This window comes from uncultured Parabacteroides sp., from assembly GCF_947855115.1.
Classification (GTDB): domain Bacteria; phylum Bacteroidota; class Bacteroidia; order Bacteroidales; family Tannerellaceae; genus Parabacteroides.
On record NZ_CANTZW010000004.1, the window covers coordinates 57672 to 173014 of the forward strand.

Genomic DNA, 115343 nt, shown 5'->3' on the forward strand with positions numbered 1-115343 from the left:
ATGCGTAGATTGTCCATGTGGCGAATATAGCGGGCCCTATCCTCAGGAGACATTTGATCCATTTTCAATAATATTGAGGCCTCATGCAAGCCTTTCGCCTTGGGGCGCTCGGCGATCTCACCGGTTTTGAGGTATTGTATCCATTCATCAATCGGAGTAACTGCCTTTTGATTGAACTCATCCACACGGATCACGTAATACTCAGGGAAAACATCCCCCGCATTGATACGGGAAAACGTTTGCTGTTGTTTTTGGGAGAGCCGCAACTCATCTTGGGTATGTACCCCCTTGAAATGGGTATACCCATGATAAATATAATCCTCGCCTTGCCCAAGGTCGAAATAAACGATATTGACAGAATAGACCTTCCGCACTTCTTTATATTGATCGCCAATATGAATATATTCAGAGATCACTTTCGAGGTACCGTACAGCATTCGCTGAAAATAGGCCAACTCCCGTGTATTCTGGATCTCCACGATAATCAGCTCATTCTTGCTATCACGAGCCAGCAGGTCTACCCGGTTGAACTTATCATTCTCATCCTCTTGGTTGGCCTCGCTTTCCAGCAAGCTCTCTATCCGAATATCCTCATTCAGCAGTTCGCTAAGGAATCCCTCCAAAACCACGAAATTCGCCTTTTGGCGCAACAATCGTTTTATAGCCCAGTCAAAACGTATATAATTATCTTTCATAGTGATATGTATTAAATGTGATATCACAAATGTAAGGAAAATAATAGACTTTACAACGAACCCACGATTTTAATATCCAAGCCGGCACAGGGGAATTATCGGTAACTATTACTTTATACAACCGTAATACCCCTGCAACACTCCGCTAATATCTTTGCCTCCGAAATTAATAGACACAGAATTTAATAGAAGAATCATGGAGAGATTATTTAAAATCAGAATCTTTACGGTTACGTTCTTTTTAGTTGTAGCCTCTATAGCGGCGAACGCTAAAGAGAGTAAGAAGGAAGGTGACAATTATCATGCGAAACAAATTCTCATCGTAGGTTTGCACGATAATGTGAAATCGAACTATTTCTACAATGGAATGATCGCGGAAGAGACCGGTATGAAAGCGGATAGTATCGACCAAACGTATAATACGATCATCGCCGAGAACATCGCCGCATCTGTCAAGAACGGAGACTGCAAGTTTATCCCGGCAAGCGCTACACAGGTAACCGGACAGGTATTGAACGAGATCAAGGTTAACGGGGAAAGCGAGGATTGTTATTCCGATCTCTCAGCCGTGCCGACCGAGGAATTACAAAAGGTATTGGATAATGCCGACGCTGATTATCTGCTAGTACTAAACCAGCATTATCTTAAATGGCAAGATCAACCGTTGCGCACGCTTTTCCACATCGTCAGCTATACCTTATTCGATAAAGATAAAAACGAGGTATATCGGGGAAATAACTTCTTTACCTGTATGAATCTTGAGAATCCGGACAAACTCAGAAAGAGCAGCCGCAAGAGTTCATCCAAGATAGCATCTACCATTATCAAGACCTTGGACGAGGACTAACCTTCTTCTTCATAGATACATTTATAATTTTCTCGTTGAGCCTAATGGATATCCTTCATTAGGCTTTTTTCTTTATTTAAACCTACACACGGATGTAATCCCTTTGCAAAACGGGGCACTTACTTTTGCGCCGTAAAAGATATTTAGGTTTAATTTTAAAAAGATTGTTATGAGGATGTTTAACAAACGTATTACTTACAGATTGCTTGCCTGTTTATTATTTTTTAATTGCTTGCCGGCTCTCTTGCTCGCCCAAGGAACGCAAGCGATTATCACGGGTACGGTCGTGGATAATAAAGGGGAATCGGTGATCGGAGCCACGATCCAAGTCAAGAATGAATCTACCGGATTCTTCACGGGCTCTATCACGAACGAGAAAGGAGAATACACCATCAAGCAGCTTCCGCTAGGTTCTCCTTATACCGTTACAGCGTCTTATATCGGTTATGGGGAACAGAAAAAGACAGGATACGCATTGAACCAAGGGGATATGCTCCGGGTGGATTTCGAACTGGCAGAAGAATCGGTGGAGATCCAAGCCGTTGAGGTGGTTGCCAATTCCTTGAAGAACATGGTTCCGAAGATCGGAGCGGCAACGTCTATTTCCGCTCAAAATATCACGAAGCTTCCGGTGAATGGCCGTAACTTCACTTCCTTGATGGATCTCTCTCCTTTGAGCAGCGGGGGAAACATTGCCGGACAATTATCATCCTCAACGAATTACACGATCGACGGTATGACAGCGAAAGGTACCGTAGCGAGCGGAACTACTTCCGGCGCTTATACGATATCCATGGAAGCTGTCCGCGAGTTTGAGGTGGTAACCAATCAATACGACGTGACCAACGGACGTTCCGGAGGCGGTACCGTAAGTGCCGTTACGAAATCCGGAACCAATACCTTCACCGGAAGCGTATTCGGGTTCGGCCGTGCCGATTGGTTATCCAGCTCCTACGATATACGGGGAAATAAATCGACTTCCGACTTCTCTACCTATCAATATGGTTTCTCTTTGGGAGGCCCGATCGTGAAAGACCGCGCGCACTTCTATGTCGTATGGGATCATCAACAGGATTCCCGTCCGATTTATATAGCGGATATCAAAACGGCGGCAGACGAGTCTCGCTATAATGTCACTCAATCTACGCTAGACCGTTATCTGGATATCGCCCGTACTAAATACGGAGTCTCCAATGATCCTCAATTCGGGGAGTTCGGTAAGAAGAAGCAGACAAACGCGGTCTTCGCCCGTATCGACTGGCAGTTGAACGCGACCAACTTGTTAACCATTCGTAATAATTTTATCAACGAGGATAATAAACAAAGCGAGAGCGATAACTCCAGTATCAATCTTTACGAGGTTTGGATCGATCGCAAATCGCATAACAACAGCCTACTCGCTACCTTGCGCTCGGTATTAAGCCCGAAACTCACCAATGAGTTGAAACTTCAACATTTCTTGGTTTACGAGGCCACGACCCCGAACAAGCAATTGCCTAGCTCCAATATCCCAAGGGCAATCGTTGAGAACGTGGAGTCTATATCTGGCGATAAAAGTATGTACACTTCTATCCAGCTTGGAGGTCAACGCTACGCTCCCGAACGTTTCAAGGATAATGTACTTCAATTGGTAGACAATATATATTATAATACGGACCGTATCAACTATACATTCGGCGCGGATTTCATGTATACCCATATGAGATCACTCTATGGCAGCGAGATGAACGGACGGTTTTATTTTACGGGATTGGATAATTTCGAGAACCTGACTCCTTATCGCTATGCCCGGGAAATCGCCTTGGTAGATGATCCTACCGTGAAAATGAATACCTTGAACTCCGCGGTCTATGGACAATTGCAAACGAAGCTTTTCACCGGATTCGAGGTCATGGCTGGTATCCGTGCGGATTATACCCGCTATTTCAACCACGCGAACTTCAACCAGACCGTTTACGATGAGTTGGGGCTGCGTACAGATAACGTAATCTCTACCTTTCAATTGCAACCCCGTGTTCAATTCACGTGGGACGTGAATGATAAACATCAGGATATTATCCGTCTTGGCGCCGGTATCTTCGGCTCGGATTTAAACAACTATTCCATGATCAACAATATGCTGTTCGACGGCACGAAGGTAGCGTCTGTGGATATACAAGGTAATTTGGTTCCGACACCGAATTTCCCGGCATACCGCAAAGATCCTTCCACCGCCCCGGGCGTTGATTTATTCAATAACCCGAATATCCAGAAGATCAGCACGATCAATATGAACAGCAAGGATGCCCGTGTACCGGTGGTATATAAGTTGAATGCCAGCTACACGCACTTCTTCTCCGATCGCTTGCGGGTAGGTATCAGCGCTTACGCTAACTGGGCACGCCATAATTATATGTACGTAGACCGTAATATGATGGACGAGCCTTACTTCCGTATCGCCGCCGAAGGAAACCGCGGCGTGTTCGTCCCTGCCGAGAGTATCAATACCGAGAACGGAGCGACCGACTGGATGCAAGGACGTAAAAGCGATAAGGTAGGGCGCGTGCTGGAATTGGTCAGCGAAGGAAAGATCAACCAATACGCGTTTGTAGTAGATGGTACCTGGCGTTATTTCAAAGATGGCGAACTTTCTTTCAGTTATACGTGGAACGATTCCAAGGATAACACCTCTTACAACGGAAACGTAGCGAACACGGCGACCCTGGCCTTGATGGTAAAAGACGATCCTCGCGATTTGAGTACCATGACTTACTCGGACAATCAATTCCGCCACAAAGTCGTATTCTACGGTACGGCTCCTTCTTTCTGGGGGATCAGTGTGGGATTACGTTTTTCCGGGATCGGTGGAACCCGTTACTCTTTGGCGGTCAGTGGTAATATGAACGGCGATTTCGTATCATCCAACGACTTGGCTTATATCTATGACCCGAACGATAGCAATACGCCTCAGTATCTCCGCGAGGGAATCCAAGCGATCTTGGATAATCCGGACGCAGAGAAAAGCGTAAAAGATTATATCCGCAAGAGCTTCGGAAAAGTGGCCGAGCGTAACGGTGGAGTAAACGGCTTCTATGGCACTTTCGATTTGCGCCTGAACAAGAACTTCAAAATCTATAAGACTCATTCTATCGAAGCCTCAGTAGATTTCTTCAACTTCTTGAATATGCTGAACAAGAACTGGGGAGCAGGGCACAACCTGGATAAACAGAATATCTATTCTATCAAGAGTTTCGACGCGGAGAAGAAGCAATACGTATATAACATAAACAAAAACACGGGTGTATCCAATATGAATGGAAATCCCTGGCAGATTCAAATCGGTATACGTTATAAGTTTTAACTAATACATATTCATATTCAAATCATAAAAAAGAATTACGATGAAGAGACTATTCTTATCATTCTCGTTTTTACTTGCGTTATCTACATGGATAGCGCAAGCCGCTACCGTAAGAGGTACCGTATCCGATACGGCAGGCAAACCGCTACAAGGTGTAGTCGTAACAGATGGTTATAATTTCACGCAAACAAATGAGCGGGGCGAATATAGCCTGGATTCGAACCTGGACAAAAGCCGCTTTGTCTATCTCTCCGTTCCGGGTGGCTATGAGATCGCGCAGACAAGAGGCATACCGGGTCTTTTCTATCAGGAACTTGATAAAAGCAAGGAGGTAAATGAACATGATTTCACGCTCACCCCACGGAAACAGACTATCGATGAGTTTATCTATCTGGCGATCTCCGATCCCCAGACCATCGATGAGCAACAAATGAAACGTTTCCGTGAAGAGACCATCCCCGACCTGAAACAGACCATAGCGCATTATCAAGGAAAAGAGGTCTACGGCATGGCATTGGGAGATATCACGTGGGATCGCATGGATTTATTCACTCCTTATAAGGAAGCGGTCTCCGCTTTAGGCATTCCGATGTTCTCCGTGATCGGTAATCACGACCACGATTTACGTTACCCGGCCTTATCCAATCAAAAAGTAACCGAGACAAGCTACGCCGAGCGTATCTACGAAGATCATTTCGGCCCTTACAATTATTCGTTCAATATCGGTAACGTACATATCATCACCTTAAAAGATATCGATTATTATAAAGACAAGAAATATGACGAGCGTTTCGGAAAAGAACAACTAGAATGGTTGAGAAACGACCTGAGTTATGTCAAGCCCGGGACACTTGTGTTCATCAACGTACATGCCCCGGTATTCAACCGGACAGACAAAGGTGGAGGAAACGCCGAGGACGCTGATAGCCTGAAAGAGATCGTTCGCCCTTATAATGTCCATATCTTCGCCGGACATACGCATTTCTTCGAGAACAACCCAGTCACGCCGAACCTGTATGAGCATAATATCGGAGCCGCTTGCGGAGCTTGGTGGGCCGGCCACGTGAACCGATGTGGCGCTCCGAACGGTTATTTGGTCGTAGAGGTGAAAGGAAATACCGTTACTTGGTATTACAAGGCAACCGGACACGGCCGGGATTATCAATTCAGGGTTTATAAGCCTAACGAATTCAAGTCGCAAGCGGATTATCTGGTAGTGAACGTATGGGATTGGGACCCTGCCTACCAAGTTACATGGAGCGAAAACGGCATTGAAAAAGGTCGTATGGAGCAATTCGATGATGAAGATCAAGACTATATCGACATGCACGGAAAACCCTCCGGCTATCATACATTACATCTATTCCGTTGCCGTCCTTCTGATGGAGCCAAAGACGTACAAATCAAGGTTGTTAACCGGTTTGGAAAGACCTTTACCAAAAATGTAACACTTCCGTAATCAAATCGTAACAAGCGGTATCTACTTTTGTATTGATAAAATGAAGAAAACTCTCTTACATATTGACTTTAGAATCATTACAAAGGAACAAACCAAACCTTATTCCTAACTTTGAACGGCAACCCGGCTTTCGGAGGAAAGCGGTTGCCGTTATTTTTCTAAGGGTATATTCCTTTCTTAATAGAAAAAGTTTCGAGTTCATTCGAAACTTTTGTACTTTTACGCAAAAGTTTCGAGTATGGACGACAGATTTAAGGCATTAGAGAAGTATAACCTATGGGGTGGAAACGATTTTCCAACAGGCTATAAACGGCAAGATTATTTAGATAGGATATTATCCTACACCGGAAACAGATTAATCAAAGTCTTGGTAGGACAGCGACGTGTAGGGAAAAGCTATCTCCTTCGTCAGCTAGCCAGCCATCTCACCAATAGTGGAGTAAATCCCCGAAATATATTCTTCATTAACTGTGAGCTATCCGCCTTCTATTTTTTGAAAACTCATGAAGATCTTGATTCCCTGTTTAATCTCTACTTAAAACAAATTAATCCTCAAGGTCGTATCTATCTGTTCATTGACGAAATCCAAAACGTAGAGGGGTGGGAACGCTTCGCCAACTCATACTCACAGGACTATACCGCCGAATATGAGTTATTCATCAGTGGTTCCAACTCTAAAATGCTATCTGGGGAACTCGCCACGTTATTAGCCGGACGTTATGTGGAATTTGCCATCTATCCTTTTTCATACACAGAGTTTCTTGGAATCACCCAAAAAGAAAATAACAAGGTACACTACCTAGAATACATGCAAAGTAGTGGTATGCCAGAATTATACCATCTATCTCAACCAGAAGTACAACGAAATTATATATCCGCATTAAAAGATACCGTATTACTACGCGATATCATACAAAGACAAAATATAAAAGACGCTAAGTTGCTTGAGGACATTTTTGTCTATCTGGTAAATAACGCATCTAATTTAATATCAATTCGGAATATCACCAATTATTTCAAGAGCTCGGGAAGGAAGACCAGCTACGATACGATCGCCTCCTACATTAGTTACATAGAGGATACCTTTTTGGTACATAAAGTCGAAAAATACCAAATCAAGGGAAAGGAGACCATCGCCGGGAATTGTAAGTATTACATCAATGACCTAGGTTTCAACAATTATTTATATCAAGGCTTCGGTTATGGCATTGGATATAAACTAGAAAACCTCATTTATCTAGATTTATTAAGGGCCGGCTATCAAATATACGTAGGCAGCATAAAGAGCAAAGAGGTGGATTTCGTCGCTATCAAAGGAGATCGGGTTATCTATCTACAATCCACTTATTTACTAATCGACAAAGAGACCATCGAACGGGAATATGCCTCGTTAGAGGCCATTGAGGATAATTACGAGAAGATCGTTGTCTCGCTCGATGATCTGCCGTTTCCTTCCAAAGAAGGGATAAAGCACGTACAAGCATGGAATTTATCCCATGCCATTCTCTAAGGTCTGAAAGACAATTTATATTCTGTAGTATTATATTTATAGACAAAAAAAACTAAGCCCCAGCAAGGAAACCTGCCGGGGCTTGTTTTTTATCCGTTTCCATCCTCACGGAAGTACTTACGGAATGAACTTTAATTTATTACTTTAGTATTAATATTAATCCATTCCCGCCTGTTCGCCCTCACGGGCTACTTGAATCACTACAACTCCCGCGGGAATGATTTTCGATTTATGTTATTATCGTCATTATTTTATTTAACGATTGCCTTAACGGCCTCCTCGCCTTCCACAGACACTACTACGATACCCGCAGGAACCGTGATCGTAGCGTTATCGGAAGTAAGAACCGTGTTAGCGATAGATTTGCCAAGAACGTTCGTTACAGAAACCATCTTGCCTGCGGCGCCTTGGATCTCGATCATACCGTTGCCAGCGATAACCTTGATACCTTCGGTAGCGTCAGCGATTGACTCGTTGGAAGTAGGAATACCTTCTACGATGTTGAACTTCAAAGCACGAGACTTAGAGCTTGTCCATGTCAACTTATCATTAACAGCATACAAATATCTAGCGGCAGAACCATTGCTAGTCAATGAGCGAACCACATACAAATCATCTGCATCTTCTGCCAATACAATCTGAACCTTGAAGCGATCCAAGCCACCTAACGTATTCACGTCATCAGCCTTAACAGCAATCTCTCTCATCTCGCCCTTGATATTTGTTGTCAAAGTATCACGGCTCTCATCAATTGTAGCAGCCTTGAAGATAGCTTTGGTTGTTTCCTCAGCCCATTGATATTTCTTGTCATACTTACCATCAGCTACATAATAGTTCACTGAGTCTTCTGCGTGGAACAAGAAGTTATCGTTCTTAGAGATATAGAATGAAGGAATAACGGCCTCCTCGTCTGTCACGTGCAAGTAGAAAGCAGTAGCCGCTTGGTTAACCAAGATACCTTCCTTGTTCTCGTTCATGGACATATAGTTGCCCAACTCACCCTCGAACTGTACATAACCTTCCTTAGCCGGATAGCTAATCTCTGGAGACTCGGCGATCAAGTAAGTTCTCAAAGCCCACTCAGTATTCAAATTATATGCATACAAACTATAGATATCCTCCGGTTGAGTGTAGTATTGTACATACTTTCCGCTATTATTTTTATAGCTACTAACCGCTACCACGGATACGATATCCTCATCAAATACGCTTGAGTTATTCGGAACGGTCGTACCGATAGCATTCACAGCAATCAAGGAAACAGAACCATCCACATTTTGCTTGATGATGAACTTGTCAGCTCGAGAAAGATTATAAGTATTGTCTCTTTCTAGTTGGTCATTAGAGTCAACATAGTTATTAGTTGAATTTGCCAAAGAGAAGAAAGACTCTGTCTCCTGTCCGTCTACCACATAACGTAATTGATAAGTGTAAGCGTAAACCACATCAGCCTTAGCCTTTACAGTTACATGGTCATTATCATTGTACACGAAACTGCGCTCTACTACCTTCATCGGAGTACTGCTCTTGATCAACTGCCATTGAGCAGCTTTAGATACTTCCGTAGCGAACTCATTATAAGCGTTCAAATGATATTGTTCTGCCACAGCAGAGTTCTCATAAACAGCGGCATAGAACTTATTAGAAGTCTCATAGCTGTCACGGGCAAACGCCATCGTCATCAAAGACTTATTGTCAACATTCAAGAACCCAGCGTAAGCATCAACCTCAGCTACCTTCTCCAATTTGATTTTCAGTCTGTTCAACGGCTTGTTATAACGGGGATCACTAGTCTCCTCATTATAAGTATTCTCATCTACATATACGGCTTGAACATCACTAAAGCTAACACTTGTAGCGCCAACACCTAGTTCATATACGTTTTCCTCACCCTCAACAGGGAACAATTTAGCCGTAAAGTACTCACGAGTCTCACGGTTCGTGAAAGTCACATCCTTACCGCTAACCTCCGTGATAACAAATTGGTAAGCAGGATAAGCAAGATCAACTAATGTTTGAGCCTTAGCTGTCCACATGAACTCATTATTATAGATATAGCTAGGAGCTGTTCCTGTACGAACCTCTACCGTATTAACAGTCAAATACTTGCCATACAAACTCTCGGCCTCACCCTGCGTTCCGCTCATGACACGGATGTTATAGATAGCAGCCTTAGCCTCCGTATTCAAGAAGTCAATACCATCCTTAGCCAAAGAACTAGATAACTTGAAGATAAACTGAGGAAGATTCGGAGCCGCAGTCTTCTGAGTAGCCAAATAATTCTTATCGCCATGACCCAAGATAGCCAATCTCATATCTGTTACCTCCTCATGTTTCGCATCGTTTGTTTTTGCCTTGTAACGGAAAGTTCCTAAAGACAACGCATACGGATAAGCAGACAAATAGTCTTTATTCACTGTGAAACAAGCGTTGTAAATAGATGTCTCTGTTCCTTGAGACTGCCAGCGAGCCTCGATATTGGCCGGATTCGTTTCTGTATAGAAATTAAAGTCGCTAACCTTTACGGTTGTCAGTTCAAAACCTTGACCATTACCGCGATCAACAGTCGTAGCCTCAACCGTATTCGTAGAACTTACCGCAATAACCGTATGCTTGAACCACTCTTGATAGGTTTCAGACTTAGGTTTATCACCCACAAAGAAATACATACCTGCAGGGATTGTCATCTTTACATAAGAAGGGATAGCCTTATCACCCAAGTCAACATTGATCGGAGAAGTCAAATTATAAGCGACAATTTTCTTGTCACCAAACAAATTCTCCTCAACAGCATCTTTAGTCTCAAAATTGAAACCAGCCGTGTTATACAAAGCATTCAATTCTGCGGCATCCGTAAATGTTTCATAACCCACTTCATAGAAATAGGGTGCGAATGTTCCAGAAGCTGTCACAGAAGATTTATTCGCAATATCCCAACTTAAGACAACATCACCCGGAGCTGCTTTATAAGCGAACATAGTCGGATATGTATAATTGCCTGAACCTGCTGGAGTCTCTGTAGCCGTATACTTATCGTCTGCTTGAGAATTTGCTCCAAATACGAAGTTTGCGTTACCAGTCGTTGCAGCCGTATTCAATTCCACCGCATTATTTGCCGCATTGATACGTAAGACCTGACCTGTCAACTCATTCGTGAATTTATAAGAGAAATCACCTCTTACACCTTCTGTCACCGATACAGTCCACACATAAGCCTTAACTGCGTCCTTGTCTTGATCATCAACCCTTCCATCGCCATTGATATCCGGATCAGCAATAGCACGTACACCTTCTTTCAATAGTTTTGTACCTGCATTTAATGAGGTGAAACCATACGCCTCATCTGCGGAGTTTGTAATCACATAGCGTCCGGCTTTCAATTCCGTTGCCGGTGTTTTCAACCCCAACAAGTCTTTAATTGAAGTCTGAGCAAAGGCACTACCGCACAGCGACCCTGCCACGAGCAGACCCGCCGTAAACAATGTAGAAATCTTTCTGTTCATAATTTAAAATTTAATATTAATAATAGTGTTAATTAAGCACTTAGCCACATCTTGACAGCAGACTGCCGTTCGAAAACGACTAGTCTAAACCATCGTCTAAATCTTGCGTTTTCAAGAGGCATGAAAGGAAAGTTCGTTAAAGGAATCGATTGTTTCGTAAAGGATAGGCTATCCTATTGATAAGAAAGCGGATAAGGGATAAAAAAAATAACGAAGAAGGGTTGCAAGTATCAAAGAAACGCGTACCTTTGCAAATGACGAATTTAAACGATCGTTTTTAACAGTCATTTTTCTACTAAAGAAAACTAACTTCACTGCCTATATTAATGTACGTGCGTACATTGTTATATTAATCATTGGTCTATATAAATAATAAATCTTCCTCAGAGGCAACCAAGGAATATTCTTGTGTATATCCGACTTCTAAAGTAAGTTAAGTTCATCGGCCAAGTAAGTTAAGTGAATCCGGCATGTTACTTAACTTACTTGGCCGATGAAGCTAGCTTATATAAACAGGCGAGGCACAAACACGAGAAGCTCGTTATTATATAAATGACGAGCACCAGACCTCAGCCTCATACTATTTGGCCTTGCCCGGAGGGCACCGGGGGATAGAGAACCTGTCGCACCGGCATCCGGACGTGACCCTCAAAGATTTACTCCCACTTTTTCCGGGTATCCCCGGATAAGAAGAATCCCACAATAAGCCGACCATTGGATCTTATTTTTAACAAGCTGATAATCAATATCATGAAAACACGTAGATATTTACGTTGAAACATGTACATGTTTTCCCAAAAAGTCGTACGTGTTTTTTGAAATTCACGTACATATTTTTCCGGAAACGACATAGAGACTGATAGGGATATTTGAGGAAATACAATAACCCACCTTATGGGATCGATCCTGTCATAAAGGATATTCCCGGTATTTTAAGGTTAAATCCATTTGGGTACGGTTACCCTAATGCGTAAACGGAGAGTGTGGTTGCGTATGAGAATACACATCCAATTGGTGGCATGATTTGTATTGGGGTCGGATTAAGTTACATGAAAAGCGCAGTCAAACAATAATCGAGATAAAGAAAAAAAGGAGCTAAGTTCTTACACTTAACTCCTCTTCTCTCAGCTTTAGTCGGGATGACTGGATTCGAACCAGCGACCACACGCCCCCCAGACGCGTACTCTAACCGGGCTGAGCTACATCCCGCTTTTATTTTACGGGTGCAAAGGTAGTTTTTTTCCGCTAAATGCCAAAACTTTCACGATAAAAATCAAGAGACTCCAAGATTTTTTCCTTGGTGACTGATTGGTTGATACGGACATCTCCTACGTTTCCCAGTAAAGTGAAATTGATGATACCCCCCTCATTTTTCTTATCATGCGTCATCAATTCGTACAATGTATCATAGTCCGTGCAATCGAAGAAAAACGACGGATAATACTCTTTTATATAATAAACGACCTGACTCACTTTCTCCATCGGAAAATCGCACGACTTATGCGAAAGATAAAGCTCGCTCACGATACCCGCCGCTACCGCATGGCCATGCAAGATCGGACGCTCTTTCCGGAAAGACAGGCTCTCGAAAGCGTGGCCGATCGTATGACCGAAATTCAATGCCTTACGAATACCTTGCTCTTTCGGGTCCTCAGCTACAATCCGCTCTTTCACGGCGACCGATTGGCCCACCATACTATTCAAATACGAATAATTCATGGTGTCGATATCATAAAGCATGACAGACGTGTAGTTCTCCATCGAACTAATCAATCCATGCTTGATCATCTCCGCATAACCGGAAAGAATATTATCACGATCCAACGTACGCAAAAACTCACAATCAATGAATACACACAAAGGGGGATAAAAAGAACCGATCTCATTCTTCAATCCATTGAAGTTAATACCGGTCTTTCCTCCTACGGCAGCATCGACAGATGCCATCAAGGTCGTAGGGATATTGATCGTACGGATGCCTCGCTTGAAAGTCGCGCCGGCAAAACCACCCATATCCGTAATCATACCGCCGCCCAAATTCACTAACAAGGAGTTACGGGAAGCCCCCTCATTAGACAAAATAGTCCATATCCGGCTTAAAGACGCTAGACTCTTATTCGTATCACCCGCTTCCATCGCGAAAATCGGAGCCTTCTGAAAGGCCGGTACTCCCTCTACCAAGGGAAAACATTTCTCTTTTGTATTCGTATCCGTGAGGATGAACAGCTTATCGTATTTTAGAGAGGAGAGAAAATCTTGCAGTTCCGATTTCAGGTCCTTGCAAATAACCACTTTTTGCTCTGACATATCTTTTCTATTTAAAACCTTAGACCACAAAGGTAAAACATGTATTCCGATTATCAAAACGACATAAAAAAATTCCTTCGGATGGAATTCTTATTCGATCCGAAGGAATCTATCATTGAATCCGAAAGAAAAGTCAATTTCTTCCGAGAAGATTTTACTGTACTCCAACAGCCTCTTTCACAGCGCCAACCGCAATAGAAAGCCCCTCTAAGTTCTTACCACCGGCCGTAGCGAAATGGGGTTGTCCACCACCACCGCCTTGTATATGCTTAGCGGCCTCCTTCACGATCTTACCGGCATGCAAGCCCTCTTTCACCAAATCATCGCTCAACATCAGCATAAGGGTACACTTGCTGTCGTCGATGATACCGGCCACGAACACAAAGCTATCGGTTGTTTCCGCCTTGACCTGGAATGCTACATTCTTCATAGCGTCCGCATTGGCCTTACCGATGAATTGCATAACCTTGATACCATTGCTCTCCGAAGCTTTCGCCACGATCTCCTCTTTCAGGCGCATAGACTTCTCGCGGATATAATCCTCGATTTGCTTCTTCATCTCGGCGTTCTCCTCGATAGACTTCTTCATCGCTTGCGCCAAGTTAGGCATATTGTTCATCAAGGAACGCAACTCACGGATCAGATCTTGCTGAGCGTAGACGAATCGCTCGGCCCCCTCGGCTGTAACCGCCTCTATACGACGAACTCCTGCGGCGATAGAGCTTTCTCCTATCACGTGCAGAGAACCGATCACACCCGTTGCCGGAACATGCGTGCCACCACATAGTTCCACGGAACTTCCGTATTTCACGACACGTACCTCATCGCCATACTTCTCCCCAAACAAAGCCATAGCGCCTAACGCTTTTGCCTCGGCGATCGGCATATTGCGGTGTTCTTCCAACGGGAAGTTCGCACGGATTTTCTCTCCAACCAACATTTCTACCTTACGGATTTCCTCGTCCGTCACTTTCTGGAAATGAGAAAAGTCGAAACGAAGAGAGTCCGGAGAAACATAGGAACCCTTCTGCTCCACATGCGTACCTAATACCTCGCGCAATGCCTCATGCAAAAGGTGCGTAGCGGAGTGATTACATTCGCACTGAACGCGTTTTTTCTCATTGATCTTCGCGGTGAAAGTAACCGTCACGTCTTTCGGAAGCTTTGCCACCAAATGAACCGGCAAATTATTCTCACGTTTCGTATCGATCACGTCAATTCGCTCATCATCGGCGATCAGCCAACCCGTGTCGCCAACCTGTCCACCCATTTCCGCATAGAACGGGGTTTGATCCAGAACGATCTGGTACAATACCTTATTCTTTTGCTTGATCTGGCGATAACGCAAGATCTCCGCCTCGCATTCGAACAAATCATACCCCACGAACTTACATTCACCCTCTTTCAGCGTGATCCAGTCGCCTGTCTCGATAGCGGCGGCGTTGCGGGCACGCTCTTTCTGCTTCTGCATGGCCTTATCGAACTCCTCGATATCGGCTTCCATGCCATTCTCTCGAAGGATCAGCTCCGTCAAGTCCAACGGGAATCCATAAGTATCATATAAGGTAAAAGCATCCACGCCATTCAAGACCGTCTTGCCGGCGGCCTTCGTTTCTTCCATTTTCTTATCCAGCAAACGGATACCGGTTTCCAAGGTACGAAGGAAAGACTCCTCCTCTTCCTTGATAACCTTCTCAATCAAGGTCTTCTGGGCGATCAGTTCCGGGTAAGCATCCCCCATCGTCTCGATCAATACGGGCAAAAGCTTATACATAAACGCTTCCTTGCGATCCAAGAACGTATAGCCATAACGAACGGCCCGACGCAAGATACGGCGGATCACATAGCCGGCCTTAGCGTTGGAAGGCAACTGTCCGTCCGTGATAGCGAAAGCGATCGTACGGATATGGTCGGCGATCACGCGCATCGCGATATCCTGCTGTTTATCCGTACCGTAAGTCGTACCCGCCATATCAGCGATTACCTTGATAATCGGTTGGAATACGTCCGTATCATAATTAGAGGTCTTACCTTGCAACGCCATACACAAACGCTCAAATCCCATACCGGTATCGATTACCTTCGCCGGCAACGATTCCAAAGAACCATCGGCCTTACGGTTGAATTGCATGAATACGAGATTCCAGATCTCAATCACCTGCGGATGGTCTTTATTTACCATATCAGCGCCGCTGATCGCCGCACGCTCCTCGTCCGAACGAAGGTCTATATGGATCTCGGAACAAGGTCCACAAGGGCCTGTATCGCCCATTTCCCAGAAATTATCATGTTTGTTTCCGTTCAGGATGTGATCTTTCGGCAAATATTGTTCCCAATAGCCGGCAGCCTCGTTATCGCGATCTAAGCCTTCAGCGGGGCTTCCCTCGAATACGGTGGCGTATAAACGCTCCGGGTTCAGTTTCAACACCTCCACCAAGTACTCCCACGCCCAACCGATCGCCTCTTTCTTGAAGTAATCGCCAAACGACCAGTTACCGAGCATCTCAAACATTGTATGGTGATAGGTATCGTGCCCTACCTCCTCTAAATCGTTATGCTTACCGCTTACACGAAGACATTTCTGAGAGTCCGCGACACGAGGATACTTACGGGGCACGTTGCCCAAGATAATATCTTTAAACTGATTCATTCCCGCGTTCGTAAACATCAACGTGGGGTCTCCCTTCACCACCATAGGAGCGGAAGGCACGATCTGGTGTTCCTTGGAAGCGAAGAATTGCTTGAAGGATTCACGGATTTCTTTTGCTGTCAACATAATCTATTTAGTTCTCGTTAATATTCTGAAAAACAATTTGCAAAAGTACTGCAAATTATTATTTTTGCGTGCATTCTCGTAACAAAAAATGTAGATGAAACTCTTTAAAAGTCGCAAAACATACTATTTATACAACCCGAATACCCTCAATTATGAGCGTGTATACCCTTCCAGCAAAGACCGGCTGTTCACCGTCCTCCGTCATTTAAGCACGGGGATAGCGTTCGGCGTAGCCACTTTTTTCGTCATGATGCATTTGGTGGACTCACCGATGGAATCTCAGTTACGGAAGGAGAACCGCTTGCTGCAAACTCAATACGAGGTGCTTTCCCTCCGCTTGAACAACGCATTGGATGTATTGGATGATATCCAGCAACGCGACGAGAACTTGTATCGGGCGATCTTCCAGGCCGAGTCTATTCCCGAATCCGTCCGGAAGGCTGGTTTCGGGGGGACAAACCGCTACGAGCATTTGATGAGCCTGTCTAATCCGGAGCTCGTGGTCTCTACCACCCAGAAGATGGATATGCTGCGCAAGCAATTATATATCCAGTCTAACTCCTTGGAGGAATTGATATCGTTAGGAAAGAATCAAGAAGAGAGAAGCAAGTGTATCCCGGCGATCCAGCCGATTTCCAATAAGGATTTACGCCGTACCGCTTCCGGCTATGGCGTGCGTATCGACCCTATCTACCGTACGCCCCGTTTCCATTCCGGAATGGACTTCTCGGCTAAAGTGGGAACGGAGATTTACGCGACAGGCAATGGCGTGGTCACTTTCGCCGCCTGGAAGCAAGGATACGGCAATTGCCTGGTCATTGATCACGGTTATGGTTACCAGACCTTATACGGCCATATGAGTAAGTTCAAGAAACGTGTCGGGCAAAAAGTAACCCGCGGAGAGGTGATTGGCGAAGTAGGAAATACCGGTAAATCGACAGGCCCTCACCTACATTATGAGGTAATCGTACGAGGAAAGCATGATAATCCGTCTAAATATTATTACATGGATCTCTCTCCCGAGGAATACGACCGTATGATCCAGATCGCCGAGAACCATGGACAGGTTATGGATTAAACATCATTTGCGATATGAGCCTAAAAAAGAACAAAGATCTCAAACTCTATTTCTCTATCAGCGAGGTAGCGCAGATGTTCGACGTGAACGAATCTACCCTTCGCTTTTGGGAAAAGGAATTTGATATCATCAACCCAAGGAAGACGAGCAAAGGTACCCGTTTTTATAAGCAGGAAGATATAGATGCCGTACGCCTCATCTACCATCTGGTAAAAGAAAGAGGAATGACTCTGGCCGGCGCACGGCAAAAACTCAAGGATAATAAAGAGACAACGATCCGGCAAGAAGAGATCGTAAACCGCCTGAAACAGATCAAGGAAGAACTGCTGGCGATAAAAGACGCATTCGACGCTTTTGCCCCGAAAGTGTGATCATTCTGTTGATAAAACCAGAACAAAACCGTACCTTCGTCCCCAATTAAATAAAACATAAGTAAATAAAATACAAGACATGGAAATTACAGGAAGAATCATTCAAGTCCTACCGGAAGTAGGCGGTATCAGCAAAGCCGGAAACGAATGGAAAAAACAAGAGTACGTATTAGAGACACACGATCAATATCCAAAGAAAGTATGTTTCCAGATCTTCGGTGCCGACCGTATCGCACAAGCGGCTATCCAGCCGGGTGAGGAACTTACCGTATCTTTTGACATTGACAGCCGCGAGTATCAAGGCCGCTGGTTCACCAGTATTAACGCATGGAAAGTAGAACGTCCGATGGCAGCCGCTCCTCAAGCCGCTCCGATGGGAGTAACCCCGGATAATTTCGCTCCGGCTTCCGCCCCCACGGCTCCCGCCTCGTCCGCTCCCGATTTCGGCCCGGCCAACCCTATTGACGATTTGCCTTTCTAAGACCAATGGATATCGTATTATTAATTGGCGGATTACTACTTATCTTAGCCGGGGCCAACGCCTTGACAGATGGTGCCGCTTCGGTGGCCAAACGCTTCAATATCTCTAACTTAGTAATCGGGTTAACTATTGTGGCGTTTGGAACTTCCGCACCGGAATTAACAGTCAGTGTCGTATCCGCCTTGAAAGGAAGCTCGGATATAGCGATTGGTAATGTAGTAGGAAGTAATATATTCAACGCCCTGATGATTGTCGGCTGTACAGCCGCTATCGTACCGATCAGCGTCACGAAAGGTACGTTAAGCAAAGAGATCCCTCTTTGCGTGCTTGCCTCAATTGTATTGTTTATTTGCGCGAACGATGTCTTGATCAATGGCGCGTCGCAAAACAGTATCAGTAGCAGCGACGGAATGTTACTAATATGTTTCTTCGCCATTTTTCTCGGTTACACTTTCGCTATCGCACATAATGGAGAGGAAAACGGGGAGAGCGCAATTAAAACAATACCTATCTGGAAAGCGAGTTTATTCATCATCGGCGGGTTGGCCGGCTTGATTTACGGCGGGCAATTTTTCGTGGATGGAGCTTCCGGTATCGCCCGCGGGCTGGGTGTCAGCGAATCCGTTATCGGTTTGACTTTAGTGGCCGGAGGAACCTCTCTTCCAGAATTAGCGACTTCCGTTGTGGCCGCGTTAAAAAAGAACCCGGAAATGGCAATTGGAAACGTAATCGGTTCCAACCTCTTCAACATATTCTTCGTATTAGGTTGCAGCGCTACAATCACTCCAATGAACATACAAGGCATTACCAACCTGGATCTGGGCGTAATGATCGGTTCATGTGTATTGCTTTATATCTTCGGACTTTTCTTTAAGAAACGGACGATCACGAGACCGGAAGGAATCGCGTTGATAGTTTGCTATATCGCTTATACGGCATATTTGGTTAGCTGACAGTTGACAAATGACAGGTATTTGAGCACCGTCATTTGTCAACCGTCAATCATTCAGTCGGCTACTCTGCCGACTGACTTAATATTCTGTATCTTCGACAAAGTCACGCACATTTTCTGGATATCTTCCACGTCGTGCACTTTCATTTTTATCTTGCCTTCGAACACGCCATCTTTCGCCTCGATCAACAAACGCATGATGTTTACGTTGAAATCCTCGGAAATCGTTTTCGTGATCGTATTTAACACGCCTATCGAGTCTATGCCTTTTACCTCTAGCGTAGCCTCGAAAGAAGCGTTCATATGGCTGCTCCAGACCGTATTCAAGATACGTTCGCCAAAACTACTTTTCAAGCGCATGGCGATCGGGCAAGAACGTTTATGAACCACCACGTTGCCATCATCGTTGATAAAACCTAAAGAGTCATCTCCCGGAATCGGCTTACAACATTCGGCGATCACATAATTACGCTCGAAAGCCTCCTCTTTCAATAAATAAGGCTTTTTCTTATCATACTTAGGTTTCTCTTTCTGGGTCTCATCCTCAGATCGTTTCGTTTTCTTGGAAGCTACACCCAACGCCTGTTTCACGTACTTGAACAAGAGGTTGTCCGTTTTCTCCTTCAACAGCTTCTTCAAATTCTCAGGTAAAACCACATCCCCTTTCTCCACCGCATAGAAGAATTCCTCACGCTTGGAAAAACCAAAATACATGCCCAGTTTGTCCAGATTAGACGTACTCGCCTCTAGCTCCGAGCGTTTGAAGGCATCGAGCACCTTTATCTCTCCATACTTGGCAACCTCCTTACGGACACGTTTTAATACGGCGTCAATTTTCGCACGAGCCTTAGCGGTAGTCACAAAGTTTAACCACTCCGGTTGCGGTTCCTGGGAACGGGAAGTCAATACCTCCACCTGGTCTCCACTAGACAAAGGATGGCTCAGTGGCACCAAACGATGGTTTACCTTAGCGCCAATACACTTATTACCGATATCGGAGTGAAGCGCATAGGCGAAATCCAAGGCGGTGGCCCCTTGAGGCAATGTCTTTATATCTCCCTTCGGGGTGAAAACAAATATCTCGGAAGTAAATAAATTCAGCTTGATCGTATCCAAGAAATCCAACGCGTTCGGATCCGGGCTTTCCAATATCTCGGTGATGGTCTGTATCCACTTATCCAACTCCGTATCCTCCTCCACGTTAGACTCCTTATATTTCCAATGGGCGGCAAAACCTTTCTCGGCGATATCATCCATACGGCGGCTACGGATCTGGATCTCTACCCATTGTCCGTCCGGCCCCATAACAGTCAGGTGAAGCGCTTGATACCCGTTCGCCTTCGGACGGCTCACCCAATCGCGGATACGGTCGGGACGAATACGATAAATATCCGTAATGACCGAGTAAATATCCCAACACTGGTTTTTCTCGTCCACGCCGGGAAGCGGGTCGAAAATGATACGGACCGCATAGATATCATAAATATCCTCGAAAGCGACTCCTTTGCTTTCCATCTTATTCCAAATGGAGTAGACCGATTTCACACGGGCACGCATCTCGTATTGAAGCCCCATCGATTTCAGCTTCTCATCTACAGGAGCGGCAAAGCGTTCGAATAATTTGTTACGGCTATCTTCCGTCGCTTTCAATTTCGCGCTGATAAAATCGTATTCCTGCGGATGCTCATATTTAAAGCTCAAATCCTCCAGTTCTGTCTTGATCGAGAAAAGGCCCAGACGATGCGCTAAGGGGGCATATAAATAAAGAGTCTCCCCGGCGATCTTGAATTGCTTGGCGGGAAGCATAGAGCCCAAGGTTCTCATATTATGAAGGCGATCCGCGATCTTGATCAAGATCACACGGATATCATCACTCATGGTCAACAGCAATTTCCGGAAATTCTCGGCTTGCGCCGAAGCCTGTTTCCCGAAAATACCTCCGGATATCTTCGTCAAGCCATCCACGATCTGGGCGATCTTATCCCCGAACATATCCCGGATATCCTCCACCGTATATTCGGTATCTTCCACGACATCATGCAATAATGCGGAGCAAATAGAGGTAGATCCCAGCCCCATCTCCCGGCACACGATACGGGCCACGGCGATAGGATGCATTATATAAGGTTCACCCGAACGCCGTTTCACTCCGGCGTGCGCTTGGTTGGCAAAATTAAAAGCTTTCGTGATTCGTTCGACTTTACGCCGGTGGTTTGATTTCAAATAATCGTTCAACAACGCATTGAACCCATCCTGTATCATTTGTTCATCCGCGGAGAGAGCGGACGCAACCTCACCTGTTTCCTTTATATCTTTTGTGTCCTTTGTATCATCCATGGTTTACACCTCCCAATTATTGTCCTGTATAGCCACAAATATATACAAATATTTGGAAGAAAAACCAGCCCAAAGAAAAAATAAAGCCTCATTTGGAAAGAGATATGTAAAATTCCCCTCAAATATGGATCCCGTATTCGTGCTTGACCTCGTCCATGACAAAAGAACTCATCAACGACCCCAAGCTATCGATCGTACCCAGCACATTCAAGATGAACTCTTGGTAGTATTTCATATTAGGGGCATGTATCTTCAATAAATAGTCATATCCACCGGATATATTATAGCATTCCGTCACCTCTGGAATATCTTGGATGATCCGGGTGAACTCTGCCGCTATATCCCGATTTAACCGCCTTAATTTCACGCTACAGAATACGACAAAGCCTTGATTTAGTTTCTCCGCATCGAGCACCGCTATATATTTCTTGATATAACCATTCGATTCTAATCGCCTAAGCCGCTCAAATACAGGTGTTGGAGATAAATTCACTTGAGCGGCCAGCTCTTTTGTCGTCAACCGGGAGTTGTTTTGTAGTATTCGAAGTATCCGCAAGTCTGTCTTATCCAAAGTGTCCATAGATAAAAATTCTTTTAAAGCGCGGTTTTCATTCACCGCTCAGTTGTCAAATTCCAAGAAACAGGTCAAAAATAGAATTATATTCTGTATTTTAAAAATATATTGTTTGATATTTCTAATAGATATACTTTTGTTGGAAAATAAATCAAGAAACAAGAACAAGAAAAGTATACCAGCATGGAAAGAAAAAAATTGCATTTCGAGACTTTACAGCTTCATGTAGGCCAAGAACAAGCGGACCCTACGACAGATGCCCGGGCGGTACCTATCTACCAGACCACTTCCTACGTATTCCGTAACTCGGCTCACGCCGCCGCCCGTTTCGGATTACAAGACCCGGGGAATATCTACGGAAGATTATCCAACCCTACACAAAGTGTCTTCGAAGAACGTATCGCCGCTTTAGAAGGGGGTACGGCAGCCCTAGCCGTAGCTTCCGGCGCCGCCGCTATCACCTATGCCTTCGAGAATATCACGCAGGCTGGCGACCATATCGTCGCAGCCAAGACAATCTATGGAGGTAGCTATAACCTTCTGGCTCATACGTTACCGGCGTATGGCGTAACCACTACATTCGTCGATCCGGGCGATCTGTCAAACTTTGAGAACGCGATCCAAGAAAACACAAAGGCCGTGTTCATCGAGACTCTCGGCAACCCGAACTCTAATATTATCGATATAGAGGCGGTATCGGAAATCGCCCATAAGCATGGTATTCCTTTAATTATCGACAATACCTTCGGTACTCCTTACTTGATCCGTCCGATCGAACACGGGGCAGACATCGTGGTTCACTCTGCCACGAAATTTATCGGTGGGCATGGAACCTCGCTAGGGGGTGTTATCATTGACTCTGGCAAATTCGACTGGGTAGCTTCGGGCAAGTTTCCTCAGCTAACAGAACCAGCCCCAAGTTATCATGGTATCCGTTTTACGGATGTCGCCGGCGCAGCCGCTTATGCGGTTCGTATCCGGGCGGTTTTATTGCGGGACACCGGAGCGGTAATCAGCCCGTTCAACGCTTTCATCTTATTGCAAGGGCTGGAGACTCTTTCCTTGCGTATAGAACGTCATGTAGAGAACGCTCTCAAGGTCGTGGAGTTCCTAAAGAATCATCCCAAGGTAGAGAAGGTCAATCATCCATCCCTCGCTGATCATCCCGATCATGGGTTATACCTGCGATATTTCCCCAATGGTGCCGGCTCGATCTTTACATTCGATATCAAGGGAGGACAAGAGAACGCGCAACGTTTCATAGATAACCTAGAGATATTCTCCTTGCTGGCGAATGTAGCCGACGTGAAATCCTTGGTCATCCATCCGGCCAGTACGACCCATTCCCAGTTAAACGAGAAAGAACTAGCCGAACAGGAAATCCATCCGGGTACCGTGCGCCTATCTATCGGTACGGAACATATCGATGATCTGATAGCTGATTTGGAGCAGGCCTTTGCCACCGTCTAAAGGCTATTCAAGAGAAAGGCGGTTCCTGCCCAAACAGAAACCGCCTCTTTGTCAACATCACATCGAGCCAAGGTTACGCTCACTGATTCTCAGCCAAATAGATATCCGTAAATGTCACAGCGCCGGTTAATCGGTTATTGTTGTTGGTTACATTCAGCAACGTGACATATTTGCGATACTGATCAGCGGTCAACGCTTCTTTCATCAGCTTCAAATTGCCATACACAGCTTTTTGCAATCGTTCTTCCTGACGCTTCAGGTCTTTGCTTAAGCTCTTTCTTTGCTCTTCCACGAAATAATCATTAATGTTAAGTACTTCCTCCATCTGATAAGGAGCCAATCCTAAATATGAACTCAATCGGCTAAACTCTACCACAAACGGTTCTCTGTTTCCATATTCATTCGTACATTGCGCTTTCGCAAGATTCACCGCAACGCCCATTCCTAAAACTACTACTGCCATAATTAACTTTCTCATAATACCTAAAATTTACCTGTTACAAAAACCATTCACAAAACAAACACCTTTTTAGAGAAGATAGCCTAAACAACTTTTTGCCTCAGACTAATCCTTTTTTACAAACCTATTAACCTATCTAATGTGTATGATGAAACTCAGAGTAACATTAATGTATCGGCTAATACCTTATTAATATATCTCTTTGTTTATATCACAAAGATGAGGAATTATCAAATAGGTAGTTACTGTTTTTTGATGAAAAGGAAAAAATGGGGATTAAACACGAAAACAAAAAAAATACCGGTTCGGAGAGAACCGGTTTTCCTATCTAATTATCTTTCCTGACTCACTATCCAGGATTTAAACTCGGATGCTTTATTTTTACTAATATATATACGCTCAGGCACTTCTATATCTAAAGTCACAAGTAAACGGCTATCAAACCAAATCGTTATATCCTTCACGCTATCACGAGAAATAATGAATTGTTTATTCGCACGGATAAAATCCGTAGGACTTAAGGAAGAAATTATTTGCTCCAATGTTTTTGCGTATGGGTACGAATTACCTGTCTTTAAATAAACATACGTACTCTTATCAGCCGTATAGAAACAAGACACTTCTTTCAAGCTAATAGGCAGCAATTTATCCTTAACCGGAACCAATAGTTTATCCTTGTATTTAGGTGTAGCAGACAATTGCGTTAATTGAGATAAATAACGCATGATATCCTGACGATTCCATCGACTAAACTTATCCAACGCCCGCTTTAATTCTTCCGGTTTAATCGGTTTCAGTATATAGTCTATACTGTTTACCTTGAACGCGTCGATCGCATATTGGTCGTATGCCGTAGTGAAGATGATCGGTACCTCCACCTCTATCTGGTCGAAAATAGCGAATGCGGAACCGTCCGACAAATGAATATCCATAAATATCAGATCCGGCCTCGGATTGGCTTGCAACCAGCGTACCGTCTGCCGTACACTCTCCGTATTCCCCATGATCTCTATCTCAGGATCTATATGCACCAACATATCCGCTAGATTCTCATAAGCGGCGGTCTCGTCTTCTACGATCAGTATTCTCATATAGCATTATTTTAGCGGTAGATATACCCGAAACTTATTCTCGTCCGACTCTACCCGTATTTGTTTATTCATTAATAGCAAGAAACGATTCTCCAGATTTTTAAGACCGGTTCCGTTCGTATCCGGCAGGGTCAACTTCGGGTAGACCGGATTGGATACAACCAGTTCCATTCGCTCGTTCAGACGGATCAAGATATCCATCCGGTGCTCACTGTCTATGATGTTGTGTACCGTCACGTTCTCTACCAGCGGAAGCAAAGAGAGTACGGGAATCCGTAGGCTCCGCTTATCCTCGGGAACCTCGATCGTAAATGTCAGCTTATTGGCGAAACGGACTTCCATCACATGCCGAAAAGCTTCGATAAACGCGAGCTCCTCCGACAGAGGGACTAGATTCTTCTTGTCGCTCTGAAGAATATAACGGAATATATCCGACAACTTCGTGACATATAGCAACGTATTCTCATCGTTCTTCTTCCGGATCAAGGAGGAAATCCCATTCAAGGAGTTGAAAAAGAAATGCGGATTTATCTGGTTCACCAAAGCGTCGCAACGGCTTTGCAAATTCTCTATACGCAAATTCTCGATCAATTGCTCTTTCACCCGCTGATCGTGATACAGCATCTGTATATAACCGATCAGGGTACACAGCAAAGCCAACACGATAAACTGGAAGATGACGATGCTTAGGAAACGATCGTAATTCACCGTCAAGTACGAGATCAATTTATAAACGACAAAACCGCCGAAAGCGAACGAGACATTCCAGAGCAGTCTCTCGAAGAAAGAGACACAATTCTCATGCCGTAAGTTGCTTTTCAGCAAAAGCCAAATCAACCCCCAAAAGAAAAGGAAACGAAACAGGAAAAACAAGAGGAACGATTGGTGGCTGTCAGGAGCCAGATAGCTCATGTCGCAAAAAATCCACGCCAAGTTCGGGTAAGCGACAAACACCGCGCAAACCAAGCCGACCAACCAAGGCTTATCCTTGATCACAGATAATTTCTCATCCAATGAAACCATACAATTGTATCTTTTTATGTAGGCAAAGGAATAAAAAAACTTTCACATCCTTTTCCCCTACACGAAGAAAGCGAAAAAAAAGCGTTAAAGACGAATATCCACAGATGATCAGCCTACAGGGATCTTCAGCACTTGGCCCGGACGTATATCCGGACTCGACAGCCCATTCGCTTTTTGCAATGCCGCCGTAGTAATCCCCGGATATTTCTTAGAGATGGAATATAAAGAATCTCCCGACCGCACCTTATAAGATACGAATCCTTTCTGGTTTGCGTCTACAGGCTTGGCAGACGATTTGGAGGCCTTTCGGGTCGCAGATGATTTCGATGTTGCCGAGGCGAAAGCCACGCCTCCATTATCCACATACAACTTCAACCGTTTTCCCCTAGCCACCCGGTTGGAACGCAGCCCGTTCCACTTACGGATATCTTTCGCCGTCACTCCATAGCGATTAGCGATCGTATAAAGGTTTTCTCCACTCAATACCACGTGAGTGATTCTTTCCCGGGTAGCCCCTTTAGGTAAAGAGCCATCAGACTTATTCGCCGGGATACAATTCGCCAGTAGTTCCTCGATCCGGTGCGTATAGACTGTATCCTCCTTATCGATAAAAGCATAGGTCTCTGCCGCCGGCAGTTTCAAGACCGAAGGCCGGGTGTTACCCGGAATGATATCCCTTTTATATTGTGGATTCAACGCACGTAACGTCTCGATATCCACATGCAATAGATCCGACACCTGCTGCAAATGCAAGGCATTGTTTACCATGACCGTATCCGTAGCCAGCGGCAAGCTGGTTTGCATCGGGCAAAGATTGTGCTCGCAAGAATAGTTCATGATGTAATTGGCGGCGATAAACAAGGGCACGTACGAGCGAGTCTCTCTTGGCAAATAGGGGAAGATTTCCCAAAAGTCGGTCTTGCCTCCCGATCGGCGTATCGCCTTATTCACATTGCCCGGCCCGCAATTATAAGATGCCAGTACCAAGTTCCAATCTCCATAAATGGCATACATGTCCTTGAAATACTTACAGGCGGCCTCGGTCGCTTTCAGCGGGTCCCGGCGCTCGTCTATCAAGCTGTTTATCTCCAAACCATAGCTCTTGCCGGTAGGAAGCATGAATTGCCACAGACCGCAAGCGCCCACACGGGAGAGGGCTACCGGGTTCAAGGCACTTTCCACCACGGCGAGATATTTCAATTCCAACGGTAAGCCATGCCCATCCAAAACCTGCTCGATTATCGGGAAGTAGAAATCTGCCATCCCTAGCATATAGCGTACCAAATTCCGTTTGCGCTCGGCGTACAGGTCGATACAGTCACGCACTACATTATTATAAGGCAAAGCGATCACACTGGGGAGCCTGGACAGGCGGTCGATATAGACCGAATCCGGAAAATAGACATTCTCATCGTCGTCATGGCAAAAGTCCTCTCTCTTTGAGAAATATTGCACATGCCAGGTATGGAGCAAACTATCCACGTCCGCGTCTAAGCTTTCCGGAATCAGCCCGACCTCAGACTCCAGCGAGCTTAAGGTATCTTTCTCCTCTATCCGGGCCTCTTCCTGCGCATAGCCCAATGAGGCCAAACATGTCAAACAAAACAAGGTAAGCAGGTATCTTTTCATGTGATATCAGAATTTTAGACTGCAATTCAATCCGTAAGTACGAGGCGTGACACTCGTCTTCGGAGTCACAACCGGTTCCAGACGCATGGATAAATCCGGTGATATATCAAAATCGAACAACTGGGCATCCACGTAGGCATCCACGATACTCAACGCATACACCCCGACCGTAATAATTATACTTAAGTCTCTATACCGGCGAAAATAATCTTTCTGTCTTTTCAGCCGGTCCTTGAAATTGGAATCATTGATCGCCGTCTCCTTGTCCATGCTGGTCAATATCTGCCAGCTATTACTCCAAGCCTCCGGATTATCCGGGTTCACCGCGGCATCATACATGATATCCTTATAGGCCGTCGAATAATCCTTATAGTTCTTATTATTCCAAGTCACGGCATACATACATCCCATCAAGCCACCGTAAACGATCGGCAATTTCCAATATTTCCGGTTATAAATCTGCCCCATACCCGGAACCAAGGCAAACAAGACCGCTTTCGTAGGATTCGGCTTAAAGGCCAGTTTCATTTTCACCTCCGGTACACCCACCGAATCGGCCGCCACCAAGACAGCTTGTACGGTAGAATCCGGGGTTGCCACCTCCACGGAATCGGAAACGATAGCAGGAACGGCTTTCACCGCCTTATCCTCCTGTGCGCTACCAATACCGGCACAGCACACGAACCCGATCAAAAGGAGTATGATTCGATTTCTCATTTCAATTTATCCAGTAACCCGATCAATTGCTCCAGTTCCTCCTCCGTCGCGAAAGGAATCGTTATTTTACCTTTTCCATTCTCGTTGCAAGTTAACTGTACTTTCGTATTGAAGTAACGAGACAAATGATCTTTCAGCAATTTAAACTCTTCCGGCAACGCCGGCTTACGATCCGCTTTTTTCTTCTCCGGCAATTCCGGCTGTATTCCTTCGGCTATATTACGCACCATTTCCTCCACGTTACGAACGGAGAGCCCTTGGGCCAATATCTGCTCGTATAAAGCCAACTGAACCTCCGGATCATCTACCGGGATCAGTGCACGGGCATGCCCCATATCGATTTTCTTATCCTTCAGCCCCACTTGTATCTCTGCGGGGAGTTTCAATAAGCGAAGGTAATTAGCGATCGTAGCGCGCTTCTTTCCAACCCTCTCGCTCAGCCCCTCTTGGGTCAGGCCATAGTTATCGATTAGTTTCTGGTAAGCCAACGCGATCTCGATAGAGTTCAAGTCTTCACGCTGGATATTCTCTATCAAGGCCATCTCCACCACGTTCTCATCCGCAGCAGTCTTGATATAAGCCGGTATCCTTTCCAAGCCGGCCTTAAGAGACGCACGATAACGGCGTTCGCCGGAGATGATCATATATTGCTCGGGGCCGATCTCCTTCAATGTAATCGGCTGGATCACGCCTAATGAACGGATAGAGGTAGCCAACTCCTCCAAGGTATCTTCCTCAAAGACAGAACGAGGTTGCTCCGGATTAGGCTGGATCTTGCTCAACTCGATCTCACTAATCGATGAAGAGCCTCCCGTCTTCAGGTCGTCCATCGTAATTAACGCGTCTAATCCACGGCCTAGCGCCGCTCTTTTCAATGCTGCCATAATCCTTTATTTTTTTCAACAATTTCCTGCGCCAATTGCATATGGTTGATAGATCCCTTCGAATCCGCATCGTACAACAGGACAGGTTTACCGTAACTGGAAGCCTCGCTCAACTTCACGTTTCGTTGGATCACGGTAGTAAATACCAAATCACGGAACGGACGTTTCACTTCCTCATAAATCTGGTTCGCCAAACGCAGGCGCGAATCGTACATGGTCAAGAGGAATCCCTCTATCTCCAACGCCGGGTTCAGTTTTGATTTGATAATCTTGATCGTATTCAACAGCTTGCTGATACCTTCTAAGGCGAAATACTCGCATTGCACCGGGATGATCACCGAATCGGCGGCTGTCAAGGCATTCACGGTTATCAGCCCCAAAGAAGGAGAGCAATCGATCAGGATAAAGTCGTACATTCCTTTCAGCGGTGTCAATATCTGCTTCAAGATCCGTTCGCGATTCTCCAAATTCAGCATCTCTATCTCCGCTCCCACCAAATCGATATGAGAGGGGATGATATCCAATCCTTCCACTTCTGTCTGTGTGATAGCGCCACTCGCGTCTTCGCCATTCACCAGGCATTCATAGATAGAAAGTTCTACATTACGTATATCCACACCCAGACCGGATGAGGCATTCGCCTGCGGATCAGCGTCGACAACCAGCACCTTTTTCTCAAGCGCAGCCAACGACGCAGCCAGATTAATCGTGGTGGTTGTCTTCCCGACTCCACCCTTCTGATTTGCTAAAGCGATAATCTTTCCCATATCATACTTATTAATTCGGGGGCAAAACTAAATATTAAAAACTGAACCTCACAGGGTTCAATCAAAACAATGCTTGTTTTGTTGATAAATCGCCCTAACTGTTGATAACTCGCAAATATAAGCAGAATAAATTAATTAGCAGGCTATAAGGCTGGTATATAGGTGTTTTTTTGGAAATGATAACGAAGTTTTAAACAAACAGAGACTCTCTTCCTTGCTTACGTTCTTCTTGTGATGTCTCACATAAACCATCTCAAAATAATCATCCGGTTTATAAGATATGGAGAACTGCGCTTTCGTTAAAAACGAGAGGTTCCTTGAACTTAATAATAGCGGTATTATAATTATTGTCTGTCCTCGTAGGGCTACTTTTTAGCATAAACGCTAAAGTAGAACGCAAAAAAGCCCCGCCGAAATACATCGACGGGGCTTTATCTTATGAACTGTATCTTTCCTTACGGAAATCTTATCAGTTGTTTACTTATTTAACGATTGCCTTAACAGCCTCTTCGCCTTCAACGGCAACAGCTACGATACCAGCAGGAACATTGATAGTAGCGTTGTCTGAAGTAATAACTGTCTCTGCGATCACCTTACCTAAGATGTTAGTGATAACTACTGACTTACCGGCTGCGCCTTGAACAGTTACAGTACCGATACCAGTTACTACAGATACACCTTCTACATTGTCGATGTTATCAGTAGATGTTACCATATCATCAGCGGTAGTCTTTTGACCTGCGTTGAATACCAATGCACCGTCACCACCAGTCTTAGCAGCATCGAATGAAGAGCTAGCATCTGTCAATACCAAGCAACCATTGTGCATCTTCAACCAAGCAGCACCCGCTTTCGGAGCGATAGCTTTCGCCAAGTCACCATTTATTGTCTGGTAAGCATTGTCTTTCGCTCCATATACGTTAGACTCGATCAAGAATGAGTTATTCTCACCCTCTTCACCATCTACATAAGCTTGAGCAGCCTTATCCGGGTTTACATAACGGAATGACCAAGTTACATTCTTATGCTTGTCACCAGTCAAGATATTGATAAACTTAGGATAATCTTTCTTATAAACAGCCATGATAGACTCGATACCCTCGTTCTTCAATTGCTCTGCAGTCATAGCTTTGTACTTACCTGTCAAGACGATCAAAGTATCACCATATTGAACGGCAGGAACGAAACCTACGCGAGTATAGCTACTGTTAGAAACAGCTTTCGTATTGAACAAGTATGGGTTAAGAGCTTCCTTACGAGCTGCGACAGCCGCTGCGGAATCAGAGAAGTTAACCAAATACTTACCATAGATGAAGGCCGGAGTCTTCACGTGAACAGCGTGTACACATTGATATGGATCATCTGTTACTTGACCATCAGCAGTGATATGCTTACCGCTCTCTGTACAAGGAATAATCTTCTCACCCTCGATCAACTCACGATGAGCAGAAACCAAGTATTGAGGTTTAACCTTACCTGCGCCGCGAGTTAACCATGCAGTATCAAGACGGAATGCCAATTTACCATCAGCCTTACCTTCGCTCCAGATACCAGCGTAATCAACTGAATTGTTCAGCAAGTTACCATTATGCTCATCCATCAAGTATTCATTACGGATAGTTTCCTTGAACATCAAGCTATCAGCAGAGTTATCAACGTTCTCACCAAGAAGAGCATTGTTGAACTGACGATACAACGGAGTCTCATCCGGAGCGATAGCGAACGCAGAAGTACGAGTCTCGCTTAATACCTGAGCCTTCAAAGAAGCGGTAGCGTCATAGTCGGATACACCAGCCTTTTCAGCACCAGCAGTAATCAAACCTGTAGCACTAGCCTCAACAATCGCATAGTAGTGAGTACCTTCGATATGATTGTTTTCCTTGAAGTATACAGAGTCTGCTTGAGTATTCGGATAATGCTTGCTTAAGATATACTTATCCTCAACAGCTCTAGTATGGTTACGGAATGTCTTATCACCATCAGTGATGATATACATTGTTCTTACCGGTTGTACCAAACCAGGGATACGACCTGTGATCTTCTTGTCAGGATTACCTGCAACTTCCTCACTCGGTGCATAACCATAAGCATGTTCTTTATAAGAAGACTTCAAAGTAAATGCTTTCTTGCCCTCTAATACATTCATCGTAGAGTCCTTAACACCGATAAACTTATCAGATGCATATGGATGCCAGTAGTTGAAAGTATATTTGTTCGTGATCAACTCCTCGTTCGTCAAGTGTTTATAACCAACGTATTTGTTTGTATAAATCTCCTTAGCAACAGGAATGAATTCCAAAGAATCGCTTGTAGTAATCAAAGAAGCAGCTGCGCTAGCATACATATAAGAAGCACCCGGCAACTTATTCAATTGCAAAGAGGCGATATTAAGAGTTGCGAACTCACGGTTAGTTGCCTCAATCGGAGAGATATTGTTCTTATCTGTCAAATTTTTCTTCAATACAACCCATTGATAAGCCGGCATGTGAGTAGCATCCTGCAAATCCAAAGTTACCCATTCAGTATTTGCACCATTATTATGGATAGGAGATGCCAAATACTTACCAGTCTTAGCGTTCCTGATCAAATAAACACCGTCAGCAACAGTTGTCTTATTTGTAGGCATAGCCTTGCAACCTGCGAAACCTAACTCGATCTTAGTATTCTGATCTTTGTCTACTGTCAAGATACGAACTTTATCCTTAAGCAACTCTTGCAAAGATATGTGCATATCCGTTTTTGTAACAGCGTTAGCGTCATTCCAGTATTTAACCTCATTACCAGAAGCATCTTCTTTCAATGTTACACTCTTAACTTGGATCTCCAAGCTATCATTTGAAGGATGATAAGTAAATTTGAACTTATATTGATCCTTCAATGCCAAGCTATTGATAGAATCTTTCGCTGTAGCATAAGTCTTAGAACCAGTCTTATAAGTATCTTTCAAATTGCTCCAGTTGTAAGCCAAGAATTTAGCTCCACCCACAGCATTCGTATAAGCTGTATCTACATACAAATAAGAAGAATCTGATCTCAATACATGGAAATAATTAGTAGTTCCAGAAGCCTCAACCGTGAATTTCTTCTCTACGAACGGATTCACAGCGCCATCACCAATTACGCCCGGAGTGAATTTCAAAGCGATACCAGCTTTCTTGTCTTGAGTACCGAAAATAGAGTTCAACTCATCAGCACCGGCAATAACGATAGGATTAGCCTCTACCAACTCAAACTCAGTAAAGTTTGCACTAGCGATTTTAGCGTCAGTAGCCTCAACCTTAATCATTTTAACGTCGCCAGCTCCATCAACCTGTAATCCGATTACAGAGTCAGTAGTAAAATAAGAATAAAGAACTGATTTCTCAACACCGTTCTTAAATACAGGAGAGAACTTCCAACCAGAAAGATCACCACCAACCTTTGCATCCTTAACCTCTAATTCAGCGGCTGCTTTTCCGGCGATCGTGTTAATGTCAAGACCTAGGAATTTTCCGATTTTGTTCGTGAAGTCATACTTAGGATTCTGTCCTTGGTTCTCCGAGTCTACCTTTACACACCACATCGTACCACCCAAATTCGCAGAATTATGAGAAACCATCTTAATTTCATCAACACCTGTGGATGTCTCTGTAATGCTTAAATAACTCGAACCAGCCTTAAGCTGATAAAGGCCGCTATTCTCGCCTTCTGTCAGTTTAATTCCGGCTGCATTAGCTGACATTGCACTTAAAAGCGCAGCACCAGCCAAAAGAGTAGAAAACTTTTTGTTCATAATTAAATAATTTAATATTAATACTAAAGTGTAATAAGCTCTTTAACAACGATCGCTCCCTCTAATAATCCATAACAAATGGCGATCGACTTTATTCATCATTTGCAAAGGTACGCGTTTCTTTGATTCGCGCAACCCTTCTTTATCATTTTTTTCTTATCATATCGGCTTTCTTATCAATCAAATAGGCTATTCATTACAAAACCACCGATTACAAAGACAAACCCTTTCCCTCTCACCACAAAACAGATATATCTCCCTACCGATCCCACGAATAAAAAGATATTTATATATAATGTACACGTACTTTAATATATAAATATCTTTCCCCGCAAAAACATCACTTACAATAAGAAACTTCTTTAAACGCATAGCGGCGAATACTTCCGTCTTTCAACGCCAGCAAAAGATGCCCGGTAGGTTCGATGTCGTGGATACGGGCCTCAAATTCTCCTGCCCCATCCCTATAGGCATGATAGCCCTCCTTTCTATACAACGCGGCTCGATAACGGGCACGAATATCCTCATATTCCTCCCGCAGAAGAGATAAATAATAACGATAGAATATAGAGAGAAAATGATCCAAAACCTCTTTCCGATCTACTTCCTTACCGATTATCTGGAACAAAGAAACCGGATTCGGGGCATCCCCCCGGAATACCCTTTGATTCAGGTTAATACCGATCCCTATGATAGAGCAATACAGATTACGTCCGGAAAGGTCATTCTCGATCAACATCCCGCAAATCTTCTTCTCTTCCCGGTAAATATCATTCGGCCATTTCACCGAGACATGATCCGTATACAGGTCTAAGGTCTCTTTCACGCTCAAGGCCGCTATTTGAGAAATCAAGAATTGGAGGTTCGCAGGGATACAAGTAGGATACAAGACCGTGCTAAACATCAAGTTCTTTCCCGCCTCCGACTCCCACACATTCCCTACCTGCCCGCGTCCGGCAGTCTGGAAATCAGCGACAACAACACTTCCCTCCGGCAACGCCTCTTTCTCGATCAGCTCTCGCAGCAAACTATTCGTAGAGGTAGTTTCCGCTACACGCAATATACGAGGCGACTCATCCTCAATGCTCATCATTATACTCCTCCCTTATTTTCTTAGGCAACTTAGCGATGACCTCCCGATACGAGTGATAAATCCACCGTTTGATCTCATCATCTTCCATATCTCTTTCCAGATAAATGCCGTTCCAATACTTCTTGTTAAAATGGAAGGCCGGCTCTACCGCCGCATAGCGATCTCGCAGCTCGTCTACATAATCCGTGCTGCATTTCACCGCCACATAAGGTTCTTCCGCATCCAGCGGAAGCAGCAAGAACATCTTGTTTTCAACCTTAAATACAAGGTTCACCTCATCGAACGGAAAACACTCGATGGTATTCTTCAAGGAAAGGCAGTATTCACGAACTTCTTCTATATTCATATCCTTCGTACTTTATAGGACAAACACTCAATGGCAGGGGGCATAAAAGGCATCCTCGATATGCTCGACACGGTAGTTGCCTTGCCGCCCGATCAAAATCATGACATCGAAACGAACCGGAAGATCTATATTGAAAAAACGTACATAAGCATCGGCCGCCGACACGATTCGCCGGATCTTTCCCCGGTCTATCGCCACTTCCGGGTCCACGAGAAAATCCTCCGCTCTCGTCTTCACCTCCACTACGACCAACTCGCCTTCCTTCACCGCCACGATATCCAGCTCATAATGATGCCAGTGCCAATTGGAATGAAGGATCTCGTATTCCCGATCCGTAAGATATTTCCGGGCAATCGCCTCGCCTTCTTTCCCGGTGTCATTTCGCTCTGCCATAGGTTCGTTTTAGGCAAAGATACGAACTATTATTCTTTATTTCAAAACCTTTCCGTTCTCCGCGCCGCAACCCGCCATGCAATACTACCGCAACACCCGTGCAGAGATACCGCAATGTCCGTGCAGCAACGCCGCAAAGCCGTCGCGGTGACATGTAAAACACATGCTATATTCTTTTGTATACATTCTAAAGAAAAAATAAGTACATTCGCGTTTATGAGGCAGGAACGTAAATATTCAACAGCGCAACCCAACCATCCCAGGGTACACAAAGTGACCTTCATGCTGAACGACGAAGAGCATAAGGCGGTGAGGCGTTATCTGTCTAAATACAAGATCGAGAACAAATCCCGTTGGTACCGGGAGACAATCCTTTCTCATATCCTCAAGACGCTGGAAGAGGATTATCCGACTCTTTTTAACGAAAACGAGATGAGAAGATGAATCCTTTCAACGACGAATATTTCATGAGACAAGCCTTGGCAGAGGCTCGTGCGGCAGCCGCGGAGGGAGAGGTTCCCGTAGGTGCCGTCATCGTTTGCGACAACCAGATCATCGCGAGGGCCCATAACCAAACCGAACGCCTGAACGACGTAACCGCCCATGCCGAGATGCTGGTGATCACAGCGGCAACCGGAGCTTTAGGAGCGAAATACCTGACAAATTGCAGCCTGTACGTAACCGTAGAACCCTGCGTGATGTGCGCCGGAGCCATCGGATGGGCACAACTAAGTACCATCGTATACGGAGCGTCCGACGATAAAAGAGGCTTCTCTAGATTCGCCCCGCGAGCTTTCCATCCGAAAGCGGTTATCAAAAAAGGAATCCTGGAAAAAGAATGCGCAGAAGAAATGCAACGCTTCTTCAAGCAACGGCGCTAAGCCTTATTTAACCTCCTCATAATCCACATATTCCCCTTCATCCTTGGCGAATATCTTCTTACGGTGAACATAAGAGGTACGATTATCGTCATCGTCTCGGACGGTGGCAGAGGCAGAACGATGTCCGGAAGTATTGCTATTTGTTTGACGATGCCGCTCTCCTTTGGGAGTGCTGTTTCCGCTACCGAAAAAGAGATTCTTAAAGGTACGCAAGATGGAGAACCCCATCAGAAACACCAACAGGATAAAGAAGAAGAATATTACAAACAAGAATTTAAACATAATCCGATACTTAAATGGTTCTTTACTATCATACTATCACAAACACAAAGATAAGAATTCTTGTTTATCCCTTTTTGTTAAAAATAGACAAGACTATATACAACAGGATGATACCGGAGATTCCCAAGAACCCCCATAATGCCACGAAAATAAAGGAGCAAACGATCAATATATAGCGAAGCTCATTCCCCTTCCACGCCAAAGATTTCACTTTCAGCGAAAACATAGGGATCTCGGATACCAGCAAGAAGGAAGTAACGAACGCCAAAACAACCGTCAGCAGCACGAACACCCCCTCATTCGCATGGACCACCGGTAAAACCGAATACCCGGCAGAAGCCCAAAACAAAGCGTGCGCCGGAACCGGCAAGCCGATAAACGAGGTAGTCTGCCGTTCATCGATATTGAACTTGGCCAAACGCAAGCCTGAAAACGTAGGGATCACGAACGCCAGATAAGGGATATACGCGTTCAAGGAGCCAAAAGGTAAGGCCGTAGCGGCCTCTCCCAGCAACCAATAGACCACCATACCCGGAGCGAAGCCGAAGCTCACCATATCCGACAAGGAATCCAATTCCTTACCCATCGGCGAGTAAGCTTTCAGCAAACGGGCGGCAAAACCGTCGCAGAAATCGAAGACCGCCGCTATAATAATCCAGATCAGCGCGGATAAAAGATCTCCGTGCAACGCCATCACGCTGGCAACACAACCGGATATAAGACTCAGACACGTAATCGTATTGGGGATATGTTTTCTTATACTCATTTCAACAAACGGGCTATAGGCGTTTGATTACCTGTTACTTTTTGATCCATCTCTATCAATACCTCCGTCCCTACCGGCAGATAGACATCCACGCGGGAGCCGAACTTAATAAATCCCATCTGCTCATCTACATGGCACTTCTCACCCGGCTTGGCATACGTAACGATACGGCGGGCCATCGCCCCGGCGATCTGACGGGCCAAGACGTCTACCCCGTTTCTTGTCGTGATCACTACCGCCGAGCGCTCGTTCTCCGTACTGCTCTTTGGCAGGTAGGCCGCCATAAAGCGCCCGTTTTGATGGGATACGTGCTTTACGGTGCCGTTCACGGGAAACCAATTGGCATGTACGTTGAAGATAGACATAAAGATAGATATCTGTAAGCACTTCTTATGAAGGATCTCGTTCTCCATCACCTCCTCGATAGCGACGATCGTACCGTCGGCAGGCGCAATCACCAATCCTTCCGAATCATAAGGGAACCGGCGGAAAGGGCTGCGGAAGAAGTTTAATACCAATAAGAACAATACGGTAGAAACAAAAGCGACAGAATAAAACAGTATACCCTTACTTACCGTATGATATAAGGTTATATTCACGATAAATAATATCGTGAACAACGTAAGCAGTAAACCAGTTCCTTCTTTATGTACTTTCATTATTCTCTGACTGTATCGTTTTATACTAAGAATCTGCAAAAATATTCATTTTTACCGAATATCAAAAATATATCACTTATTCACTGCTTCTATTTTGCCTAACTCCACGTACCAAAGGTATCCATCTACCCGCTCGAAACCCATTTTACGGATTAATCGCAAGTAATTCCTTACCTGGTTCAGATGGCGCTTGTCTTGCCGCTCGCCAAATTTATAATCCACGACAATCGCCTCCTTATCTTTTATCATCACCCGGTCCGGACGCTTAGACAGGCCTTTCCCAAACAGGATGTCCACCTCGTTCAAGACCCGAGCAGAACCATCATACCAAGCCTTTACCTCTTCCGCTTGCAATAACCCCTTCAAACGATCGGTCAATTCCTCCGCTTCCTCCCGGTTGATCACTCCGGACAGGCGGTAGCTTTCCACCGAGACCGGGATATCTTTCGATGTACGGATACGGCTCAATACCTCGTGCATCAATGTACCGTGCTTCCGCTTGGCATTATCGAAAAAGAAACCTTTTCCATGCAAACGCAGTTGCAGACGGTCGTCCGGGGAGACAGAGCACAAACGGCTCATAGGGATTTCCTCCACGGTCTTCTCCGGCGTTCCACCCGAGGCCGGATACCACCATTCCCCCCTCTCGAAGGTATCATCTTCTATCTCGGTATCCACTCCCGCCCACAATAGATCGGCGATGGAAGTTATCTTCTCTACCTTACCTTCCTTATTGATTTTCCTCGGACGGGGGGAGAAAACGATCAACTCTTCTTTCGAGCGGGTAAAAGCGACGTATAGGGTATTCAAGTTATCGATAAAGGCATGCAAACATTCCTTGAAATAATCCCGGGCAAAGATCGTATTACTCAGGATCTGCCCGTAGCGGACAGGGACTAAACGCAGGCGGTCGAATGGTTTCCTCTCCGGATGACACCAAAGGATAACGGGTTTTGTCGGCTTATGATCGATCTCCCAATCCCCGAAAGGAATAATAACAACCTTAAAGCCCAAGCCCTTGGACTTATGTACGGTCAAGATACGGATAGCGTTCTGTCCGTCCGGGGTAGCGATCGTCTTACGGTAGCCGGCCTCGTCCCACCATTTCAGGAAGCGGTTCAAATCCGCGCTCTCTTTTTGGGCATACTCGGAGACCATATCCAAGAAGGCTTGCACGAACACTTGTTCCGTTGCCGGGATACAAGCGGAAAAGGCACGGAAAAGTTCCTCGGCCACCTCATACAAGGATTGCCGGGAGATAGACAGAAAATCTTGGAAAAGGGATTCGTCGGCCTCATCCTCTCCAAATTTTCCGGTCAACACCTGGTAGGCATATACGGCCAACTTCTTGTTCGTTCGATCATCCGGATTCCGCAAATAGCGTAATACGGCGATCAGGAAACGAACCGCCGGGGAACTCCCCACGAACAGAGCGTCGTCCGAGATGATATCGTAATTATACCGGACGGACGGATGCTCCTCCTTATAGGCCAGCAACGTATCAGCCACTAAAGCCCCCTCCTGATTGGTACGCACCAGTATGGCGATATCTTTCAGGGCATAACCGTTGTCTTGCAAACGCTCCAAGGTAGCCGGCAATCGCTCCATCGCCTCTTGTTTCCAGTCTTTATCCTCATCGCCAGATAAGAAGTCGATCCGCACATGCCCCTCCTTTTTCTGGAAAGGGGGAGGAACACGTTGAGAACTCTTATCGTAGGCGGTCGTGATTTTCGAGCAAAAGGAGGCACGCTCCTCCTCGCTCAATGAGGAAGAGGCCAATGCCTCATTATAGAGATTTTGCAGGATCTTCGGAGCGGCAGTGAAAAACGCATTATTAAACTCAACGATATACCGGCAACTCCGCCAATTGTCCTTTAGAGTATCCTCGCGAACTTGCTCCGCGGCGAAATCCTTACGGACCTGCTCGTCCAATAGCTTCCAATCCGAGTTCCGGAAACGGTAAATACTCTGTTTCACGTCGCCGACGATCAGATTCGCCCGGTCATGCGCCAAGCTCTCTTCCACCAGAGGCCTGAAATTATTCCATTGCATACCGCTGGTATCCTGAAACTCATCAATCATATAATGATCCACATGCGTACCCGTCTTCTCGTAGATAAAAGGAGCGTCGCTACCGCCGATAACCTTATTCAGCAATTCGGTCGTATCGGCGATCAGCATGACATTCTTTTCCTCCCGGTAAGAGGCGATTTGCCGGGAAATATCGGTCAATATCCCCAGCGTATAATAATAGCGCACGATCTCCCGGGCCGTGTTATAGGCTGTCAGGTTGGCAAAGAGAGATACGATATTCTTCACACAGGCATTCAAGCCTTCCTCATATACACATCCGATGATCTGCCGGAGTCCCGGAGGAGTCGTCTTGGTCGTATAAGCATCCGGATTATCTGCCAAGGCTTGGAAGGTAGCTGTCGGCTCCTTCATCTCGCCTCTTGCCAATTTCTCGAGATAAAAAAACGGGGAACGGCTTCCCCCCTTAAAATCCGAGGGCTGTAACGCAAACTGTTTTAGCAACGCCATTCCTTCTTCTCCCAAACGCTTAGCCTCCGCCTCCACGGAACGGATAATGGCGTATAACTCATTCTTATAGGAATCAAGCGCTTGCCGATCCTCTATATCCTTTCCCACCTCCTCGCTAAATGCCTTATAACTCTCCTTAAAGACCTCCCGGCTGAGCGACATTATATCTTGCCGTAAGTTCCAGCCGCCCCCATCCTCGATCTTATCCTCGGCGAAACGCAGCAGCCATCCCAGTAAATCCTTGCTCTCCGGCTTCTCCAGATCGGCCAGCAGGTTATCGATCGCCTCGGTCAAGACCAGTTCTTGATCCATCTCAATGCCATAGCCTCCTTGCAAGCCGATCTCGCGGGTAAAGGCACGCATCGTTTGTTGGAAAAAGCGGTCGATCGTACTGATATTAAAGGCAGAGTAATCATGCAGGATCGCGATCAATATCTTTTTCGCCTGTTCTCTCACTTGCCGTTCCGTCAAGGAATAAGTGGAAGAAAGTAGCTGGATATAATCGGATTTCCGGCCGGAAGCTAGGTGATAAAGTTCCTGGACGATACGGTTCTTCATCTCATCCGTCGCCTTATTCGTAAACGTCACGGCCAAGATCCGGCGAAAAGCACCCGGCTGGGAGAAGAGTAGCGTGAGATACTCGCCTGTCAGTTTATGCGTCTTGCCCGCCCCGGCGGAAGCTCTATAGATGGTCAGCATAACGAGCGGGGATTAGATCGTACGGCTTTTCGAGTAGCCCTCTTTCCGGAGGATCTCCAATACTTTGGTACGCAGGTCTCCTTGGATGATGATCTCCCCGTCCTTAGCGGAGCCGCCTACGCCACATTTCACCTTCAGGAGTTTTCCCAAGGCGGTCAAGTCCTCCTCCGTACCCCGGAAGCCGGTAATCAAGGTAACCATCTTACCGCCCCGGTTCCGCTTATCCAAGGATATGCGCAAGGCTTGTTTCTCTTTCGGCAAGGTTTGTTCCTCTTCCGTATCGCCGGTATCGTATTTAAAATCGGGATTGGTGGAATACATCACGCCCAATCGGTCTTTCCAGTCGTTCGTCTTCATATCACTCTTTTTTTTTGAGAGCCAAAACTACAGATTTATCTTGGGATGGGCAAATGGAAATTTTCTTCTCTCTCTTTCTAAAAAATCTCATTAAAAATCATCCAATCCTAACTCAATTATATATATTTACAATTAATAATTTGTATCACTTAAATCCAATAAAGTTATGAAGAAAAAAGTTTTAAAGTTTACAGCACTAATCGGTTTAATTTTTTTCGCTCTAAACACTGATGTTTTAGCTGAAAACAGTGACGATAGCGCATGTCCTGATGACGGAGGAGGCCCGGGTATAACTTGTGGTAGATATGAGGGAGCTTGTTGGGAATTGGATAGAATAGGTTCTATCATCTACATCCATTGCAGGTTTTCCGGATATCAAAAAGATCACTGTATACCAGACTGAAAATCATGAGAGACACGATCTATTACCTAGCGATTTCCATATTTCTCTTATTCTCTTGTTCTGAATCAAAGGAAAAGAGAAATATGGAATCAAATATCATTGCCGTAGATCTAGAAGAGCGGGACGAGGTCTCCACAAAAGATCTATTCTCCGATATCCAAGTCATCCCACTGGAGACAACACCAAAATCGCTGATCCGTGATATAACCCAGATCAAGTTTTTTGAAAGCCGATATTATATCCATGATTATCGAAGATCCCAAATCTTTGTTTTCGACAGGGAGGGACGTTTCCAATTCGCACTTAACGAAAAAGGAGACGGTCCGGGGCAGTACCTAAATCTGTCTGATTTCGCAATTGATACGGCCCACAGGAATCTTGTAGTGCTCTGCGCCGTCAGCAACGCACTCTTTTTCTATGATCTAGAGGGCAAATTCATTGAGAAGAAGAGACTTCCCGATATCGCGGGGGCCTATAGTTCTCTACAGTTCCAAAACAAGGATACAATCGCTTTCTTTACCTATGATTATGACAATCGGCTGAAGTTCTATTCCTTATCAAAGGATAAAATAATCGATGAGTATTTCCATGAAGAGAAAAAAGATATATTTTGCAAAGACGTATTTCCATTCCCACACTCTCTTTGCAGATCTTTGACTAACACGATTTACTCACTCTCAAAAGCTACCTTGACAGAGCTTTATCACTGGGATTTTGGTAATTTAAATAACGACATCGAGAAATTGGAGTTTCCTTCCGGCAGGAACCAACAAGAAAAAATCCAATACGCAAAGGATGCCTATTCCTCTAAGAGTGTAAATTATGTGATAGAGTCTCATGGGCAAAATAGCAGATACCTATACGCTATGGTTGTCCGTAAAAACAAGTATATCCAGCTATTCTATGACCGGAAAGAACACGACTTGCTCCAATTCGAGCGAACCAAAGAGGGTTTGCAACTGTATCCGATCTACTTCGGAGAGGACTTTATCCTTTGTACCCCCGAGGGAGGGCTTCCTTTAGATGACATATTCCCCGAAAAGCTACGGAATGAAGAGCAGCGAAGGATCATCCAATCGCTTTCGGAAGAAGAGAATCCAATCTTAATTAAATATGTTTTCAAGAATGAAGATTAACGAGAATCTAATTTACATTTTCCTTTTGGGGATACTAGCTGGTATAATTTGCGTACGATGTGTGAATCACCTAAAAAAGTCCCCAAAGGATATGTATATAGACAATTTCGAATACGAGAAAGAAAGACAAAAGTAGTTTCTAGTACGTCATACCGCGTTATTCCAGCCTTAAATTTGTATCGTAAGCGCTAACTCCTTACATTTGGGAGATCACAAATTTCTTGATCATTCATTTTTAAATCTGTTAGCGCTTAGAATTATCGGCCATGAGAAATATCATTTTTTTCTTTTTCTGCATACTAACGATCCACTTGAACATGAATGCTCAAGGCTCCGGCGAGAAACCGTCGATAGTCGTACTGCACTCCATCAACTTCGAGGAAAGCTGGACCAAGCAGACCTATCTTGATATAGAAAGTAAATTCGGGGCGAAAGGGTTTGCCGTAGAAGGGATTTCCTTACAAGTCCCCAGTATCCGCACGGCGGAAGACCTTCAAGAGAAAAGGAAAATGATCCTAGAAAGAGTATCCGGGCAACCCACATTAGTCGTATGCATAGGAGATCCCTCCTGGCTCATCGCCCGCCCGTTGTTTGACAAGGAATGGAAAGACGTACCCTCCATCATCTGCTACGCCAGGGATAATATGTACCTGAGAGAAGAATGCCTAATAGACCTAAATACAAATGTACTCGAGACGCTAAGCCCCACCACCGAAGTCGTAAAAGACTATAACACCTCCTTTATAAAATACCCGGTTTACATCAAGCAAACAATCGAGCTAATGCAAAAGCTACAACCGGGATTAAACAAGCTAGCCTTCATCTTCGATCGCCGCTACATCAGCCAACAAACAAAGGAAGACGTAGAGGAGATCTTACGGAAAGACTTCCCGGATATCCAGTTCGAGCCACTGTCTACGACCTCCATTTCCACGGAGAATCTATTAGATAAACTAGCCTCATTCGACAATAAGACCGGAGTCCTTTATTACTCATGGTACAGGACCCGGGAAGACAAGGAAAATCGTTACTTGGTGGATAATGTCCAGAAAATGATCAACAGCTTCTCCGTCCCCCCTGTTTTCACCCTGCAAGACGTACAGACCGGAAACGGAAACTTCGCCGGGGGCTATTACATCTCCCCCGAAGATTACGCAAGGGAGACTGTCCGCATGATCGAAACGATCCTCTCGGGAAAAGACAGAAAGAAAATCCTTTCCCTAACCCCGGGAACCCCCAAGACCTACCTAAACTACCAACACCTCCTGCTTCACCAAATCGATCCCGGATTATATCCCCCCAAAGCAACCTATTTCCAAGAGCCTCCCGGCTTCTTCCGGAAATACAAGATCCATATCATAAGCCTACTCGTTATCTTGGCGTTGTCGATAACGGTAGGAATCTTACGGATACACCTCTTTATCCAGAAACAAAAGGCCAAGGACCAAGAGCTGCAAACCGCACGCCAAGCACAGGATCTCAACCAGAAATACCAACTGATCTTGAAAGCCAGCAACATGATGACATGGACATGGGACATAAAGACCGGTATCATCGAGTGCAACAATATCTATCTCGCCCAAAGATCTGCCCGCGACAGGGGTATAAACGGGATTTTCAGGATGTCGTCCGAGGAGTTCTACAGCGGCGTATACCCGGAAGACCTAGACCGCCTTCGCGATAAACTGAAAGCGCTAGCCTCCGGCGAGGGCCAACCGGTCGACGAGGAAATCCGTTACTTAGACGATACGGGCCAAAATTACATCTGGATAGAGATTTTCGCCATCATCGGTAAAAGCACCTCTTCCGGCAAACCGATCTACCTGATCGGGGGAACCGCCATGATCAACCAACGCAAATTAATGGAACAGGAGCTCAGAGACAAGGCGAAGGTAGAGGAAGCCAACCGGCTGAAATCAGCCTTCCTAGCGAACATGAGCCATGAGATACGTACCCCGCTGAATGCGATCGTAGGATTCTCCAACCTGATCGCCCAGACAAATGCCACAGAGGAGACGAAAAGATTCTGCGAGATCATCGAGACGAACAACGAGCTTCTCCTCCAACTCGTGAACGATATCCTCGACCTATCGAAAATCGAGGCCGGGCAAATGGATTTCATCTACTCGGAGTTCAACGTATCCGCGTTATTCCGGAACTTATACCAGACTTTCCAAAGCCGGGTGAAAGACGGTGTCACCCTTTATTGCGAGATACCGGAACAAGATTACGTTATCTATTCCGAGAAGAACCGCCTGACCCAAGTGATCACCAATTTCCTGACAAACGCCTGCAAATTCACGTTCCAAGGTTCTATCCACCTAGGATATAAAGAGACGGAAGACGGATTATACTTTTACGTGAAAGATTCCGGCAAAGGCATCGAGAGGAAGAACCTCCCACACGTATTCGAACGTTTCGCCAAATTCGACTCCTTTATCCAAGGAACCGGGCTCGGGCTGTCTATCTGCCAAACGATCGTAGAGAATCTTCACGGGAAGATCGGCGTAGAATCGGAGGAAGGAAAAGGGAGCACCTTCTGGTTCACGATCCCCTGCGTTGTATCAAGACCGTAGCGTAAGCGCTAATCCCCTCTTGCCGTCCGGTAAAGCCCAGTTTCTCCGTGGTCGTAGCCTTGATGGAGATATCTTCCTCATCCACTCCCATAACCTCGGCCAACACTTTCTTCATAGCGGGGATGTGGGGATTCAACTTCGGACGCTCGGCGGCTACGGTAGCGTCGATATTACCCAACTCATACCCCGCGTCTCTTAAAAGTTTCATGGTATCGCGGAGTAATATCTTACTGTCGATATTTTTATACTCCCCGGCCGTATCCGGGAAATGATAACCTATATCCCGCATATTGGCCGCTCCTAACAAAGCGTCGCAGATCGCGTGGATCAACACGTCCGCGTCGCTATGCCCCAACAGGCCCAACGTATGCTCAATCTTAATCCCGCCCAGCCATAAGTCGCGGCCCGGCACCAAAGCATGGACATCGTAACCAAAGCCAACTCGTATCTTCATACCTGTTTATCTGAAAAGATTCTTGATTCCATCCATATCGAACGACAAGGAGAAGCGCAACGTCTGGTCCAACGGGTTACTTTGTACCGTACTGATCAGATAAGCGGCATCCAACTGGAAAACACTCATGCGGAAACCTGCTCCGACCGAGAAATACTGACGGTTTCCCTGGTATTTATTCTCATAGTAATAACCGCCGCGCACGAAGAATTGCTGATTGTAATTATACTCAAGGCCGATCGACGCCATAATCTCCTCCAGCTCGCCCTTAAAACCATTCGGCGAATCTCCAAACGACTTGAAGATACCCGTGATCGGAGACATATTATTGTACTCCTCATATTTTTCTTTATAAGCGGCCTCATCCTCCGTGGTCGTACCCTCCTGGATCGGAGCCGTAGGAACCAAATATTTACTCAAATCCACATAGATACCAATCTGGTTATAATCATCGAGCGGATACAGCAATCCGGTTCCGATCTTCAACGTCGTAGGCAAGAACTGGTTCGTATTTCCTCCATCGTAAGAGACCTTCGTTCCGATGTTGGAGACGTTAAAACCAAAACTCCACAAGCACTCGCTATTACCCAAGATCACGTATTTCTCCAGATAACCGGCGATATCCGCGGCAAAAGCGTTGTCCGGAACCATTTCCGCGTCCGACGAGGCCCCCATATCCGAACGGATATAACGCAAGGCGACCGCCATAGAGAACACATCCGACAACTTACGGCTATAGCTCACGTCGAGAGCCATCTCATAAGGATTCAATATAAGCTGATTACCTAATCCCTGCTCCCGGCTTTCCACCACTTCTCCCAACGAGAAATAACGCAAGGAAGCTCCGATCGCCTGCAAATCGCTATCGCCCAGTTTATAATAACCGGCCAGATAAGCCAAGGCCACGTCATTTACCAACTTACGTAACCAAGGCGTATAGGATAAAGCGACCCCGGCCTTACTATAGCTAAAAGCATATTTAGCCGGATTCCAATATTGGGAATTCACATCCGGCGTAGTAGACACGCCATTATCACCCATAGCGCCTCCGCGAGCGTCGGGCGCGATAGACAAAGAGGGTATCGCCGTATTGATCGGGGCGAATTTATGTTTAACATCGTCCGCGCCTCCTTGAGCATACAAAGCCGTGAACGCCGTCAAGAAGCTGCAAACCGCCAGTAACAGACTGAGTCTTGAAATTCTTATCATATATTATATTCTAAAAATACGTTTATTATTTACCATTCCTACTAGGGTAATAAACATACCCCATGCTTATTATAAACTAATTACCCGATACTTTATTGTGCGAGAATGATTAATTTATTCGCTTTCGTCGCCTCTTTCGAGTTGTTCGCGCTAATCGCCGCCCGATACAGATAAACCCCGGGGCGCAACCGCCTTCCGCCATTATCCGTCAGGTTCCAAGTCACGACATACGCCTTAAACAACTCGGAGGAACCGCTCTTCTCGGCGCTCCACAAGAACTTGCCGGTCATATCATAAACCATAACCGTAACCTTCAGGTTCGACTCCGGACGATTATGATGCAGATAGAACTCTACTTGATCCCGCGCCGGATTCGGAGTGGCGTATATCTCGATCAGGTTGGGCTTCAAGCCTTCCTCCACCTCGAAAGTAAATACGTAGGTCGTCGAGTTGTTCAAGATATCCCATACCTTAAACTCGGCCGTATGCGTTCCCGGCTCCAGCTCCGGAATAGAGAATTGAACCAATCCCTCGTTCTCGCTATCTGGCAACAGCGCATAATAACTATTTAAATTATAGCTCATAGAAGGCATGCTGTCGATTGTCAATATCATATCATGCCCTACGCTGCTCCCGGTTATATTCACGCCGCTCTTATCCCACAACCTCGCTACAAAATAAGGGGTCGCGTTCACCTTATCGCCCGAGACAAAGCTGGAGTCGTTCAAATAAATCTGCCGGATCTCCGGGCCGATCGTATCGGTCTCCGCGGTATCGGAGGTTCCTCCCACGATAAAATCGAAGAAAGAACCTTGCGCCTCTTTTTTAAGAGTCTCGGAAGAAGCGTATAAGTTCAACTTACCTTCTTCATTCGAATAAGAGATATCCTTCGGGACCATAAAGGTAAAGCTGAACTTTCCGTCTCGAACCGAATCCCGGCCAATATAAATCGTATTCGGATAATCGAGATAAGTAAACTTATCCGAGCTATTCCCCAATGTAGTGATCGAGCTTTGGCTATCGAATACGGTAGAGTTCAACACCCCGCTGAAATCCGCGGCAAACTCGCCGGACGGGTCCAATATCTCACCTTCCACCGTAATCCGTGACAATGCCTTGAACTCAAAGGGTTCATCTGATACGGCCTCTCCGTTTACAGCCGTTACCCGGGCTTTATATTCCGGGTAGGCGAGCTTCAAGGCCGGGTCTCCTATCAATATAAAATTCAACTTGTTCGTATCCCACAGTTGGCGCTTCGTGTACATCATCGCCTCACCAAGCGTATAGCGATCATTTACATTTTCTTGAAACAGATTGTCGATCAGCGCCTTATTCAAACTAAAATTACTACCGGAGAAAACCACACGGGTTGTCGTGAACAAAGCGATACCGCCGCTGGCAGGATTCAAGAAGACAGACTCGCCCGCAGAGGTTTTCACGTCGTCGAAGCGGGTAAAGTCGCAAGTAGCAGTCACCCACACCGGCAAATTCTCGTAGCTGGAATTATTAATATCCGCCTGTGTCCATACAGCCTCATCCGCCCAATGAGTCGTACTGCCATGTCCCGTATAATTAATCAGCAACTGGCCGCTTTTCAGCAACTTCTCTATCTCGTCGTGTACATCCGGGTAAGTGCCGAGATTGCTACGCTTATAGGCATCAAAATAAACTTTATTCACCAAGAAGCCGGAATGATTCTCGGCTATATCGTCGGCTATCTGGTCGGCTTGGCTCATATGACCGGTACTGAAGCTATCCTCATTATTACCGTCATCCGCCACAAAGGTCACGTTATTCTTCCAACTGCCCGGATTCTTATTCTCCATATAAGAGATCGTCTTATCCACCATCTGGGTAGCTTCCGTCACGGTCCGGACAGGGAAACGCCCGACTCCTACGCACATCTTATCACGCTCCAGAGACGTACCGGAATCATCTTCCAAAAACGCGAAATAATCATCCGTCGCATACGAATAGACATTCAAGGATTCTCGCGACTGGAAAGTCAACAGCATATTACTCCGGGAAATCCCCTGCACATCGCTGCTTACCCCCCGGTTGTCGAAAAGCCCGTCGCCGAAAAGCAACAAATATTTCGGCGGGTTGCCAAGAGAAGCGCTACGGTCGTAAAACATCTTCATCAACCGGCGATATGCCGTAGCGTCCGGAGTTCCGCTGGAGAACTCATTATAAACCGCCTCCGGAGTTACCACCTCAACAGTCAAGCCGTCTTTCTCCCGGTGAGCAGCCGCTAAACGCTCCGCCTGCTGCACCAAGGAGGGCGCCGCAATGATAATCATATCTCTTTGCTCCAGGCCGTGCAAGTTCGAGGAGGCGACCTCCCCCACCACTTCCGGGGAAGAGAATGTCTGGTTGGCCTGCACCACCACGAATTCCCTTAGGCTACCGGCAGGTATCGTAAAAGAGAGTTCCGATCCATTCAGGTCTGTCTCCATTTTCTTCACGTTCAGGGCATCCGTCACGTCGAACACCAACGTATTCGCATTTGCCTCACCCACTACGAAGCGAGACACATTCCCTACAGAGGCCAGGCTCCTGAAAAAAGTATAAGCCCCATAAGGGCGCAATGTCCGGACAAATTGCATACGGATATAATCCAAGCGCACATTCGTATGCCCGCTAGAGCTATAGGAAACCACCACGTTGTTCTTCTCGCTTTTCGATCCTTTCCACAAAGCGGTGGTCATCCCGGAAATCGCTTTCGTGTATGACCGGATCTTAGAATCTACGGTCTGGATGGAAGGTATGGTCACATCCAGCAGCTCCGAATCGTTGATACTTAAGGATGCCGTACCGGAACCGGAGTTAATCCTCGAGATAAAACGCATCGTCACCTTACCGTCCGCATCCGTAATCCCGGGGATAGAGGAAAACGTAGAAATCGCACGGGGAGTCGCCCCGCTAAAATCCTCCCCGAAGAACTCCCGGCCGGATTGACTTACGGAAACCAAGTCTTGCTCATGCAACAGGTAATCATCATAGGTCGTAATCCGGGTAGATGCGCCGCTCGCCTGGGCCACGGAAGCCATATCGTTGGTCGGAGTGGCATCGGTCACGAAATAGTAGCCGTATAGGGAATAAGGGTTATTCGTATGCACGAATGCCTGGCTCGATGAATCATACTCCCATTTGACCGGTCCTTTCCCGTAAAACAACAGGTAATCATTACCGCGCCATACCGGGGTGGAAGGGACATCATCGATATATTCCTTGCTGAAATCCTCGTCTAGCGGCCATCCTCCGTAACCATGCACAGAGACTTTCGAGGGGTCCGAGAAACCCATGCTCTCCAGGTCGGCATACGTTAATTTGTAGATCCCGGTCTTATCCACCCGGATCTTTACCCATTTCCCTTCCGCTAACAGGGACTTAGAGGCATAACGGCTATTATCCGCCCATGTATATGAGCAAAACAATAAACTTATAATGAATATATATATCAATCTTCTCATCTCACATAAAAATCCAGGAGCTTCCGCTCGCCGAGGTATCCCTCCAGATGATCGCCGATCGTCACGGGACCTACACCGGCTGGTGTCCCGGTATAAATCAAATCGCCTATCTTCAGCGTAAAGAAACGACTTACGTAGGCGATGATCTTATCTACCGTGAACAGCATATCTGAGGTATTCCCCTCCTGTACCTTCGAGCCGTTGATATCCAGATGAAACGGCAACCGGTTTACGTCGCCAGCCTGCTCCAAGGGGATGAACGTACCGATCGCCGCCGAATTATCGAACGCCTTGCTGATCTCCCACGGCAATCCCCGCTCGCGTAGCTTACGCTGCAAATCCCGTGCGGTAAAGTCGATACCGACCGTAACCTCGCTGTAATAACGATGGGCAAAACGCTCGGCTATATTCTTTCCCAAACGGTCTATCCGCACCACGATCTCCGTCTCGTAATGAACTTCCGACGAGAAATCCGGAATGAAAAACGGCTTTCCATCTTTCAATAAAGAGGAGTCCGATTTCATAAAAATCGTAGGCTCTGATAATTCTAACGAATGATGCAGCTCTTTATTGTGAGCGGCGTAGTTCATTCCAACGGCAATAATCTTCATATCCTAGTGATTCATTGAGTTCAATCGATTAAACATGACAGCCAAATGCGCGTACATAGAGGTATTCTGTACCACGATATGCTCCGGCACTCGTATGCGGAAGGGGGTAAAATTCCACAGGGCCTTGATCCCTCCCTCTATAATCAGGTCTGTCACTTCCTGCGCCTTCTCTACCGGCACGGTGATCACCCCTATCGTAGCTCCGTATTCCTTTTGCTTAGCGGGAAAATCGTCCATATGGAAAACGGGAATACCGTTAATCCTACTCCCGTTCAAATCCTCGCGGACATCAAAGCCTGCCACGATCTCCAATCCATACTGGCTCAACCCCGTATCATGCAGCAAAGACGCACCCAGGCTTCCGACCCCGAACAAGAAGGCCTTATGTTGTGACGTAAAACCGAGAAAATCCTCCAACACGTCGACCAACGCGTTAATATCGTACCCTACTCTCGTCCTCCCGGCTATATTCACAAAAGAGAGATCTTTCGCGACTTGGCTGGGATCTACATTAATCTCCTTAGCGATCTGGGTAGATGAGATAAACGTTTCCCCTTTTCCTTTCATCAACTTTACAAACGCAAGGTACCACGGCAACCTTCTCAACGTAGGTTCCGGCACTTTCCATGCCTGTTTTATATCATCGCTGGCCATTGTCTAATTCTCATATTAATGTATAACACTCGTGCAAGTTTGCAAAAGTACAAAATTACTTTAAATCATCCATACTCAATGCTCAATACTCGATAACAGACCTGTTTTAGTTTTCCCAGATAAAGAGAATCTTCCGTGCCATGAATCCGTAACGTAAAGAGCGGCGTAGGGATATACGAAAAAGCCCCGACTGGACGAACCTGCCGGGGCTTGTTTCTTTTTCCGCTTTCTTTCCTCACGGAGTTACTCACGGAGAGCTTTTAAATTCTTTACTTTAGTATTAATACCCCCGCTTATTCCGCCTCACGACGTACTTGAAGCACAGGCTTCACACGGGAATCTTAGAATTATATATCTTTGGAGAAGAGGCCGGATCGCTCCTGCCTCTTCTTACTAAAACCGTATCAAATGATTATTATTTAACAACTGTCTTAACAGCCTCTTCACCCTCAACTGCTACAGCGATGATACCAGCCGGTACAGAGATGGTAGCGTTGTCGGAAGTAAGAACTGTCTCAGCGACAACTTTACCTAAGATATTCGTGATAACTACAGACTTACCTGCCGCGCCCTGTACAGTTACAGTACCGTTACCACCGATTACTGATACGCCAGACACTTCATCAGCCACGTTCTCGTTGGAAGTCGGTGTAGAAGCACGGTTGATCAAGAAGATCTCAGCCTTAACTTGGTCATCTGTCCAGAATAATACATTGTTCAATTGAGCTAAATACAGAGTTGTCTCTGTTTCCTCATAAGGAAGAGATTCTTCATCCTCTGCATCATAATCAGGATTACTAGCATGCAACTTAGAAACAATGCGATAAGCCTCATCACTAACCTCGGCGGCAACCTCGAAGGCAATTGCGGCAGGATTCAGTTGTAATACATCGATCGTATCGCCATCAATAGCGATAGAATCAAGGCCACATACAGAAGCGGCAATAAATGCGGCACGATAAGTATTTTCGCCGGCTACAGAAGAATAATCATAGATATTCTCAATTTTCTCCGCATCCGGATCGTCATTATTAGCTTCGATAGCAGCAGAGATATTAGCCGGGTTGATCAAGAAGTTACGAGTCTCGGCCTCCGGAGTGAAAGTCTTTGTTGACAGATAATACAACGGCATTGTCTCATCAAATGTCACGCTAGCTGTATCCAACCACATAGTCAACGTATCCTGAGTATAAACATCGCTTCTCAAGATTTGTCCTTCAGCCTTTAATGCGGCGAAACCATCTTTTTGGTTAGCGATCACCTTATTATCATCTTCCATCGTAGTGATCTGAACATGTCCGATAGCAGGAGCGCCATAAGTAGGAGCGTCTTTTGTCGCAAACTCAAAGATTACATTTTGATCATCGCAAAGGGTAGTCTCTGCCAAGATACCAGAAGCGGCGTTAGCCGTAATAGCGCTGTTTTCTCCATAAACAATCTTATATTGGTTGTTCTTACCCATAGACAAGAAAGAAACCATCAATGGTGTAACGCCATCTTTTTCTCTGTCTACTAATTTGAACTTCTCGTCCTCTAAAACAAGTACTTTCTTGCCTAAGCGATCCGTAATTCTATACACCGGTTTAACAACTTTATTACCAACTGTAGCGTATTCAATCTGATCATCCTCGTTCGGAATCTCTGTTGCTTCAACTTTCAATTCTTGAGCTTCATTCAACTCACTATTAGCTACATACATTACACCATCCTTAGAGATCATGTATAAGTCGTCTGCCAAAACAGAAACCAAACGGAAAGACAACGCACCGTTTACCTCATCAGCCTTAGTAACAACCTTATAACCCATATTCCGAGCATCCGCAATCTTCGGTCCTTTCGTCAACTTAAGTGTATCCGTACCAAAAGCATAAATACCATTCTCCTCACTGATCAATGTGATGAAACCGGTATATTGCTCAGTCATATTAATCATATTCTTCAAGACTCCATTCTCATCCACGAACCACATATAAGCTGGAGCCTCTGCAGAGGTCTTAACATAAGCTTTGTCGTTATCGCAGCTTACATATACATATTTATTGTAGTTAGCATCGGAGATCCAATTATCTGTCTCGCTAGAGATTTTCTTTTTATTGTAGAATTGTACATAGTAAGTATAGTCCGTATCCAATGCATCCGGAGCCTCTACTACACCAAAGGTAGCGACAGCATTTTTCAAATTATCTTCAGTACTACTTGTTGCAGCAATAACCTCCTTACTATCAGCGAACTTACCATATACTAACGCACGGGTTGTCGTAACTGAACCAAAAGAGAAGGCAGTTTGTTTTCCTTCCTTTTCATTCGTATTTGTATAAACAGGAACCGCTTTCGGAGTGATAGTCATCTTATAACCTTCAGCGATATTCAAATCAATCCTGAAAGCGTAGAAGTCAGCGGAACGACCATTCTTTAACAATTCTATCGTTGCCAAATCAGTGGATTTCTCATCTTTGTCAGCAACCTCAGAAGGCATTGCATCCGTTGTCAACTTCCAATAATTATTGGAATTTACTGAATTTGTCCATTTAGTAGAGTCTACAACCAAATACTTACCGTCATTCAAACGGATATTAACATAGTCAGTCTCACCTTCAATCGCTACAGCTTTAATAGCCACACCATCAATCGGGTTACCATTCAGATCTTTCTCGAAGTCAAACACGGAAGAAGTTCCATACAAGCCGTTAATCTCATTATCTTTCAAAGGATTGTTTGCTTTAGGCTGATAATAGGAGAAATTAGCGAAAGATTTATCCTTACCAATCTTCAAAGCCGTACCTACGACTTTATCATCTTTATCCTTTACATCTTCCGTATAAATAGCATACGTCTTACCATTACTGATTGCCTTAATATAGCCATTGTCCTCGATCAACCATTCAGATTGCTTACCCTCAGTAAAAGTAGTAGTAGATTTCGTCAAATCCAAACTTAACACATTACCAGTAGCCCAGTTTGTTAATGTCCAGACCTCATTAGTTGTATTATCGGTATGCCCTTTCGTCAATTTCCACAAAGATTTCTTGAAGGAATCTTTCATTACATCTTCCCCTACATCTTCCGTAGAAACAAGAATCAAACTATCCGCTGCCGTATTTACTTTGGATTTTGTTACAGATAAATACTTGTCGCCAACTTTCAACTGATGCAGTTGTTTGTCGACAGGATTCGTCGCATTCGCAGAGAAAGCTGTAGTTAAAGCTAACCCCGCTAAAAGAGTAGAAAACTTTTTGTTCATAATACTGAAATTAATATTAATACTAGTTTATTAAGATAATCAAGCGATTACAGGAACCAATACGCCTCCGTCAGCCTCAAAAAACGACTAGTCTAAACGATCGTTTAAACTAGTCTTTTTTAATACCCCAATAATATCCATTGATCATATATTCTTCTACTTTATATTAATGTATGCGTGTACATTATATCCTATAAAGATAACATTTTAACATTATGTATTCTTAACTCCCGGAGAATCAACTTTCTCAGACGAAGGGACAGCTTGCTCCTTAATAAGCGAGAAAAAAACAGCAATCAACTAATTGACAGGCAGATGCTAAAAAAGGGCTTTTCGTTCTAGCGAAATTAATTCATCATAACCCATGTCTTACCGGTTATTTGGGCTATGGCATAGGGCTATGACAGGGAGACAACAGCGTTATAATGCCTATTCACGACCGCTCGTGCCCCTATCTTTGACTGTTCACGATGCCCAACGCTACTAGCGGCGTTGCCCAACACGACCTATCGCGCAGGCTTTCGTAGCCTATCACACGTAAAAAACGTGCCTTATGCAGTATCAAACGCCACTTACGGCCACTTTTCGCTTCCTATTTCGAGGTTTTCGTGAAAAGGCATTGTCACGATACACGAATCATATCGATCAAAAAGTCAATAAAACATCTATTTTCATGACACGAGGCTCTTTCAGGATCAGGGGTATAAAGGCGGTATTATAAGCTTCAAAAAACATGTACGTCTTTTTCCGGAAACACGTACATGTTTTTCCGAAAAGACGTACATGTTTATTTCTTAAAGCGTATGTGCCGTAAAAGATGAGAGAAGAACACAAAAACAAACCCTCCGGCCAAGCACCCGCCAACTAAATAGCTAGCAAGAGAATGGCCGGAGGGTTTGTTTAATATCTATAAGGTACGGGATACTCAGATCCTCGCCAACGTAGCCGTAACGAACTCCCAGATCTTCTGAACGGAATGAATATTCACCCGCTCGTCCGGAGAGTGCGGATATTCCAGATCCGGGCCGATAGAAACCATATCCATCTCCGGGTAAGCGCCTTGGATGATACCGCATTCCAATCCGGCATGCATCACCTTCACCTCGGGTTCCTTACCGAACAAATCCTGATAAGTAGATTTCATCAGGTTCAAGATCGGGGAATTGATATTCGGCTGCCAACCGTTGTAATGGCCGGACTCCTCCACCTTGGCTCCCGCCAAAGCGAACACACTTTCCAAGCTTGAGCAAACGGAATCCTTACGAGACTCGGATGAGCTACGTACCAAGATCTTCACCTCGATCAACTCAAAGGATGTCTTCACGATCGCCAAGTTGGAGGAAGATTCTACCGTACCCGGAAAATCGTGCAACATGCTGATCACACCATTCTGGCAACCCTCGATCGCGTTGATCAAATCATCCTGTATCTCCTCCGGGATCAAGGTAGCCGGCAACTCTACCATCTCGGCGACGAAGCTGATCTTATCCTCTATCCCTTTATATTCCGCACGGAACATATCTTGATAATCCGCTACCAGCTCCCAAAGAGACTCCACGTTATCGCCCGGTATCGTTATCACGGCGAAAGCCTCGCGAGGAATAGCGTTACGCAGGGAACCGCCCTCCACCGAAGACAGGCGAGCGCCATAATCGCACACCGCCTCTTTCAAGAAACGGAACATCAACTTATTCGCGTTCGCACGCCCTAAATGGATATCCACACCGGAATGGCCGCCCTTCAAACCCGTCAAGCTGACCTTGACAGCCACGTCGCCTTCCGGCACATACGTATCTTCCTTAAATTGGAAAGAGATATTCATATCAGCGCCACCGGCACAACCCACGAACAACTCTCCTTCCTTCTCGGAATCGCAATTCAACAAGATATCACCTTTCAGGAAACGAGGCTTCAGGCCGAAAGCACCGTCCATAGACTGCTCCTCATCCACCGTAAACAAAGCCTCGATAGGGCCATGGCGCAAGCTCTCGTCTGCCAACACAGCCATCGCCAAGGCAGCGCCCATACCGTTGTCCGCGCCCAGCGTCGTCTCGCGCGCCGTCACCCACTCGCCGTCTATGTAAGCGTCGATCGGATCTTTCTCGAAATCATGTTTCACAGAAGAGTTCTTTTGAGGAACCATATCCAGATGAGACTGCAAGGTAACGGTCTTACGATTTTCCATTCCGGGCGTGGCCGGTTTACGGATCAATACGTTGCCCACCTCATCTTGCAGGGTTTCCAGCCCCAATCCTTTGCCAAAGGATACCATAAAACGGGTTACTGCCTCCATATGTCCGGTCGGACGGGGGATTTGCGTAAGGTCATAAAAATAACCCCATACATGCTTCGGAGATAGATCTTTGATTTCTGCTGACATAAAACTAGGTTTTCAATATTAATATAAATATATAAGTTATATTCCCCAACTCAGCCAACCGTCAACTGTCACTCGTCAACCGTCAACTTTATTAGTGAGCGGCAAGGCTACCACGCCAAATAACCCGCATAATCCCGTCCACACCGTCTGCACCGTATGAACGACCAAGGCGAACGCCGCCGCGTCATTCTCGTTCACGCCAAAACAAACCAAGGTAGCGATCACCATGAAATGCCACGGCCCGATACCGCCCTGAACAGGCACCGCTACACCGATACTACTCATCGTAAAAGTAATCAGCCCCACCGCGATACCCAAGTCCTTGGTAAAATCGAATGCATAGAACGTAATATAGAAGTAACAGAAATAACCTCCCCAAATCAGCAACGTCTCTATCACGAAACGCATCTTATGCTCCATGTACCAGATGCTCTTCATACCGGTCCAGACATTTTTCAACATGCCTTTGGCTTTCTGTACCAGCGTAAAGTTACTCATATAAGTGAATATAAACCAAATTACGGCGATAAAAATTATCACCGCCACGTAAATCCATATCGAATTAAACATGGAGTGGAACCCTTCGAGTAAATCCGGGTTCTTGGCGAAGAAACTCGTGAAGAAGCTTATATTAAATATGAATATCATCAGGGTTATCAAACCCACCATGATCGTATCGCTCACACGGTCGATCAACAACGTGCCTAAAAGCTTGGTGAACGATATCTTGTCGTATTTGGCCACCATGCCGCAACGCCATACCTCACCGACACGGGGCAACACCAAGTTCACGGCGTAATTGCCCAGCACGGCGTAAATCACGTTACCCGTCTTGAAGCGCTCGCCCAAGGAACCGATCAGCAATCCCCACCGTAAGCCGCGAACAATATTGGCGAACAAACCGAACAACAAAGAAACCAGGATAATATCATAACGGACCCCTTCTCTGACAACCCGCCAAATCTCGGTGATATCCATTTTTCGATACAAAAACCAAAGGAGTAAACAGCCAAAGGCTAAAGGTAGAATTATCTTCAGAAAGGTACGTAGAATGCTCTTAAAATCCATTATGTATAGGGAACTTTAAATTATTTATTGTACTTTTGTGCGTCCGCGAAGATAAGCATAATATTTAAAAACAAACACATTACACCGAAAAGTGGATGAGATTAGTTAAGCCAAAAAAAGCATTAGGGCAACATTTCCTAAAGGATCTGCAAATAGCACAACGCATTGCGGATACGCTCGACACTTTCAAATCCCTGCCGGTCTTGGAAATCGGGCCGGGGACGGGAGTCCTCACCCAGTTCTTGCTGGAGGCGGGGCATGATTTAACCGTTGTCGAGCTAGACACGGAATCCGTAGATTACCTGAGCCGGAACTTCCCCGACCTGAAAGGGCGTATCATCGCCGAGGATTTCCTGAAACTGGATCTCTCGGAGATATTCGCGGGTGAGTTTTGCGTGATCGGTAATTATCCCTATAATATCTCCAGCCAGATATTCTTCAAGGTCCTTGATTATAAAGACCGGATACCCTGTTGCTCGGGGATGTTGCAGAAAGAGGTGGCCGAACGCCTAGCGGCGGGACCGGGCAGCAAGACCTACGGGATCCTGAGCGTATTGCTACAGGCTTGGTACGACGTGGAATATCTCTTCACCGTCAGCGAGAAAGTATTCGATCCACCGCCAAAGGTGAAAAGCGCGGTATTGAAGATGACCCGCAACAACCGCAAGGAGCTGGGATGCGATGAGAAATTATTCAAGATCGTAGTAAAGACCTCATTCAACCAACGAAGGAAAACGCTCCGCAACTCCATGAAACCCCTCCTGGGTAAGGATTTCCCGGATTACGCCCTGCCGATATTCGACAAGCGACCGGAACAGCTATCCGTGGAACAATTCGTGGAATTGACCTTGATCAGCCAGAAGTACCTGGAGAAACAGGAAGGCGATATCCTATAAATAAACATCGAGTCCAATGATCGAACTGACGAAAGATTACATCGAGAACCTGAAAAGTATCATCGAGGCCAAGGACGACGCGAAGGCACAGGAGGTACTTCACGAGCTGTATCCCGCCGATATAGCCGAGCTTTACCAAGAGCTGAACTTGCAAGAGGCCATCTACCTCTACCTGCTGATGGATGGCGACAAGGCGGCGGATGTCTTGATGGAGCTAGACGAGGAAGACCGCCATAAGTTATTGAAGGAACTTCCCAACGAGCTTATCGCCAAGCGTTTCGTTGACAACATGGAGACGGACGACGCCGTAGACTTGATGCGTGAGTTGGACGAAGACACCCAAGAGGAGATCCTTTCGCATATCGAAGACGTAGAGCAGGCCGGCGATATCGTGGACCTGCTGAAATACGACGAGGATACCGCCGGTGGATTGATGGGTACCGAGATGATCGTGGTGAACGAGAACTGGAGCATGCCCAAATGCATCGACGAGATGCGTAAGCAAGCGGAGGATATGAGCGAGATCTATTACGTATATGTAGTGGATGACGACGAACGGCTGAAAGGCGTGCTCCCCTTGCAAAAACTGATCACCCACCCGTCTGTATCCAAGATCAAGCACGTCATGAAAAAAGAGCCAATCGCCGTACGCGACAGCGATAGCATCGAGGAGGTCACGGAGACGATCGAGAAATACGACTTGGTAGCCTTGCCCGTGGTAGACAGTATCGGACGCTTGGTAGGGCGTATCACGATCGATGACGTGATGGATGAGGTACGCGAGCAACACGAGCGCGATTACCAGTTGGCATCCGGTATCTCGCAAGACGTGGAGACCTCGGATAACGTATTCACCCAAACCGCCGCCCGCCTGCCTTGGTTGCTGATCGGTATGATCGGAGGGCTGGGCAACTCTGTTATCCTCGGCGGTTTCGAGAGCAGTTTCGCTACCAACCCGAAGATGGCCCTGTTTATCCCGCTGATCGGTGGGACCGGGGGAAACGTAGGTATACAATCTTCCGCCATCGTGGTACAAGGCTTGGCGAACAATACCTTGAAGGAAGGGAATATCGTGCCGCAAATCCTCAAGGAATCCGTGGTTTCGCTAATCAACGCCAGTATCATCAGCCTGGTCGTGTTCATTTACAATTTCTTCATGCTGGGCGACCGGGGGATCACGGCCTCCGTATCCTTGAGCCTATTCGCCGTCGTGATGTTCGCCAGTATATTCGGCACGCTGGTTCCCATGACTTTAGACAAGATGAAGATCGATCCCGCCTTGGCGACCGGGCCGTTTATCACCATTACCAACGATATTATCGGCATGATGATCTATATGTTCATCACTTCTGCGTTGGCTTGAAGCCGCATACAGGCGAAGCCCGCTCCCGCAATGTTAAAATAATATGCTGTAGAACATATTTACGGAATAGCTATTATCTTCGCGGCGGTTATCTAAAAAGGCAGAAAAGTTATGCTAACAGAAGCATTTTTCATTCTCTTCTTCTATTTCACGGGAGAGTTTATCAGCTACTTTATCGACGGCTTCATACCGGGTAGCGTAATTGGGATGGTGCTATTGTTCTTAGCCCTAGCGTTTAAGAAAGTAAAACCGGAAAAGGTGAAACGTCTTTCCACGGTACTTACCCAAAACATGGGATTATTCTTCGTTCCAGCCGGCGTAGGGCTCATGAATTCCTTTGGGATCATCTCCGAGTATTGGGCGGTCTTATTGATCGCTTCCGTAGTAAGTACGATTTTAGTTATCGCCAGCGTAGCTCTGGTGCAACAGAAACTGGAAAAGGGAAAATAAACGATGGACAATTTGGCGCATTCCGAGATTTTCGCTCTCACCCTGGTAATCGGAACCTACCTAACTTCTCTGGCCCTTTACAAGAAAGTCCGCATCAGCCTCCTGCATCCCTTGCTTACGACCATATTCGTGATTATCGCGGTGCTGGAAGCCCTGGGTATTCAATATGAGTCGTTCCAGCAAAGCAGCCATTTGATCCATTTCATGCTGGGGCCTTCCGTAGTAGCTCTTGGCTACGTACTATATGAGCAAATCCAATATCTAAAAGGAAATGTCGTTTCGATCCTTACCTCCGTGTTCGTGGGGGCCATCGTCGGGATCGTGAGCGTAATCATCATCGGCAAATTGATGGGAGCCGACCAAGCGCTGATCGCCACGCTACAGCCGAAATCCGTCACCACCCCGATCGCAATGGGAATAGCGGAGAAGACGGGCGGCATTCCCTCTCTCACCGCCGTTATCGTCGTGGCGGTAGGCATCTTCGGCAGTATAGTAGGCCCCATCGTCATGAGAATCCTGGGAATAGACAGCCATATCGCCAAAGGGCTGGCCCTGGGAGCATCTTCCCATGGGGTGGGAACGGCCGCGGCTATTCAAATCGGCGCCATCGAAGGTGCTTTAAGCGGACTGGCGATCGGTTTGATGGGTATCATGACAGCGGTCTTGGTTCCGGTTATTCGATTGATTTGCAACTATTTTTCCATATAAATACACAAAACTTTTTGCTACTTTAACAGGAATGTACTACTTTTGCACCCGAAAATCGTACAGGATTACTCTATAACATATATAAATAAAGAAAAGAAATATGATCAATTCACAAGACATTAAGAAAGGAACTTGTATCCGTCTGGACGGAAAACTCTATTTCTGCGTCGATTTCCTTCACGTAAAACCGGGTAAAGGTAATACAATCATGCGTACGACATTAAAAGATGTCGTAAAAGGCGGTCAGATCGAACGTCGCTTCAACATCGGAGAGAAGCTGGAGGATGTACGCGTAGAACGTCGCCCGTACCAGTTCACTTACAAAGAAGGTGAGCACTATCATTTCATGAACCAAGAGACTTTCGATGACGTAATCATCGACAAGAACCTTATCAACGGCGTTGATTACATGAAAGAAGGGGAAATCGTAGACGTGGTTTCCGACGCATCCACAGACACTGTTCTTTTCGCTGATATGCCTACCAAGGTTCAATTGAAGATTACCTATACGGAACCGGGCATCAAGGGCGATACCGCTACAAACACATTGAAACCGGCTACTGTCGAGACTGGCGCAGAGGTTCGCGTGCCGTTGTTCATCAACGAAGGCGAGATCATCGAGGTCAATACGACTGACGGTTCTTACGTAGGCCGTATCCGCGAGTAATCCGGGTCTTGTCAAAATATACGGTTCCCGCTTGATAAGCAGGCGGGAACTATTTTTTTATCATATATACCATAAACCTTTCCCGGCTATGAAAGAAAAAACAGGTAAACTCTCTATCAAGGAATGGGCCGAAGAAGACAGGCCCCGTGAGAAAATGCTCCAGAAAGGCACTTCCGCGTTAAGCGACGCCGAGTTGATCGCCATACTGATCGGATCGGGAAACAATGAGGAGACCGCCGTACAACTCTCCCAGCGGATACTCCACTCCGTAAACAACAACTTGAATACATTGGGCAAACGTTCTGTCAAGGAACTGACCTCCGGCTTCAAAGGGATCGGAGAGGCGAAAGCTGTCACGATCCGCGCGGCTTTGGAACTAGGGAAACGGCGGGGAACCTCAGAGGGGCTCCTATATAAACAAATACGTAGCAGCAAGGATGCCTACCTATCGCTGCAAGCCGAGTTACGAGACCTGCCCTACGAGGAATTATGGATCATACTCACCAATCCGGCCAACCGGATACTGAAGAAATGCAAAATCAGTCAAGGTGGTATCAATTCTTCTGCCGCCGACATTCGCCTAATCCTAAAAACCGCATTAATGGAAACAGCTACCGGATTCATCCTCTGCCATAACCATCCCTCCGGGAATATCAAGCCCAGCCGACAAGACGACACGCTGACCGAGCAGGTACAAAAAGCAGCCAAGATCATGGATCTTATCTTATTAGATCACATAATCTTGGCAGATGGAATCTATTACAGTTATGCTGACGAGGGTAAGCTTCGCTAACCTCCGCTAGAAGGATCAGAGCGTATATCCGAACGTAAAGCTCACTTGGTGGTTACGAATTCGGAGATCGTTCTGGTCCTTATGGTATTTGCCCCAAGCCAAATCATAACCAATCTGGAAAGATACACGTTTCACCGTGATACCCGCTGAAGCCGTACCACCCCAATCGAAACGGGGAGCACCTTTCAACGTAATGCCATTATCTAGCTTCTTCTCTTTAAACGGGTTGAAGTCGTAGAAATAACTATAGTCTACCTTATTATCTATAGTCTGGAAGGCAGACGCGGTTCCTCCTAATGCCAACGCCACATACGGACCTACCGCCAGATTTAAACTGATATCATCGCAAAGCTTGAATCCCCAGTGAGCCATGATAGGTAATTGCAGGTTATAACGAGTCATCTCATCAGCACGGACTCCGACAGTATGCTCTACCGTACCGTCACCTCCGGCAACCTTGCTATAATTTCCATTGGGATAAAGGCCGCTTTGATTCCCTACCGAATAATACCCGTCATTCCATGTATGCAAATCTCCCTTTTGCATCAACAGATACAAGCCGGACTTCAAGCCAAAAGAGGGCCTATTCCCTTGTGCCTCCTTTATCTGGTACAATACACCAGCACCGACCTTGAATCCCAAGGTTGTCTCACTTTTCCCCTCATTCTCCTTGTTCACGGTCAGACCGGCTTCTGGCGTAACCGACCAACGAGACTGAGCGTTCACCACTACACTACTTAGGGCCACAGCCACTAATAAAATCAACTTTTTCATACCTCGTATATATTTTTATAATGATGTTTTGTATCTACAAGACAATCGCAGTGGTCAAACCCCCTACTCCTCTCTTCTTTTTTATAAAACCTTCTATATGGGAGATACGGATACCTCCTTTAACCCAGCCCTTGCTCCCCCCTGCCAAGCGTTAATAGTCTCAAATAAACATCGCCAACTCTCAACTATTTCGTAAGTTTGTAGCTCAATACAAGATTCACGAACTTATAAAAGAAGATGAACAACGAATTTCTCCAAACAGAAGAAGCGATTGTCGCGATGCTTAAGACGGTATACGATCCGGAAATACCTGTAAACGTGTACGATCTCGGACTTATATATAAGGTAGACATTGATGAGGAAAAGAATGTACGCATCGATATGACCCTCACCGCCCCGAACTGTCCGGCCGCCGATTTCATATTGGAAGATGTCCGCATGAAGATAGAAGCGGTCGACGGGGTAAAGAACGTAGAGGTAAACCTCGTCTTCGAGCCGGAATGGGATAAGGACATGATGACGGAGGAGGCTAAACTGGAACTGGGATTCCTCTAAAATTCCACGCAGCAGAAAAATGAGTTCTATCCGAAAGAAAATATACTTCGCCTCAGACGCGCACCTAGGTGCCCGTTTCCATAAAGATCCCCTTGCCATCGAGAAAAAACTGGTACGCTGGCTGGATAGTATCAAGGAAGAAGCCTCTGCCATCTGGTTCCTTGGGGATATGTTCGACTATTGGTACGAATACAAATACGTCGTGCCGAAAGGCCATGTGCGTTTTCTGGGGAAGCTGGCCGAGCTATCGGACAGAGGCATAGAGATACATATATTTATCGGTAACCACGACATCTGGATGTTCGACTACTTACCGAAAGAGATAGGCGCTATCATCCATCGGGATACCTTGACCGTCGATTTACTGGGGAAACGTTTCTTCCTCGGACATGGTGACGAGGTGGATTTCCGGAGCAAGGCATTCCGTCTGATCCGGGCTATTTTCCGGAACAGGTTCTGCCAATGGCTCTATGCGGGCATACATCCCCGCTGGACGTTCGGGTTCGCTTTAGGTTGGTCGCTCAGCAGCCGGAAGAGCGGGCTGGAAAAGCTGGAGGCGAAAAAGTATCAAGGGGAAGATGCCGAATACATGGTTGTTTTCGCCAAGGAATACCTAAAGACGCATTCTGATATCAATTTCTTCATTTTCGGCCATCGGCATATCATGCTGGACTTGATGTTAAGCCGTACCTCCCGTATCTTGATAGCCGGGGATTGGATGCAATACTTCTCTTATATCGTATGGGATGGCGAGTATCTGTATATGGATCAATTCCTAGAGGAAAACGAATAAACTATCTTTTATAAAACTTGTAGGAGACACAGTGCGCTGCGTCTCCTACAACTGTTGGCATCCCAAAAGAGTTATTTTTACCTTTCTCATCAAGAAAGATCATTCAGCTAAACATTGTATAACCTTTATTTCACAGGGATATAACCCACCTTCGTCACCGTAGCTTGTCCCTCGGCCGACATTACGTAATCAATGAACGGTTGCACTTTAGAAGCGTTCTTCATCTCATAGTAGTAGAACAACGGACGGACAATCGGGTACGTCTTATTCTTCGCGTTCTCCAATGAAGGCGCCACATACGACTTTCCCGCATCATAAGACACACGAACCGCTTTCACCTCCTTATTCAAATAAGCAAGGCCGACATAGCCAATGGCACCTTTCGTCTGGCTCACACTTTGGATAATAGCACCTGTAGCCGGCATACTCAGGATACCGTTCATATAGTTCTTGTTTTTTAATACGCTCTCCTTGAAGAACTCGTAGGTCCCGGAAGAAGTCTCGCGGGAATAGGCGACAATCTTCATGTCTGCCCCGCCCACTTCTTTCCAATTCTTGATCTTACCAGTAAAAATTCCTTCCAGTTGTTCCCGGGTCAGGCTCGAAACCTTGTTGGAAGGGTGTACGACAACAGCCAAGGCATCGTAAGCGATAACCTCTTCTTTCGTTTTCTTCCCGGCTTCCTGCAATTTTATACGCTCATCAAACTTCATCTTACGAGAAGTCATCGCTATATCCGTAGTACCTTCCAGCAAAGCGGAGATACCTACACCAGAACCACCGCCAGTCACGGTTATTCTAGCGGCTTTATTCTTATTCATGAAATTCTCGGCTTCAGTCTGGGTAAGCGGCAGACAAGTATCGCTACCTTTTATCTTCTGGGCAAGCGCATCCGTAGCGAACAAACAGGCTGCCATAGCAGCTAATAAAATCGTCTTCTTCATTATTCTGTATTTATCTTTATATTTACGATACAAAGTAAATACCTCGGTATTTCAATGGGATGAAACAGATATTACAATCCTATGAATTAAAACTTATATTGAAGACGGACAGTCAATACATTATCTTTCCGGTCGTTCTCGTAGCCCTTTACGAGACTGCTTTTTTCGTTGAAGTTAAACTCGTAATAGGCTTGCAAACGGATATGCTTGTTGAAATTATAGATACCGCCGATGCCAATCGTACGCTGCGCCAAGTCGGTCTTCGAGGTGAAGCTATCCTCCGCTCCCACCTCATCTCCGCTCACTTTGGTATTCGGGTCGTAAACGTCATATTTCAATACCGCCGAGAAAGGGGAGGAACCGATATCTTGTACCCAATAAAAGAAGTAACCAAGGAAAGGACGCTTGAACAGGGAGTTTTCCGGCAGATTCTCCGGACGGGTACTGTAGTTCGGGCTTTTGCTGCTTCCGGCGACACCAGGCTGTGTACCGATCAATCCTTCCGCACGGAAAGTAGTCTTTCCTAAAGATGAAAGGAAACTGAACTGCGCGTCCAAGCCCAAATACTGGCGTTTCATATAAGTACCCGTCTTTCCCATATCTATCTTAACGAAACGATTGTCACGCATCTCATACGCCTCGGTGGTAGGGTTATATACAAAACCATGGTAGTAAGAGAAGCCGGCTCCCCATTTTCCCCAATCGCCTATCGTTTTCTCGGCTCCCAAACGTCCGATGAAATCTTTACGGCTGTCGGTCTCGCGATTGATACTGTTTCCGGCAAACAAACCGGCATCCAACCGCAAGAAACTCAAAGGGCTGGTAGCCTTGGTACGCAAGGTAAGCATAGCACCCAAATCTCGCTCGTCCGGGAAAAAATACTGGATAATAGTCGCACGCTCCGGAGATTCGAGCGAACTCGTGGAATAACACACCTCATAGCCGAAAGGACGGTTGAACACACCGGCCATCAACTGGCTGCGTCTCGTCCAAGGGTCCTTGATGCCGATATACAGATCGCGGAAGCTCACCCCCTTATCATTCACCTCGATCTGGACGGCTCCTGTCCCGATCCCATCATTGTACTCGAACTTCATACGGCCCCGACGGATACCGATCCGGTTAAATCCCTTGTCCAAGTTCTCGTTCACATCGCCTACCTTCAAGGTCGCATCCTGCTGTCCATATTGGTACTGCCCTTGAATATAGGCAGAGACCTTGAACTTACTCAGCTTCCGGACAATCTTATCCAAGGTAGTCACTTCCGTAGCCAACGAGTCGACACGTTTCTCCATCGACCGATCCACCTCCTGCGCTCCCATACTTAAAGGAAACGACAATAACATGAGCGCTATAACTTTTCCAAATCTCATCCCTAACTATACAAACTATATTTGCGCCGCAAAGTTACAGCGCCCCTGTTTCACACCCGTTTCACAGACATTACAATCCTGTTACAGACCGCGTTCGATTTATTTACCACGAGAGATCCGTCCTTCCAGATCCTTTATACTCAAGGTAATGACCTTTCCGGAAGGCTTACCGCCCCGATAAGTGACCACCCGCAACCAAGTAGCGTTCTTTGGAACCCGCAAGGCCGACTCATATTTGGGAGAAAAATGATCGGGATCCGTATTATCGAACGTATAATAAATATCCGTATCCGGCAACTCGGAGCTCAACGCTATCTCCATCTCGCCATCCTCGGCCTTACCAGGGGTAATGATCGCGTTATACATACTCCGGGCGTAATTCACTCCAGCCTCGTCCGCACGGACAAAATGCTTTTCCACACGCGGATAGAAGCTATTCCAATCCGTATGCTCTGGGCCACTCCAAAGCACCTCGGCCAAGGCCCACCCGCGAGGCCATACCATATATTCCGCATGCCGGAAGGTAGGAACAGACTCAGCCCACAAATTACCTTGCCCTCCCAGCACCATTTCCGCAGGGACACTATCCGGCACCGGATTGAAACTATAAGAATCCGACAAGCGACACATCGAATACGTGTCCGGCTCGACAGAAGGCTCGCCCTGCCATAAGTCCAAATAGCAATGCTCAGACGGGGTCATAACCACATGATGCCCCGCTTTCGCAGATTTGATCCCGCCTTCCATGCCCCTCCAACTCATCACGGTCGCATCCGGGGTCAGCCCACCTTCCAGAATCTCATCCCAACCGATTAGCTTTTTCCCTTTCTCTTTCAAGATAGACTCCATCCGATGAATAAAATAACTCTGTAACTCCTCCTCGTTCTTCAACCCCTCCGCTCTCATACGAGCTTGGCAACGAGGACATTTATGCCAAAATCCCTTATAACACTCATCGCCTCCTATATGTATATACTCATCCGGGAAAAGAGCGGCGACCTCGGTCAAGACCTTATCCATGAACTCAAAGGTCTCCTCCTTACCGATACAAAGCGTATTCTCATCCTCCCCATAAAATTTATTGCCCACATTCACGGCCTCAGGAGCGTTCATACAAGCCAGTTCCGGATAAGAGACCAACGCGGCCAAGCTATGACCCGGCACATCTACCTCCGGAATAACACGCACGTATCGTTCCGCCGCATACGCCAACACTTCTTTGATATCCTCTTGCGTATAAAACCCGCCATAGGTTGCCTCCTCACCGGACTGCCTCGGCTCGCGATGCCACCATTGCCCTACCCGGGGTACACGCCAAGCCCCAATCTCGGTAAGCTTCGGCAACGACTTTATCTCGATACGCCAACCCTGATCGTCCGTCAGGTGCCAATGGAAGACGTTCATCTTATACTCGGCTATCTCATCGATCATACGCTTCACCTCCTCTTTCGTGAACCAATGGCGGCTAACGTCCAGCATCAGCCCACGCCACCGGAATTTAGGGGCATCCGTGATATCGGCGCATGGAATCAGCCATTTGGTATCCCTCGGCTGGGTCTTCCCGCTTTTTATGCATGGGGGCAACATTTGCAACAATGTCTGTACGCCATAGAAAATACCTGCGGGCTTATGAGCGGTCAGGATAATATCCGAGCGCTTTACCTGAAGGCGATACCCTTCATCGCCCAAAGCCGCGTCATCGGTCAGTTTAAACTCGATCTTGCCATGTTTCTCCAGCGGAAGCTCAAATCCTGTAGCGGGAGCGATCTTTCCGTTAAAATAACGGGCGATCCCCACTAAAGCCTCGTTGGAACGATCCAACGTGATAGCGGCCCGGCGGGTCAACTGGAAATAATCGGATTTCTCAACGATCTCCTGAGGTTTAGGGATCAAGGATATACTTCCTTTCTCCACGTCGCGAGTTTCTTTCCGGGAGCAAGAAGCTCCGCATAATAATAGTCCTAGCGTAATAAACGAGAGTAGAATCTTTTTCATTGTCCTATTTGTTATTTGGCGGCGAAATTACATAAAATAATCGATTCGTTCCGCACATTGCACACGACTAGAATATTTGTGCGATAATTTTGGTCTGTTTCGCACATTTATTGGGATATTGTGCTACCTTTGCTTCGATTTTTGAAACACTATATATTTATTTTTTTTAATGAAGACATTAACAATCGGAGACCTAAAGGCCCGCATTCCAATCATCCAAGGTGGAATGGGCGTAGGAATCTCTCTTTCCGGCTTAGCCTCGGCCGTTGCGAATGAAGGTGGGATCGGCGTTATCTCCGCAGCCGGTCTCGGACTCTTATATAAGAAATTATCTCCCAGTAATTACACCGAAGCCGGTAACCTCGGGTTAGCGGAAGAGATCCGCAAGGCCCGGGAAAAAGCGAAAGGTATCATCGGCGTAAACGTAATGGTGGCTCTTTCCGACTTCGCCGAACTGGTAAAGACCAGTATAGCGGAAAAGGTAGACATCATTTTCAGCGGTGCCGGATTGCCTTTGGATTTACCCTCTTTCCTTAAGAAAGACAGCGTCACCAAGCTGGTCCCTATCGTCTCCAGCGCACGCGCCGTACGCATCATCTGCGAGAAATGGAAGAATAACTATGATTATCTTCCGGACGCGGTGGTACTGGAAGGCCCGAAAGCCGGTGGACATCTAGGGTATAAAGAGAACCAGTTGGAAGACCAGCATTTCTCTTTGGAAGAACTCTTACCTCAAGTCGTAGAGGAAGTATCTCATTTCGAGCAGAAATACGACAAAAAGATCCCGGTAATAGCGGCAGGAGGCATTTACACGGGTGAAGATATCAAACGCATGATGGACCTTGGAGCATCAGGCGTTCAGTTAGGAACCCGGTTCGTCACCACCACGGAGTGCGATGCCTCGGATGCCTTCAAACAGACCTATATACAGGCCGAGGAGAAGGATATAGAGATCATCAAAAGCCCTGTCGGTATGCCCGGACGAGCCATTCATTGCAGTTTCCTCGAGAAGGTGAAGGCAGGCATCAAGCAACCGAAGAGTTGCCCCTTCAACTGTATCAAGACGTGCGATATATCACGCAGCCCATACTGCATCGTCACCGCTTTATACAATGCCTTCAAAGGTAATTTCGAGAATGGATACGCTTTCGCCGGCAGCAACGCCTGGCGAGCGAACAAGATCACCACGGTACGGGAGACCATCACCGAGCTGATGAATGAGTGGAAAGCGAAATTATAGGTATCCGAACATTATCTATCTAAAAAAGCAAGGGCCCGGTATCCAAACCGTGCCCTTGTTTTTTTAGATTCATATAGCAACTATTGCTTGATGTCGCCTAATTCTACCAGCTTATTAACTATCGCGTACACGGTAAGACCACTGGCACTATGAATTTGAAGTTTCCGGGCGATATTACGGCGGTGGGTGATGACCGTATGCGTAGAGAGGAACAAACGGTCCGCGATCTCCCGGTTCGTCATTCCCTTCACGACGCAAACAACGATCTCTTTCTCCCTCGAGCTTAAGGATTGCTGCTCGTCATCCTCCGTCTCATCCGGAAGTTCCTCGGCGTTCAACCGCTCCAATTTATGTTTTATCTCATCGGAGCTATCGTATATGTTGATCTGCTCATCATAAGAACGCAACAACATACTGTCTGAGACCGAATATAGCAAAGCGATACATTTCATTTCGGCGCATCCGCTTTCCTCCTTCAAGTGCTGCAACGTGAAATAACCGGGCAGAGCCGGGTTCACGATCAACACATCCGGTTTGTGCATACGAAGCGAGTCGAAAAGAGATTCCACCGAATTGATCTCCACCATCTGGATACGGAAACCCGGCAAGCGTTTCAGCAAGCTTTCCAATCCGCTCCTTACGATAACGGAAGGTTCGGCTATCGCGATCTTTAGATTTGTACTCATCGATTCATGCTTATAATTGTTTTTCCAAAACCAATATGGCCGGCACAAACAAATAATCCTCCACGCGCGTGTGTGAAGCCAAGTCTTCCTCCGTGGCAAAAATGTCGAACAAAACGCTGTTCAACATATTCGAGCCCGCTCCCGGATAGTATTTGATCAGGATATTCTTCAATTCCGTGATCTTCATCTCTATCTGATCATGACGTTTGCGGAAAACCGTAATATTGTATTTCGGATCTTTCTTTCCTTCCAACAAATTACGGACATAAGGGAAAACCGCACGTTCCTCATAAGACATGTGTTTATTTACCTCCTCCGCATACTCATCGAAAAACTTCGTGATCACAAAAGCGACATCCTCCGGGCATCCGGATATAGCGTCTACCAACTTACGGCGGATATGTGGCAAGCGGAAGTTTAAGAAGTAATCATGGGCATTATGCAAATAACGGATCAAGTTCTCGATCGACAAATGCTTGCGCGCATTCTCGACCGGCATACTCACTTCTTCGATCAAGAAGTTCACGACCGTCAAGAAAGTATAAGCGTCTACCCCGTTCTGCCGGCAAACCTCCCCGATATTTTTCTCTCCAAACCCGAGCGCTATCCCAAAACGACTCATGACTAAGACCATCGGATAGTTCTCGCAGATCAGATCACTCATCTTGTCGGTTTCCCGGTACATTCCTTTTTTATACATAGGCTTTTTTCTAACTTGTCCTGGTATTTGAACAGCCAAATATACTCCTTTTTCTTCCATATATCGTACATTTATTATTATTTCACAAAGGCCTAAAGGACGATTCCGCCGGAACGACCGCGATACATTCGGTCTCTATCAACCATCCCGGACGGCAGACAGGAGCCAAGACTATCAAATGTGGCAAATCCGGGTAGCGCGTCTCGAAATATTTCTTAACTACCGCATAATCGGCCACATCCCTCAAATAGGTGATCGCCATCGTGATATCGTCGGTGGTAGCGTCTGCCTCTTTCAGCAGCGCGTCGATATTCTCCATCATCCGTCCGGTCTGCTTTAAGATATCGCCCGGATAGACGATCTCCCCCCGGTTATCGATACTCGCCGTCCCGGAGATGAATATCTGCTTGCGATCCCCGTAGATAACAGCCGTTCCCCGCTCGAATGTCACGCCGTACTCGTAGGTAGGGTTCAAATGCGTGGGAGCGTACAGGAATTGTATCTGCCCCGGCTCCAAGCCATCCACCGCATAGCTGTCCATCTGCACCAACACGGAAGGGTCGGCATGGCGTCCTTCGATACCCGTGCTCGCCACATAATGCGTCTTCTCCGTAAGGTTCTGCGTAATAAAGACCTCCTTCCGGGCTTTCACCACACCAGCATAGTTCACGTCTACGTTCTGCACGAAGAACCAAGTACGGATACAGTGAGAGGCCAACGTACAATGTTGCCCCATCAATTGCATCACATAGTCATTCAGCAAAAGCCGGGTCTGGTACTCCGAGTTGGCCGCCTTATTACAGGCCCCTCCTCCCCAAAGGTGCCTGTAGCCGTTGTGAGACGCCTCCAACAAGCCGGAGTCGTAGGTCTGTACCTGCATACCCGTCTGTAGGTAAGTCCACATAGCCACCTTTGTTCCGTTCAGAGGCGGTTGCTGCACGATAGACAACGGACAGAAGGCATTCTCGCATTCCCATTCCATCACGCTATCCGTCTGATTAGCGGCATCGCTCAAGAAATAACGACGGAAAACCGGTGTGGCATCGTCTGCCAGCTCTTCTTTCACGACAGCTACATAGACCATCAAAAGGTTTTGCAATTGTTCCATGAAAGACAAGCAAGGGTCATCCCCCGACAACATCACCTGATACTCCTTCGTCCCTCCTTTGCCGGCAAATGAAGAGATCCGCACCTCTACAGCCTTATCTGTATATATTTTCCTTTTATAATCCATTTATTTATATCTTATCAATTATCCAACGCTCCTCCTTGTATCCAGCCCCGGATCAAGCCTAGCACTTCTTGTTTTCCCGTACTATTAAACATATCTTGGTGTATCGGGTCATCCTCCAACACATCCAGCAAGTAACTGTTATGGATATCTCCCGGAGTCACATAATTCTTGCCTTCCTCCGAGAGAGGAGCTTCCACGTTCACCAAGGATTTATAGGCATTCTCCTCACGTAAGTCTAAGTTACCAGAAAGCCCGGAACTACTTCCACCGTGGCAGGCAATACAATTCTGGTCAAAAACCTGGGCCTGTACCCTATCAAAGCTTCCTAAGTCCAGCTCACCCACGGCAAACTCGATATTCTCGCCCGAATCGTCCACGGGATAGCTATAATACGAATAAATCAACTCCAATCCACGATTGAGCACAACGATCTCGATCGTTTTGGTATCGGCCTTTATATTCGTCAGTTGGATCGTCAACTGCTTACCTTCCGAGGTAGGCTTCGTTATCCGCCTCGACAACAAAGCCTTAGTCCGGTCTTCCCCAAACTCACAAACGGAAAGCGTATTCTTTTTCGGCCATGCCTCCAAATCGTTGAAGGTCACGGTAAGCTTAGCGGTACGTCCGGAATCAATCGTTTCATCCGGATAGATCTTACCCTCATCACATCCCATAACAAGCAGGAGCAACAAGGTACATACCATAGATAGATTACACCGTCTCATAAGCATGATCAGAATGTAAATTGTAACATAGCCGTAGCGGAGTGGCGTGCCAACCCGATCGCATCCTCATCCCGGTCATTTTGCGTATCATGCCCTGTACGACCCAGATACTGGTACATCACCTGAAGTTTCAAGTTATTATTAAAGAAATAATAGTTCAATCCAACCGCAGGCATATTCAGCATTCCTCCATTATCCATTCCATTGCGGTCGTACCAATCATAACGCAAAGCTCCTTGCAACTTATTCGTGATAAAATAACCGGCCTGAGCATAAGCTCCCCAGAAATTCTCGTCCGGTTTCTGCATGATATCCGTAAAGTGCATATTCATATAATAAGCCTCGGCCGCGAAATACCAACGATTCTTAATCCAGGCGAACTCAAGGCCTACACGAGTATCGCTACTGGTCAAGAATTCAGCCTCAGCGTTATAAGATGCAGATACAGCGATAGACATCTTATCATCATTCAGGTTCTCCGGTGAACCTTGCGACATCGGCATCTCGCCTTTCGGCATAAAGGCCAGACGGCCCGCATATAATAAGGAAGGCAACCACTTATGGTCATCGCAGTTCGTCTTGCTAGCGATATTCACATCAATTCCTGTCCCGTTAAAAATACCTACCTGATAATTCCACTTATTATTGATCAATCCATGCACTTGGATACCCAAGTCGAATCCGGTAGACATACCGGGAATTACATAATTTATATCATACGGAAGCAAGATCGAGGCAGTGGTAGATGTCGGCAACACGGGAAACAAGGTCTCACCCAACGTACTCAGATAACCATGCATAAACGGAGTCTTGAATTTTCCCACGCGGATACGGAAAGATTCTTTCAAGGCAACATCGAACCACGCCTGTTGCAATAAAGCCCCGCCACTCTTCGCGGCGTTCAACGACAGGTTGAAAGTAACCTTTCCGAAGGCCTTTCCGGTAAATCCTAAGATAGCGTTCGGGATAGCGAACCCGGAATTAGCGACACTTTTAGCGTAGTGGCTTTCCAAACCCTGCTCATCGTAACGATTATAACAAGCGCTAGCCTGTACCAACGCATACGGTTTAAACAAGAAATCCCCCGCTTTCGTAGAGAAAGAGAACCCTTTCTTTCCGGCCAACGATACGACATCATTCTCTACATACTTATCATCGATCTCTTTCACTTCTTGAGCACTCACCTGAAACGCACCCGTCAACAAAACTACAGCGACAAGTGACCTATATATTTTTTTCATTCCTTTTTCTATGTTAGATTATAAACTTTGTAAGAATTTAATCAGAGCCTCACGCTCATCCTTCGTCATACGCGAGAAAAGCGTACGCGAAGCGGCTCCCTCGCCACCATGCCACATGATAGCCTCGGTCAAGTTACGGGCTCGCCCGTCGTGCAGGAAGTAACTATGCCCGTTCACGGTTTCCTGCAATCCCAGCCCCCATAACGGGGTTGTACGCCATTCGTTTCCGTTCGCCAAGCCACTAGGATAATCATCCCCCAACTCTACCCCCATGTCATGCAAGAGATAGTCTGAATACGGATGGATTATCTGATTTCCTAATTGGGGCAACTCGGTATTGTTTAACAAAACGGCACCACGCGGACGCGTCTTCAATGTCGTAACATGGCACAAATGGCATTTAGCCTCATAGAACAACTGCTCACCCTTCAGCACCACGGGATCATCTACGTCTCGACGGGCCGGCACACCTACGGCGTGCATGTATAAGTCTACGTTCTCCATATCCTCCGTAGAGATCTGTGCCCCACTCATGGCAAATCCCATCATATTGCTCTGCCCTTCCCCGACTTCGTGCGGGTAACGGTCGTTCGTCACACCCAAGTCGGACGAGAATCCAAGCTCTACGGTCAGGTCTTGATGCTGGGCTTTATTCCCAGAAACCCCGATCACCTTTTTTCCTTTCTCGGTCACATAATTAAGCCTTCCACTAATACCATATTCCGGATAATTACTTTGAGCCGCTATCTTTTGCAAAAGATCCAGGTCTAGCGCCATCATCTGCCCCATACCCACATGACGCAAAGGCTGGCGTACCGAGATACGCAGGTCTGATACCGGAATACTGTCCGCATACCATTCTACGATCTCATAATGCGGCGTCATTAACTCATATTCCTCACCATCGGGAAAAGTATATCGTTCTGTAGTCGTCGTAATTTTCACGCGGCCTTCCGGCTTAGTTCCATAGATAGATTGGTCATGAAGCACACGCCCATAATCCGGGAAATATCCCCCTGTCTTACGGGTTATATAGATTAACATGGATGAGAAGCCCGAGCCAGACCCCCCGGAAGCGATAGCGGGCGTAGTACGTCCTGTACTTTTATGGCAGGAACCACACGAATATCCAGCGTAAAGAGGTCCCAGGCCACCACCGTCTACATTATCCACTCCCCGCGCGTCGTCATATAGATGATCACCTTTGTTAAATCGATCCTCCAACTCACCGGTCACCCAACTTGATTGCGTATCGTAAGCGTCCGGAGCCGAGGAAAAAATCGTCGAGATACCCGCCGACAACTCCTTCTCGGAAGCAGCCTTCCCATTCGGCTTGTAAATCCGCCAATCTTCCAGATCTTCAGACTCGCAACTACAAAGCAAGCAACCTAGCAGAGAATAAAATAAAAATTTATGTCTCATATTATTGGTTATTTTTAATACACACAAAAGAGGGAGAAGGCTTTATCCTTCTCTCTCCTCTATATCAACTACACGGTCGATTAATTATCGCTCAAAGCGGCACGAACCTTATCCAAGCCCTTTGTCAGATCAGAGCAAGCCTCCATAGCAGCGTTAATTTCTGTCTCTGCCCCTAAGTTGCTACGGAAAGGATAAGGAATATTATCGATAGCGTCGATAGTATTGTCTATCTGAAGAACCATCAAGCTATCCAATACCGGGTTCACGGTTTTACATAGATTGTGCAAGCTGTTCTCGCTAGCATCGTCGGCAGTTAAATCACGTCCTCCGAAATAAGCGTTCTTGATACTAACAATATTGTTCTTATAGTCGTCCAAAGAGTTCCAGCTATACCAAGACTCTACCGCCAATACACCTGGGTTATCAGGATCTGAAGCATCTTTATTACTGTCATTCCATGCATCCACCGGATCTTTGATCTTAGCGGTACCAACCTCATTAGAGATACCACCCATACCGTTATCTCCATTCAACATCAACTCGATAGCTTGATAAGCACTGCTCAATCCCGCATAATCAGAACTTCCATCATGCTTTTTCATAGCCTCAGCGTAAGAAGAAGGAACGCTTCCTGAGCCTAAGCCTTCAAGCCAACCTTTATATAATTCTTCCGTATCCTTCAACATACGGTCTGATACGATACGTAAATATTCTTTCTCATTCTTGTCGGTGAAAGTTGCCGCATCGCGTTCTTTTCCATCCAAGAACAACATTTTCTCCGCGGTGTGGAAACCTCTCAAGTTTTGAGGAGCGTTCGCAGGCGCATCATCAGAATCATCCACGTCTCCGGTTACGGCACTAAAGTCGCCGTTCGCGATGATTTGCTCGATACCATCCTTATCCAATGGCCAGCTATCCAAACTCGGGTCATATTGACCTAAGTCGGCAACACCAAACAAAAATGCCTCACTCTGCTCCCAAGGAATACGAACCGCACGCCAAGCCTCGCACGCATCAGCCAAGTCGTTTTGCGAACCTGAAGCAAGGAATTTCTCCACAGCCGCATGGTAAGCCTGCATTTTCTCATACATATCTTTGTAAGTAGGTAATACTACAGCGTCAACAAACTGAGTTACAGTCGCAGATAATTGAGTTTCGGTTACAGTTCCGGTATTAGCCGGCAAATTCTCGAAGGAATACTCCGTCTTCTCTTCTTCATTATTAATAGGATCATCATCTCCGCAAGATGAAAAACTCAAAGTCAAGCCCATCAACATCATGGGCCATAATAATACTTTTTTCATTCTACTTCTATTTATTAAAGTTAAACATTTATCTCTTACTTTTTCAAGAACCAACCGATATAAGCAATACCTACCGATACCATATTCTGGCTGTTATATTTACCCTGTCCTACGATACGGTGTGTATAATCTGCCTTCACCACCAAATTCGGCAATGCGTAATAATTGAATCCAGCCGTGATCACACTTTTCTGTAAACGCTTATCGGCCAACTTCGTACTGTTTTTCTCTACAGACTGCATCGGATTGTAATATTCATAGCGCAAGAAAGGATAAATCCTCGGAGCTTTCGCACTAAAGAAAGAACCAATGTTATAACCTACCTCGGCAGCGTAGCTCACAGCAGTCTCCGCTACAGTAGAATTCGGATAACCCGACGCGCTAGACGAACCATTATTCACACTAGTCAACCGAGCGGAGTTTCCTAAATGCCCATACACGATATTACCTCTCGCGATCAAATTGTTATTCGGGCTTTTATATTGAGCATCAGCCGTAACAATCGTCAACGGATATTTATAATCGCGGTTTCGAGCCGGTTTACTACCATTCTTCGATGGTTGATTATAATAGAAAGACGCTCCTACACGCAATCCCTTAAAAGCTTTCACGCCATTATAATTCACACGTGCGACAAAAGCCGGGTGAGTGAACTGCGTTTCCTCGAAAGCGCCTTGCGTACCTTTACCTACCCAATTCTCCATCCGGAAACCTTGCGGGTCCAAACCGGATACGGCCTGCAACTCATAATCGAAGTTTCCTAAGTCACCAAACAAAGCGACACCCGTCTCGTGCCAAGTTGAAGGTAAAATGGTCGTCTCGCCCTCCGGACGGTAAACACCAAAGAAATTCAACGGCTCATGATGAGCGTTAGTCAATCCGACAGGCACGATCATGTGTCCGAAACGGAAATTCAAATGCTTGTTGAACAAATAAGAAATATGGAATTGTTCCAAAGCGACCTCGCCGCCCTTCTCTATCTCAGTCTCGTACTCTCCGTTCTCCTCATACCACTCGATCTCTCTAGCAGCTCCAGTACCACCATATTCAAACTCGATCTCAGAGCTCAACACCCATTTCGGTGAGAACTTGTAATCGAATGCCAGAATAAAACGAGGAATGGATATCGTCGCACGATTTCGATGATTCGTACCCACTGTCGTTACCCAGTTCCAATCATAATCCATATAACTGGCAGCCATCTCGCCATATCCACCAAAACGGAATTTAGAAAAATCATCGGCATACATCTCAGAAGCCTTCACGGTGGAGCTCATATCACTCTCTTGAGCATGTAGAGCCGAAAAGGAAAGTAATCCAATCGCTAATAAATTTGTTAACGTTCTCATTGCGTTTTATAATTTTTGGCAAAATTACAGGGGTAGAGAGTCCACTACAATCGCACGAAGTAGGTAAAATAGGGGTTCAATTACCTACTCGTAGGTATTTCAGACGAATATTTTCAGGACTTTCACGCCCAATATGCCCTATTATTGGCCTGTAAGACGGTGAGATCGTTAATCTTAAGGCATTAAGGCCTCATGTTATTTCTGGTTTTATCGGCTCTATATAATCTATTGAAAATAACTTTTTTGAATGAATATTATGACATGCCCGCCCTACCTATTTCCTATAGTCATTCCTGATAAATGGCTCTTCGATGTTTTCCTCAACGAGCGATTTGTATTTCCGGGGATGGCGATAAGCGTTTCCATGCACTTCGCAAGCCCTGTATTCCCGGAGTTTCTCAATGGGAAAATCCGCCAGGCAGATATCCTCCCGCTCTCCTGCCTCAACAATGAGCATATCTCTTGCCCCGGAACCATCCGGAAGGTAAGCGATACCGTCGAACGCACATGAGCGGCCGTTACAATCAGACTTGTCTTTGGGGTAATTCGCGGTAGCGATACCAACCATATTCTCATAAGCGCGGGTTCGCAACTGCGAAAAACGGTTGATCTCGATAGGGCAGGCATTGGGAACCAAGATTATTTCCGCTCCTTTCAACATAAGTATTCTCGCGCTTTCCGGAAATTCCCTGTCGAAACAAATCATCGCCCCGACTTTCACACATCCCTTTGCCGTATCCAGATTCGCGACATAAAAATCCTCTCCGGCGGTCAACCTGCATTCATCACCGAAATCGCAAGTATGGACCTTCGCATAGGTAAGCACGATATTCCCAAGACGGTCGATCAGGCAAAACGTGTTTCGCGGCAATGGTTCGAACCGCTCAAGAAACGTGATCCCGACAGCTATCCGCAATTCCTTGGCAAGCTCACGAAATGAAATGACAAACGGGCTGTCGATCGCTATCGCGCTTGCTCTTAACTCATCGAGGTCTTCGGGGATTTCGTATCCGACGCTCCACATCTCCGGGAACAACGCGATATCAGCGCCCGCATCTTTCGCCCTTCTACAATACGCGATACCTTTCCTTAAATTTTTATCCAACGAGCCTTCGGGCAGGACTTGCAACAAAGCTACTTTCAGATTTTTCATGACGGAGCTACCGGGGTTTACAGTTTATAATCAAGAGGCAAATATACGAAAAACGTGATTCCGGTGAACAACGAGGGATATAACCATTAATAGGTACGCCCCCCGTCTTTTTACATATATATAGGTATTGCGCACCCATATAGGCAGACGTATCTTTGCAATGTCAAAAAGAATGTAACACTATTAGTATATCGCAAACCAAAGCCTTCTGCTAATTTTATGTAAGCATATAAGATGATTAACACCGTAGTGTCGGAAAGTTTTTATTGGTTATTTCCGGCATCACATAAAAAGAGCCTCCCTGTGAAGAGAGGCTCTTTTTGTATTTTCCCACACCGCAAATGTCCTTGAAAAAACATGTACGTGTTTTCCCGAAAAGACGTACATGTTTCCCGACAAACACGTACATGTTTTTATAACGCTGATTTATCAGTACTTTTACGCGATTAGCCCGCGAAAGTATCGTACCTTTATGCGGTTAATCACAGCGACCAAACAAATATCTAAAAATAAACAGCATGAAACCAACACTTATCGCAGGGATCGGAGCCTCGCTCCTAATGGCCGGTAGCGCGAAAGGCCAACAAAGACAGGAGATTGTACCTAAAATGCCAAACGTATTGTTCATCTACGCCGATGACTTGGGATACGGAGACCTGGAATGCTACGGCGGGACGCAAGCGAAGACCCCGAACATCGACCGGCTCGCCAAGAACGGTATCCGCTTCACCAACGCTCACGCTACCGCCTCCACCAGCACGCCTTCCCGGTATTCCATGCTAACCGGAGAATATGCTTGGCGCCGGCCGGGAACAGACATCGCCGCCGGGAACGCCGGAATGATCATACGGCCGGAACGTTACACGATTGCCGACATGTTCAAGAACGCCGGATACGCCACGGCCGCTATCGGCAAATGGCACCTTGGCCTGGGAGACAAATCGGGCGAGCAGGACTGGAACGCCCCACTCCCTACCGCCTTGGGCGACTTGGGATTCGACTATTCATATATCATGGCGGCTACGGCAGATCGCGTTCCTTGCGTATTTATCGAGAACGGGCAAGTGGCGAATTACGATCCGGATGCCCCGATCTACGTCAGTTACCAGAAAAACTTTCCCGGAGAACCTACCGGAAAGGATAACCCGGAATTATTATATAACCTGAAGCCTAGCTTCGGGCACGATCAATCCATCGTAAACGGGATCAGCCGCATCGGTTATATGAAAGGCGGCGGCAAGGCGCTTTGGAAAGACGAGAATATAGCCGACTCGATCGTGACGCACGCCATCGATTTCATCAAGGAGAATAAAGGGAAGCCTTTCTTCATGTATTTCGCCACGAACGATGTGCATGTACCCCGTTTCCCGCACGACCGCTTCCGGGGGAAGAACCCGATGGGTATGAGGGGCGACGCTATCGAGCAATTCGACTGGAGCGTGGGCCAATTGATGAAAACACTGGACGAGGCGGGGCTGACCGAGAATACCTTGATTATCTTGTCAAGCGACAACGGCCCTGTCGTTGACGACGGTTACGCGGACCGGGCCGCGGAACTCCTGGGCGACCATAAACCCGCCGGGCCTCTCAGAGGTAACAAATACAGCGCTTTCGAAGGGGGAACCCGTATCCCCGCCATCGTGCATTGGCCGAGAGAGATCAGGCAACCCGCCGTATCCGACGCCTTAGTAAGCCAAATCGACTGGTTCGCCTCCCTTGCCTCATTAACCCGCTCCCGCCTTCCGGAAGGTAGCGCGCCGGATAGCTACGATTATCTGGATACCTGGATCGGGAAAAGCAAGGAAGACCGCCCGTGGGTGATCGAGCAAGCGCTTAACAAAGCGCTCTCCGTCCGCACGAAGGATTGGAAATACATCGAGCCGAGCGCCGGGCCCGCCATCATGCGGCATGAGAACATAGAGACCGGTTATACCTCCGAGCCCCAGTTATACGACATGACGAAGGTCTACGAGGAAGGAAACAAGGCCTTGCAACATCCGGAGATCGTATTCCAATTGCAGGGAATCTTAAAAGGAGTTCGAGACCAAACAATCAAGGCTAAATAATGGAAAGAAGAAACTTCATTAAATCATCCCTCGGAATCGGTCTGGGCGCGACACTTCCGGGGATGGCGCATAACAAAAGCGGGAAAGAGGCAGAGGCTGCCGTCTCTCCCGCCATGCCCGTAAAAAGCGGGAAGCCGCATATCATCTTGATCATGACCGATCAACAACGGGGCGATGCCCTCGGCTGCATGGGAAACAAGGCGGTGATCTCACCGAATATCGACCGGCTGGCGCAAGAAGGCTCGTTGTTCGTGAGCGGATATTCCTCCGCTCCAAGCAGTACTCCGGGACGTGCCGGTTTATTGACCGGGATGTCTCCTTGGCATCATGGTATGCTGGGATACGGACGCATGGCCTTGAAGTATCGTTACGAGATGCCTCAGATGATGCGGAATCTGGGGTACTATACTTTCGGGATCGGTAAGATGCATTGGTTTCCGCAGAAAGCGCTTCACGGATTCCACGCGACCTTGATCGACGAGAGCGGCCGGGTGGAAAGCCCCGATTTCATCAGCGATTACCGGGAGTGGTTTCAATTACAGGCGCCCGGAAAAGACCCGGATCTTACGGGTATCGGCTGGAACGACCATGCCGCCGGTGTCTATAAGTTAGACGAACGGCTTCATCCAACGGCTTGGACCGGACAGACCGCCTGCGAGTTGATCCGTAATTACGAGAATGACAAGCCCTTATTTCTCAAGGTGTCATTCGCCCGCCCGCATAGTCCTTATGATCCGCCTCAACGTTATCTGGATATGTATAAGGACGCGGATATCCCGAAACCCTATATAGGAGATTGGTGCGGACGATACGCCGAGCCGAAAGATCCCCTCCAAGGAGCATCGGATGCCCCGTTCGGCAATTTCGGGGATGCGTATGCCATAAACTCCCGTCGCCATTATTACGCCAACATCACCTTTATCGACGATCAAGTAGGGCAAATCATCCAGACCTTGAAGGAGAAAGGTATGTACGACAATGCCTTGATTTGTTTTACGGCAGATCATGGCGACATGTTGGGCGATCATTATCATTGGCGGAAAACCTATCCATATGAAGGTTCGGCTCATATACCTTATATCGTAAAATGGCCCGCCGGTATATCCAAATCCATACCGGACGGAAGCCGCATAGAACAGCCTGTAGAACTGAGAGACTTCTTGCCGACCTTTATCGACATCGCCGGCGGGTCGATTCCTCCCGATATGGATGGGCGATCTTTGCTCAAGCTGATCCAAGGACAGCAGGCACAATGGCGCCCCTATATAGACATGGAACACGCCACTTGCTATAGCGACGATAATTACTGGGCCGCCCTTACCGACGGGAAGATTAAGTATATCCGGAACTTCCATAACGGAAGCGAGCAGTTGTTCGATTTGCGGGAAGACCCGGGAGAGACGCATGACCTTAGCGAGGACGCGGCCTATCAGGCTCAATTGTCCGAACTACGCAAGGCGATGGTAAAGCATCTGTCCGAGCGAGGAGATGCATTCGTGAAAGACGGTAAATTGATGACTCTCGATACGACCCTATTGTACAGCCCCAATTTCCCGAAATAAGGGACGAGCGAGACCCGTCCCCGCATCCTCTCACGTTTTTTACCTTTTTTTTGTCGTGGAATGGATGTATCTTTGCCTGAGAAATCAGAAGAGGTTCGACTTAATGCTAGGAATCGTTAGTAAAGGAATCATTATCGGCGTATTGGTCTCGGCCCCGATGGGCCCAATCGGTATGCTCTGTATACAAAGAACACTAAATAAAGGACGTTGGCACGGGTTCGTCACCGGATTAGGGGCCGCTCTATCCGATGTTATTTACGCGGCACTGACCTGCCTGGGCATGGGAGTGGTCGTTAATTTCGTGGAGGCTAACCAAGCGCCTTTGCAATTGATAGGAAGTATTGTTCTCGGCATTTTCGGGTATTTTATCTTCCAAAGTAACCCGACACGGAACCTAAAGAAGCAACGAGAAAAAAAATTATCGTTCACTCAAGATTTTATTACGGCTTTTCTACTTACCTTTAGCAACGTTTTGATCGTCTTACTCTATATCGGATTATTCGCCCGGTTCGGATTCGTGCTACCCGAACATTCGTTCTGGTTGCTGGCGCTGGGTATCGTTTGTATAGGGCTAGGAGCCGTTCTTTGGTGGTTCGGCATAACATATATTATTGGAAAACTGAGAAAAAGGTTCAATGTTAGAGGTATTTGGTTGTTAAACCGGATCGTGGGCTCTGTCATTATAGGATTGTCTATTATCGGCGCTCTTTCGGTCTTGTTGACCTCCTACTTGCAATGGCCTTTACTTCAAATCTATAGTTAAAATGAGAAGACTGAAAGTTCCTACTATTCCTGTTCTGGATGTACTCGACATAACATCCATCGAACCGATCCTAGAGATACGTTCCCAACGAGAGTTCATCACTCACGCCAACTGGAGCGATTATCCATACAAGCCTATCACCGCCTTTAACATAGCCCGGACAGAGAAAAACCTATATATACGATATTGCGTGCAGGGCAACTCGCTAAAGGCATCTTACGAGAGAGACAACTCGCAAGTCCATAAAGATAGTTGCGTGGAATTTTTCATGAAAAAGGAGGGAGACTCGCATTACATGAATTTCGAGTTTAATTGTATCGGTACTTGCGACGCCGCCCGCCGTACCTCACGGGATTCGAAGACTTCGCTCTCGCAAGAGGAGTATAAAAGCATCATAAGGCTTCCGTCTTTGAAAAGGAAAGCGTTCGGGGAAATCAAGGGTATTCACGCATGGAGCCTGATCGTGGTCATTCCCCTTAAGCTAATGGGGTTAGATCCGGACAACCTGCCGGAGAAAATACTAGGGAACTTCTATAAATGCGCCGATGAGACGATGGACCCGCATTTCGTGAGCTGGAGCCCGATCGACCTTCCCGAACCTAATTTCCATTGCCCGGAATTCTTCGGAGAAATCTATTTGTAGTAGTAGAGACGCAGCGTGCTGCGTCTCATCCCCTCAAAATAGTAACTTAGAATACTATCAGACAGTGATGAGACGCAGCACGCTGCGTCTCTACCAGTAAGCCTATGGTTATTTATTATCCTTACTTAGTCTCTGTTCTATAACGAAGGCTATTATCAAGCCGATTCCCCCGAATAAAAGAACCGAAGCCCCATAAGCCGTACCCGCCACCTCATGCCTATACCAACTATCATCATAATAAGAATTTGTCGCCATACACATGTTAATGATAAAACCGACCAACAGGCCTAATCCAACCCCTGCCAAAAGACATCCGGCCTTTAAGCTACTGAACGAGAAATTCCGCATATAATTGGGCAAACCCAACTTACCGTCGAAGGCAGAAGCATCTAGCTTATCACCGATCTTCTCGATTATGGCCAAACGTTCTCTCTTGCGGACAAACAACTCAAACAACCCGTAAATACCGGCGCAAACGATTCCGACAACTAGCGGAACAGAAATAAAATCCATCATAACCGTATAATTTTAATTGATTCTTTTTATCTTGCTTACCGATTTGACGCAATACATTCCCACAGGTTACATCTTCGGCTTAAAAAATATTTTTTATTTTTGTTACGGTAAATTGTAACCTATTTACCCGGCTTGCGTCCATTAAGTACGATGGAGCTGTATACCGATACATATTATATACAAAGGATACAAGCAGGGGACATGGCATGTTTCGCTTGCCTTTTGGATAAGTACAGCCGCCCGATCCATTCGTTGATCCTCAAGGTGGTACGAAGCAGAGAGGATGCCGAGGAGTTGGCTCAAGACACGTTTATGAAAGTATTCAAGGGATTATCCTCATTCAAAGGGGATTGCAGTTTCTCAACATGGATCTACCGGATCGCTTATAATACAGCGATATCGTCTGTAAGAAAAAAGAGACACGAGTTCCTGACGATAGAGGAAGCAACACTTGAAAACGTATCGGAAGAGGAGGTCGCAAACCTGCTCGGACAAACCGAGGTAGCGGAGCAGACCCAAAGGCTGGAAACCGCCCTAGGGCAACTTCCTCCAGACGAACGGGCTTTGATCTTACTCTTTTATTGGCAAGAAAAATCAATAGAGGAATTAGCCTCTATCACAGGCCTGACCGCTTCGAACATTAAAGTCAAGCTACATCGAATCCGAAAGAAATTGTTTGCATTATTAAAAAGGATGGATCATGAGCAAGATGAACATAAATAAGGAACAACCTGATTTGCTGGGGGATTTATTCAAGCGCATGCCGGAAGAAGAACTGCCCGCCTCGTTCCGCTCGAACGTAATGCGACAGATCATGCTTGAATCCGCAAAGGCGAAGAAACGCAACGAGCGCTTTAGCTTGCTAGCGACTATACTGGCGTCGCTTGTCATGATTTCTCTCGCGGTCGTAGCTTTTATCTACATGGAGATACCCAAAATGGCCGTCTGTACCATAAGTACATCGGCGCTGACTTTCTACCTATATATAGGAGCTATCACGCTTATTCTTCTATTTGCGGATTATAAATTGCGGGATCTATTTCGCAAGAAAGGATAAGAACGAAACGTGCTCCGTCTGTATATGAGGAGTCTATAGACAGGGAACCGTTCAGGCGCTCGGCAATCAGAAGGCAGATAGAAAGCCCTAAGCCCGCTCCGGGCTTGTAATCGTCCAACTTCTCAAAACGGTTGAATATGGAGGCTTGCTTTTCAAGAGGAATACCCACGCCCGTATCCGTAACAGCGATACGCACTTTTTTCCGGTCCGGCTCAAGCTGGAACGATAGATTAATCTCGCCTTCCTCCGTGAATTTAGCGGCATTCGTCAACAGATTCGTCAGTAATTGCTGCAGGCGCAAGTTATCCACGTGTACCACAATCGGTTCTCCGGCAGGAGAAAAAGTCAGTTTAACCCCTTGCGGTATCCGGTAACGTACACTTTCCAAAGCCATTTGACAACACTCCAAAAGCGGGTAATCCTTGATATTAAAATGAAGATCTCCGGTTTCCATCCGGGATAAATCCAACACATCGTTTACCAGGTTCAACATCAAATCCGTGTTATTCCGTATGATAGACGAGTATTCCTCCCGTTCTCCCGAATCGGTAGAAGGCTCTACCAACAAGCTGGAGAAACCAACTATGGCGTTCAAGGGAGTCCGGATCTCATGGCTCATATTAGCCAAGAAAGCACTTTTCATCAGACTGGCCTCCTCCGCACGGGTCTTTTCCCTCATCAATCGTCTTTGAGACTCCAGAAGCAGGTCTTTTTCTTGTTGCAATTGGTTCTTCAAAGATCGTAAACGACGGTAGTATAAATATAAGGTATAGAGAAGGATCGATAACACGACTGACACGGACAGGATAAAAATCAACAAATCCTGCTTCCGCTCGATACGCCGCCCGGCTTCCTCCAGCTCCGTCTCTTTCAATTCCTTTTCATGCAGCTCATGCAAGGCCTGCAATTGATTCACCTGCCGGAGAAAAGAGGTTCCCCTTTTCCGTGTCATCGTACTATAAAGCTCATCATACAAGGCCATGACTTCCTTCAACTGGCCCCGCTCCTTCAAGATATCTGCCTTGAACTGGATATCCTCGGGTAGCCGCTCGGTCTCCAGCAACTCATTTATATAATGAAGGGCCAACGGAATATCTCCAGCCGCCTTATAATAACGGGCCTTGACCGCCAGATAGGTATTGACCACATAATCTCCCTCGATCCAGTTGCTGCCTACATAGGAAGAAGCCTTATCCAATGCTTCCTTGGCATTCGCCAAATCTCCTTTCGAAAGATAAAAACTCGCGTAGAAAGAATAAAGTAACCAATACTCCCTTTCAATAGGCAAAAGCTCGCCTTCCTCTTGGTTGAGTTTATATCGCTCGTCCAACAAAGTCTTATATTGCTCCAAGATCCGTTCCGTCAGCGCATACTGCTTTGTCCGCACGCTACTCTCCAACTGATAAGAGGTCAGGCGGATTTCTGTATCCAAGATATTCGGTACGTCCTTTATATCCTTCAATAAGTCTAAGCTCTCTTGAAATGAGGCCACGGCATCACTGTCTCTCCGGATTTGTTGGTAAATCAGCCCCAAGGTCTCGGAGCAACGGAGCAAACCATATTTATGGTCCAAATCGCTCGCCATCCGATACAAATCCATCGCCTCGCTCATCGCTAACTCATAAATCCCAAGCCAGAGGAGGTCTTGGCTGGAAAAACTTTTTACCTCAAACAGCTCATTCGGATATTCATGGCGGGCCTTAGCGATAGAGTCTACGATATCGCAATAATATTTCAAACTATCGCGCATAGACAGATTGTAATAGTACTCGGCCAGGTTTTTCAATCCCCAATATGCGATAGATACGGAATCTATCTCCAGAGCGCTCTTGTAAAGACGCTCATTATAAGCCTTCATCTCGGGATATTGCTGATACAGCAAAGCCAACCGTTGCAATATGGGTAAGGTAGAGGCTACCGTAGGGCAGTCCGACAATAATTTATTCAAGCTGTCGATCTCCGTCAAACGATCTTTGGCAGGGGGAGGCGCGGAAGATTTCACCGAACCGCAAAATATGCAGAAGGAGATGATAACGATCATCCCTATACGTGTAAGTATCCGATTATAGAGTCGATTCATCTGTCTCATATAGGGGTCTCAATTAAATTTGTCGGATGTATAAAGACAAACCGGGCACCGTCTTTATAAGAGATATCCACGGATAAAGATCCTTTAAGTTGCTCCGAGATGATCTGGCAAACAGATAACCCCAAACCGGTACCTTGGATAAAGTCGTCTAGTTTCTCAAACCGCTCGAATATTTTCTTACATTTATCCTCCGGGATCCCGCAGCCTGTATCCGTTACGGAGAAACAGACCTCACCCCTGCTCTCGTCTACGACAAAGGAGAGGTTGATTTCTCCCTCGGAGGTGAATTTAGCGGCATTCGACAATAAATTAGTCAATAATTGCTGTAAACGCAAGGCATCCGTTTTTAAGGAATAAGCTTCCGGAGAGGACGTGAAAGTCAACCGAACCCCAGGCTTCACACGGTGCCGGATCGAATCCAACGCCTTTTGGCAACAAGCGACCAAGTCGCTAGGCTTTACACTGAACTTGATCTTGCCGGATTCCAAACGAGACAAGTCGAGGACATCATTCACCAGATTCAATAACAACTCCGAGCTATGATTCACCTCTTCGGCAAACTCAATCTTTTCCTCCTCGCTATACTCGCTACTCGCCAATAATTCGGAAAACCCGACAATCGCGTTCAATGGCGTACGTACCTCATGGCTGATATTGGCGATGAAAGCGCTTTTCTTCCTATTCGCCGCCTCCGCTTCCTCCGTAACAGCCCGAAGTTGCTTTTCCGAAGCGATCAAGGAGTCTTTCTCTTGAAGTAACTCGTTTTTCAATCGCTTGGTATGTAGATAGATCCGACATAACACATAAATCAAACCCATCAAGACGGACAGAAAGCAGATAGAGACAATGATTTGCCTTTGTTTCAAAGACTCCTGCTCCGCTCGCAACTTCAACTCCCGATCTTGCTTTTCCAAATCGTTCAAGTCGTTCAAGGTACGGAGTTGCTCGATCTGCCGGTCGAATGCCTCCATGTTGATCTTTTCCGTTTTACGGATGATCTCCTCATAGATAGTGATCGCTTCCCGCAATTGGCCGGACGATTGCAATATGGCTTTCTTCATCTCTAACTTATCCAAGTCACGATTAATCTTTAGAGCCAAATTAACGGCAGACAACGCATGTCTATAATCCTTCTTTTTCCAATAATAAAATGATTTTGTCCGGAGGTATTGGGCTTCTACCCTGCTTCCGAAGGAACTGTCCAAAAAAGCGGTCGCCCTGTCCAAACAGGTTTGCGCCTTTCTCAAATCGCCCTCCATAGTATACAATTCGCAGAAATAACAACTTACCAAACAACGATGGCGTGTTACCGGGAAGATCTTTCCTTCCTGATCATATTTCCTCTCCAAAGAATCCAACAGAAACTCATACTGCCTCAAAAGCGCCTCCGATTCGGGCAATTGCCCTAATAACAAGGTAGACTCCAGCATATTGGATAAATACATAATCCGGAAAGTAGGATTCGCTTTCTCCTCTTTCAGCAAATGCAAGCCTTTCCGAAATACCTCCACCGCATCGCTGTCTCTTTTAATCCGTTGATAAACCATCCCTAAATCACGATAGGCCCGCAATAGGCCATAATCGTTCTTACTTTCCCGGGCCAAATCCAGATATTGCATGGCCCTATCCATAGCCAACTCATAACTACCGGACCATAAGTAATCCTGGCAAACCAAACTGCCGGACAAAAACAAGCCTCTGGGTGTCTCATGTCTTTTCGAGGCCAATGAATCCAACTGCCCCACCCAATACAATAAGCTATCCCTGTTTCCCGCATTAAAATAATGACGGCTCAAGCCGGCCATCGCATCGTACACGATCCCGATGGAATCCAAAGGCAGAGCGACATCGATTATCTCTCTTAATGCCGGGACTTCCTCCGGCAATTGCCAATACAAACCGACCAATTCTTTTAAAAGGGGAATCTTGTCCTGGGGCTTCTGGACATGCGATAAAGATTGGCGTATGCTATCCGCACGAAATTTGCTCACGGCATTCTGCGCCCCCGCGCTCACCGCAAACAAAATCCATACCATTCCTATAAAAGCATTGACGCTGGACTTTCTTAAAAATCCTCTACTCATTGATTTATCGCTTACAACTTGCAAACTTACAAAATAAATATCAATAAAAATCAACAGTTTTCCGTATTTACGACCGGTACAGCCTGAACCTGATGTTTTTACCCTTAAAAACACTTGTCAGTCAGAAAAAAAGCATTACCTTTGCCCCGATTTTTGAGAGATGACAACATAAAGTCTAACTTACTAATTAAAACAAACTTAGTATTAACAATTAAAGAATGGAAAATTTAAAAAACATCCAGCCAGTTGAAGATTTCAACTGGGACGCTTTCGAGCAAGGCGAGACTTACACCGAGGTAAGCAAGGACGATCTTGTAAAAACGTATGACGAGACCCTGAACACGGTAAAAGACAAAGAAGTGGTTATGGGTACCGTTACTTCAATGAACAAACGTGAGGTTGTTGTAAACATCGGTTTCAAATCTGACGGTGTTGTTCCTATGTCCGAGTTCCGTTACAACCCGGATTTAAAGATTGGCGACGAGGTAGAGGTTTACATCGAGAGCCAAGAAGACAAAAAAGGACAATTGATCCTTTCACACAAGAAAGCACGCGCTACACGTTCTTGGGATCGTGTTAACGAGGCTCTTGAAAAAGACGAAATTATCAAAGGTTACATTAAATGTCGTACGAAGGGCGGTATGATCGTTGACGTATTCGGTATCGAAGCGTTCTTGCCGGGTTCTCAGATCGATGTTAAACCGATCCGCGACTACGATGTATTTGTAGGTAAGACTATGGAATTCAAGATTGTTAAGATCAATCAAGAATTCAAGAATGTTGTTGTATCTCACAAGGCTCTTATCGAGGCTGAGTTGGAACAACAGAAGAAAGATATCATCTCCAAATTGGAGAAAGGACAGGTATTGGAAGGTACTGTCAAGAACATCACTTCTTACGGTGTATTCATCGACTTGGGTGGCGTAGACGGTTTGATCCACATCACGGACCTTTCTTGGGGACGTGTTTCTCATCCGGAAGAAATCGTTCAGCTTGACCAGAAGATCAACGTTGTTATCTTGGATTTCGACGACGAGAAGAAACGTATCGCTCTTGGCTTGAAGCAATTGACTCCGCACCCATGGGATGCTTTGGATCCGAACTTGAAGGTTGGCGACAAGGTTAAGGGTAAAGTTGTCGTTATGGCCGACTACGGTGCGTTCATCGAGATCGCTCCGGGCGTAGAAGGTTTGATCCACGTTTCAGAAATGTCTTGGACACAGCACTTACGCTCCGCTCAAGACTTCATGAAGGTAGGCGACGAGATCGAGGCCGTAATCTTGACTTTGGATCGCGACGAGCGTAAGATGTCTCTTGGCATCAAGCAATTGAAAGCTGATCCTTGGGAAAATATCGAGGAGCGCTTCCCGGTAGGTTCTCGTCATATGGCTAAGGTTCGTAACTTCACTAACTTCGGTGTATTCGTAGAAATCGAGGAAGGTGTTGACGGCTTGATCCATATCTCCGACTTGTCTTGGACGAAGAAGATCAAACACCCGTCTGAGTTCACTCAGATCGGCGCAGAGATCGAGGTTCAAGTATTGGAAATCGACAAGGAAAACCGTCGCTTAAGCTTAGGCCACAAGCAATTGGAAGAGAATCCTTGGGATGTATTCGAAACGATCTTCACGGTTGGTTCTATCCACGAAGGAACGATCATCGAAGTATTGGATAAGGGTGCCGTTATCTCCTTGCCTTATGGCGTAGAAGGTTTCGCTACTCCGAAACACCTTGTAAAAGAAGATGGTTCTCAAGCTCAGGTAGACGAGAAACTTTCATTCAAGGTTATCGAGTTCAACAAGGAAGCTAAACGTATCATCCTTTCTCACAGCCGCATCTTCGAAGATGAGCAAAAAGGCGCTAAGGCTGCTTCCGACAAGAAAGCATCCTCTAAACGTGGCGGTAAGAAAGAAGAGGAGTCTACGATGGTAACCGGTCCGGTTGAAAAGACTACACTTGGTGACATCGAAGAATTGGCTGCTTTGAAAGAAAAACTTTCTGGTAAGTAATTGGTCCTTTTTGGGATATAATAAAAGGAGATATCTGATTCAGGTATCTCCTTTTTCTATGTTATTCCTATTATTGCTTATTTAAGAGAAACATTCTTCCGTGGCACGTATATCACATGGCTCGGAAATACCTAATAAATCATTGATCTCCTTTCTTTTTTCCAAATCCGTAAAATAAGTCTCAACAACTTTATAAATATCAAAACCTCCCGTAGAACCGGCCGCCAAGTTTAGTGACTCTACCAACTTTCCTGTAGCTTTATGAATCTCAGATTGTTTGAGTAAATGAAATTCATTCCCGTGAATTAATTGATTCTTTCCCATGATGTTCCAATTTTAGGTTATACAATATATTACAAAGGATTTCTATTCCTGTCCTAAAGATACAAATAACTTATATACGAGCTACTACTTTTATCTATTTTTGTATCGGTTCATCTATTTTATCAGTCAAAAGGGAAAGCATGTCTCCACATTCCATTAATTTTGCCAGAAAACTAAAATGAAAAAATTAGTAATATTTGATCTTGACGGGACATTATTAAATACAATCGCAGATTTGGCCCAGAGTACAAATCATGCGTTACGGCAAAACGGTTTCCCTACGCATGACGTAAATGAGTATAACTTCTTCGTTGGAAACGGTATCAATAAATTATTTGAGCGCGCGTTGCCCGAAGGCGAGAAAACAGAAGAGAATATATTAAAGGTAAGAATAGAATTCCTAAAGCATTACGACCAGCACAATACAGATCGTAGCGCCCCCTACCCCGGTATACCAGAGCTATTGGCAGAGTTGCAGGAAAGGGGAATAAAACTGGCGGTCGCCTCAAATAAGTACCAGGCCGCCACACGCAAGCTCATCGCCTATTTCTTCCCTACCATACGATTCGCAGAAGTACTCGGGCAGCGGGAAGGAGTAAAGGCCAAACCAGATCCCAGCATCGTCAATGAGATCGTAGGACAGACGGGTATATCCAAGGAGGATACCCTTTATGTCGGAGATTCAGACGTAGACATGCAGACGGCTATCAATAGCGAAGTGACCTCCTGCGGAGTGACATGGGGTTTTCGCCCACGTGCGGAATTAGAGAAATACGCGCCTGCCCATATAGCGGAAAAAGCGGAAGATATACTCAAGTTCATCTAAAAGAAGAACCAATCCAACCGTGCGAGACACTCTTTCGAGGTTTCGTCTCGCACGCTTATCTTTTACCTTAACCCCGAACATTTCCCCGTACATATCCTACTCGATCCATACAAACTCCAACGTAGAAATCACCCTTAATATCCCCCTTGATCGCACCTATAAAAAATCATTAAAGGCATAAACAAAAACTTTCAATAGCGGTTATTTTTCAAGGCATCAGGCAACGTAAGATTTAAAAAACGCCAAAACGATACCCATATTTCTGCAATATTATACCAAACGACCACTAGATAAATATGGTAAAAGACGAAGTTATATTTTTACACAAGAAACATAGGCTAAAATAATGTCGGGATATACAAAGAAAATAGCTGAACCAAATAGTGGTGTTGATTACTCATTGGAAAAAGACTTCAAAGTCTATACGCTTTCCAAGGAACTCCCTATTACGACTTACCCTTCTTACATGGAATTAGGGATTGTCATCTATTGCCTAAAAGGAAACGCTAAAATAGATATCTATTCCAACAAGCACATTATAACCCCTAAAGAACTCATCATCATCTTGCCGGGGCAATTGGTCTCATTAACGGATGTTAGCGTGGATTTCCAAATCAGATATTTCACGATTACGGAGTCATTTTACACCGATATATTGAGTGGTATCAGTCGTTTCTCGCCACATTTCTTTTTCTATATGAGACAACACTACTACTTCAAGGTGGAGGATGTGAAGATACTTTCTTTCATTGATTTCTTCGAAATACTCACTAGAAAGGCTTTTGACACGGAAAACCAGTATCGAAGAGAGTCGGTCATACTCTTGCTTCGCATATTTTTCCTTGATATATACAACTTTTACAAAGTCAATTCTTTAGATAATGTAACAACGATAGATATCCATAAAAAGGAACTGACCCACAAATTCTTTCAATTGGTCATGAACAACTACAAGGTAAATAGAAGCGTGACATTCTATGCTAATTCTTTATGCATCACCCCCAAATACTTGACCATGGTAGTTAAGGAGGTAAGCGGTAAATCCGCAAAAGATTGGATAACGGAATATATGATCCTAGAATTAAAGGGATTACTCACCAACTCTACCTTGAACATCCAAGAGATTGTCGAAAAAACAAAGTTCTCCAACCAATCCTCATTGGGACGCTTCTTCCGAAGGCACACAGGCCTATCGCCTCTGCAATACAGGAAAGAATATCTAACAATAGATCAAAAAACAAACTTCTCAAAAAATAATACGATATGAATAAGAGTCAACTAATCGAGGAACTATCGAAAAGAGTCGGCAACGACAAAGAAGAAATCCGGTATATATTGGAAGAACTGAATAACATTATTTTAGAGAAAACAAGATCCGGAGAAAAGGTATGTATACAAGGTTTCGGTGTCTATACCCCCCGCTTGCAAACAAGCCGGTTGGCCAGGAACCCGAGAAGCGGAGAGACCTTAATGTTGATCCCCAGAACCATTGTCCATTTTAAGTGCGCCCCAAACTTGGTGAAAAAGATAAACAAATAAAAAACAAAGGGCCGGCTCCAACAAGAACCGGCCCTTCCGTCATAGCTATTAATAACCTACCAAAGACAACATTCTATAGGCTTACATCAATATTTGCCGGGCATATTTCACGCAAGTAGCGACCTCTTTCACGGAATTAGACCAAGGCTTGACCTCGTATTCCAGTTCTATATCGCAATAGATAGGCCATTTCTCCTGTTTGATCAACAATAGCACGTCTTCCAAGGGCATCTCCCCTTGTCCCCAGACTTGGTTTGTGTTCGGCTGATCTCCGGTCGTAGGCCCCGTCTTATCTTTCAGGTGTATACTATAGATCCGGTCGTGATACTTCTTGATCATCTCGTTCGGATGGATACCTGTAGAGCCAAAGAAGTGCCCCGCGTCGAAATTCAACATAATAGAAGGAGAGACCGCCAAGACGGGGTCGCAGCTAAACCCTTCTTCCGCATACTGCATATGATTATGGAAAGCCATATACATCCCATGTTTCTCCGCGAACGGGGCGACTCTCTTCGCCGTCTCCAGGCTAATCTCGTCCGTCACGGCTTTAGCGCCCATAGCCTTGGCAACCTTAAACGCATAGTCGATCTCCTCGTCCGATCCCATCCGGGAAGGTTCCATTTTCACGATATGGGCCGATATCCCAGCGTCGTTCAATAGTTTACGGGCGCTTTCCACCTTCGATAAATCCAGCCCGAGGCGCCATGCTTTTACCTCTTCCTTATATTTGTCGATCTCGGCCTGCTGTTCCGGGGTAAACTTCGGAGGCCCCATCCGGCGAGGAGCGGGAGCGGCAGGTTTCTCGCCCGGCTTCGCCGCTGGTGGAGGGGCTTGCTGACGGAAGAATTTCATCATCGGGTTCTCCGGCGCCCCTAAATAAGCTTCCAGATCACCTCCCATCAATTCGATGGAACTGATATTCGCCTCCTGGCAATACTTGATGATATTCTCCAAACCACCCGGCATAGAACGCCAGCTATACGTGATCGTACCGATCTGCACGCCTCCGAACTTAGAGTTAATCTTACCTGTCGCCGTCGTCGTATCAACCGGTGCCGGGGCAACCGTGCCCTTTCCCGTACAAGAGAAAGCACCCGGCAGGAAAGACGCGGCAGCTAAAGCAGCGACCGATCTTCCCAAAAACTCTCGTCTGGACTGACCTTTGTTCACATCTTCATTCATAACTATCCAATTTATACATTCATATTAACCTTTAGAAGAAAGTCTCTCACAGGCTCCAACCTTTACGATATTCATAGTGGAAATAATCGTTCGCCTCCGGGCAATTCGTGATTCTCATATTCTCAGCGTCATACTCCAACGTGAGATCCAATCGTTGGGCAGCGACCGCTATATTCGTTAACAACATGATCTCCGTCAACTTAGCGGACACCTCAAAGTCATTAGCGGCTTTACGCCCTTCTTTTATCGCCTCGATAAAATCCACATAGATATTACTCGGCCGTTTCAATGTCTTCTCCGGAGCGATAAATCCCGGCCGTTCCGGTATCAATTGCGGCTCTGCCCCATGAGTACCATGCATAATCATACCTTTATCGCCTATATAAAGCGCCTCTCTCAACTGGCGGTTCGGCTCCAATTCCACCGGACGGGCCGGTTTTATACCGCCGTCACTCCAAGTCACCTTTACCGGAGGCATGTTTCCACGAGCCGGGAACTCATAAGTAACACATTCCGACAGAGGCAAGTAATCCTTGTTGTAAGGAGTGGAGGTAGCCTGTATTCTCGTAGGCATACCCAAGTTAAGCGCCCATATCGGGGCATCGAAGGTATGTGCTCCCATATCCCCCATAGCGCCTGTTCCATAATCCCATAACCCGCGCCAAGCGAAATGGAGGATTTCCGGATTATACGGCTTCTCAGGGGCCGGTCCCAACCACACGTCATAGTCAAGACCAGATGGAATATCCACTCCCGCCGGACGATCAAAATATCCCTGGCGCCACATCGGACGGTTCGTCCACAAATGTACTTCCCTTACATCCCCGATCACGCCACCTTGGATCCATTCAACCGTCTGCATAGTCCCTTCAATATTATGGCCTTGGTTACCCATTTGGGTGACAACACCGGTTCGCTTCGCCAGATCTCTCAAGAAGCGGGTCTCATAAATGGTCTTGGCCATTGGTTTTTCCACAAACACATGCTTACCGGCTTTCATCGCATAAGCCGCGATAACCGCATGGGTATGATCCGGAGTGCCGATCAATACGGCGTCGATCTCCTTCTCCTTGTCGATCATTTCCCGGAAATCGGTATATTTCTTCGCTTTCGGGTATCCCGCCAAGATATGTCCGGAGTAATCATGGTCTACATCGCAGAGCGCGTAAATATTCGCATGCTTGAACGATTGTTTCTCCGCGTCTCCCATTTGCACAGGGTTATCCGAGGCCCTTCGTTCCCGTCTGGGAGGCTGGATGCCCGCGTAAGGCTGCATCAACATACCGCCTCCACCAAAAGGTTTCCTTTTAATCGGTACATCCGGAGTAGCGATATTCTGTATATCGCCACCACCTTGGCTACCCACACCGATACCGGCCAAATTGACCATATCACTAGGTGCCGTATAGCCCGGTCCACCCAAAACGGAACGAGGTACGATCGTAAACGCGGCAGCGGCAGCCATCGTACCCAAGAACTCCCTACGTGTGAAGTTCGCCGGATTTTTGTCAGACATAGTGTTACTCATAGTATTAAATTTAAAGTCGAAAAAAATATATATAGTAAAACACAACTTCGTCCTAGCGTAAAAACAACGGAAGCGAATATAAGGATGGGCAGTAAATCACGAGTTAACAAACGCTAAACAGCGTATTAACCAAGGGCTAATTCAAGGCTAATTTCATATCCACCTACAAGGATAACCACCTAAACAACAGACATATAAACAAAGAAAAAAAATCATTGAAAAAATCTCTGAAAAGATAATGAGCTAAAACAAGCCTCCTTACTCGAATGAATCATTATCACCGGCCAGACGGCCTTTTTGAGCCCTTGCCACGGGAGAAGGCAATGCCTGTCTTACCGGGATCAATTTACACCCCAGCCTTCGCGGAAAAGATTGACCGGATTAATCAACGGAAGTCGGTACGATCCGCTCAAAAGAAGAGGGAAAAGCCTCGCCATACATATCTTGGTACAAGGCGCAAAAACGATCGTAGACATAACGGGCCAGCTTGAAGTTATTCTGATAGATCAAGGCCCTGATCTTATATACCAACGCCTCCTCATTACAAGGGTCGTTTATAAGGATTTGGTCGGCTAGCTGAATGACCCGATCGGCCTCATCCTCGATCGAGTAAGTATCGATGAAGCGAGACAAGATATCCACCGTGCTATTACAGATATAGCTCTTAAAATCGTCCATCCAATCAAACGATTCCCCTTTGAACACCTCCCCCTTGCTGATAATATCATAGAAACGCTCAAAATCCGGCAGAGTCCGTACCCGTTTATCTTTCAGTAGATCCAGGCAAACCCAATAATCGCAATAGACATTTTCCGAAAGCAGGAGTATATATCGATTCGCGTTGAATGCAATCTCCATCGTATCAATACGTTCCAATATTTTCCGGAGTTTCAAGATAGACACACTTCGAAGGCTTTTCACGTTTTTCACGGAATTATTCCCTCCCCAAATCATCCGTGTCAAGTCTCTGCTTGATATTCCGGAACCTCCGCGGGAAGAGTAGAGCATGATCAAAATGAACAATTGCTTCAATTTGGGTGTAAATAGAGAGGTTATATCATTTCCATCCCGATCCAGTACGTAGAAATCACCAAACAACCGGATGTAGTTACGCATAACCGGGACCTTCTCCGCTTCGGCTTTTTCCCCGGTTTCCTCTTCAACCTCTACTTGGGCTTCCTCCTCAACCCTTACCTGGGTTTCTTCCTCAACATTTACTACTTCCTCAACCTCCGGTGTCTCGCGAGGGGAATCCTCCGGTTCTATATCCACCTCCGTTCTTGCTTCTATACAGGCTTCCTCTTGCTCCGGCTTTCTTTTTCTCACCCGCCGATACCCCAGATAAGCCGCCGAAACCAGAATGACCAATATCAATGCGATACCTAGAATATCCAACCAAGTAACCGTATCCGATACATGCAAATCCAGCAACTGATTGCTCAACCCCAATATTTCCTTATCGCTCAACACACGAGACCATATACAAAGATTATCCAGCACCCCCACGAAATTCGACGACTGGCTGAAATTCACGAAGCCTACATACAAGCTATCACTACCCAAATAAGCCGGACGGTCGAAAGAAATCGCATCCAGCTCTCCGTTCACGAAAATGGCCTGTTCCCCATTACTCTTATTATACCGCCAAACGATATTATACCATTTACCCGGCTCAATCACCGTGTTGCCCACCAGGTCGTTGTTGAAGAATCCCATATAAGGCTTCCGGTTCCGTATCAGCAGATGCAACGCTTGCTGATAGGTGCTGTTCTTAGCTCCCAAAATGCAATAATCCTCTTTCTCCGGCATGTACTTAGGTATTTTCAGCCAAACACCTACCGTGAAATCATGATCTCGCATATGAAGCTCCGACGCTGTCGGCAAATCCACCCGGGCTTGGTCTTCCAAGGAAGCTACCTGCCCGCGTATAGGGTCTTGAATAAACTCCACATTCCTCGATACCGTGCGATTACGGTTGTACGAGTCATCTTTCTCATCGCCGTCAAACGGTAAATAGATCTCTATATCCTCATCAATCCGCAAAGGCCTAGCCTTAAAATCGCCGGCGAAAGCCTTCCTTTGGGTACCGGAGACGTAAACCGTGGCCGGCTCTATCTTATACCCCGGAGAAACGGGAGAAAGCATCAACTCGGCCCCGGGTTCCAGCGGGAAGCAATATTTACCAGTCGTATAGTTCGACATCCCTTCCCAATTCACGTAATTAAGCAGCTCATTGTTACTCGTGACCGTACCATAAATGATCTCGAAATTCCGGAAAGTGACCAACGAGACATCCAGCCACGCATAATACTTGTCTACCAAGATAAAATTAGGAATCCTACCATCCCGGACCCATGCCCTTTTAAACGATTCTATCAAATAAGGGGTCTGACGGGCCAAAGCCGAGATATCATTACTATTTCCCCGGGAAGTCTCCAAGAACTTATATCCGGCGAACAAAGACAGGCTCTTCTTCAACCGCTCATCAAAACTCTCGACCTCTTCCGACTGGTTTCCCCAATCCGCGTCTGTATGTTCCACGAAATCTCTCATGTTGTGCAACCACGACGGGCTGTTCAAATGTTTTTGAACCTCGAAAACGACCAGCCGCTTCCCGGTACTCAGCATATCTTTCAGGGAGGGCCATCCGTTTCTCGCGTCATACTCAAGCACGTATTCCATCAAACCGCTTTCCTTAAAGGAGGATTCCAGTTCCGTCTCCACGTAGAAATCGAGGAAAAGGGTCATCACTTTATGCGGGTCTGCGTCTAACGCGTTCTTAATGGCATTTAGCGATTCATTGAAAGGGGTAAACGTCCCATCGGGTTTCCTCAGCAACAACACGTTTGTCTCCGCGTCTCGTTTCAAATAGAAATAGAAGCCTTCGATCTGTTTCTTCAACAGCTCGTCTAAAGAGAGTTTTTCCGGAGAATTGGAGGATAAACAAGAATAGTTAGACAGCACGTAGACGCTCTCATTATATAAAAGACCGGCCTCTATGTCCTCTTGGCGTTGAGAAACCAAACGCTGTGCCGAAAGCAGCTCCGGCAAGAAAACCATAAGGCCAACAATAAAACATACATAACGAATCCACGCCATCATTGCATACGACATCTTATTTACAAGACCATCCAAAAATAAGGCTTTAATACGACATGGCAATGTTTTTCAATCAGAAATGTGTCCATTTCTATAATCTGCGGGGAAACGAGGCGTTATATCGCCTTTTCTCTCTAATATTATTATCTTCGTATCTTAAATAAAGCGAAGCCATATGGACATATTAGAAATAACACGAAAGCAAGATTTTCTCTATCCTACGTTCAGACAAGTATATACAGCAAGTTTTCCCTTATTTGAGCAACGCACAGAAGAACAGCAAGAACAGGCATTCCGGTCTCCTTACTACCATCTAGAGGCTTACGTGAAGGATAACATCTTCATCGGTTTTATCTCATATTGGGATTTCGACTCGTATGTATATATCGAGCATTTCGCTATCCACGAGAACTTTAGGGGACAGGGATATGGAAGTTTACTACTGGAGGATTTTAATAAACGACTGAATAAGATCATCTTATTAGAGATTGATCCTATTACGGATAAGGTATCGGCTAACCGGTTAAAGTTCTACAAGAAATGTGGTTTCTTTGAGAATAGTTACCCCCACCTCCATCCTCCTTATAGAAACGCCTGCCAAAGTCATTCATTAATCGTCCTGACAACAGAACGACCGATAACCGAAGACGAATATATCCAATTCAGTCTCGATTTGCGGAATATTGTCATGGTGAACTAAAAAATAAGGGGGAACGGCAAAATGCCATTCCCCCTTGTCTTTTATCCGCTTCCATCCTCACGGAAGTACTTACGGATGAACTTTAATTTATTACTTTAGTATTAATATTAATTCATTCCCGCTTGTTCACCCTCACGGGGTACTTGGTTTCCCGCACGGGAATAATTTTTGATTATCGTCATTATCTCTTATTTAACAACCGCTTTCACAGCTTCCTCTCCTTCTACGGCTACCACAACGATACCTGCCGGAGCGGTGATCGTAGCGTTGTCGGAAGTAAGAACCGTGTTAGCGATAGATTTACCAAGAACATTCGTTACAGAAACCTTCTTACCAGCCGCGCCTTGAATCTCGATCGTACCGTTACCAGCGATTACGTTGATAGAAGACTCAGTTTCGATAGCGTCGTTGGATGTAGGATCGCCTGCACCAATTGTTACGACTAAAGCTTTCACTGCATCGCCTGTGAAACCTAACTTACCATTCAAGTTGTATAGATACAAATTCGGCTCGTTCATCGGGCTGATTACATAGCCGCTACCAACCTTCGTAATGTAATATTTGAAGTTCTCAACACCACCTAAGCAAACATCTTCTTTAGCTTCTTTAGCAACAACAACAGCCTCACCGTTCACTGTCGTATTCAATGTATCGATACCTGCCAATGTTGCGCTACGGAAGATTGCTTTCACATCTGCATCATCCTTATTGGCTACTGTAAGCTGGCCTGTATATGAACCTTCCAAAGCATAGTCTGCATTCACGTCATATTTTGCCTTGTTCTCATTCCAGTAATACATAGAATCCGTTGCATAATACAAGAAGTTTCTATCTACAGACGTAGAATCTACGCTACCTTTAGAGATATAGAATGTAGGCATCTCTGCTTGGCTATCAGCTGTATCCAACCAGAATGTCATACCCTCGGCAGCGATAATACCTTCTAAGATACCATTCTTATTTGCCTTGAATGAGATAGCACCTTCTTCACTGTTCAATGTAGCGTGTCTTGGAGCAGCCTCTAGGCTTTCACCTAAGCTATTCAAAGAGATTGTTACATTAGAATAATCTTTGTCGCTCGCAACAGCAATTTGAGAGAAAATAGAGTTTGCACTTTCTACATACAGTTTCTGCGCATTAGCTTTCACCACCTCAGAATAATTATCCTCAGCGTCTTCAGCATCCAGCTTATCTGTCACGATAATAACCGCATACGTACCATTCGTATTCTTCTTGAATACAACACGATGTAAATCATCTGCAATCTCATCACCAACCTCAACCAATTTCAAATCAGAAGAAGAATACTTCAAGCCTACAGTTTTCTTATCAGCATTTTTGGTTGTCAAGTAGTAAGATTGGATAGATAACATATCCGCATCTTCTTTCGTTGTGATCTCATTATCTTTCAAATAGATATAGTCAAACTGGTTCTTTACGGACACAGCCTTAACCACGGTCCAGTATTGAGATTTGCCGGCGTCACTTACAGGGATAAATTTATCATCTTCTCCATCATAAGTCATATAAACCTCACTAACCACCAAGTCATTCTCACCATTGAAGATCAATTGAGCCTTTTGTTTCAATTGGGTATCGCTCAATGTCAAGAAACCTTCTGTAGTAGTAACTGGAACTAATTTGATTTGATCAGCCTCCTTACCTCCTACTTCTGTGTTATAAGCATCATAGATACCAGCCTTGGTTGTCTTATACAAACTAGCGTCAAAAGTCTCGTTAGTCTCAACATTCTGGAATGTCACCTCACCATTCTCTCTCATATCGATAACAGCCCATTGAGCAGACGGAGCTTTTAGGTCAACCTTGTTTGGAGCTAAACTAACATTGTTAAAAGTAGTACCTGCTGTTGCATAACTAGATACCAAATAAGTACCATACAAAGATGTAGACGCATCCTCATCAGAAGGCTGAACACCCGTGAAATAGATGTTGTAAATAGCGGCACCTGTCGTGTTCAAGATATCAGAAGCTTTTGCCCAAGTGTTACCTGTTGTTTGAGCTTTAGCGTATGAACGAGAAGCAGAAACTTTAACAGTAGTTACATAAGACTTCAAACCACCGGTTGTTAATGAATATGCACCAACATGGAATGAAGAGACATTATAATTCTCATCATTTCCCTTTTTCACTTTTAAGTTAGCTACAGAGATCGTATATTGACCGGCAGCACCTAATGCATCTTCTTCCTCCACTTTATACACACCGTTCACATAGGCAATCTCACTATCTTTCTTAGCATTATTCGCCTTCAGCTTATCACCTTTCACTGTAGTAAAGTCATGACCTTCACCATCACCGAAACCAGTAATACCGAAAGTTGTTTGCGGATCTACTACAACGAAAGTAGCGGCCTTTACATCTTCAGCAGTAATACCATTTTCCTCCACTAATTTCAAACCAGCCTCATTAGCTACAGCAAAAACAAGACTTTCTGCTTCAGTATCTTCTGTTCCTAAGCCCAATTTTACCAAAACTTCTTGTGCGTTAACAGCAACCATTTGATTTCCAAACGGGTTCTTGTCCGGAGTAGATTTAGCGCCCGGGAATTGGAATGAGAAGCCCTTACCAGACATGTTCTTGTTCAAAGCCTCAGCATCCAACGTGATCTTTTTCGTCTGGGCAGTAGCTGTATAAACAACAGTACCGGAAGTACCTAGTTCAACTGTGTTGATAGAAGTAAAGTCTGTTTTTCCATAAGCTGCACCACCCTTTACCGCATAGAAAGACTTATTATTAGCTTTATCAGCAGTAGCGGCATTGGCACCATTTGTGACAAATTGCTTACCATCTACCCACAACTCAAATGTCTTGTTAGAATAATTACGGATCTCAAATACAGAGGCTTCCTCTGCTGACGCATTAGTAACATCAACAGTACAATACTTCGTCTTCTCTACGGCTGCTACTTTTGCATAGCCATTGTCCGTTTTCAGAATGAACTTAACGCCATTCGCAAGGTTTTTAGCTGCGATATTAACCTCCTCTGTTGTTGGAGCAGGATTAGCCGCAAAAGCCAAATTTGACATCGGCGCTCCTAAAAGCATGGCTGCCGCCATCAAAGTAAAAATCCTTTTGTTCATAAATCGAAAATTTAATATTAATAATAGTGTTAATTAGATACTTAGCTATCCCCAATCATTTTGACCATATTCAAAAACGACTAGTCTAAACCATCGTCTAAATCTTGCGTTTTTAAGAAGGACGAAAGAGAGATTCGTTAAAGGAACCGCTTGTTTCGTAAAGGATAACCTATCCTATTGATAAGAAAGAAAATAAGTGATAAAAAAATAACGAAGAAGGATTGCAAGTATCAAAGAAACGCGTACCTTTGCAAATGACTAATTAAAACGATCGTTTACAGCCGCCATTTTTACTCCTATATATTTTATAATTATATTAATGTACACACGTACATTAGAAAAATATCTACATTAGAGACATATTCGATACAAATAACATTCGGACATTTCAAAACAAGAAAGCCTAGAAAATCAAGTTTTCCAAGCAAAGGAATAGTTCACACTCAAATAGACGAGTATAAACAACACCTATTTGGCACAAGAATCATTTGCAACCGTTTATATTACAACCACATTATGTTCCCCGGAAAACACGTACGACCTTTCGCGAAAACACGTACATGTTTTCGCGAAAAGACGTACATGTTTTTTTAAAGCCAATATAGAATGCCCGACCAAATACGAAAGAGCGATTCCCGACCCTTGTATCCCAACCATTGTTCACAAATTATTGTTACCTTTGTACAACACTATAAGGATAAAACGATATGACAAACGAAAGACCGTTGATTCTGATCACGAACGATGATGGCGTATGGGCCAAAGGTATTAACGAATTGGTGGAGTGCCTGAAAGATCTAGGCGATTTAGTGGTATTCGCTCCCGATGGACCTCGCTCCGGGATGGGTAGCGCTATCACATCTTTAGTCCCTATCAAATACACTTTGCTGAAAAAGGAGAAAGGGCTTACTATCTATAGCTGTACCGGAACACCGGTAGATTGCGTCAAACTAGCGATTAACGAGATCTTGGAACGTAAGCCCGACTTGCTTGTGTCCGGAATCAATCACGGAGGCAACATGGCTATTTGCGTAAACTACTCGGGAACGATGGGAGCCGCCGCCGAAGGTTGTATCTTCAACGTCCCCTCCATGGGCGTATCCTTACTAGACCATGCGGCCGACGCCGATTTCTCCGAGTGTTGCCGCCTAGGGCGCATGCTGGCCCGCCGGGTATTAAAGGAAGGCTTACCGCACGGGACTTACTTAAACCTTAACGTACCGAAATCGCCTCAGGTAAAAGGATTGAAAGTTTGCCGGCAGACCGACGGTCGTTGGGTACGCGAGTTCAAACGTTCCGAGAACGCCAGCGGAGAGCCTGTATTCTGGCTGACAGGAGCTTTCGAGAGCGCCAAGCCCATCCATCCGGACAATGATATGCTCGCGCTGGATAACGGATACGCCTCGCTGGTGCCTTGCAAGATCGATGTCACGGACTACGACTTCATGAACACCCTAAACGATTGGAGCCTCTAAATTTTCAATTCTCAATTTTCAATTCATGAAGTATTACCTGATAGCCGGAGAAGCCTCCGGAGACCTGCACGCCTCGAATCTGATGGCAGCATTGAAAGAGAACGACCCGAAAGCGGAATTTCGCTTCCTAGGCGGCGACTTGATGAAGGCCGTGGGGGGAACCCTCGTCAAACATTACCGGGAAATGGCATTCATGGGCTTCATACCGGTATTGCTGAACTTGCGTACCATCTTAAATAACATGAAGACGTGCCAAGAGGATATCCGCCGCTATCAGCCGGATGTTGTCATATTAATTGACTATCCGGGATTCAACCTGAAGATCGCCAAGTTCGTGAAAACCCAGCTCGGACTTCCGGTATACTACTATATATCTCCTAAGATATGGGCATGGAAACAATACCGTATCAAGGACTTCCGGCGTTACGTAGACCGTATGTTCTGCATCCTGCCGTTCGAGACCGAGTTCTTCCGGAAGCTTAATTACCCGGTAGATTACGTAGGAAACCCTTCCGTAGACTCCGTAGCCTATTACAAGGAACACCAAGCGATCCCGAGAGAGACGTTTATCAAGGAAGAAGGCTTGCCGGATAAGCCTATCCTCGCCTTGCTATCCGGCAGCCGCAAGCAAGAGATCAAGGATAATTTGCCGACCATGCTGAAGGTAGCCTCCGCCTTTCCCGACCTCCAGCCGGTGATAGCCGGGGCACCGGGTATCGACGCTTCTTACTACCGAGAATATATAGGCTCTTATCCCGCCAAGATCGTATTCGGGAAAACGTATCCCTTGCTACAACATAGCGCCACGGCTCTGGTAACATCCGGCACGGCGACCTTGGAGACCGCCCTGTTCCGGGTTCCCCAAGCGGTCTGCTACTATGTCGTAGCCGGGCCGCTGGCCAGCTTTATCTTCAAGCATTTCTTCCATACGAGATACATATCCCTCGTCAACCTGATCGGCGGACGGGAGATCGTGCAAGAATTATTCGGGGCCCGCTTCTCCGAGTCGCAAATACAACGCGAGTTAAGGCGTATCCTGCAAGATCCGGCTTACCGGGAACGGATGCTAGACGGGTACGACGAGATTATCCATACCTTAGGAGCACCCGGTGCCTCCAGGCGTACGGCACGGTTAATCGTTGACTCACTGGGTTCTTAACATCTTTTATTAACGTCTTTTGCAGCATTTCGTCCTTAACTTACATCTTTCCTCATAGAATGATGAATATGTGAACTCTTTAAGAAATAAAAAGAATGAAGACGTTGAGATCTTTTTTATTGGTTATCGGGATCGCTTTAGCATCCCTCGCCCTACCCTCTTGCTTAGATGACGATGACTCGTATTCTTTAGGTGATATCTGGATAGCGGTAGCTACCGTCGTACCGGAAGGCAACAATGTATATTATTTACGGTTGGACGATGGGGATAAGCTATGGCCCGCCGCCACGAACTATCCGAACTACCAGCCGAAGCCCAATCAACGCGCCTTGGTGAATTTCACGATATTGGCAGACTCTACCCAGAGTAACCTGGGAGGTTTCTCACACTACGTAAAGGTCAACGCGATCCATAATATCCTTACGAAACCTATCGCGAAGAACGAGGGAGCGGCCAATGACTCCATCTATGGCACGGACCCGGTGAACATTCATGACAATAATATATGGATCGGCGACGGATACTTGAATATCTATTTCGAGACTCTCTGGGGAGGCAAGACCGCCCATTTCATCAACTTGATCCAGCCGGATGCCGAGAACGATCCTTATACGCTGGAGTTCAGGCATAACGCCTACGATGATCCTCAGTATACGATCGGGGCCGGACGTGTGGCGTTCAACCTGTCTTCCTTGCCGGATACCAAAGGCGAGACCGTGGACTTGGTCGTAAATTATTGGACCTCCAAAGGGAAACAAGCTTATAAATTGAAATATAACTCGGATAAGACAAAGATAACAGGTAGTTCGCAAGGTTATACGAACGATAGTATCTCTAATATAACAGATATGAAATAAACCTTCCCACATAACTTTTATTTTTATCATTTAGTTCAGGAGGAGAGGCGTCGGGATGATGCCTTTCTTTTTTTGTATTTTTACGTCGCCCAGACGCAACGGTCAAGGCATTACTCTCGTTTATATAAACAAATGGACAAAGTAACCGAACATCTGATCGAGGGTTGCCGCCGGGGAGACCGGAGTTCGCAACTGAAGTTGTACAAACAATACGCACGGCAACTATATATAGCCTGCCTGCGTATCGTGGGCAACTCATCCGAGGCGGAAGAAGCCATGCAGGACTCGTTCCTCAAGATCTTCACTCGCCTGGACCAATATCACGACGGGCAATGCTTTGAGGCATGGATGCATCGTATCGCCATCCATACGGCTATCGATTATGTACGCCGCCAGGCTCCGGACTTGGAGGAGCTTTCCGATAATCTGGCCGAACCGGAGACAGAAGGGCCGGACGAGGATGAGATCCGGTACTCCGTGGCACAGGTGAAGGAGGCTACCAAGAAGTTGCCGGCTGGTTACCGCATAATCCTCTCGCTTTACCTCTTTGAGGGATATGACATGGAAGAGATCGCTTCCATATTGAAGATTCAACCGCCAAGTGTCCGTAGCCAGTACCTACGAGCGAAGCGGAAATTGTTAGACATTATAGCAGCTAATTAAACATGGATAAACTGAAAAATTTCATAGACACAAACCGTGACGCATTCGAGGAAGACGAGATGCTTCCCGAAGGTCACCTCGAACGTTTCGAGCAGAAGCTACCGAAGCCGCGGAAGAACCGTGTTACCCTATACAGCTTATCGGCCTTTGCCATAGCCGCCTCTATCGCCTTGTTGCTCTTATTCCGCCTGCCGGGTGGAACCGATATGTCGGACCCCGCGCTGAGGAGCGCGGCCCAGACCTGCGATAGCCAAGAGGAGATCGAGGAGCTACGTTTATATTACAACATGCAAATGAACGATGTGCTGGCGCAAATGAAGAAATTGTATAAACAAGACCGGACTCCGGGAGCGGAGGAACTGTTGCAGGAGAGTAAACGTATCCTCACGGATAATTATATGTTCGAGGAGACGGTACTTCCTACCCTTCCTTGTTCTAATGATGGCCTTTTCGCCATGACCCAGCATTACAACAACAGCTTGGAGGGCCTTACGCTCATGCTAAAGCAAATGAGACAGGTTACGGACAAAGAGAAATAGTAATAACGATTAATACATACAACCATGAACACGACACGTGTAAAATTCAGTACCGCTGCTTTATCGCTGACTCTCGTATTGCTGCTATGCGGCTTGTCGGCAGCAGCCAAGCCGCAAGAGAAAATCAAGAAAAAAGAGATAACCCAATCCTATAGCGTTAGCGCCAGCGACCGGCTCTTGGTAGAGAACCATTTCGGTAACATCACCATTACGCATTGGAATAAGAAAGAGGTTGCCATACGGGTCGAGATAGAATGTAGGGCTTCCAGAGAGGAACGTGCCCAAGAGAACTTAGACCGGATCCGGATCGAGACCAAGAAAGCCGGTGGCATCGTCTCGGCGATCACCACGATAACGAAGGAAAGGGATGGAAACTCAAACAACGAGTCCATGACGATCAACTATTATATCCAGATGCCTTCCAAGCTCTCTGCCGAGCTGAACCAGAAATTCGGGAACATCAACTTGCCGGGCGATAATAACGGAGAAATGGATATCCACGTAAAATTCGGCAACCTTATCGCAGGTGATTTCGTCGCCAACACGATGATCGAGGCTAAATACGGTAATGTTGAGGTAGGTAACCTGCAGGAGGCTCAATTAGATTTGGGCTACGTGGGCACAGCCAAGGTCCGCTACGCTAAAGATTTGACCGTAGACTGCAAATACTCCGATCTGGATATACAGGATATACAGAGCTTGCGGACGGAGATTAAATACAGTAATCTTACCATCGAAAACGCGAATCAATTAGATATGGAGATCAAGTACAGCGAGGCCAAAATCGGGACCATCAAGGATGTATTGAATGTAAGCAGCCTTAGCTATAGTAACTTAAAGGTCCGTAACTTGTCTCCCTCTTTCTCGAAAGTGGACGTGGAATCTCATTATGGCAATCTGGAGGTGGCGCTTCCCGCAAGCTCGTCTTTCCGGGTAGTAGCGGATAACATGAAGTATTCTACTTGCGACGTGAAAGGCTTCAATATCACCCGCAAGCATTTCGATGACGAGGATCATGACAAGAACTATATCTATGAGATCAACAACGGCAAACAACCAACAATCTACTTCGAAGGAAACCGTTACGGAAACCTAAAAGTCAAATCCAACTAACTAGTTGTAGAGACGGGGCGTGCCCCGTCTCATCCCCTCAAAACGGTAACTTAAAATACTATCAGACCGTGGGAGACGGGGCACGCCCCGTCTCTACATCCCCCCAATATCCTTATTTAGAGGTATTCTGCCGGCGCATTTCCTCTCTTTTTAACCAGTTATCGAGTTGTGTAAACAAGAAGAAACAAGAGATTCCAGAAGCGACCGTCAGAACGATAGAGAAATAAGCCCGTAAAGAGCCCAAAACCGTTTCTATGCCTCCCGGGGAAAGTCTAACCAAATACAAGATACCGACCAACACAAACATATAAGCCACAAACATACCCAAAATACCGGCAGGCGTAAACCGTCTCTTTATATAATACCGATATACCCGCTTCTTCTCCTGCATAATCAACGCCATAATCCGGGAGTTTAACGAAGCAGAAGGTTGCTCCGTCGTTCCTCGCATTAATTCACGTGTCAAATGATCAATCTCTCTCTCGTTCATAACAAATCAATCGTTTCAAATTTCATTTTATCCCGCAACACTCCGTAAAACCGTTTTCGCCCGCGAAACAATTTTACTTTTACATTAGAAACGCTCAACTCGGTGATCTGGCTGATCTCCTCTACCGAACATTCCTCTAAATAATAAAGGGTAAGCAACAAGGCCTCATCAGCCGGAAGCTTTTTCAACGCACGTGCGATAATCTCTTTCCGGTCTTCACGCTCCAATAGAGCCGCAGCCGATTCAACCTCGTCATTCGACAGGTCCACAGGGCCCACCTCCTCATAATTCACGAACATCCGCTGTTGTCTCAAGGCTGTCAATGCCGTACGATACACGATCCTATAAAACCATGTCGAGAACTTACTATCGAAATGGAAATCGGAAAGAGCACGATACATCTTCACGAACGCATCCTGTACGGCCTCCTCTGCCTCCTCGCGATTCTCCAAGATACGAAAAGCGATGGTATAAGCCATCTTCTCATACTTCGCGACAAGGCAGGAGAAACTTTGCGTGTCTCCTGCCAAAATACGTTCTATCCATTTTCGTTCATCCATCCGGTGCCGTTTATTCTTCCAGACGCATTCTCTTCTCGTCATCCAATCTCTCCTTCTCCATCAAGGAACGGGAAAGGAAGAAATAAATTATAAAAGAAAAACCACCGAACATAATCGTGATAGCGGGAACTAGCAAGAAGAACCAATCGCTGTCGTATGTGAAAGCCGAGTCTACCGCCATCCCCACGATCACGCCCAACGACAAACCGATCATAAAAATACCGTTACGCAAAGTATTATAGCGATTAGGCTTTCTCTCCGGCCTCGCGGCCTCCTCCAACACTATCCCTTTCTCGATCATCGCCATCTTTTCCTCATGCTTGCTTTTGATGGTCATATAGCTTGCGATAATACCTAGCAACACCGGCATGCCTACCGCACAAATAACACTTAAAATAGGAATCCACAACTCGTTCATATTGTCTGTTCTTTAATGATTTAATAAATTAGCTTTTATCAATAAGACATAGGCAATCATAAATCGGTTACAAAAAAAGAGAAGAAATTTTATACGGGAAAATAAAAGAGGCGAACCTCACAAATCAATGAAGTCCGCCTCTTGGGAAAGTTATTTATCGCCTTTTTTGATACTTACGCAAGTTCGCCTTTTACGATCTCTTCCTTATCTTTATCCCAGTACATCGTACGTCCTTCCAGATAAGCGCGAGTACCCATATGAGCCGTCATAGCCTCTTGGAAAGCCGCGTCAATATTACAGCTAGGAGTCTTACCTTGACGGATACATTCCAGCCACTCACGGATATGCAAGTGGGTCGTATCATACCGTTTACCGTTTACATATGTATAAAGCAAGCCGCGCTTAGCGAAATACAACTCCGTAGGAGATGTCACGGAATCCGAGCTGTCTTGTCCCGGTACATAAGTATAGAACGGGGTGTCTGTCGGGATAATACCTTCCTTGATCTTATCCGCATAACGAGTGGAATCTTGATCAACCGTAATAGCCAATATGTTAGAGACCTCCATAGAAGCGTCATGTCCCATGAATACCTTACCACGGTTACGGCTACTTGCCAATGTCGCGCTATACAACATCGTCAGGTCACGATCCGGCCATTCGAAAGTAGTCTGCAATACGTCTGGCACCGTACGTCCATCCTTGAAGAAATAAACACCTCCGGACGAGGTAGCGGAATGAGGAATACCTACATGCATAATCTGATTGACAGCGTCATACTCATGCGTCAACAAATCGCCGGAAAGCCCCGTGCTATAATCCCACCAGCAACGCCAGCGGAAGAAACGCTCCAGGCTGAACTTACTACGCTCTTCCGGGCCGATATACCTTTCAAGCTTGTTGGATGTCATATAATCCATATACTCCTTGATACGCTCGGGATCTCCCTCAAACTGCTTCCAATCGATCGTATTCGGATTAGAGCCATCGATAATATCATATACCCAAGCGCCATTCGGGGAGTTACGGTTCGTACAAACCTCGATCAAGTTGACAGGCCCCAGCAGTCCGTTTCCGATAATTTCCTCGGCTTTCTGATAGCAGTCCGTCTGACGTCCTTGGTGACCTAGCTGAAACACCACACCGGTCTCTCTAATCGCCTGGCGAACCATATACGTCTCCGGAACCGTCCACGACAACGGTTTCTCGCAATATACATGTTTCCCGGCACGTGCCGCAGCCATGGCGATCGTGCTATGCCAATGGTCCGGGCCAGCGATAATAACGGCATCCACATCCGGGGCCGCTACCAATTCTTGATAAGTCCGGTAACGTTTCGGAGCCGGTCCGA

General features: G+C 45.9%; 95 protein-coding genes and 1 tRNA gene (2 of these 96 cut by a window edge). 40 read left to right on the forward strand and 56 right to left on the reverse strand.

What is annotated here, in order from left to right; all coding sequences use genetic code 11:
* Window positions 1-695: the 5' portion of an Rpn family recombination-promoting nuclease/putative transposase gene (locus Q0110_RS04690; protein WP_297903316.1), read on the reverse strand. The gene continues 268 nt to the left of window position 1, outside the view; only the first 695 of its 963 coding nucleotides appear in the window; its start codon is at window positions 693-695; its stop codon lies beyond the left edge, outside the window.
* 196 nt (window positions 696-891) lie between these two features.
* Between Q0110_RS04690 and Q0110_RS04695 the strand changes: the two genes are divergently transcribed.
* The 4 genes from Q0110_RS04695 (at window position 892) to Q0110_RS04710 (ending at window position 7851) form a co-directional block, all read left to right on the forward strand.
* On the forward strand, window positions 892-1542 hold the full coding sequence (locus Q0110_RS04695; protein WP_297903319.1) for a hypothetical protein: 651 nt from the start codon (window positions 892-894) through the stop codon (window positions 1540-1542).
* Window positions 1543-1711: 169 nt separating this feature from the next.
* Window positions 1712-4882, forward strand: a complete 3171-nt coding sequence (locus tag Q0110_RS04700) for a carboxypeptidase regulatory-like domain-containing protein (protein ID WP_297903322.1) — start codon at window positions 1712-1714, stop codon at window positions 4880-4882.
* A gap of 40 nt (window positions 4883-4922) precedes the next feature.
* On the forward strand, window positions 4923-6341 hold the full coding sequence (locus Q0110_RS04705; protein WP_297903325.1) for a calcineurin-like phosphoesterase family protein: 1419 nt from the start codon (window positions 4923-4925) through the stop codon (window positions 6339-6341).
* A 238-nt stretch (window positions 6342-6579) separates the two neighbouring features.
* A complete protein-coding gene (locus tag Q0110_RS04710; protein ID WP_297903328.1) occupies window positions 6580-7851 on the forward strand; it encodes an ATP-binding protein in 1272 nt (423 codons plus the stop codon).
* A 251-nt stretch (window positions 7852-8102) separates the two neighbouring features.
* On the opposite strand, the gene Q0110_RS04715 is transcribed toward Q0110_RS04710, so the two are convergent.
* From Q0110_RS04715 to alaS, 4 genes are all read right to left on the reverse strand, one after another.
* A complete protein-coding gene (locus Q0110_RS04715; RefSeq protein WP_297903331.1) occupies window positions 8103-11354 on the reverse strand; it encodes a DUF6383 domain-containing protein in 3252 nt (1083 codons plus the stop codon).
* A gap of 1134 nt (window positions 11355-12488) precedes the next feature.
* A tRNA-Pro gene (locus tag Q0110_RS04720) sits at window positions 12489-12563 on the reverse strand.
* A gap of 36 nt (window positions 12564-12599) precedes the next feature.
* Complete coding sequence (gene aroB, locus Q0110_RS04725; RefSeq protein WP_297903334.1) at window positions 12600-13661, reverse strand: 3-dehydroquinate synthase; 1062 nt, start codon at window positions 13659-13661, stop codon at window positions 12600-12602.
* A 154-nt stretch (window positions 13662-13815) separates the two neighbouring features.
* A complete protein-coding gene (gene alaS, locus Q0110_RS04730; RefSeq protein ID WP_297903338.1) occupies window positions 13816-16437 on the reverse strand; it encodes an alanine--tRNA ligase in 2622 nt (873 codons plus the stop codon).
* A gap of 94 nt (window positions 16438-16531) precedes the next feature.
* Between alaS and Q0110_RS04735 the strand changes: the two genes are divergently transcribed.
* The 4 genes from Q0110_RS04735 (at window position 16532) to Q0110_RS04750 (ending at window position 19320) form a co-directional block, all read left to right on the forward strand.
* The gene (locus tag Q0110_RS04735; RefSeq protein WP_297903341.1) at window positions 16532-17515 is read left to right on the forward strand and encodes a M23 family metallopeptidase; all 984 of its coding nucleotides are present in this window, start codon (window positions 16532-16534) and stop codon (window positions 17513-17515) included.
* 14 nt (window positions 17516-17529) lie between these two features.
* Complete coding sequence (locus tag Q0110_RS04740) at window positions 17530-17886, forward strand: MerR family transcriptional regulator (RefSeq protein WP_297903344.1); 357 nt, start codon at window positions 17530-17532, stop codon at window positions 17884-17886.
* A gap of 79 nt (window positions 17887-17965) precedes the next feature.
* Window positions 17966-18367, forward strand: coding sequence for a DUF3127 domain-containing protein (locus Q0110_RS04745; protein WP_297903347.1), 402 nt, complete (start codon window positions 17966-17968; stop codon window positions 18365-18367).
* A 5-nt stretch (window positions 18368-18372) separates the two neighbouring features.
* Window positions 18373-19320 (forward strand): calcium/sodium antiporter, encoded by a 948-nt coding sequence (locus tag Q0110_RS04750; protein ID WP_297903350.1) that lies wholly within the window; start codon window positions 18373-18375, stop codon window positions 19318-19320.
* Between the two features lie 53 nt (window positions 19321-19373).
* Here the strand turns inward: Q0110_RS04750 and Q0110_RS04755 are convergent, their stop codons facing one another.
* Entirely contained in the window at window positions 19374-21656 is a 2283-nt protein-coding gene (locus Q0110_RS04755) for a RelA/SpoT family protein (protein WP_297903353.1), read from the reverse strand.
* Between the two features lie 118 nt (window positions 21657-21774).
* Window positions 21775-22236 carry an Lrp/AsnC family transcriptional regulator gene (locus tag Q0110_RS04760; RefSeq protein WP_297903356.1) on the reverse strand — a complete coding sequence of 154 codons (462 nt, stop codon included), beginning with the start codon at window positions 22234-22236 and terminating at the stop codon, window positions 21775-21777.
* Between the two features lie 177 nt (window positions 22237-22413).
* Between Q0110_RS04760 and Q0110_RS04765 the strand changes: the two genes are divergently transcribed.
* A complete protein-coding gene (locus tag Q0110_RS04765) occupies window positions 22414-23700 on the forward strand; it encodes an O-acetylhomoserine aminocarboxypropyltransferase/cysteine synthase family protein (RefSeq protein ID WP_297903359.1) in 1287 nt (428 codons plus the stop codon).
* A 79-nt stretch (window positions 23701-23779) separates the two neighbouring features.
* Here the strand turns inward: Q0110_RS04765 and Q0110_RS04770 are convergent, their stop codons facing one another.
* From Q0110_RS04770 to Q0110_RS04820, 11 genes are all read right to left on the reverse strand, one after another.
* Window positions 23780-24178, reverse strand: coding sequence for a hypothetical protein (locus tag Q0110_RS04770; protein ID WP_297903362.1), 399 nt, complete (start codon window positions 24176-24178; stop codon window positions 23780-23782).
* Between the two features lie 314 nt (window positions 24179-24492).
* The gene (locus Q0110_RS04775; RefSeq protein ID WP_297903365.1) at window positions 24493-25251 is read right to left on the reverse strand and encodes a LytTR family DNA-binding domain-containing protein; all 759 of its coding nucleotides are present in this window, start codon (window positions 25249-25251) and stop codon (window positions 24493-24495) included.
* 6 nt (window positions 25252-25257) lie between these two features.
* Window positions 25258-26274: a histidine kinase gene (locus Q0110_RS04780; protein WP_297903368.1), complete on the reverse strand. Its 1017-nt coding sequence runs from the start codon at window positions 26272-26274 to the stop codon at window positions 25258-25260.
* Between the two features lie 108 nt (window positions 26275-26382).
* Window positions 26383-27903, reverse strand: a complete 1521-nt coding sequence (locus Q0110_RS04785) for a lytic transglycosylase domain-containing protein (RefSeq protein WP_297903371.1) — start codon at window positions 27901-27903, stop codon at window positions 26383-26385.
* A 6-nt stretch (window positions 27904-27909) separates the two neighbouring features.
* Window positions 27910-28620 carry a DUF5683 domain-containing protein gene (locus tag Q0110_RS04790; RefSeq protein ID WP_297903374.1) on the reverse strand — a complete coding sequence of 237 codons (711 nt, stop codon included), beginning with the start codon at window positions 28618-28620 and terminating at the stop codon, window positions 27910-27912.
* A complete protein-coding gene (locus Q0110_RS04795; RefSeq protein WP_297903377.1) occupies window positions 28617-29504 on the reverse strand; it encodes a ParB/RepB/Spo0J family partition protein in 888 nt (295 codons plus the stop codon). Before Q0110_RS04795 ends, Q0110_RS04790 begins: the two co-directional genes overlap by 4 nt.
* Complete coding sequence (locus Q0110_RS04800; protein ID WP_297903378.1) at window positions 29492-30271, reverse strand: AAA family ATPase; 780 nt, start codon at window positions 30269-30271, stop codon at window positions 29492-29494. Before Q0110_RS04800 ends, Q0110_RS04795 begins: the two co-directional genes overlap by 13 nt.
* A gap of 481 nt (window positions 30272-30752) precedes the next feature.
* A complete protein-coding gene (locus Q0110_RS04805) occupies window positions 30753-34043 on the reverse strand; it encodes a DUF6383 domain-containing protein (protein ID WP_297903381.1) in 3291 nt (1096 codons plus the stop codon).
* Window positions 34044-34383: 340 nt separating this feature from the next.
* A complete protein-coding gene (locus tag Q0110_RS04810) occupies window positions 34384-35136 on the reverse strand; it encodes a biotin--[acetyl-CoA-carboxylase] ligase (RefSeq protein WP_297903384.1) in 753 nt (250 codons plus the stop codon).
* Window positions 35123-35482, reverse strand: a complete 360-nt coding sequence (locus Q0110_RS04815; RefSeq protein WP_297903386.1) for an MmcQ/YjbR family DNA-binding protein — start codon at window positions 35480-35482, stop codon at window positions 35123-35125. The genes Q0110_RS04810 and Q0110_RS04815 overlap by 14 nt, the downstream gene beginning before the upstream one ends.
* A gap of 27 nt (window positions 35483-35509) precedes the next feature.
* The gene (locus Q0110_RS04820; RefSeq protein WP_297903389.1) at window positions 35510-35875 is read right to left on the reverse strand and encodes a YraN family protein; all 366 of its coding nucleotides are present in this window, start codon (window positions 35873-35875) and stop codon (window positions 35510-35512) included.
* 216 nt (window positions 35876-36091) lie between these two features.
* Here Q0110_RS04820 and Q0110_RS04825 point away from each other — a divergent pair, with 216 nt between their 5' ends.
* Both Q0110_RS04825 and Q0110_RS04830 read left to right on the forward strand, forming a co-directional pair.
* Complete coding sequence (locus tag Q0110_RS04825) at window positions 36092-36319, forward strand: hypothetical protein (RefSeq protein WP_297903391.1); 228 nt, start codon at window positions 36092-36094, stop codon at window positions 36317-36319.
* The gene (locus Q0110_RS04830; protein WP_297903394.1) at window positions 36316-36756 is read left to right on the forward strand and encodes a nucleoside deaminase; all 441 of its coding nucleotides are present in this window, start codon (window positions 36316-36318) and stop codon (window positions 36754-36756) included. The genes Q0110_RS04825 and Q0110_RS04830 overlap by 4 nt, the downstream gene beginning before the upstream one ends.
* Before the next feature lie 3 nt (window positions 36757-36759).
* Here the strand turns inward: Q0110_RS04830 and Q0110_RS04835 are convergent, their stop codons facing one another.
* The 5 genes from Q0110_RS04835 to Q0110_RS04855 form a co-directional block, all read right to left on the reverse strand.
* A complete protein-coding gene (locus Q0110_RS04835) occupies window positions 36760-37038 on the reverse strand; it encodes a DUF4834 family protein (protein ID WP_297903397.1) in 279 nt (92 codons plus the stop codon).
* Window positions 37039-37102: 64 nt separating this feature from the next.
* Window positions 37103-37804: a CDP-alcohol phosphatidyltransferase family protein gene (locus tag Q0110_RS04840; RefSeq protein ID WP_297903399.1), complete on the reverse strand. Its 702-nt coding sequence runs from the start codon at window positions 37802-37804 to the stop codon at window positions 37103-37105.
* Window positions 37801-38463, reverse strand: a complete 663-nt coding sequence (locus tag Q0110_RS04845; RefSeq protein ID WP_297903401.1) for a phosphatidylserine decarboxylase family protein — start codon at window positions 38461-38463, stop codon at window positions 37801-37803. The genes Q0110_RS04840 and Q0110_RS04845 overlap by 4 nt, the downstream gene beginning before the upstream one ends.
* A 72-nt stretch (window positions 38464-38535) precedes the next feature.
* Window positions 38536-41703 (reverse strand): UvrD-helicase domain-containing protein, encoded by a 3168-nt coding sequence (locus tag Q0110_RS04850; RefSeq protein WP_297903403.1) that lies wholly within the window; start codon window positions 41701-41703, stop codon window positions 38536-38538.
* A gap of 12 nt (window positions 41704-41715) precedes the next feature.
* On the reverse strand, window positions 41716-42060 hold the full coding sequence (locus Q0110_RS04855; RefSeq protein ID WP_297903406.1) for a translation initiation factor: 345 nt from the start codon (window positions 42058-42060) through the stop codon (window positions 41716-41718).
* Window positions 42061-42226: 166 nt separating this feature from the next.
* Between Q0110_RS04855 and Q0110_RS04860 the strand changes: the two genes are divergently transcribed.
* The 3 genes from Q0110_RS04860 (at window position 42227) to Q0110_RS04870 (ending at window position 46175) form a co-directional block, all read left to right on the forward strand.
* Window positions 42227-42463 carry a hypothetical protein gene (locus Q0110_RS04860; protein WP_297903409.1) on the forward strand — a complete coding sequence of 79 codons (237 nt, stop codon included), beginning with the start codon at window positions 42227-42229 and terminating at the stop codon, window positions 42461-42463.
* Between the two features lie 5 nt (window positions 42464-42468).
* Window positions 42469-43599 (forward strand): 6-bladed beta-propeller, encoded by a 1131-nt coding sequence (locus tag Q0110_RS04865; protein WP_366139647.1) that lies wholly within the window; start codon window positions 42469-42471, stop codon window positions 43597-43599.
* A gap of 266 nt (window positions 43600-43865) precedes the next feature.
* Window positions 43866-46175: an ATP-binding protein gene (locus tag Q0110_RS04870; RefSeq protein WP_297903415.1), complete on the forward strand. Its 2310-nt coding sequence runs from the start codon at window positions 43866-43868 to the stop codon at window positions 46173-46175.
* On the opposite strand, the gene ispF is transcribed toward Q0110_RS04870, so the two are convergent.
* The 8 genes from ispF to Q0110_RS04910 all read right to left on the reverse strand — a co-directional run bounded on the left by ispF (window position 46144) and on the right by Q0110_RS04910 (window position 59265).
* On the reverse strand, window positions 46144-46629 hold the full coding sequence (ispF, locus tag Q0110_RS04875) for a 2-C-methyl-D-erythritol 2,4-cyclodiphosphate synthase (protein WP_297903418.1): 486 nt from the start codon (window positions 46627-46629) through the stop codon (window positions 46144-46146). The genes Q0110_RS04870 and ispF overlap by 32 nt on opposite strands.
* 6 nt (window positions 46630-46635) lie before the next feature.
* Window positions 46636-47838, reverse strand: a complete 1203-nt coding sequence (gene porV, locus Q0110_RS04880; RefSeq protein ID WP_297903421.1) for a type IX secretion system outer membrane channel protein PorV — start codon at window positions 47836-47838, stop codon at window positions 46636-46638.
* Between the two features lie 92 nt (window positions 47839-47930).
* Complete coding sequence (porU, locus tag Q0110_RS04885; RefSeq protein ID WP_297903424.1) at window positions 47931-51311, reverse strand: type IX secretion system sortase PorU; 3381 nt, start codon at window positions 51309-51311, stop codon at window positions 47931-47933.
* A complete protein-coding gene (locus Q0110_RS04890; protein WP_297903426.1) occupies window positions 51308-51922 on the reverse strand; it encodes a fumarylacetoacetate hydrolase family protein in 615 nt (204 codons plus the stop codon). The genes porU and Q0110_RS04890 overlap by 4 nt, the downstream gene beginning before the upstream one ends.
* A 3-nt stretch (window positions 51923-51925) precedes the next feature.
* The gene (locus Q0110_RS04895; RefSeq protein WP_297903428.1) at window positions 51926-52576 is read right to left on the reverse strand and encodes a redox-sensing transcriptional repressor Rex; all 651 of its coding nucleotides are present in this window, start codon (window positions 52574-52576) and stop codon (window positions 51926-51928) included.
* A 415-nt stretch (window positions 52577-52991) separates the two neighbouring features.
* Window positions 52992-55817 carry a DUF6383 domain-containing protein gene (locus Q0110_RS04900; protein ID WP_297903430.1) on the reverse strand — a complete coding sequence of 942 codons (2826 nt, stop codon included), beginning with the start codon at window positions 55815-55817 and terminating at the stop codon, window positions 52992-52994.
* Window positions 55818-56742: 925 nt separating this feature from the next.
* Window positions 56743-58197 carry an aminoacyl-histidine dipeptidase gene (locus Q0110_RS04905; RefSeq protein ID WP_297903433.1) on the reverse strand — a complete coding sequence of 485 codons (1455 nt, stop codon included), beginning with the start codon at window positions 58195-58197 and terminating at the stop codon, window positions 56743-56745.
* Between the two features lie 75 nt (window positions 58198-58272).
* Window positions 58273-59265 carry a lysylphosphatidylglycerol synthase transmembrane domain-containing protein gene (locus Q0110_RS04910; RefSeq protein ID WP_297903436.1) on the reverse strand — a complete coding sequence of 331 codons (993 nt, stop codon included), beginning with the start codon at window positions 59263-59265 and terminating at the stop codon, window positions 58273-58275.
* Between the two features lie 95 nt (window positions 59266-59360).
* Here Q0110_RS04910 and rsmA point away from each other — a divergent pair, with 95 nt between their 5' ends.
* From rsmA to radC, 6 genes are all read left to right on the forward strand, one after another.
* Window positions 59361-60161, forward strand: a complete 801-nt coding sequence (gene rsmA, locus Q0110_RS04915) for a 16S rRNA (adenine(1518)-N(6)/adenine(1519)-N(6))-dimethyltransferase RsmA (protein WP_297903439.1) — start codon at window positions 59361-59363, stop codon at window positions 60159-60161.
* Window positions 60162-60177: 16 nt separating this feature from the next.
* Window positions 60178-61524: a magnesium transporter gene (gene mgtE, locus Q0110_RS04920; RefSeq protein ID WP_297903446.1), complete on the forward strand. Its 1347-nt coding sequence runs from the start codon at window positions 60178-60180 to the stop codon at window positions 61522-61524.
* A 111-nt stretch (window positions 61525-61635) separates the two neighbouring features.
* On the forward strand, window positions 61636-61974 hold the full coding sequence (locus Q0110_RS04925) for a CidA/LrgA family protein (protein ID WP_297903458.1): 339 nt from the start codon (window positions 61636-61638) through the stop codon (window positions 61972-61974).
* A 3-nt stretch (window positions 61975-61977) separates the two neighbouring features.
* Window positions 61978-62682, forward strand: a complete 705-nt coding sequence (locus Q0110_RS04930) for an LrgB family protein (RefSeq protein WP_297903461.1) — start codon at window positions 61978-61980, stop codon at window positions 62680-62682.
* A gap of 100 nt (window positions 62683-62782) precedes the next feature.
* Window positions 62783-63349, forward strand: coding sequence for an elongation factor P (gene efp, locus Q0110_RS04935; RefSeq protein WP_297903464.1), 567 nt, complete (start codon window positions 62783-62785; stop codon window positions 63347-63349).
* 88 nt (window positions 63350-63437) lie between these two features.
* Window positions 63438-64142: a DNA repair protein RadC gene (gene radC, locus Q0110_RS04940; RefSeq protein WP_297903473.1), complete on the forward strand. Its 705-nt coding sequence runs from the start codon at window positions 63438-63440 to the stop codon at window positions 64140-64142.
* Window positions 64143-64157: 15 nt separating this feature from the next.
* Here the strand turns inward: radC and Q0110_RS04945 are convergent, their stop codons facing one another.
* The gene (locus tag Q0110_RS04945) at window positions 64158-64916 is read right to left on the reverse strand and encodes an outer membrane beta-barrel protein (protein WP_297903476.1); all 759 of its coding nucleotides are present in this window, start codon (window positions 64914-64916) and stop codon (window positions 64158-64160) included.
* Window positions 64917-65153: 237 nt separating this feature from the next.
* Here Q0110_RS04945 and Q0110_RS04950 point away from each other — a divergent pair, with 237 nt between their 5' ends.
* Window positions 65154-65471, forward strand: a complete 318-nt coding sequence (locus Q0110_RS04950; protein WP_297903479.1) for an iron-sulfur cluster assembly protein — start codon at window positions 65154-65156, stop codon at window positions 65469-65471.
* A gap of 19 nt (window positions 65472-65490) precedes the next feature.
* Window positions 65491-66264 (forward strand): UDP-2,3-diacylglucosamine diphosphatase, encoded by a 774-nt coding sequence (locus Q0110_RS04955; protein ID WP_297903483.1) that lies wholly within the window; start codon window positions 65491-65493, stop codon window positions 66262-66264.
* Between the two features lie 125 nt (window positions 66265-66389).
* On the opposite strand, the gene Q0110_RS04960 is transcribed toward Q0110_RS04955, so the two are convergent.
* The 3 genes from Q0110_RS04960 to Q0110_RS04970 all read right to left on the reverse strand — a co-directional run bounded on the left by Q0110_RS04960 (window position 66390) and on the right by Q0110_RS04970 (window position 70576).
* Window positions 66390-67208 (reverse strand): PstS family phosphate ABC transporter substrate-binding protein, encoded by an 819-nt coding sequence (locus Q0110_RS04960; RefSeq protein ID WP_297903486.1) that lies wholly within the window; start codon window positions 67206-67208, stop codon window positions 66390-66392.
* An 86-nt stretch (window positions 67209-67294) separates the two neighbouring features.
* Window positions 67295-68581, reverse strand: a complete 1287-nt coding sequence (locus Q0110_RS04965; RefSeq protein WP_297903489.1) for a hypothetical protein — start codon at window positions 68579-68581, stop codon at window positions 67295-67297.
* A 99-nt stretch (window positions 68582-68680) separates the two neighbouring features.
* Window positions 68681-70576 carry a family 20 glycosylhydrolase gene (locus tag Q0110_RS04970; RefSeq protein WP_297903492.1) on the reverse strand — a complete coding sequence of 632 codons (1896 nt, stop codon included), beginning with the start codon at window positions 70574-70576 and terminating at the stop codon, window positions 68681-68683.
* A 169-nt stretch (window positions 70577-70745) separates the two neighbouring features.
* Here Q0110_RS04970 and Q0110_RS04975 point away from each other — a divergent pair, with 169 nt between their 5' ends.
* On the forward strand, window positions 70746-71816 hold the full coding sequence (locus tag Q0110_RS04975; RefSeq protein ID WP_297903500.1) for a nitronate monooxygenase: 1071 nt from the start codon (window positions 70746-70748) through the stop codon (window positions 71814-71816).
* Between the two features lie 80 nt (window positions 71817-71896).
* Here Q0110_RS04975 and Q0110_RS04980 read toward each other — a convergent pair whose 3' ends face one another.
* The 9 genes from Q0110_RS04980 to Q0110_RS05020 form a co-directional block, all read right to left on the reverse strand.
* Window positions 71897-72502: a response regulator transcription factor gene (locus tag Q0110_RS04980; protein ID WP_297903503.1), complete on the reverse strand. Its 606-nt coding sequence runs from the start codon at window positions 72500-72502 to the stop codon at window positions 71897-71899.
* A gap of 10 nt (window positions 72503-72512) precedes the next feature.
* Window positions 72513-73202 (reverse strand): hemerythrin domain-containing protein, encoded by a 690-nt coding sequence (locus Q0110_RS04985; RefSeq protein WP_297903646.1) that lies wholly within the window; start codon window positions 73200-73202, stop codon window positions 72513-72515.
* An 82-nt stretch (window positions 73203-73284) separates the two neighbouring features.
* Window positions 73285-74436 carry a Rid family hydrolase gene (locus Q0110_RS04990; RefSeq protein WP_297903507.1) on the reverse strand — a complete coding sequence of 384 codons (1152 nt, stop codon included), beginning with the start codon at window positions 74434-74436 and terminating at the stop codon, window positions 73285-73287.
* Between the two features lie 14 nt (window positions 74437-74450).
* Window positions 74451-75161, reverse strand: a complete 711-nt coding sequence (locus tag Q0110_RS04995) for a hypothetical protein (RefSeq protein ID WP_297903510.1) — start codon at window positions 75159-75161, stop codon at window positions 74451-74453.
* An 8-nt stretch (window positions 75162-75169) separates the two neighbouring features.
* Window positions 75170-76402 (reverse strand): porin, encoded by a 1233-nt coding sequence (locus Q0110_RS05000; RefSeq protein WP_297903513.1) that lies wholly within the window; start codon window positions 76400-76402, stop codon window positions 75170-75172.
* An 18-nt stretch (window positions 76403-76420) separates the two neighbouring features.
* A complete protein-coding gene (locus Q0110_RS05005; protein WP_297903516.1) occupies window positions 76421-77824 on the reverse strand; it encodes a di-heme oxidoredictase family protein in 1404 nt (467 codons plus the stop codon).
* An 80-nt stretch (window positions 77825-77904) separates the two neighbouring features.
* Window positions 77905-79128 (reverse strand): imelysin family protein, encoded by a 1224-nt coding sequence (locus tag Q0110_RS05010; protein WP_297903519.1) that lies wholly within the window; start codon window positions 79126-79128, stop codon window positions 77905-77907.
* 35 nt (window positions 79129-79163) lie between these two features.
* Entirely contained in the window at window positions 79164-80477 is a 1314-nt protein-coding gene (locus Q0110_RS05015; RefSeq protein WP_297903522.1) for a porin, read from the reverse strand.
* A gap of 274 nt (window positions 80478-80751) precedes the next feature.
* Entirely contained in the window at window positions 80752-81630 is an 879-nt protein-coding gene (locus tag Q0110_RS05020; protein ID WP_297903525.1) for a carbon-nitrogen hydrolase family protein, read from the reverse strand.
* A 560-nt stretch (window positions 81631-82190) separates the two neighbouring features.
* On the opposite strand from Q0110_RS05020, the gene Q0110_RS05025 reads away from it, so the two are divergent.
* From Q0110_RS05025 to Q0110_RS05040, 4 genes are all read left to right on the forward strand, one after another.
* Window positions 82191-83696, forward strand: a complete 1506-nt coding sequence (locus Q0110_RS05025; protein WP_297903649.1) for an arylsulfatase — start codon at window positions 82191-82193, stop codon at window positions 83694-83696.
* The gene (locus Q0110_RS05030; protein ID WP_297903528.1) at window positions 83696-85258 is read left to right on the forward strand and encodes an arylsulfatase; all 1563 of its coding nucleotides are present in this window, start codon (window positions 83696-83698) and stop codon (window positions 85256-85258) included. Before Q0110_RS05025 ends, Q0110_RS05030 begins: the two co-directional genes overlap by 1 nt.
* 103 nt (window positions 85259-85361) lie before the next feature.
* Window positions 85362-86021 (forward strand): LysE family transporter, encoded by a 660-nt coding sequence (locus Q0110_RS05035; RefSeq protein ID WP_297903531.1) that lies wholly within the window; start codon window positions 85362-85364, stop codon window positions 86019-86021.
* Window position 86022: 1 nt separating this feature from the next.
* Window positions 86023-86664 (forward strand): carbohydrate-binding family 9-like protein, encoded by a 642-nt coding sequence (locus tag Q0110_RS05040; RefSeq protein ID WP_297903534.1) that lies wholly within the window; start codon window positions 86023-86025, stop codon window positions 86662-86664.
* A gap of 108 nt (window positions 86665-86772) precedes the next feature.
* Here Q0110_RS05040 and Q0110_RS05045 read toward each other — a convergent pair whose 3' ends face one another.
* Entirely contained in the window at window positions 86773-87180 is a 408-nt protein-coding gene (locus Q0110_RS05045; RefSeq protein WP_297903538.1) for a DUF6249 domain-containing protein, read from the reverse strand.
* Window positions 87181-87330: 150 nt separating this feature from the next.
* On the opposite strand from Q0110_RS05045, the gene Q0110_RS05050 reads away from it, so the two are divergent.
* Together Q0110_RS05050 and Q0110_RS05055 are read left to right on the forward strand one after the other, a co-directional pair.
* Window positions 87331-87903 carry an RNA polymerase sigma factor gene (locus Q0110_RS05050; RefSeq protein ID WP_297903652.1) on the forward strand — a complete coding sequence of 191 codons (573 nt, stop codon included), beginning with the start codon at window positions 87331-87333 and terminating at the stop codon, window positions 87901-87903.
* On the forward strand, window positions 87881-88237 hold the full coding sequence (locus tag Q0110_RS05055; protein WP_297903541.1) for a hypothetical protein: 357 nt from the start codon (window positions 87881-87883) through the stop codon (window positions 88235-88237). The genes Q0110_RS05050 and Q0110_RS05055 overlap by 23 nt, the downstream gene beginning before the upstream one ends.
* Here the strand turns inward: Q0110_RS05055 and Q0110_RS05060 are convergent.
* Both Q0110_RS05060 and Q0110_RS05065 read right to left on the reverse strand, forming a co-directional pair.
* A complete protein-coding gene (locus Q0110_RS05060) occupies window positions 88182-90326 on the reverse strand; it encodes a HAMP domain-containing sensor histidine kinase (protein WP_297903544.1) in 2145 nt (714 codons plus the stop codon). The two genes, Q0110_RS05055 and Q0110_RS05060, sit on opposite strands and share 56 nt — an antisense overlap.
* Complete coding sequence (locus tag Q0110_RS05065; protein WP_297903547.1) at window positions 90323-92410, reverse strand: ATP-binding protein; 2088 nt, start codon at window positions 92408-92410, stop codon at window positions 90323-90325. Before Q0110_RS05065 ends, Q0110_RS05060 begins: the two co-directional genes overlap by 4 nt.
* Window positions 92411-92628: 218 nt before the next feature.
* On the opposite strand from Q0110_RS05065, the gene rpsA reads away from it, so the two are divergent.
* On the forward strand, window positions 92629-94419 hold the full coding sequence (gene rpsA, locus Q0110_RS05070) for a 30S ribosomal protein S1 (RefSeq protein ID WP_297903550.1): 1791 nt from the start codon (window positions 92629-92631) through the stop codon (window positions 94417-94419).
* A gap of 81 nt (window positions 94420-94500) precedes the next feature.
* Here the strand turns inward: rpsA and Q0110_RS05075 are convergent, their stop codons facing one another.
* Window positions 94501-94743: a hypothetical protein gene (locus Q0110_RS05075; RefSeq protein WP_297903553.1), complete on the reverse strand. Its 243-nt coding sequence runs from the start codon at window positions 94741-94743 to the stop codon at window positions 94501-94503.
* 178 nt (window positions 94744-94921) lie between these two features.
* On the opposite strand from Q0110_RS05075, the gene Q0110_RS05080 reads away from it, so the two are divergent.
* The 3 genes from Q0110_RS05080 to Q0110_RS05090 all read left to right on the forward strand — a co-directional run bounded on the left by Q0110_RS05080 (window position 94922) and on the right by Q0110_RS05090 (window position 97108).
* Window positions 94922-95569 carry an HAD family hydrolase gene (locus Q0110_RS05080; RefSeq protein WP_297903554.1) on the forward strand — a complete coding sequence of 216 codons (648 nt, stop codon included), beginning with the start codon at window positions 94922-94924 and terminating at the stop codon, window positions 95567-95569.
* A 346-nt stretch (window positions 95570-95915) separates the two neighbouring features.
* The gene (locus Q0110_RS05085) at window positions 95916-96836 is read left to right on the forward strand and encodes a helix-turn-helix domain-containing protein (RefSeq protein ID WP_297903557.1); all 921 of its coding nucleotides are present in this window, start codon (window positions 95916-95918) and stop codon (window positions 96834-96836) included.
* Window positions 96833-97108: an HU family DNA-binding protein gene (locus Q0110_RS05090; RefSeq protein ID WP_297903561.1), complete on the forward strand. Its 276-nt coding sequence runs from the start codon at window positions 96833-96835 to the stop codon at window positions 97106-97108. The genes Q0110_RS05085 and Q0110_RS05090 overlap by 4 nt, the downstream gene beginning before the upstream one ends.
* A gap of 81 nt (window positions 97109-97189) precedes the next feature.
* On the opposite strand, the gene Q0110_RS05095 is transcribed toward Q0110_RS05090, so the two are convergent.
* The 3 genes from Q0110_RS05095 to Q0110_RS05105 form a co-directional block, all read right to left on the reverse strand.
* The gene (locus Q0110_RS05095; protein ID WP_297903570.1) at window positions 97190-98290 is read right to left on the reverse strand and encodes a sugar phosphate isomerase/epimerase; all 1101 of its coding nucleotides are present in this window, start codon (window positions 98288-98290) and stop codon (window positions 97190-97192) included.
* A gap of 46 nt (window positions 98291-98336) precedes the next feature.
* Entirely contained in the window at window positions 98337-99818 is a 1482-nt protein-coding gene (locus Q0110_RS05100; RefSeq protein WP_297903574.1) for a Gfo/Idh/MocA family oxidoreductase, read from the reverse strand.
* Window positions 99819-100199: 381 nt separating this feature from the next.
* Window positions 100200-102953: a LamG-like jellyroll fold domain-containing protein gene (locus Q0110_RS05105; protein ID WP_366139648.1), complete on the reverse strand. Its 2754-nt coding sequence runs from the start codon at window positions 102951-102953 to the stop codon at window positions 100200-100202.
* Window positions 102954-103092: 139 nt separating this feature from the next.
* Here Q0110_RS05105 and Q0110_RS05110 point away from each other — a divergent pair, with 139 nt between their 5' ends.
* Window positions 103093-103617, forward strand: a complete 525-nt coding sequence (locus Q0110_RS05110; RefSeq protein WP_297903580.1) for a GNAT family N-acetyltransferase — start codon at window positions 103093-103095, stop codon at window positions 103615-103617.
* 188 nt (window positions 103618-103805) lie between these two features.
* On the opposite strand, the gene Q0110_RS05115 is transcribed toward Q0110_RS05110, so the two are convergent.
* Window positions 103806-106718, reverse strand: coding sequence for a DUF6383 domain-containing protein (locus Q0110_RS05115; RefSeq protein WP_297903583.1), 2913 nt, complete (start codon window positions 106716-106718; stop codon window positions 103806-103808).
* A 707-nt stretch (window positions 106719-107425) separates the two neighbouring features.
* On the opposite strand from Q0110_RS05115, the gene surE reads away from it, so the two are divergent.
* From surE to Q0110_RS05145, 6 genes are all read left to right on the forward strand, one after another.
* Window positions 107426-108193: a 5'/3'-nucleotidase SurE gene (gene surE, locus Q0110_RS05120; protein ID WP_297903586.1), complete on the forward strand. Its 768-nt coding sequence runs from the start codon at window positions 107426-107428 to the stop codon at window positions 108191-108193.
* A 25-nt stretch (window positions 108194-108218) separates the two neighbouring features.
* Window positions 108219-109352 carry a lipid-A-disaccharide synthase gene (gene lpxB, locus Q0110_RS05125; RefSeq protein ID WP_297903589.1) on the forward strand — a complete coding sequence of 378 codons (1134 nt, stop codon included), beginning with the start codon at window positions 108219-108221 and terminating at the stop codon, window positions 109350-109352.
* 95 nt (window positions 109353-109447) lie between these two features.
* Window positions 109448-110209 carry a NigD-like protein gene (locus tag Q0110_RS05130; RefSeq protein WP_297903591.1) on the forward strand — a complete coding sequence of 254 codons (762 nt, stop codon included), beginning with the start codon at window positions 109448-109450 and terminating at the stop codon, window positions 110207-110209.
* 132 nt (window positions 110210-110341) lie between these two features.
* The gene (locus tag Q0110_RS05135) at window positions 110342-110872 is read left to right on the forward strand and encodes a sigma-70 family RNA polymerase sigma factor (protein WP_297903596.1); all 531 of its coding nucleotides are present in this window, start codon (window positions 110342-110344) and stop codon (window positions 110870-110872) included.
* A 2-nt stretch (window positions 110873-110874) separates the two neighbouring features.
* A complete protein-coding gene (locus Q0110_RS05140; protein ID WP_297903599.1) occupies window positions 110875-111411 on the forward strand; it encodes a hypothetical protein in 537 nt (178 codons plus the stop codon).
* Window positions 111412-111435: 24 nt separating this feature from the next.
* On the forward strand, window positions 111436-112524 hold the full coding sequence (locus Q0110_RS05145; RefSeq protein ID WP_297903602.1) for a hypothetical protein: 1089 nt from the start codon (window positions 111436-111438) through the stop codon (window positions 112522-112524).
* Between the two features lie 112 nt (window positions 112525-112636).
* Here the strand turns inward: Q0110_RS05145 and Q0110_RS05150 are convergent, their stop codons facing one another.
* The 4 genes from Q0110_RS05150 to Q0110_RS05165 all read right to left on the reverse strand — a co-directional run.
* The gene (locus tag Q0110_RS05150) at window positions 112637-113014 is read right to left on the reverse strand and encodes a hypothetical protein (protein WP_297903605.1); all 378 of its coding nucleotides are present in this window, start codon (window positions 113012-113014) and stop codon (window positions 112637-112639) included.
* The gene (locus Q0110_RS05155) at window positions 113011-113574 is read right to left on the reverse strand and encodes an RNA polymerase sigma factor (protein ID WP_297903608.1); all 564 of its coding nucleotides are present in this window, start codon (window positions 113572-113574) and stop codon (window positions 113011-113013) included. Before Q0110_RS05155 ends, Q0110_RS05150 begins: the two co-directional genes overlap by 4 nt.
* 10 nt (window positions 113575-113584) lie before the next feature.
* Window positions 113585-113992 carry a DUF6249 domain-containing protein gene (locus tag Q0110_RS05160; RefSeq protein WP_297903611.1) on the reverse strand — a complete coding sequence of 136 codons (408 nt, stop codon included), beginning with the start codon at window positions 113990-113992 and terminating at the stop codon, window positions 113585-113587.
* A 173-nt stretch (window positions 113993-114165) separates the two neighbouring features.
* Window positions 114166-115343 carry the 3' portion of a Gfo/Idh/MocA family oxidoreductase gene (locus Q0110_RS05165; protein WP_297903614.1) on the reverse strand. Its footprint extends 481 nt past the window's final position, so the window shows 1178 of its 1659 coding nt (coding positions 482-1659); the start codon falls outside the window, past its right edge; the stop codon is at window positions 114166-114168.

What these genes read in the sequence shown, in the direction of transcription:
- Q0110_RS04695 (WP_297903319.1), top strand. Translation starts at nt 892, where the DNA reads ATGGAGAGATTATTTAAAATCAGAATCTTTACGGTTACGTTCTTTTTA.
- Q0110_RS04700 (WP_297903322.1), top strand. Translation starts at nt 1,712, where the DNA reads ATGAGGATGTTTAACAAACGTATTACTTACAGATTGCTTGCCTGTTTA.
- Q0110_RS04705 (WP_297903325.1), top strand. Translation starts at nt 4,923, where the DNA reads ATGAAGAGACTATTCTTATCATTCTCGTTTTTACTTGCGTTATCTACA.
- Q0110_RS04710 (WP_297903328.1), top strand. Translation starts at nt 6,580, where the DNA reads ATGGACGACAGATTTAAGGCATTAGAGAAGTATAACCTATGGGGTGGA.
- Q0110_RS04715 (WP_297903331.1), bottom strand. Translation starts at nt 11,354, where the DNA reads ATGAACAGAAAGATTTCTACATTGTTTACGGCGGGTCTGCTCGTGGCA.
- aroB (WP_297903334.1), bottom strand. Translation starts at nt 13,661, where the DNA reads ATGTCAGAGCAAAAAGTGGTTATTTGCAAGGACCTGAAATCGGAACTG.
- alaS (WP_297903338.1), bottom strand. Translation starts at nt 16,437, where the DNA reads ATGTTGACAGCAAAAGAAATCCGTGAATCCTTCAAGCAATTCTTCGCT.
- Q0110_RS04735 (WP_297903341.1), top strand. Translation starts at nt 16,532, where the DNA reads ATGAAACTCTTTAAAAGTCGCAAAACATACTATTTATACAACCCGAAT.
- Q0110_RS04740 (WP_297903344.1), top strand. Translation starts at nt 17,530, where the DNA reads ATGAGCCTAAAAAAGAACAAAGATCTCAAACTCTATTTCTCTATCAGC.
- Q0110_RS04745 (WP_297903347.1), top strand. Translation starts at nt 17,966, where the DNA reads ATGGAAATTACAGGAAGAATCATTCAAGTCCTACCGGAAGTAGGCGGT.
- Q0110_RS04750 (WP_297903350.1), top strand. Translation starts at nt 18,373, where the DNA reads ATGGATATCGTATTATTAATTGGCGGATTACTACTTATCTTAGCCGGG.
- Q0110_RS04755 (WP_297903353.1), bottom strand. Translation starts at nt 21,656, where the DNA reads ATGGATGATACAAAGGACACAAAAGATATAAAGGAAACAGGTGAGGTT.
- Q0110_RS04760 (WP_297903356.1), bottom strand. Translation starts at nt 22,236, where the DNA reads ATGGACACTTTGGATAAGACAGACTTGCGGATACTTCGAATACTACAA.
- Q0110_RS04765 (WP_297903359.1), top strand. Translation starts at nt 22,414, where the DNA reads ATGGAAAGAAAAAAATTGCATTTCGAGACTTTACAGCTTCATGTAGGC.
- Q0110_RS04770 (WP_297903362.1), bottom strand. Translation starts at nt 24,178, where the DNA reads ATGAGAAAGTTAATTATGGCAGTAGTAGTTTTAGGAATGGGCGTTGCG.
- Q0110_RS04775 (WP_297903365.1), bottom strand. Translation starts at nt 25,251, where the DNA reads ATGAGAATACTGATCGTAGAAGACGAGACCGCCGCTTATGAGAATCTA.
- Q0110_RS04780 (WP_297903368.1), bottom strand. Translation starts at nt 26,274, where the DNA reads ATGGTTTCATTGGATGAGAAATTATCTGTGATCAAGGATAAGCCTTGG.
- Q0110_RS04785 (WP_297903371.1), bottom strand. Translation starts at nt 27,903, where the DNA reads ATGAAAAGATACCTGCTTACCTTGTTTTGTTTGACATGTTTGGCCTCA.
- Q0110_RS04790 (WP_297903374.1), bottom strand. Translation starts at nt 28,620, where the DNA reads ATGAGAAATCGAATCATACTCCTTTTGATCGGGTTCGTGTGCTGTGCC.
- Q0110_RS04795 (WP_297903377.1), bottom strand. Translation starts at nt 29,504, where the DNA reads ATGGCAGCATTGAAAAGAGCGGCGCTAGGCCGTGGATTAGACGCGTTA.
- Q0110_RS04800 (WP_297903378.1), bottom strand. Translation starts at nt 30,271, where the DNA reads ATGGGAAAGATTATCGCTTTAGCAAATCAGAAGGGTGGAGTCGGGAAG.
- Q0110_RS04805 (WP_297903381.1), bottom strand. Translation starts at nt 34,043, where the DNA reads ATGAACAAAAAGTTTTCTACTCTTTTGGCTGGTGCTGCGCTTTTAAGT.
- Q0110_RS04810 (WP_297903384.1), bottom strand. Translation starts at nt 35,136, where the DNA reads ATGATGAGCATTGAGGATGAGTCGCCTCGTATATTGCGTGTAGCGGAA.
- Q0110_RS04815 (WP_297903386.1), bottom strand. Translation starts at nt 35,482, where the DNA reads ATGAATATAGAAGAAGTTCGTGAATACTGCCTTTCCTTGAAGAATACC.
- Q0110_RS04820 (WP_297903389.1), bottom strand. Translation starts at nt 35,875, where the DNA reads ATGGCAGAGCGAAATGACACCGGGAAAGAAGGCGAGGCGATTGCCCGG.
- Q0110_RS04825 (WP_297903391.1), top strand. Translation starts at nt 36,092, where the DNA reads ATGAGGCAGGAACGTAAATATTCAACAGCGCAACCCAACCATCCCAGG.
- Q0110_RS04830 (WP_297903394.1), top strand. Translation starts at nt 36,316, where the DNA reads ATGAATCCTTTCAACGACGAATATTTCATGAGACAAGCCTTGGCAGAG.
- Q0110_RS04835 (WP_297903397.1), bottom strand. Translation starts at nt 37,038, where the DNA reads ATGTTTAAATTCTTGTTTGTAATATTCTTCTTCTTTATCCTGTTGGTG.
- Q0110_RS04840 (WP_297903399.1), bottom strand. Translation starts at nt 37,804, where the DNA reads ATGAGTATAAGAAAACATATCCCCAATACGATTACGTGTCTGAGTCTT.
- Q0110_RS04845 (WP_297903401.1), bottom strand. Translation starts at nt 38,463, where the DNA reads ATGAAAGTACATAAAGAAGGAACTGGTTTACTGCTTACGTTGTTCACG.
- Q0110_RS04850 (WP_297903403.1), bottom strand. Translation starts at nt 41,703, where the DNA reads ATGCTGACCATCTATAGAGCTTCCGCCGGGGCGGGCAAGACGCATAAA.
- Q0110_RS04855 (WP_297903406.1), bottom strand. Translation starts at nt 42,060, where the DNA reads ATGAAGACGAACGACTGGAAAGACCGATTGGGCGTGATGTATTCCACC.
- Q0110_RS04860 (WP_297903409.1), top strand. Translation starts at nt 42,227, where the DNA reads ATGAAGAAAAAAGTTTTAAAGTTTACAGCACTAATCGGTTTAATTTTT.
- Q0110_RS04865 (WP_366139647.1), top strand. Translation starts at nt 42,469, where the DNA reads ATGAGAGACACGATCTATTACCTAGCGATTTCCATATTTCTCTTATTC.
- Q0110_RS04870 (WP_297903415.1), top strand. Translation starts at nt 43,866, where the DNA reads ATGAGAAATATCATTTTTTTCTTTTTCTGCATACTAACGATCCACTTG.
- ispF (WP_297903418.1), bottom strand. Translation starts at nt 46,629, where the DNA reads ATGAAGATACGAGTTGGCTTTGGTTACGATGTCCATGCTTTGGTGCCG.
- porV (WP_297903421.1), bottom strand. Translation starts at nt 47,838, where the DNA reads ATGATAAGAATTTCAAGACTCAGTCTGTTACTGGCGGTTTGCAGCTTC.
- porU (WP_297903424.1), bottom strand. Translation starts at nt 51,311, where the DNA reads ATGAGAAGATTGATATATATATTCATTATAAGTTTATTGTTTTGCTCA.
- Q0110_RS04890 (WP_297903426.1), bottom strand. Translation starts at nt 51,922, where the DNA reads ATGAAGATTATTGCCGTTGGAATGAACTACGCCGCTCACAATAAAGAG.
- Q0110_RS04895 (WP_297903428.1), bottom strand. Translation starts at nt 52,576, where the DNA reads ATGGCCAGCGATGATATAAAACAGGCATGGAAAGTGCCGGAACCTACG.
- Q0110_RS04900 (WP_297903430.1), bottom strand. Translation starts at nt 55,817, where the DNA reads ATGAACAAAAAGTTTTCTACTCTTTTAGCGGGGTTAGCTTTAACTACA.
- Q0110_RS04905 (WP_297903433.1), bottom strand. Translation starts at nt 58,197, where the DNA reads ATGTCAGCAGAAATCAAAGATCTATCTCCGAAGCATGTATGGGGTTAT.
- Q0110_RS04910 (WP_297903436.1), bottom strand. Translation starts at nt 59,265, where the DNA reads ATGGATTTTAAGAGCATTCTACGTACCTTTCTGAAGATAATTCTACCT.
- rsmA (WP_297903439.1), top strand. Translation starts at nt 59,361, where the DNA reads ATGAGATTAGTTAAGCCAAAAAAAGCATTAGGGCAACATTTCCTAAAG.
- mgtE (WP_297903446.1), top strand. Translation starts at nt 60,178, where the DNA reads ATGATCGAACTGACGAAAGATTACATCGAGAACCTGAAAAGTATCATC.
- Q0110_RS04925 (WP_297903458.1), top strand. Translation starts at nt 61,636, where the DNA reads ATGCTAACAGAAGCATTTTTCATTCTCTTCTTCTATTTCACGGGAGAG.
- Q0110_RS04930 (WP_297903461.1), top strand. Translation starts at nt 61,978, where the DNA reads ATGGACAATTTGGCGCATTCCGAGATTTTCGCTCTCACCCTGGTAATC.
- efp (WP_297903464.1), top strand. Translation starts at nt 62,783, where the DNA reads ATGATCAATTCACAAGACATTAAGAAAGGAACTTGTATCCGTCTGGAC.
- radC (WP_297903473.1), top strand. Translation starts at nt 63,438, where the DNA reads ATGAAAGAAAAAACAGGTAAACTCTCTATCAAGGAATGGGCCGAAGAA.
- Q0110_RS04945 (WP_297903476.1), bottom strand. Translation starts at nt 64,916, where the DNA reads ATGAAAAAGTTGATTTTATTAGTGGCTGTGGCCCTAAGTAGTGTAGTG.
- Q0110_RS04950 (WP_297903479.1), top strand. Translation starts at nt 65,154, where the DNA reads ATGAACAACGAATTTCTCCAAACAGAAGAAGCGATTGTCGCGATGCTT.
- Q0110_RS04955 (WP_297903483.1), top strand. Translation starts at nt 65,491, where the DNA reads ATGAGTTCTATCCGAAAGAAAATATACTTCGCCTCAGACGCGCACCTA.
- Q0110_RS04960 (WP_297903486.1), bottom strand. Translation starts at nt 67,208, where the DNA reads ATGAAGAAGACGATTTTATTAGCTGCTATGGCAGCCTGTTTGTTCGCT.
- Q0110_RS04965 (WP_297903489.1), bottom strand. Translation starts at nt 68,581, where the DNA reads ATGAGATTTGGAAAAGTTATAGCGCTCATGTTATTGTCGTTTCCTTTA.
- Q0110_RS04970 (WP_297903492.1), bottom strand. Translation starts at nt 70,576, where the DNA reads ATGAAAAAGATTCTACTCTCGTTTATTACGCTAGGACTATTATTATGC.
- Q0110_RS04975 (WP_297903500.1), top strand. Translation starts at nt 70,746, where the DNA reads ATGAAGACATTAACAATCGGAGACCTAAAGGCCCGCATTCCAATCATC.
- Q0110_RS04980 (WP_297903503.1), bottom strand. Translation starts at nt 72,502, where the DNA reads ATGAGTACAAATCTAAAGATCGCGATAGCCGAACCTTCCGTTATCGTA.
- Q0110_RS04985 (WP_297903646.1), bottom strand. Translation starts at nt 73,202, where the DNA reads ATGTATAAAAAAGGAATGTACCGGGAAACCGACAAGATGAGTGATCTG.
- Q0110_RS04990 (WP_297903507.1), bottom strand. Translation starts at nt 74,436, where the DNA reads ATGGATTATAAAAGGAAAATATATACAGATAAGGCTGTAGAGGTGCGG.
- Q0110_RS04995 (WP_297903510.1), bottom strand. Translation starts at nt 75,161, where the DNA reads ATGAGACGGTGTAATCTATCTATGGTATGTACCTTGTTGCTCCTGCTT.
- Q0110_RS05000 (WP_297903513.1), bottom strand. Translation starts at nt 76,402, where the DNA reads ATGAAAAAAATATATAGGTCACTTGTCGCTGTAGTTTTGTTGACGGGT.
- Q0110_RS05005 (WP_297903516.1), bottom strand. Translation starts at nt 77,824, where the DNA reads ATGAGACATAAATTTTTATTTTATTCTCTGCTAGGTTGCTTGCTTTGT.
- Q0110_RS05010 (WP_297903519.1), bottom strand. Translation starts at nt 79,128, where the DNA reads ATGAAAAAAGTATTATTATGGCCCATGATGTTGATGGGCTTGACTTTG.
- Q0110_RS05015 (WP_297903522.1), bottom strand. Translation starts at nt 80,477, where the DNA reads ATGAGAACGTTAACAAATTTATTAGCGATTGGATTACTTTCCTTTTCG.
- Q0110_RS05020 (WP_297903525.1), bottom strand. Translation starts at nt 81,630, where the DNA reads ATGAAAAATCTGAAAGTAGCTTTGTTGCAAGTCCTGCCCGAAGGCTCG.
- Q0110_RS05025 (WP_297903649.1), top strand. Translation starts at nt 82,191, where the DNA reads ATGGCCGGTAGCGCGAAAGGCCAACAAAGACAGGAGATTGTACCTAAA.
- Q0110_RS05030 (WP_297903528.1), top strand. Translation starts at nt 83,696, where the DNA reads ATGGAAAGAAGAAACTTCATTAAATCATCCCTCGGAATCGGTCTGGGC.
- Q0110_RS05035 (WP_297903531.1), top strand. Translation starts at nt 85,362, where the DNA reads ATGCTAGGAATCGTTAGTAAAGGAATCATTATCGGCGTATTGGTCTCG.
- Q0110_RS05040 (WP_297903534.1), top strand. Translation starts at nt 86,023, where the DNA reads ATGAGAAGACTGAAAGTTCCTACTATTCCTGTTCTGGATGTACTCGAC.
- Q0110_RS05045 (WP_297903538.1), bottom strand. Translation starts at nt 87,180, where the DNA reads ATGATGGATTTTATTTCTGTTCCGCTAGTTGTCGGAATCGTTTGCGCC.
- Q0110_RS05050 (WP_297903652.1), top strand. Translation starts at nt 87,331, where the DNA reads ATGGAGCTGTATACCGATACATATTATATACAAAGGATACAAGCAGGG.
- Q0110_RS05055 (WP_297903541.1), top strand. Translation starts at nt 87,881, where the DNA reads ATGAGCAAGATGAACATAAATAAGGAACAACCTGATTTGCTGGGGGAT.
- Q0110_RS05060 (WP_297903544.1), bottom strand. Translation starts at nt 90,326, where the DNA reads ATGAGACAGATGAATCGACTCTATAATCGGATACTTACACGTATAGGG.
- Q0110_RS05065 (WP_297903547.1), bottom strand. Translation starts at nt 92,410, where the DNA reads ATGAGTAGAGGATTTTTAAGAAAGTCCAGCGTCAATGCTTTTATAGGA.
- rpsA (WP_297903550.1), top strand. Translation starts at nt 92,629, where the DNA reads ATGGAAAATTTAAAAAACATCCAGCCAGTTGAAGATTTCAACTGGGAC.
- Q0110_RS05075 (WP_297903553.1), bottom strand. Translation starts at nt 94,743, where the DNA reads ATGGGAAAGAATCAATTAATTCACGGGAATGAATTTCATTTACTCAAA.
- Q0110_RS05080 (WP_297903554.1), top strand. Translation starts at nt 94,922, where the DNA reads ATGAAAAAATTAGTAATATTTGATCTTGACGGGACATTATTAAATACA.
- Q0110_RS05085 (WP_297903557.1), top strand. Translation starts at nt 95,916, where the DNA reads ATGTCGGGATATACAAAGAAAATAGCTGAACCAAATAGTGGTGTTGAT.
- Q0110_RS05090 (WP_297903561.1), top strand. Translation starts at nt 96,833, where the DNA reads ATGAATAAGAGTCAACTAATCGAGGAACTATCGAAAAGAGTCGGCAAC.
- Q0110_RS05095 (WP_297903570.1), bottom strand. Translation starts at nt 98,290, where the DNA reads ATGAATGAAGATGTGAACAAAGGTCAGTCCAGACGAGAGTTTTTGGGA.
- Q0110_RS05100 (WP_297903574.1), bottom strand. Translation starts at nt 99,818, where the DNA reads ATGAGTAACACTATGTCTGACAAAAATCCGGCGAACTTCACACGTAGG.
- Q0110_RS05110 (WP_297903580.1), top strand. Translation starts at nt 103,093, where the DNA reads ATGGACATATTAGAAATAACACGAAAGCAAGATTTTCTCTATCCTACG.
- Q0110_RS05115 (WP_297903583.1), bottom strand. Translation starts at nt 106,718, where the DNA reads ATGAACAAAAGGATTTTTACTTTGATGGCGGCAGCCATGCTTTTAGGA.
- surE (WP_297903586.1), top strand. Translation starts at nt 107,426, where the DNA reads ATGACAAACGAAAGACCGTTGATTCTGATCACGAACGATGATGGCGTA.
- lpxB (WP_297903589.1), top strand. Translation starts at nt 108,219, where the DNA reads ATGAAGTATTACCTGATAGCCGGAGAAGCCTCCGGAGACCTGCACGCC.
- Q0110_RS05130 (WP_297903591.1), top strand. Translation starts at nt 109,448, where the DNA reads ATGAAGACGTTGAGATCTTTTTTATTGGTTATCGGGATCGCTTTAGCA.
- Q0110_RS05135 (WP_297903596.1), top strand. Translation starts at nt 110,342, where the DNA reads ATGGACAAAGTAACCGAACATCTGATCGAGGGTTGCCGCCGGGGAGAC.
- Q0110_RS05140 (WP_297903599.1), top strand. Translation starts at nt 110,875, where the DNA reads ATGGATAAACTGAAAAATTTCATAGACACAAACCGTGACGCATTCGAG.
- Q0110_RS05145 (WP_297903602.1), top strand. Translation starts at nt 111,436, where the DNA reads ATGAACACGACACGTGTAAAATTCAGTACCGCTGCTTTATCGCTGACT.
- Q0110_RS05150 (WP_297903605.1), bottom strand. Translation starts at nt 113,014, where the DNA reads ATGAACGAGAGAGAGATTGATCATTTGACACGTGAATTAATGCGAGGA.
- Q0110_RS05155 (WP_297903608.1), bottom strand. Translation starts at nt 113,574, where the DNA reads ATGGATGAACGAAAATGGATAGAACGTATTTTGGCAGGAGACACGCAA.
- Q0110_RS05160 (WP_297903611.1), bottom strand. Translation starts at nt 113,992, where the DNA reads ATGAACGAGTTGTGGATTCCTATTTTAAGTGTTATTTGTGCGGTAGGC.